The sequence below is a fragment of the Streptacidiphilus jiangxiensis genome, assembly GCF_900109465.1.
Lineage (GTDB): Bacteria > Actinomycetota > Actinomycetes > Streptomycetales > Streptomycetaceae > Streptacidiphilus > Streptacidiphilus jiangxiensis.
Genome location: NZ_FOAZ01000028.1, coordinates 1 through 86,190, shown reverse-complemented (window position 1 = coordinate 86,190; position 86,190 = coordinate 1). Strand labels below are relative to the sequence as shown.

Here is an 86,190-nt window from a genome sequence, read left to right as displayed (position 1 = left end):
CAGGTCACGTTGTAGTAGAAGGACAGCTTGGTCGAGCCGGTCGGCGCGGTGAAGGTCTGCGCCGCGGTCGAGGTGTTGGACGGGGTGGTCAGGCCGAGCATGGCGCCGTAGCTGCCGCTGTGCTTCGCGGAGGTGGACACGGCCGCGTTGCCGGTCGTGGTCCAGCCGGAGAAGCTACCCGTCTCGAAGCCGCCGTTGGTGATGCCGTTGCCGCCACCGCCGCTGGTGCTGATCGTCCAGGTGAAGGACGCCGAGCCGGTCGCGCCGGTGCTGGACGTCGCGGTGACCGTGACGCTGGACGTGGCCGCCGTGGTCGGGGTGCCGGAGATCAGGCCGGAGGAGGAGATGCTCAGGCCCGCCGGGAGGCCGCTGGCGGAGTACGTCAGGGAGTTGCCGGCCGAGTCGGAGCCGGACACCTGGAGCGAGACCGCGGTGCCGACGGTGCCGCTCTGGTTGCCGGGGCTGTTGACCGTGACCGACTCACCGTGGCTGACGATCGGGTGCGAGATCGCGCAGGCGTTGGTGTCGTTGGACCAGCTGGCCTGCTCGGCGAAGGTGCCGGTGCCCATGGTCACCATGGCCGCGCCGCCCGCGGTGCCCGGGGAGAGCCAGGCGCACTCGTCGGAGTTCTCCTGGCCGTTGTAGGAGCTGCCGGACTGCTGGTTGGTCCAGCCGCCCGCCGGGAACTGGTCGGACATGGTCTCGTGCCACTCGTGGCCGAGGGTCATCGTCCAGCCGTCGAGGGTTCCGGGGCTGTTGACGAAGCCGACGCCGCAGCCGGAGCCGGAGTCCATGTTGTACGGCTGGTTGGAGAAGGCCAGGTCGCCGTAGGGGCTGCTGACCGCGCCGCCGGTGAGGGAGGAGTCACCCGTGTAGTCGTGCCAGGCGCAGTACTGGCCCTGGTAGTTGTCCGGGTTGGTGCCCGTCGGCGAGAGGATCACGTAGTACGCGTCGCGGTTGGACGCGGCGGTGGTGTTGCCGAAGTGGCCGGCCGCGTTGACGGCCTCGCTGCCGAGCTGGTTGCCGGACGCCGCCGACGGCGAGGCGCCGGAGTTGTCGTACCAGACGCCGGAGAGGACGCCGCCGCTCTGGTACGGCACGAAGCTCGCGTTGCTCGGGCAGCTGGTCGCACCCGAGGACACGTTCGGTCCGTCACACCACTGCGTCAGGTCCGCGGACCACAGCTCGTTGCCGGTGCCGATGCCCTTGAACATCTCCTGCGCGGCGGCGGCGGCGCCGTCCGCGTCACCGGAGAAGGTGGCGTCGCCGCTGCTGTTGGTGGACTGCGTCCCCCACTGGTTCCCGTAGAAGACCAGGTAGACCTTGGCGTGGCCGTCCAGGACGCCGACGCCGTTGATGCCGCCGCCGTAGGAGAGGGTCTCCGGGCCGGTCGCCACCTGGGGCGAGTTGTGGCCGGAGGCCCACTGGCTCATCTTGGCCGCAGTGGCACGGGTCGGGATCACACCGTGGCGGTAGGAGTGCCCGTAGGCCGGGCTGTACGGATTGGCCACGGCGGAGCCGTGACCGGCAGCCGGACTGGCCGCAGCGGGGGAGGCGGCCGCGGCCATGGCCGCGCCGGTCGCGAGCGAAAGCGTCGCCAGGCCGCTCACGGCCAGTCGGCGCCAGTCGCGGCGAGTGGTGTTGCCCATCTTGGGGGTGGTCCTCTCTGCACTCTGCCAGCCGCCCGGCCTGGTTGGTCCGGACGGTATTGCCATGCACGCAGAACGCCCGTCGGTGGCCCGGATGCGGGTGTCGACGGGGAGAAGAGCTCGGAGAAAGGTGGCGCGAAACCTGAGAGATGACGACCTGTCATCAGGTCGGGCCGAGAGTTGCACCACTGGCCGTGGTGTAGCAAAGCAGAGTTGTTGACCTGTGGTCAACAGCGCCCGCACAGAAACAGTGAAGTGAGGTTCTGTTACGTGCGCATGAACTCTGATCAAGTATCAAATGCAGCCTGATCAGCGGGTGTTCACGCCCGTTGACGCCGCCTGCGGCGCAGCAGGAAGGCGGCGCCGGCGAGCACGACCGCGACGATCGCGCCGACGGCGATCGGCTCGGTGAGCCCGTCGTCGGGTCGCGTCAGCCCCGCCTGCTGGAACGTGGCCGGCTCCGGCAGCGTCGCCCACCGCCCGAGCGGCCAGGCCACGACGTCCGCCCGCCCCACCACGTCCGAGAGCGGCACGAAGCCGCCGCCACGTCCGTGGATCCGCTGGTAGCGCGAGTCCGCGGAGTCGTTGCGGTGGTCGCCCATGACCCACAGGTCGCCCTTGGGGACGACGACGGTGCCGACCGCGTCCTCGTCGCAGGGCGTCGCGCCGGGGTAGAGGTAGGGCTCGTGCAGGGCGACGCCGTCGACCTTGACGGGCTGCCCGGCCACGCAGCTGACGGTGTCGCCGCCGACGGCGATCACCCGCTTGATCAGGAAACTCTGGTCCACGGCGGGCATCAGGCCGACGTCGCTCAGCAGGTTCTGCACGTCGTAACCGAAGCCGCTGTGCGGTTGCGGCGCCTCGGGCGTGTCGTCCAGCCAGTGGCCGGGGTTCTTGAACACCACGACGTCCCCACGGGTCGGGGTGGCTCCGAACCAGGGGCTGAACTTGTCGACGAGCACCCGGTCGCCCTTGAGCAGGGTGTTGTTCATCGAGTCGGAGGGGATCGAGAAGGCCTGGAAGGCGAAGGTCTTCACCAGGACGGCGAGGACGAGGGCGGACACGACCACCACCGCCGACTCCCTCAGGAACGAACCCCCGCCGCGCCGCCCGCTCCTCGCCACCGCGTCCCCCTGATCCCGTCCGGTCCCCTCGGTCATCGGCAGTACCAACGAACGGGAGTTCCCCTGCCGTCAGGGAGTTCTCCCAAGCTCTGAATCGTGGTTCACTTCTTTCATGGCCTACCGTGAAACCCCCGCCGTCCGTGCCCGGCTCGACGCCGCGCGGGAGCGGCTGGTCGCGGAGGCGACCGCCGTGGTCGGTGAGGTCGGCTGGGGCGGGGCGTCGGTCGGGGCCGTGGCCGCGGCCGCCGGGATGTCGGCCGGCTCCGTCTACCAGCACTTCCCCTCCAAGTCCGCGCTCGCCGTCGAGGTGTTCCGGCGCGCGGCCGGGCGCGAGGTCGAGGTGCTGGGCGCGGTGCTCCGGGAGAGTCGCGGTGACGCCGCCGAACGGCTCGCCTGCGGAGTGGAGGTCTTCGCCCGGCGCGCCCTGGAGCGCCGCGGGCTCGCGTACGCGCTGCTCGCCGCGCCCGCCGACGAGGCGGTCGGCGCCGAACGGCTGGAGTTCCGCCGCCGCTACCGCGCGCTCTTCGCCGACGTGGTCCGCGAGGGCGTCGCAGTGGGCCTGCTGCCGCCGCAGGATCCGGAGGTGACGGCCGCCGCGCTGACCGGCGCCGTCGGCGAGGTGCTGGTCGACCCGCTCGCCGTCCCCGGCAGCGCCGAGGCCGCCGACGCCCTGCTCCTCGAACTCACCGCCCTGGCGCTGCGCTGCGCCGGCGCACCCACCGTCCCGACCGCCGGTCCAGGAGGCTCCGATGACTGATACACCGATGACGGGCGCACTGCGCAGCGAGCCCACCGCCCGCACCCACGAGGTGACCAACCAGCCCCCGGCGCTCGTGGGCCACGACGTCGCCGCCGACCCGGTGCTGTTGGAGGGCCTGCACCGGGAGGGCGCAGGCTGGTACGAGGAGGACCTGCACCGCGTCGGGCGTCTGGCCGGCAGCGAGGAGGTGCAGCACTGGGCCGACCAGGCCAACCGGTTCGAGCCCGAGCTGCGCACCCACGACCGCTACGGCAACCGCGTCGACGAGGTCGAGTTCCACCCCGCCTACCACCGGCTGATGGACATCGCGGTCCGCGAGGGCCTCGCCGGAGCGCCCTGGGCCGACACCCGGCCCGGCGCCCATGTCGCGCGCGCGGCCGGGTTCATGGTGTGGAGCACTCCGGAGCCGGGCCACGGCTGCCCGATCTCGATGACCTACGCCGTCGTCCCGGCGCTGCGCACCCAGCCGGAACTGGCGGCCCAGTACGAGCCGTTGCTCACCAGCCGGGTCTACCGGCCGGGCCTTTCCGCACCGCTGGGCAAGCCCGGCCTGCTGGCCGGCATGGGGATGACCGAGAAGCAGGGCGGTACCGACGTCCGCGCCAACACCACCGCCGCCACCGAGCGGCCGGACGGCAGTTGGCGGCTGCGCGGCCACAAGTGGTTCACCAGCGCCCCCATGAACGACCTGTTCCTGGTGCTCGCCCAGGCGCCCGGCGGCCTGTCCTGCTTCCTGGTGCCCCGGGTGCTGCCGGACGGCAGTCGCAACACCTTCCGCATCCAGCGCCTGAAGGACAAGCTCGGCAACCGCTCCAACGCCAGCAGCGAGCCTGAGTTCGACGACACCGTCGCCTGGCTGGTGGGCCCGCAGGGGCAGGGCGTGCGGACCATCATCGGCATGGTCGCCGCGACCCGCCTGGACTGCGTGCTCGGTTCCGCCTCCGGCATCCGCGCCGCACTCGCCCAGGCGGACCACCACGTCCGCCACCGCTCCGTCTTCGGCGCCAAGCTGATCGACCAGCCACTGATGCGCAACGTCGTCGCCGACCTCGCGCTGGAGTCGGAGGCCGCGACGACGCTCGCGCTGCGGCTGGCCGGTGCCACCGACCGCGCCCAGCGCGGCGACGCGCAGGAGCGCGCGTTCCTGCGGCTGGCCACGGCCGTCGGCAAGTACTGGGTGTGCAAGCGCCAGCCCGCCGCCGTCGCCGAGGCCCTGGAGTGCCTGGGCGGCAACGGCTACGACGAGGCCTCGGGCCTGCCGCGGCTCTACCGCGACGCCCCGCTCAACGGCATCTGGGAGGGCTCGGGCAACGTCCAGGCCCTCGACGTGCTGCGCGCGCTCGGCCGCGAGCCGGAGGCCGTGCAGGCCTTCGCCGCCGAGATCGACGCGGCCAAGGGCGCCGACGCCCGCCTCGACGCGGCGTGGGAGCGCGTCCGCGGCCGGCTGGCCCGGGCCGCGTCGGCCACCCCGGCCGACGCCCAGTCGGGCGCCCGGCGTCTGGTCGAGTCCCTCGCCCTGGTGCTCCAGGGCTCCCTTCTGGTCCGCCACGCCCCGACCGCCGTCGCCGACGCCTTCTGCGCCGCGCGGCTCACCGACGACCACGGCCTCGCCTTCGGCACCCTGCCGGACGGCGTGGCGCTCGAAAACCTGCTCGCCCGCACTCCGCAGGGGCTGCGAGACTGACGATCACTCACAGGCGAGCAGGACCACGGAGGTGGGCGCGGCATGGCGGTACCCGGACGGCTGGAACCACTGCTCGAGCAGTACGACTTCGCCTGCCTGCGGTTGGTGCAGCGCCTCGGCGGCCCGTTCGTCGACAGCGGCAACGGCCTGGAGATCCCCGTCCCGCCGCTGACGGACGCGGAGTTCCTCTGGGAGCCCGTCCCCGGTGCCTGGAGCGTGCGCCCGCGCGCCGCCGCTGCTCTCGGGACGGCAGCTCTCGGGACCGGTGCCACGGTCCTCGTCGGCGCGGGGGAGTGGGGACGCGAGACCGCGCCCGTCCACCCCGTGCCGCCGCCGTTCACCACCCTGGCCTGGCGCCTCGGTCATCTGGCCGAGATGCTCGCGCTGCGCGCCGAGTACACCGTCGGCGGGCACCGGCTGACCCGCGACGACCACGTCAACCCCGGCGACGCGGTGGGCGCGGTCGCCGCCTTCGAGGCGGGCGCGCGGGCCTGGCGGGAGGCGCTGCTCGCGGTCGCGGACGACGCGACGCTGGACAAGGTCGGACACAGCACCTACCCGAACGGCAGCGACGCGGAGGAGCGCTTCCTCGACGTCGTGTGGTGGGTCAACCAGGAGGTGCTGCACCACGGCGCGGAGATCGCGCTGCTGCGCGACCTGTACCGGGAGTGGGCGGGCCGTCCGGATGTGCCAAGCTGATCACCCGTGAGCTCCCCGAACCCCTGGTACCCCCTGACCCGATGGACCCGCGCGCTCGACGCCGCCGGTGTCGCCGACCCGGCGCTGCGCCGTGACTACGGCGCGCAGCGCCGGGCGGTGCTGCGGTACCGGACCGAGGCGTACCTTGCCGCGCGGCTGCTGGTGCCGCCGGAGCTCGTGCCGCACCTGGTCGTCGCGACGGCGTTCATGCACCGCACCGACGACATGCTGGACTCCGGGCCGGTGGCGCTCCGCCGGGAGGCGTTCGCCCGGTGGGACCGGGAGGTGCGCGCCGCGCTCGTCGGCGGGGCGAGCGCGGATCCGCTGGTCAGGGCGCTCGTGCACAGCAGCGCCGTCCTCCCGGCCCTGGGCGGGCACGTCACGGCGTACCTGGACACCGCGCTCACCGACCTCGACTTCGCCGGATTCGCGGACGAGGCGGAGTACCAGGCGTACGTGGACGCGTACTCGCTGCCTGCGGTGCTGGTGCCGGCCTGCGTGCTGGCGCCGGTCTCGCCGGAGCTGCGCGTCGCCTGCCGCGCGTGGATCGACGGCGGTCAGCGGGTGGACTTCGTCGCCGACCTCGCCGAGGACCTGGCGGCCGGTCGGCTGACCGTCCCGCAGGAGACCCTGACGGCCTTCGCGGTCACCCGGGAGGACCTGGTCGCAGGCCGCGGGACGGAGGCCGTGGGGGCGTTGCTCGCGCACCTGCTGGACCTCTCGGAGGCGTCCCTCGCCGAGGGGCGCGCGCTGGTCGACCTCACGCCCGCCGCCACCCGTCCCATGGTGCGGGTCATGGTGCGCCTGGACGAGCTCACCGCACAGGCCGCCCGCGCGAAGTCCACCGCCCTGCTGCGCGAGGGCGCGCGCCCCGCCCTCCTCGCCGCGCTCGGCCTGGTGTGGCGCGAGTACCGGGCGGCGCGGCGCGCTCAGCGGCTGAACACCGGATCGCAGGGGGAGTCGGGTCCTTCGGCCAGGCAGAGCCGGCTGGGGGAGGGAAACCCGTAGACGACGAGATCGATCGGGCCGCTCGTGCCGTCCGGGGCCGACTGGACGTCGAAGTGGAGCACGGCGGACCCGTTCGCGAAGCGCACGGTCCAGAGGTCGGTGACCGGGCCCGCGACAGGCGCCCAGAGGCCGGGTGGGAAGCCCGCGGCGCTGAAGGTGCCGTCGGCGTGCAGGTCCAGGACCTCGCCGTCGGAGCCGTGCCAGCGGCCGGTGAGTGAGGCCGTCGACGGCGCACGGGTCCAGTCCTGCACGGGCGCGAGCGTGCCGAACAGCCACCAGGAGCCGCCGACCAGGGCGACCGCGCTGAGGGCGGCCACAGCCACTCGCCCCGCCCGGGCGCGCCGGGACCGCTGGGCGGCCCGTCGCGTTCCCAGCAGACAGAGCAACCCCACGACGCCCGCCTGGAGCGGCCAGACGATCGACAGGGCCATCCCCAGGATCCCGGCGGCCACCCGGGCGGTGCGGCGCGCCGCACTGCCGGGGGCCGCCGACCACCGGATTCCCGCGGCACACGCCGCGACGCCCCACCAGAAGCCGAGCTGCAGGTACCACTCCAGCCGGTCGTCCGCGCCGGCGATCCCGAGCGAGGCGAACTGGAGGCCGACCGCCTTCACGACGTAGAGGACGCCGGTCAGCGCGTACCAGACGCGGGCGCTGAACCCCGTGAAGATGCCGACGAGCCACCACGACACCGTCGCGAGCATCAGCAGCAGCCAGGCGCACCCGAGGAGCAGCCCGCGGGTCACCCGCCAGGCCGCCTCCCTGTCGCCGCCGACCTCCCCGCTCCCGGCCTCTTCCACCGTGCCCCCTCGTGTCTCCCCGTCCGCCCGTCGGCAGGGAGACGCGAGAGGACGGTGCGTCAGTTGCTCACGATCTGGGCCCGGTGGATGTCCACCGGCAGGGTCGGGAATCCGTCGCCCGGGCCGTTCTGGTCGTCCTCGCCGCCTGCGGCGATCTTGAGGAGGACGTCCATACCGGCCGTGACCCGCCCGAACGGCGTGTAGGCGGGGGAGAGCTTGGTGTCCTTCCAGACGAAGAAGAACTGGCTCCCGTTGGTGTTCGGACCGGCGTTGGCCATGGCGACCGTGCCCGCGGGGTACGTCGCGCCGGTGAGGTTCTCGTCGTTGAACGAGTAGCCGGGCGCGCCCGAACCGGTGCCGGTCGGGTCGCCGCACTGCAGCACGTAGATGCGCTGGGTCGTGAGCCGGTGGCAGTGGGTGCGGTCGTAGAACCCGTGCTGGGCCAGGAAGCGGAACGAGAAGGTGGTGCACGGCGCCGCGGCCGTCAGCGCCTGGAAGGTGACCGTGCCCTGGCTGGTGTGCAGCCTGACCGAGAACGGGCGTGCGGCCTTCTTCGCGTCGAAGGCGGGGATGCCCTTGAAGCGGTCGGCCGGCACGGAGGCGACGAAGCCGCACGGGTTGTCCGCGGCCGTCGCCCGCGCGTGCGCGGACGCCGCGTGCGGGGCCGGGGCGAGGCTCTCGCTGCCCGCGCCGCCGGAGGTGTCCGCGGCGGCGGTGGTGCCGAGGCCGAGGACCAGCGCGGAGGCGGCCGCCAGCGGGAGCCAGCGGCGGCGGTGCGGAGCGGCCGTCGTACCGGCCGTGACGGCGGCAGCGGTGGCGGTGGCGGTGCGGTTCCGGCGTGGGAACGAGCGCATCGAGAGGTCCTTCCAGGGGACGACGGTGTCCGTTCTTGGCATGACCCCACAGAACTTCCCCGCCCCGCGCCCGACTACGCGCACCAGCCGCCCCGCGCGTACCGTGGAGGTGTCCGGCGGCAGATCCACACAGATCCGCCGGGGTGGTGACCACGGAGGTGGACACACGATGAAACTGCTCCAACGACACAAGAAGCCCGCCCAGCCCATGGCCGCCGCGCCCGGTGCCCGCACCGAGGACGTCGTCGACAGCGAGGGCGGCAGCTTCCACCACGCGGCCCAGCAGCCGCTCGTCGACGTCGCCCCTTATGCCGCGGACAGCCGCTACCGGCTGGTCCGGATGGGTGGCGGCATGCTCGAGCCCCTGGGGCGGGAGGAGTTCGTGCCGCGCGTGCACCAGGCCTACCCGGAGCTCGACCTCGACGACGCGGAGCTCGTCCACTGGGCCGACCGGCCGTGGGAGTGGCCGCCCTGGCACCCGGGCGAAGCCTGACCATGCGGTGCCCCGGCGCTCACGCGCCGGGGCACCCGTGCGCCGTGCCCCCGCTGCCCCGCTCCCCGGTCGGCGGGTACTGGGCGCGCGAGGGCGGGGACTCGCGGGAAGAATGGGGAGGTAGTTCCACACGGCGCGAGCGGCGCGAGCTGCACGGCGCGGCCGGCGCGCACGACGCGCAGGCGCGCGGGCAGCTGTCACCTTGGCGGTTACCTGGCGATGCGATCCGACGAGCAGGGCAGCGCGCAGCCGGACGGCGGGCTGGACGACAGCTTCACCGCGCCCGGGGTGCAGGCACGTCCCGGCGGGCTGCTGACGATACCGATCGCGACGGCACTGATTCTCGACGACGGCACGATCCTGCACTGGAGCCGCGACGCCCAGTCGCTCCTCGGCTACTCGCCCCAGGAGGCCATGGGCCGCCGCGCCGCCGACCTGCTCACCACGCCCCAGAACCGCGACATGGTGCTGGAGCTGTTCGCCGGCATCCTGAGCGGCCGGGACTGGTCGGGCGTGTTCCCCGTGCGCCACCGTGACGGGCACCTGGTCAACCTGGAGTTCCGCACCCATCCGCTGAAGGGCCCGAACGGCCACCCGCTCGTGCTCGCCGTCGCCTCCGACGTGCGCTCGCTGCGGCAGCTGGAGTCCGACCTCGCGGTGCTGGACAGCTTCTTCACCCAGGCACCGGTCGGCATGGCCGTCTACGACCCCGACCTGCGCTTCGTCCGCCTCAACGACGCGCTCGCCGCGACCAACGGCCTCAGCGTCGAGGAGCACCTGGGCCGCCGGGTCACCGAGGTGCTGCCGGGGCTGAACGGCGAGGAGATCGAGGCCGTCATGCGCTCGGTCCTGATCAGCGGCGAACCCGTCGTCGACGCGCGCTCGCACGGCCTCACCCCGAGCGATCCGGACAACGAGCACGCCTGGTCCGCGTCCTACTTCCGGCTGGAGGAGCCCAGCGGCCGGGTGCTCGGCGTCAGCTCCACCATCGTGGACGTCACCGCCCGCTTCCACGCCGAGAAGCGGGCCGTGCGGGCGCGCGAGCGCCTGGAGGTGCTGTCGGACGCCAGCGCCCGGATCGGCACCACGCTGGAGCTGGTCCGCACGGCCCGCGAGCTGGTCGACGCCATGGTCCCGCGGGTGGCCGACGTGGCGGCGGTCTTCGTCCTGGACCACCTGGTCGCCACCGGCAAGGCCGAGGAGCCCGTCGAACCGGAGGGCGGCACCACCCGGGCCCGCCCGGGTGCGCTGGGCTCCGTGGGAGAGACCCCGAGGTCCGTCCGCCGCCTGGCCGTCGCGGGCCTGCAGCCCGAGCCCGGACGGTCCGACACGGGCTCCGGCGACCGCGCCGCCCATGCTCCCGGCGGAGTCGGCGCCGCCGGCAGCGGGAGCGGAAGCGGTGGCGAGCGGAACGGCGCCGGAGCGCCGGCCGGGACCGGACCCGCCGGTTCCGAGCGGTCCGACCCCGCCGCACGACCGCCCGGTCCCGGGACCGGCGCCGGGCCCGGCCGCAAGGAGGCCCGGCGCGGCGAGGTGCTCGCCGTCCCCGCTCGATCCGGTTACGCCGTGGCGATGGCCACCGGCCGAACCGTCACGCTCCCCGCGGGCGGCCAGGCGAACGAGCAGGCGGACGCACTGCTGACCGGCCTGCTCGGCGCCGCCCCCGGCACGGGGGAGAGCGGGACGGGCGGCACCGGACCGGTGCGGATCACGCCGCTGGTGGCCCGCGGCACCGTCCTCGGCATGGTGGTCTACCTGCGGCGGGGCGACCGGGAGGCGTTCGAGCAGGAGGACGTGACCCTCGGCGACGAGCTCGCCTCCCGCGCCGCCATCGCGATCGACAACGCCCGGCTGTACCTGCGCGAGCACCAGACCCTGCTGGCCCGTCAGCTGGCGCTGAAGGAGGCCAACGCCGCCCGCACCCGGCTGGCGCTGGTCAACGAGGCGTCCGCGCGCATCGGCACCACGTTGGACCTGCAGCGCACCGCGCAGGAGCTGGCCGAGGTGGCCTCGCCGGGGCTCGCCGACAGCGTCGTGGTGGAGGTGCTGGAGGACATCGCGCACGGCGGGAACGGCTCGATCGAGCCCCGCGGCCCCGCCGACCGGTCGGCGCTGCTGCGACGGCTCGGCTACCACAGTGGCGCCGGCGAGGGCATCAACCCGATCGCCCAGGTCGGCACCGTGCACCGGTTCCACCCGGCCACCCCCTACGCCTGGTGCCTGGCCCACCGGCGCCCGGTGCTGGTGCCGGAGATGGACGAACAGGCGCTGCGCTGGTTCGACGCCGATCCGCTGCGGGCCCGTGCGGTACGGGAGGACGGCCTGCGGTCGTTCATGGTGGTGCCGCTGATCGCGCGTGGCGCGGCGCTCGGCGTCGCCTGCTTCTACCGGACCGTCAACAACCGCCCCTTCGACCAGGAGGACCTGGCGCTGGCCGGTGAGCTGGCCTCCCGCGCGGCCGTCGCCATCGACAACGCCCGCCTGTTCACCCGGGAAAGGGCCGCCTCCACCGCGCGCGAGCAGGCCCTCGTCGAGGCCCAGGCCGCCCAGGCGCGGCTGGCCCTGCTCAACGACGCCAGCAGCCAGATCGGCACCACCCTCGACCTGCAGCGCACGGCGGAGGAGCTCGTCGAACTGGTGGTGCCGCGCTTCGCCGACTTCGTCACCGTGGACCTGCTCGACTCCGTCGTCCAGGACGGCTTCATCGAGGAGGACCAGCCGCTGATGCCGCCGGACGGCCGGGTGCTGCTGCGGGCCGTCGCGGTCGGGGAGGTCCAGGGCAACCTGCTCGGCAGCGCCGCCGACCAGGTGGGCCAGGTCTCCCGCTCCGCCGCGATCTACGCCGAGAGCCTGCGCACCGGTCGGTCCATCCTCTTCGCGCACGTCGACGTGGAGACGATGCACCGGATCACCTCGCACGAGAACCGCGTCGAACCGGCCCTGAGCGCGGGCGTGCACTCCTATCTGATGGTCCCCCTGCTGGCGCGCGGTCAGGTCCTCGGCGGGGCCGAGTTCATCCGCATGGGACACAACCCCACGCCCTTCGACGACGACGACGTCGCCCTGGCCGAGGAGCTCGCCGCGCGCGCCGCCGTCGCGATCGACAACGCCCGGCTCTACCGGCGCGAGCGCAGCACCGCGCTGATGCTCCAGCACAGCCTGCTGCCCCAGGAGATCCGCACCACGCCCGGGCTCGACATCGCCTACCGCTACCTGCCCGCCAGCGTCATCAGCGAGGTCGGCGGCGACTGGTTCGACGTCATCCCGCTCTCCTGCGGGCGGGTGGCCCTGGTCGTCGGCGACGTGATGGGCCACGGCATGCGCGCGGCCGCCAGCATGGGCCAACTGCGCACCGCGGCGCGGACGCTCATCGGCATGGACCTGGCCCCCGACCGGGTGCTGCGCCGCTTGGACGAGACCGCGGCGGCGATGGGCGAGGGTCAGTTCGCCACCTGCGTCTGCGCCGTCTTCGACCCTCTCGACGGCCGGGTCGTCGTGGCCTCCGCGGGCCACCTCCCGCCGGTACTGGTCGAGCCCGACGGCACGGCGGTGCTGCTGACGCTGCCGACCGGCGCCCCGCTGGGCGTCGGCGGAGTCCCCTTCGAGGCGACGGAGTTCACCCTGCCCGGCGAGGCGCTGCTCTGCCTCTACACCGACGGCCTCGTCGAACGCCGGGGTCGCGACCTGGACGTCGGCCTGGAACTCCTGCGCGACACCGTCGCGGAGGAGCGCGACTCGCTCGAACAACGCTGTGACGCCGTGCTGGAGGCCCTGGCGGCCGGCAACAGCGAGGACGACATCGCGGTCATCCTCGCCCGCGTCCTGCCGCGCCGCCTGGACTGGATCGCGGTGCTGGATCTCTCCGACGACCCCGAGGTGGTGGGCGAGGCCCGGCGCTTCGTCCGCGCGACGCTGGCAGCCTGGCAGCTGACCGGCCTGACGGACGTCGCCCAGCTGCTGGTGAGCGAACTCGTCAGCAACGCCCTGCTGCACGCGGGCCACCCCACCCAACTGCGCCTGATCCGCGACCGCGTGCTCAGCATCGCGGTGGCCGACACCGACGCCCGCGTCCCCCGGGTCCGCCACGCGGACGCGGACGACGAGGGCGGCCGCGGCATGCTGCTCATCAACGAGCTCGCCTACCGCTGGGGCAGCCGTGCGACGGCCGGTGGAAAGCTGGTCTGGCTGGAGCTGGAGCTCCCGATCGGTCCGATGGCGAACGCCCTCGCCGAGGGCGCGCCCTGAGTCGGCCCCACGGGACGATCGGGACTACGGCGCGATCGGGCTGATGACCGCCGCGGTGCCGTAGGCGCAGACCTCGCTGCCCATGCCCGCCGCGTCGGAGACGTCGAAGCGCATCATCAGGATGGCGTTGGCACCGCGGGCGCGGGCCTGTTCGACCAGGCGGTCCATGGCCTGGTTGCGGCTCTCGACGAGGGTCTTGGTGAGGCCGCGCAGTTCGCCGCCCGCCAGGGACTTGAGGCCGGCACCGATCTGGCTGCCGATGTTGCGCGAGCGGACCGTCAGGCCGAAGACCTCGCCGATGATCTTGTCCACGCGGTAGCCGGGGACGTCGTTGGTGGTGACGACCAGGACGTCCGCCGTGTGCTGTCCGCCGCCGTACTCGTTGATGTCGGTCATGGGGCTCATTCTGTGCCACCGGGCACCCCGGGCGCAGTGGTGCTGGCACCCGGCGTGTCCGGGTGCCGGCACGTTCACGGCGTCACAGCGTCACGGCGTCAGTGCCACATGGTCTCGTGGGTGAGCCGGTGCCCGCTCGCGGTGAAGGTGTCCACGCTGCGGATGTAGTGGCCCTTGCTGATCGGGATCGCGAAGGCCGCGAAGTCGGTCCCCGGGATGCGCACGGTCCGCGCCCGGTAGGTGTGGCCGTCGGTGAACGTCATCACCGCGTACGCGGTGGTGCGCGGGATGGGCTCGCCGACGAAGAGCCGGTAGCCGTAGGTGCCCTTGCCGGAGAAGCCGTTCAGGCTCTCGTCGCCGAGCGGCGACTTCGGCCCGGTGACCGGCTGGCAGTCCGCCCACGGCCCGCCCTGGTGGTCGATGCGGACGCCGCCCAGGTACATCCGCTCGCACACCAGCCCGGTGTACTTGGGGGTGGGGATGCCGGGCGGCAGGACGACCTTGAAACCCTTGGGCAGGTGACGGTAGTACTCCAGGTCCACCTTCCAGGTGACGCCGCCCATCCGGCCCTGGCCGACAAGCACGCTCACCACGTTCGGCTGGGCGGAGACGGCGGCGGGCGCCGCGTGCGCGGCGGCAGCGGCGTGGGCGGCCGTCAGACCCGCCGGCGCGGCGCCGGTCGTGGTCGAGGCCGACGCGACACCCGACAGGGCGACGCCCGTGGCCGCGGCGGCTGCGACGCCCGCCCCCGCGAGCATCTTCCAACGGGTTCCCCTGGCGCGAGTGACAGACACAGGACTCCTCAGTGGTCGGGAACAACTCGCTGACGAGGGAGCCCGGTCGGGTACCCTCACCCTCCTCACCGCGCTCGGTCCGGGAAAGGTTGCACGCCTCGCCCGGATAGGCTGCACACGTCCGAACCGAGCGACGAAGGGGCCGGACCGCGATGGCCGAGCACGACCGACCTGCCGAACTCGCCGACTGGCGGTTGACGGAGGACGTGGAGGAGTTCCGCGCCGCCGCCGACCCGTACCTCGCCGCCGATCCGGCCGCCAACACCCTCGTGCTGACGGTCAGTGAGACCGTGCGTCGGCGTGGACCGTTCGCCTTCGACGCGGAGCACCCCGCGCGGTTCGGCTGGCAGTGCGACCGGGACGGCGCGGTCGTGGCCACGTTCGCGCAGACGCCGCCGCGGGGGGCGCTGCTCGGGGTGATGGGCGAGCCGTCCGCCCGCGCGCTTGCCTTGGTGCTGGGGGAGGTCCCCACCGTGATCGGGGAGGACGCGACCGTGCGGGCGTTCGCCGAGGCGAGCGGCCGTCCCTGGCAGGTCTTTCGCGCCGAGCGGCTGTTCCGGCTCGGCGAGGTCACCGCCCCCGGGCCGGTGCCCGAGGGAGCCGCCCGCCTCGCGACCGCCGCGGACGTGCCGTTGCTGGAAGGCTGGTTCGCCGACTTCGCCGTGTTCATCGGTGAGGGCGGACCGCAGGACCACCACGTCGCCGGCCGTGTCGCGGACGGCCGCGTACTGCTGTGGACGGACACGGCGGGACGTCCGGTCTCCATGGTCGGCTGGTCCCCGCGGGTCGCCGGGCAGGTGCGGATCGCGCCCGTCTGGACGCCCGCGGACCTGCGCGGGCGCGGCTACGCGGGCGCGGTCGTGACGCAGGCCAGTCGCGAGCTGCAGCAGTCCGGCGCCGAGCAGGTGCTGCTCTTCACGGACCTGGCGAACCCGACCAGCAACGCCCTCTACCAGCGGATCGGCTACCGGCCCCTCGGTGACCACACCGTGCTGGAGTTCACCGCTCCCTGACGCCCCGGTCGGACGTGCCCCGGTCGGACGCGGGCCGGTCCGACGCGCCCCGGTCCGACGCGGTGCGGTAGGGAGCGAGGACGGCGTCCAGCGCCTCGCGGCGGCGAACCGTCAGCGTCGCGCGGTGGTCCAGCGACCAGAGCAGGCCCGCGCCCGTCACCGCCGACTGGACGGTCGCCGTCAACGCCGTCACGTCCGTGTCCCCGCGCAGCTCGCCCGTCGTGACCGCCTCGGCGAGCAGTGCCGCCGTGGCCCGGTCCTGGGCCCGGTGCGCGGCGAGCGCGCGGGCGCGGGCCTCGTCGTCGGTGAGGTCCGCGCAGAGGAAGGCCAGATGGTTGGCGTACTCCTCGGGCGTCGTCCCGGCCGCCCACACGTCCGCGACCAGCGCGCCGAGTGCGGCCAGCGGCGAGGCGTGCCGCTCCCGGGCCTGGTCGGCGGCGGTGTCGGCCTGCCCGACGGTGCGCGCGGAGAGCGCGAGCAGCAGCCCCCGCTTCGAGCCGAACCGCTGCACCAGCGTGGCCGGGACCAGTCCGACCTCGGCGGCGAGCACGGCCAGGGTGAACCGGGCGGGGCCGGTCCGTCCCATCACCCGCGCGGCGGCGTCCAGGATCGCCGCGTCGTCCATGCTGCGTGGTCGTCCGGCCACCGTCCACTCGCTTCCGCCCGTGTGATAAATGAACCACTGTTCATTTATCACACGGGCAAGGATTCCACAGCTCAGCGGGCCGGCAGGGCGTAGACGCGCTCGCCGTGTGCGGCGTAGAGCACGGTGCCGTCGGTCTCCAACCACCACTCGTCCGAGCCGCCGTCCTGGAACGTCCACAGTGGCTTGCCCGTGGCCCGGTCCAGCGCGGTCAGCGCGTTGGCGTCGTTGCCGCTGTCGGCCAGCACAGGGCAGAAGACGGTTTCACCGACCACCAGCATGGCAGTGGGCAGGCCGTCGGCGACGACCGGGGTGCTCCACAGCTTGGTTCCGGACCGGGCGTCGATCGCCAGGGCCGTGTCGTCGCCGAGGGTCGTGTACACGACGCCGTCCGCGTAGGCGAGCGACTCGAAGAACCGGTTGGTCGGCGCCTGCAGCCGCAGGCGCTGGTCGCCCTTGTCCAGGCCGAAGCCCAGCAGTCGCGGGCCGGGCAGGAACAGTGTGTCGCCACCGAGCAGCGGCAGTTCGGAGGTGGTCCACTTCGGGTCCCCGTAGTCCTGGGACCAGACCTGCGTGCCCGTGGCCTGGTCACGCACCACGACGTTGTTGGTGTCGTTCGTGTAGATCACGTACTTCGGCGTGGAGAACCCCATGACGTCGTAGCCCAGGGTGCTGCGCCGCTGCTGGACCCAACGGACCTTCCGTGACTGCGTGTCCAGTCCGACGACCACCGACTGGTCGGTGCTCCCGCCGATGACGGGGTGTCCGCTCGCGTCCAGCGGGTACTGCGTGCCACCGACGAAGACACCGCGGTCGTTCGCGCCCAGCAGCGCGGTGAAGCCGAACTGGGGTGGTGTGGGCAGCGACCAGCGCTGTGCCCCCGTCGCCGGGTCGACGGCGGCGAGGTCCTGGTTGTCGTCGATCATCACCAGCAGCCCGCCGCCCAGGAACATCGGACGCTGCACGACGCCGGGCCCGATGGCCGGACCCGTCCACGCCGCCTTGCCCGAGTGCGGGTCCAGCGCCGTCAGGTTCGTGTCCGCCACCAGCAGCCTGCCGCCCACGAAGAGTGGCCGGCTGCCGAACTGACGGCTCGCCTGGTACGTCCACAGCGGGGTCGGCGCCACGCCCGCCGGTCGGGCCGGCACGCTCGGCGCGGCGGTGTGCGAAGGGCCGGCGGACGGCGACGCGGCCGGACCGGGTGTGCCTGCGTCGTTCCGGGTCAAGGCGTACACGGTTCCGCCGACGGCGGCCACGCCGAGGGCGGAGAGGCCGCCGAGCAGCAGCGTGCGCCGCGAGGGCGAGGCGGGCTGCGGCGGGGTCGTGGCCGCAGCCGCTCCCGCCCCGGTCCCGGTTCCGGTCCCGCCGACGGTGCCCGGCGCGCCGGGCCCGATGGCGACCGTGGCGGCGCCGCCCGCGGCATCGGCAGGGTCAGCGGCCGTCGCCGTCCCGGCGGACCCGGCGGAGGCGGCGGACTCGGCCGTCCCGGCGGACCCGGCGGAGGCGGAGCGCGGGGCGGGTGTCTCCAGCTCCATGACGCGGGCGGCATGCCGGGCGATCTCGGCCGACACCTCCGCCGGGAGCCAAGCGCCGCGCAGCAACCCGGCGGCCCCGTCGGGCGCGAGCAGGTCCAGCACCTGGGCGGGCGTCGGCCGCGCGGCCGGGTCCTTGGCCAGGCACGCGGCGACGGTCTCCCGCAGCGGCTCCGGCACGCCGGACAGGTCCGGCTCCTCGTGGATCACCCGGTAGAGCAGTTCCGCCGCCGAGGCGGCCTCGCTGAACGGCCCGCGCCCGCTCGCGGCGAAGCCCAGGACCGAGCCGAGCGCGAACACGTCGCCCGCCGGACCGACCCTGCGGCCCGCGGCCTGCTCGGGTGACATGAAGCCCGGCGAACCCACCACCACGCCGGTCGAGGTCATGCCCGAGCCGTCCAGCGCCCGGGCGATCCCGAAGTCGATCACTCGCGGCCCGTCCGCGGTCAGCAGCACGTTGGACGGCTTCAGGTCGCGGTGGACCAGCCCGGCGGCGTGGATCGCCTGCAGCGCCTCCGCCAGCACCGCGCCCAGCGCCCGCACCGTTCCCTCGGGCATCGGCCCGTACCCGGCGACGGCCTCCGCCAGTGTCGGCCCCAGCACGTAGGCGGTGGCCAGCCAGGGCGCCGCGGAGTCCCGGTCGGCGTCGACGACCGGTGCCGTGTACGCGCCGTCGACCGACTGCGCCGCCGCGACCTCGCGCCGGAAGCGCGCCCGGAAGTCGGGATCACCGGCCAGCTCGGCGCGGACGACCTTGACCGCGACCGTCCGCCCGCCCGCGCTGCGGGCCAGGTAGACCAGCCCCATACCTCCGGCGCCCAGCCTCGCGACGAGCCGGTACGGCCCCACCGTTGACGGATCGTCCGGTTCCAGTTCCTGCATGCGTCTCCCCCGTCAAGCGAATCGTTCCGCCGGCCCACGGCCGGTTCGACGGCGAGGATTGTGCCACCGCCGCGCGTCCGACGGCACCCGATCCCACAGGTCGATCCCGGTCGGCGGTTTCGCCCGGCCGCCGCGTCGTCCCACGGTCGGTACGGGTGCGACTGTTAGCGTGCGGACATGCGCATCGTCATCGCCGGCGGCCACGGTCAGATCGCCCTCCTGCTCGCCCGCGAACTCGCCCGCCGCGGCGACCTGGCCATCGGCCTGATCCGGGACCCCGCGCAGGCCGACGACCTGCGCGCGGCGGGCGCCGAGCCCGTCGTCCTCGACCTCGAGCACTCCTCCGTCGCCCGGGTCGCCGACGTGCTGCGCGGCGAGTCCGCGGACGCCGCACTCTTCGCGGCGGGCGCCGGCCCGGGCAGCAGCGCGGAACGCAAGTACACCGTCGACCGCGACGGCTCCGTCACCCTGGCCGCGGCGGCGGAGGCGGCCGGGGTCCGCCGCTTCCTGCAGATCTCCACGATGGGCGCGGGCTCGCCCCCGGCGCCTGGCACGGACGCCGTCTGGGCGGCCTACATCGACGCGAAGACCCAGGCCGAGGACGACCTGCGCGGCCGCGCCGCGTTGGACTGGACGATCCTGCGTCCTGGCCGCCTGCTCGACACCCCTTCGACGGGCCGCGTGACGCTGGCCGCCCCGCCTCTCGCCCGGGGCGGCGTGCCGCGCGCGGACGTGGCGCTGGTCCTGGCTGAGCTGCTCGCCTCCGGCGCGGGCGTGGGACAGGTCCTGGAACTCACCAGCGGCGAGGTTCCTGCGGCAGCTGCGGTGCAGAGCCTTTCCTGAGCGAGGTCGTTGCACTTCCCAAGGGCGCGGGGCTCTGCGGATGTGCGGCTTCGCCGCGTGGGCGCGACAGTCCCCAGCCTTCGGCCGGGAGATGCCCCCTGCGGCGCGAGCATCCCCCAGGCTCGGCCGGGAGGTGCCCCCTGCGGCGCGAGCATCCCCCAGGCTCGGCCGGGAGGTGCCCCCATCTGATGAGCAGATGGTCCGGGGCGCGCAGGGCCATCCGCACGTCGCTGGTTTCTCGCGCCCAGGCGGCAGAGCCGCATATCGGTGGAGCCTCGCGCCCCTGGCGGCTGCGTCGCCCGAGCGGGGTGCAACGGGCGGGCCTGTCGGTCTGATCTGGTAGGACTGGGGGAGCGATGGCAGAACCCGAAACCCCCGAAACATCCCCGGTGAGCGAACAGCTGGAGCTCATCCGGACCGAGCTGCGGCGTGCCAAGGCACGCCCGAAGCCGAAGCCCGTGGCGGACGCACTGCCCGTGGCGCGGGTGGTCGTGGACAAGGGCCTGTCCCATCTCGACCAGTACTTCGACTATGCCGTCCCGGCGCGCCTCGCGGACGCCGCGCAGCCGGGCGTGCGCGTCCGCGTGCGCTTCGGGGGGCGCGTCGTCAAGGGCCAGGGGCGGCGCGAGGGCGGTCGGCTCGTCGACGGGTACATCGTCGAACGGCTCGCGGCCAGCGACTTCGCGGGGCCGCTCGCGCCGCTCGCGCAGGTGCTCTCGCCGGAGCGGGTGCTGACCCCCGAACTGCTGCGGCTCTGCCGCGCCGTCGCCGACCGCTACGCCGGCACCCTCGCCGACGTGCTGCAGCTCGCCGTGCCGCCCAAGCACAACAAGCCCGAGGCCGAGCCGGTCCCGGACGCGCCCGCCGAGCCCGTGCCCGCGCCGCAGCCGGGCGGGTGGGCCCGGTACGTCGACGGGCCCTCGTTCCTGGAGGCGCTGGCCGCCGGCGAGGCGCCGCGTGCCGTCTGGTCCGCGCTGCCCGGGCCCGGCTGGCCCGACGAGCTCGCCCGGACCGTCGCCGCCGCGCTCGCCTCCGGCCGGGGCGCGCTCGTCGTCCTGCCGGACGGCCGCGCCGTCGCCCGTGTCGACGCGGCGCTGCAGGCGCTGCTCGGCCCCGACCGGCACGTCGCGCTCACCGCCGAGCTCGGCGCGGAGGAGCGCTACCGGCGCTGGCTCGCCGTCAGCCGCGGTGCGGTGCGGGCCGTCGTCGGCACCCGCGCGGCGATGTTCGCGCCCGTCGCCGACCTCGGCTTCGTCGCGATCTGGGACGACGGCGACTCCTCGCACAGCGAGCCGCACGCCCCCCAGCCGCACGCCCGCGACGTGCTGCTGCTGCGGGCCGTGGACGCCGGCGCCGCCGCGCTGGTCGGCGGCTTCGCCGTCACCGTCGAGGCTGCACAGCTGCTGCGCACCGGCTGGGCCCGGCCGCTGGCCGGGCCACGGGAGGAGCTGCGCCGCGCCGCCCCGCTGGTGCGGACGGTCGGTGACCACGACCAGGCCGGCGACGGGGCCGCGTTCGCCGCCCGCCTGCCCTCGCTCGCCTGGCGCGTCGCCCGCGACGCCCTGGCCCACGGGCCGGTGCTGGTGCAGGTGCCCCGGCGCGGCTACGTCCCGCGCCTCGCCTGCGCCCGCTGCCGTGAGCAGGCGCGGTGCGCGCACTGCGCCGGGCCGCTGGAGGCGCCGGACGCCACCGGGGTGCTCGTCTGCACCTGGTGCGGTCGCCCGGAGGCCGACTGGCACTGCCGCGAGTGCGGCAGCTTCAAGCTCCGCGCGCAGGTCTTCGGGGCGCGACGCACGGCCGACGAACTGGGCCGCGCGTTCCCGTCGGTCCCGGTGCGGACGTCCGGACGTGACGGCGTGTTGGCGAGCGTCCCCGGCGCTCCCGCGTTGGTCGTCGCCACGCCGGGTGCGGAGCCGGTCGCCGAGGGCGGCTACGCGGCCGCGTTGCTGCTGGACGCGTGGGTCCTGCTGGGCCGCCCGGACCTGCGCGCGGGCGAGGAGGCGCTGCGCCGCTGGCTCGCCGCGGGCGCGTTGGTCCGCGGTGCGGCAGAGGGCGGCACGGTGGTGATCGTCGCCGAACCGAGTCTGCGCCCGGTGCAGGCGCTGGTCCGCTGGGATCCCGCCGGGCACGCCGCGACGGAGCTGGCCGAGCGGGCGGAGCTGGGCTTCCCGCCCGTCTCCCGCATGGCTGCGGTGAGCGGCCCCCCGGCGGCGGTCCAGGACCTCCTGGACCTGGCCCGCCTCCCCGAGGGCACGGACCTGCTCGGCCCCGTGGCCCTGCCCACGCCGCGCGGCGAGGACCGTGCCGACCGGGTCCTGCTCCGCGTCTCACCGGGCAGGGGCGCTGCGCTGGCCACCGCGCTCAAGGCTGCGCAGGCAGCCAGGCTCGCCCGCGGCAAGGCCGAACCCGTCCGCGTCCGCATCGACCCCCCGGACATCGGCTGACTCTTCCGGCGGAGGCCGGTTGTGCTACCCAGGGGCGGGGGGAACTGCGCGAGAAACTCCCCTGTGCGGATGGCCCTGCGTGTTCGGGGCTCTACCTATGCGGTGGCTTTTCGCGCAGTTCCCCGCGCCCCTGGGCCGGGCAACCGGCCTTGGGGCGTGCAGCCGGCCCTCAGCGCGGGTAGCCGCGCGAAGGCGCAGGGAGCGCGGCGCGGCGGGCGGAGGGGATCGGGGCGCGCAGGGGGGAGGACGGCGGCGGGACCTGCGGTCCCGCGTGCTGTTGGGGCAGCGGCACCTCCGCCGCGGACGGCAGTCCGGGCGTCTCGGCCACGATCTCGTCGTCGTCCAGCGGAGCCCGCTGCGGCCCGGGCTGGAGGACCGCCCCTGCGCCGTCAGGCGTGTTGCGGCGGACGCCGTAGCGCCGATGCACCGCCTGCTTCGTCACCCCGAGCGCGGAGCCCACCGCGTCCCAGGAGAAACCGAGCGAGCGGTCGAACTCCACGGCCGCCGCGACGAGGCCCTCCACGCTGTCGCGCAGCTCCTGCGCCAGGCGGACGGTCGGTGCGGGGGCACGCCCGTAGACGACGAAGCCCGCGGCGGTCGTGGGGCGGCGCGGCCGGTAGACGTTGCCCAGCTGGGCGGTGAGCGTGCGCAGCGCGTCCACCTGGCGGCGTACCCGTTCGATGTCGCGGACCAGCAGGTGCAGGCTGGCGCGGGCACGGGCGTCGTGCGTGGCGTGTTCGACCATGTCGTATGTGCCTCTCGGACGGCGGTGGGCGGACCGCGAGGGGGAGGGTTCCGGCGGTCAATCTCCTTTGACCAACGGCCGAGGTGTCGGATCGGTCACGATGGGGGCGTGCGGGAGGGCGCGCAGGCGGACGAACGGGGCTCGTGCCGATGACGCACAACGCGGCGTGAGCCCCTGACGGGGACCTCTAGACTTGATCCTCCGATCCGTGATCTGTGCACGGCCGCGGCCGCGGCCACCCTGCACGCCTCCACCCCGAATCCTGACGACGGGAGACCGCGCCGTGGCCATCCAGCCGATCCGCATCTTCGGCGATCCGGTGCTTCGCATGACCGCGCAGCCGGTGACGACCTTCGACAAGGAGCTGCGCAACCTCGTCCGGGACCTGACCGAGACCATGAAGGACGCCCCCGGCTCCGGCCTGGCGGCACCTCAGATCGGTGTCTCGCTGCGTGTGTTCACCTACCACGTCGACGGCGAGCTGGGACACCTGGTGAACCCCTCGCTCGATCTGACCGACGAGCAGCAAGAGGGCGAGGAGGGCTGCCTCTCGCTGCCGGGCCTGAGCTTCGACACCCGCCGGGCCTTCGGCGTCGTCGCCAAGGGCTTCAACATGCACGGCGACCCGGTGACGATCGAGGGAACCGAGCTGCTCGCCCGCTGCATCCAGCACGAGACCGACCACCTGGACGGGATCGTCTTCGTCGACCGGCTCGACCGCGAGCAGCGCAAGGCCGCAATGAAGGCGATCCGCGAGGCGGACTGGGCGGGGGAGCAGGCGCCGCGGGTGCGGGTCTCTCCGCACAGCACCTTCGGCGGCGCGTTCTGAGCGGCTGCCGCACCGAGTCCTCCGCCGCACCGAGAAAGGCACTGGTACACGCATGAAGCTGGTCTTCGCAGGCACTCCCGAGGTCGCACTCCCCTCGCTCGACGCGCTGATCGCCTCGCGCCACGAGGTGGTCGCCGTGGTCACCCGTCCCGACGCGCCGGCCGGGCGCGGCCGCAAGCTCGTCGCGAGCCCCGTCGCCCAGCGCGCGGAGGAGGCCGGCATCGAGGTGCTGCGGCCCGTGAAGCCGAGCGAGCCCGAGTTCCTCGCCCGCCTCGCCGAGATCGCCCCCGACTGCTGCCCGGTCGTCGCCTACGGCGCGCTGCTGCCGAAGTCGGCCCTGGAGGTGCCCGCGAACGGCTGGGTCAACCTTCACTTCTCGCTGCTGCCCGCGTGGCGTGGCGCGGCGCCGGTGCAGCACGCGGTGCTGGCCGGTGACGAGGTCACCGGCGCGTCGACGTTCCAGATCGAGCGCGGCCTCGACTCCGGCCCGGTCTACGGCACGGTCACCGAGGAGGTCCGCCCCGCCGACACCAGCGGCGACCTGCTCGGCCGGCTCTCGCTCTCCGGCGCGCGCCTGCTCGTCGCGACGATGGACGGCATCGAGGACGGCTCCCTGGAGGCGCGCCCGCAGCCGCTGGACGGCATCACCCTCGCCCCCAAGATCAACGTCGAGGACGCCCGCATCGACTGGTCGGCGCCCGCGCTCCGCGTCGACCGCGTGGTCCGCGGCTGCGCGCCCGCACCGGGCGCGTGGACGGAGTTCCGCGGCGAGCGTCTCAAGGTCGCCTCGGTCCGGCCGGTGGTCGGGCGCGCGGAGCTGGCGCCGGGCGAGGTGGCGGTCCAGAAGAACACCGTGCGCGTGGGCACCGGCTCCTACGAGGTCGAGCTGGGCGACGTGCAGCCGCAGGGCAAGAAGCGCATGGCCGCCGGCGACTGGGCCCGCGGCGCCCGCGTGGAGGCGGGCGAGCGTCTGGGCTGAGCCGCGCGGCGGAGGCGGGCCGGCCGGCTCGGGCGCGCCCAGCCTGTCTCGTGCGGCCGGCCTGTCTCGCAGGGCCGGCCGGGCTGCCCGGCCTGCCGGCCTGGGGCTCTACGGCCGACGCGCGCGGCCCGGCGGCTCCGCCCGCTGCCGCGGGTGAGGCGTGCCGCCGGAGCGCGGAGCCGGGCCGGGGGCCTGGTTGAGCGGCCTCCGCTGCACGGCCGGACAGGCATGGGCCCGCGGGCTCTCAGCCGGCGCAGGCGCCGTCCAGCTTTGTGCTCCGCAGGTCCGTGCAGGCGATGAAGCCGTGTCCGCGCACCGCTGCGGTCTCCGCCGGGCTGGTGAGGAAGTCGAGGAAGTCCGCCACCAGTCCCGCGGGGCGGTCCGCGCTGTAGAGGTACTCGGTCGCGACGAACGGGTAGGCGCCGGAGACGACGCTCGCGGTGCTCGGGGTCTGCCCGTCGACGGCGACCACCTGGACGTCGGGGAAGTACGGCAGCGCGTCGGCCTCCGCGTAGCCGATCGCGTTCGGGTGGGAGTTGACGAAGCTCAGCAGGTCCATGGTGTTGTCGCTGGCGCAGAAGCCCGTCCGGGTGCTTGCCGAGCAGGCGGGCGCCGCCTGCGGCTCCGGGTCGGTGCCGCCGAAGAACGCCCCGGCGAAGGCGGTCCTGGTCCCGGAGGAGTGCGTCCGGCCGACCGCGACCAGGCCCGGCGCGAGCGACCCGGTGCTGCCGGAGAAGAGCGCGCGCAGTTCGTCCGCGCTGATGCCGCCGGGCGTGAAGAGGTCCGGCAGGGTCGCGCGCAGCCCGGTGTTGGCCACGACCGCGAAGGACACCACGCCGACCGGTCGACGGGTGAGCCCCTCGGTGCCCGTGGCGCTCGCCGGCAGGCCGTCGGACATGGCGATGGTGCCGCTGCTGTGCGACCGCTCCAGGTCGCCCAGGCCTCGGTCGCTGCCGTCTGCGGAGATGTCGATGGTGACCCCGTTCCCGCACAGCTGGCGGTAGCTGTTGCGCACCTGGTTCGCCACCGGCGCGAAGGCGCTGGACCCCTGCAGGGTGAGCCGGCCCTCGGCGCACGACGCCGTCGGGGTCAGCGCGTCGTTGCCGATCCGCACCCCGAGCGTGAGCACCGCGATCAGTACGGCGAGCGACGCCCCGACGGCGATCAGCCGGAGCGGCGGCCGGCGTGCGTCGTGGCGGACGATCCGGCCGTCGACGAGCTCGCCGTCCGCCTGGACGGACTTGGTCCTGGCGTCGCCCTGGAGCAGGACCAGGAGCCGGAACTCGGTGCCCCGGTTGAACTGGAAGGTGGGCAGCACGAACTTGGACGGCAGGGGTGCCTTGACACGGCGGCCCTGCGCACCGCTGACCGCGGGCCGGCCGGGGATCGTCGCCGTCGCCGGGTCGGGTACGGCGGAGGTCGGGTCCAGGGCGAGGGTCGGGTCCGGGCCGAGGGTCGGGTCCGGGGCGAGCGGAGGCGCGAGTGTCAGCGTCGGCGTCGTCGGAGAGGTCGACGCCGTCGATGGACCCGTCGCCGGGTCGGGGCCGAGCTGCGGTGGGGGGACCACCGGCTGCGCGGCGAGGCGTTCCGCCTCGACCGCCTTGTGCACGGATCTGTTGTCGCGGACCTTGAAGCCGAGCACCTCGCGGTCCGGGAACTCGAAGGAGAGCCCGTACACGAAATCGCTCGGATCGATGCTGCTGCTCCCGGTGCTGCGCACGCGCAGCAGGACGAGGCTGCCGTCCAGCACCGGTTCACCGCGGAACTGGATGTCCCAGAAGTAGGGACTCTCCTCCGGCTTCGGCTGCGGGGCCGGTGCGGAGGCGGCCGATCCCGGCGCGTCCTGGCCCTGGTTCAGCGGTTGGTCGTACTCCACGCTCCAGGAGATCTCCCGGACCGGGCGCCGGCCCCGCCAGAGCAGGCCCGCGCCCGTGGTGACCCCGGCGACGACCAGGGCCCCCAGCACCCCGCGGCCGTCGATGAAGGCGTTGACCGTGTCCAAGGCCGAAGCCAGTTGCAGCATGCGCGTCCCCCGCATCCCCCGAATCGGTACCGGGATTGTGCGGCGGTCACGTGGCGCGCCGGGGAGCGGCGGGCGACCCCACGGTGAACCGTCGCCGAGCGGAGCGTCAGGAGCGGCACAGTCCTGACATTCTGTCAGCAAGTCCGTTCGCGTCCGATGCGGCATGATGGTCCCCACGCATAGCAACCGTCAGCACCTTGAGGCACAGAGGTAAGGCCGAACCATGAGCACCCCCGCACAGCGCCCCGCCGGAGCGAACGCCGGAGCGAAGAAGCGCCCCTACCGCAAGCCCGCGCAGGACCCGGCCCGCCGCCTCGCCTTCGACGCCCTGCGCGCCGTCGACGAGCGCGACGCGTACGCCAACCTGGTCCTGCCCGCGCTGCTGCGCAAGGCCGAGCAGGACGTGAACTTCACCCGTCGGGACGCCGCCTTCGCCACCGAGCTGGTATACGGCACGCTGCGCATGCGCGGCAGCTACGACGCGATCATCGCCGCCTGCGTCGACCGCCCGCTCAACAAGATCGACGGGCCGGTCCTGGACGTCATCTCGCTCGGCGCCCACCAGCTGCTGGCCACCCGGATCCCGACCCACGCGGCCGTCTCCGCCACCGTCGACCTCGCCCGCACCGTGCTGACCGAGGGTCCGGCGAAGTTCGTCAACGCGGTGCTGCGCAAGATCTCCCAGCACGACCTGGACACCTGGCTGGAGCAGGTCGCCCCGCCGTACGAGGAGGACGCCGAGGAGCACCTCGGCGTGCTCTTCTCGCACCCGCGCTGGGTCGTCTCCGCGCTGTGGGACGCCATCGGCGTCTGGCAGCCGCAGGCGGCCGGTCGCACGGCGATGGAGGCGCTGCTCGCCGCCGACAACGCCCGGCCCGAGGTCACCCTGGTCGCCCGCCCCGGTCGCTCCACGGTCGAGGAGCTGGTCGCCGCGCTCGACGAGGACGCGACCGAGCCCGGCCGCTGGTCCCCCTACGCGGTCCGCCTCGCCGAGGGCGGCGACCCGGCTGACCTGCGCGCGGTGCGGGAGAACCGCGCGGGTGTCCAGGACGAGGGCAGCCAACTGGTCGCCGCCGCGCTGGCCGCGGCCCCCCTGGAGGGCGGCGCCGACGCCCGCTGGCTCGACGGTTGTGCCGGCCCCGGCGGCAAGGCCGCGCTGCTGGCCGCGCTCGCCGCGGAACGCGGCGCGGCGCTGCTCGCCTCGGAGGCCCAGCCCCACCGCGCCCGCCTGGTCGCCCGCGCGCTGGAAGGCAACCCCGGCCCCTACGCCGTCATCACCGCCGACGGCACGCGTCCCGCGTGGCGGCCGGCCTCGTTCGACCGCGTGCTCGTCGACGTCCCCTGTTCCGGGCTGGGCGCGCTGCGCCGTCGCCCCGAGGCGCGGTGGCGCCGCCGCCCCGCCGACGTCGCCAACTTCGCCCCGCTCCAGCGCGGCCTGCTGCGCAGCGCGATCGACGCCACCCGTCCTGGCGGGGTCGTGGGCTACGCGACGTGTTCGCCGCACCTCGCCGAGACCCGCGTGGTCGTCCAGGACGTCCTGAAGGGCCGCGACGACGTCGAGTGGATCGACGCGCGGGCCTGCCTGCCCCAGGTCCCGGACCTGGGCGACGGCCCGGACATCCAGCTCTGGCCCCACCTGCACGGCACCGATGCCATGTACCTGGCCTTGCTTCGCAAGCTCCGCTAGGGGCGCGAGGAACTGCGCGAGCAACCCAAGCCAGGCGGATGGTCTTGTCCGCTCGGGATCTCAAGGCCCAGGGCGGTTCCTCGCGCAGTTCCTCGCGCCCCTGGGGGTTGAGGCATGATGGCAAGCAATTCGTTGCCGTGATCGACTCGAAAGTGCGTGAGATGCCCCAGATCTGTCCCAGCATCCTGTCCGCCGACTTCGCCCGGCTCGCCGAGGAGGCGGAGGCGGTCCGAGGCGCGGACTGGCTGCACGTGGACGTCATGGACAACCACTTCGTGCCGAACCTGACGCTCGGCCTGCCGATCGTGGAGTCGCTGACCAAGGCGACGGACATCCCGCTCGACTGCCACCTGATGATCGAGAACCCGGACCGCTGGGCCCCGCAGTACGCGGAGGCGGGCGCCGGATCGGTGACCTTCCACGTGGAGGCCGCCGCCGCGCCGGTCCGGCTCGCCCGGGACCTGCGGGCCCTGGGCGCGCGGGCGTCGATGGCGCTGCGCCCCGCGACGCCGATCGAGCCCTACGAGGACCTGCTGCCCGAGCTGGACATGCTGCTGATCATGACCGTGGAGCCGGGCTTCGGCGGGCAGGCGTTCCTGGACATCATGCTGCCGAAGATCCGCCGGACTCGGCAGCTGATCGACAAGCACGGGCTGGAGCTGTGGCTCCAGGTCGACGGCGGGGTGTCGGCGTCGACGATCGAGCGGTGCGCGGAAGCCGGCGCGGACGTGTTCGTGGCCGGGTCGGCCGTCTACGGCGCGGACGACCCGGCCGCCGCCGTGGCCGCGCTCCGGGCTCAGGCGCAGGAGGCAACGGACAGTGCACCCTGGGTGCGACGGGTCTGAACGCCCTACCCTTGTAGCTAGCCACAACAGCATCTGTAGGATCACACAAGGGGCGGCCGGATTTTCGGCCGCCGCCTTGTAGCGTCGCGCCATGAACCGTGACGATCCGGCCCGTAGGCTGAAGGCATGCGGTTCCTCAATCCGGTCACCGGCGAGCTGGACGCCCGTCCCTCCGCGCCTTACGACCTCACGTACGACGACGTCTTCATGATCCCCAGCCGCTCGGCGGTGGGATCGCGTCAGGCGGTCGACCTCTCCACCAACGACGGCACCGGGACGACGATCCCGCTGGTCGTCGCCAACATGACCGCCGTGGCCGGCCGACGCATGGCCGAGACGGTCGCGCGGCGCGGCGGCATCGTCGCGATTCCGCAGGACATCCCGATCGAGGTCGTCTCCGAGGTCGTCGGCTGGGTCAAGCAGCGCCACCTCGTGCACGACACGGCCGTGACGCTCGCGCCGAGCGCGACCGTCGCCGACGCCATCTCGCTGCTGCACAAGCGCGCGCACGGGGCGGTCGTCGTCCTCGAGGACGGCAAGCCGGTCGGCGTCGTCAGCGAGGCCGACTGCAAGGGCGTGGACCGCTTCGCCAGCCTCTCCGCCGTCATGTCCAAGGAGCTGCTGCTCCTGGAGGAGAGCGTCGACCCGCGCGAGGCCTTCGAGAAGCTCTCCGCCGGACACCGCAAGCTCGCCCCCGTCGTCGACGGCCGCGGCGACCTGGTCGGCATCCTCACCCGCAAGGCCGCCCTGCGCGCCACCCTCTACAGCCCCGCCGTCGACGCCGACGGCAAGCTGCGCATCGCGGCGACCGTCGGCATCAACGGGGACGTGGCCGGCAAGGCCAAGGCGCTGCTGGAGGCCGGCGCGGACGTGCTGGTCGTGGACACCGCCCACGGCCACCAGGAGTCGATGATCAACGCGCTGCAGGCCGTGCGCGGCCTGGACCCGCAGGTCCCGATCGTCGCGGGCAACGTCGTCGCCGCCGACGGCGTGCGCGACCTGGTCGAGGCGGGCGCGGACATCCTCAAGGTCGGTGTCGGCCCCGGCGCCATGTGCACCACCCGGATGATGACCGGCGTCGGCCGGCCGCAGTTCTCCGCCGTGCTGGAGTGCGCGGCCGAGGCGCGTCGCCTCGGCAAGCACGTCTGGGCCGACGGCGGCGTGCGGCACCCGCGCGACGTCGCGATGGCGCTGGCGGCCGGTGCCTCCAACGTCATGATCGGCTCCTGGTTCGCGGGCACCTACGAGTCGCCCGGCGACCTGCAGACGGCCCCCGACGGCCGCCAGTACAAGGAGAGCTTCGGCATGGCCTCCGCGCGCGCCGTGCGCAACCGGACCGCCGAGGAGTCCGACTACGACCGCGCCCGCAAGGCGCTGTTCGAGGAGGGCATCTCCACCTCCCGGATGTTCCTCGACCCCGCCCGTCCCGGCGTCGAGGACCTGATCGACTCGATCATCGCCGGTGTCCGCTCCTCCTGCACCTACGCGGGTGCCGACTCGCTGGAGGACTTCCACCGCAAGGCCGTCGTCGGCGTCCAGAGCGCCGCCGGCTTCGCCGAGGGCAAGCCGCTGCACGCCAGCTGGTGACGTCAGGCTGAGTCCGCTGCCCGCTCGTCCCGCCTCGGCGGGACGAGCGGGCAGCGGCGCTTCGGGAGTCATTTCCAGCGGCCGGTGAGCGCGTCAACTGCATTACGGCAGGCCGGAGTCAGGAGCTGGGCAGGCCCGTGCCCAGGGTCCGTGGCCCCCACCAGTCCCCGTAGCCAGGGCGGCTGGGAGCCGCGTCGGGTGTGTCCGCTGCCGCGTCCGGCTCCACCTCCACGGGCTCCACCTCCACGGGCTTCGCCTCCATCGCGCCGGCCAACTCCAGGAAGGCCTCGACGGGTTCGGTGTTGCCGTGGGTGCGGTGGCGCAGCGTGCGCAGGGCCGGCGGCCAGCCGGTCAGCGGGACGAAGACCACGTCCGGGTGTGTGTAGAAGCGCGGGAAGGACACCGCGGCCGGGAAGACGTTCTCCCCGCGGGCGACCAGCGCGAGGACCTCGGCGAAGGTACGGGCCACGCCGCGTCGGGCGATGGGAGCGCCGGTCGGGGTGTGCGTCGGGTAGAGCGGGTTGGCCAGTTCACCGGTCAGCGGGTCGGGCACGCCGAAGATCGCGTACCCGGCGAGCTCCTCGACGTCGACCTGTTCCCGGACGGCCAGCGGATGGCTGCGGCCTACCCCCAACAGCCAGGACTCGCGAGCCATCACCGCTCCGTCGGCCATTTCCGCGGGCGGCGGCTCGTGGAACCGGCCGAGCGCGAGGTCGACCCCGCCGTCGCGCAATTCCTCGTGATAGTGGGTGCCGGTCAGGTCCACCAGGGTGATCTCGACCGAGGGGAACCGCCCGCGGAACTCCTCAACCAGCCGCGTGAAGGTCTCGTCGCCGAAGTGCGTCATGTAGCCGATCCGGATCGCCCCCGTCAGCCCGCGTGCGGTCTTGCGGGCACGCTCGAGCGCGGCCAGCAGGTCCGCGTACGCCTGCCGCAGATCGCGCTCCAGGAGCGCCCCCATCGGGGTCAACGCGACTCGGCGGGTGGTGCGTTCGAACAGCGCCCCGCCGATGTGCCCCTCCAGGCTCCGGACCAGCTGACTCACCCGCGACGGCGACACGTACAGTCGCTCCGCCGCCCGCCCGAAGTGGAGTTCCTCGGCGGCGGCCAGGAACGCCTCAAGCTCCCCCATGCTGATCACGACGGCGATTGTATTGCTGAGCCCTGCTCAACTGTTCTTGAGAAAACGGACCTTGATCGCCACGGTCCTTGTGGGCGATCGTGACGACACTGTGGTCGGACCTGTCGTCACGTGATGAGGAGCAACGATGTCGACGAGCCTGTGGATCAGCCTTCTCGTCGTCCCGGTGGCGGTGCTGCTGGTGGACCTCGGCCGCCGTCGGCTCACCGCCCTGCGTCTGTGGCGACCGCTCATCATGACCGCGGTGATCGTTCCGTTCGTGGCACCGAAGATGGACCTCGGTGGCAAGGGACTCGCCCTGGAAGCCGGTGCCTGCGTGGCGGGCGTGCTGTTCGGGCTGCTGGCGGCGGCGTGCATGCGGGTCGAGAGAGCCGAGGCGCCGACAGACTCGCTGGTCACCGTCGCCGGGCTGCCGTACGCGCTGGTGTGGGTCGCCTTCGCGCTGGCCCGGCTGGCCTTCGTCTGGGAGACGGAGAACAACAAGTCCTTCGCCCGCGCGTTGGGTCAGTGGTTGATGGACAACCGGATCAGCGTGGCCGCGTTCGCTGACGCGATCATGTTCCTCGGCTTCGCCATGCTGATCGCCCATCGCGGCGCTCTCTTCTGGCGCGGCCGGTCCCTCACCCGCACCGCCCTTGCGGTCGCCCCGGTCGCCCCGGCCACGGTGCCTTCGGCGGGGAGGCAGTGACCAGCTGATTTCGGCCCGCTGCTCGTCACCGCAAACTCGTCAGCGCAGAGGGGTGAGCAGGCAGCGGCTGGTCATGCCCGTGGTGCGGTCGAGGGTGGCGGCTGCGGCGGCGTAGGCGTCGGGGCGGTCGCGGAGTTCCCAGAGCATGCGGGCGGAGGCCCAGGCCGCGTCGCGGGCGGCCTCGATGCTCCAGGACCCCAGGAGGTGGAGCAGGGGGTCGGTGACGTCCAACTCCGGCGGGAGGGTGAGCAGTTCTTCACGGACCTCGTCCTCGACCGAGGCCAGGAGGTCGTTGACGCGGTGGAAGTCTGCCTCCAGCGCCTGCGGTGGGCAGTCGAGGCTGCGGCAGGTCTCGACCACGGACAGCGGCAGGTCGTGCTCGATGTGGCTGTTCATGCCGGCCAGCGCGAACTGGATGGGCCGGATGCCGGGGTGGCGCCGAAGCTCCAGCAGCGGACGCCAACACGCAGGTGGGGCGGCGGCGGTGAGCGCACCGAGGAAGCGGTTCGCGAAGAGCGCGTCCAACCGGGCGACGTCGGGCGGGGAGGCGAAGTAGCCGTCCACGGTGAGGTGGCGCACCATCGCGTCGGTGACCTGGAGGTAGACCGCGCCGAAGACGCCCACGCCGTCGCCGGGCGGGAGCCCCCCGACGGCGTCACCGATGCGCGCCGCCACGACGGCGACGGCGTCGGCGGGCGCGGTACTCAGTTCCATGGAGCCAGCATCCCAGCGCCCTGCCGCCTGCGGCGATCCTCCACGCGAGTGGCGCGTTGCCCGATGCCGGTACCCGGCGGACTCAGCGCGGGTCGCGCTCGGCGGTGGGCGGCGCCGGTGGCTGCTCGTCGCGGGTCTCCGGGGTGAACGCGTCGCGGCGGGCGAGGGTCACCGACAGCGGCAGGGCCAGCCGCTCGGCGGCTCTCCGCCGTTCGCGCACCTGCGCTCGCGTCCGGGGCCGGAAGGAGGGGAGCTTTGAGCAACCGCAGCCCGGGCGGTGATCGTAGGTCAGCTTTTCCGCGAGCACGGTCGCGACGACGGACCAGGCCTTGGTGTCACGTCGGCGCGGCGCGGCGAAGTCGAACCCGGCGAAGGCCATCGGCTCCCGGCAGCCGGGGCAGACGCGCCTCCGGCTCGACCACGTGCTGCCTTTGAACGAGAGCCGGCACGAGACGCAGACGAAGTGCCGGAGAGCGCCGTTGAACGCGTGGTAGCACATGGTGCGAGAGGGTACGCGTCGCCCACGGGCGGACCCAAACGGTTTCCCGTCTCCGTCGTGGACTCACCCGAGGCGGTTCCGGGTCACAGCGCGCCCGCGTCGCGGGCGGACCAGACGGAGGGGTGGAGGGGGCGCCAGCCGAGCTCGTCGCGCAGCGGCAGGTTGTCGGCCATGCCGTTCCACGGGTCCGGGTCCACGGCGTCGGCGTTCTCGGCGGGGAACGGGATGCCGTTGAGTCGGTGCAGGTCCCATGCGGTCACCGGTGCGTCGTCCACCGCGTTGTAGATCCGGCCCTCGATGCCGGGCGTGCGCAGGGCCCGGAACAGAGCCTGGGCGACGTCGGCGTGATGGACCATCGGCAGGCGGCGGTGGGCGGGCCAGCCGACGATGAAGCGGGCCGACTGGGTCAGGTGCGGGTCACCCTCGCCGTAGACGAAGGCGAGGCGCACCACGACCGGCGCGAGCCCGGGTACCTCGGCGAGACCGGCCTCGGCCTCCGCCTTGGAGCGCGGGTAGACGCCCCAGGACGTCTCCGGCTGCAGCGGGTCGCTCGCGGCCGCGGGGCGGCCCCGGCCCGCGCCGTAGACCAGGTTGGTGCTCGCCTGGACGAACCGTCGCACACCCGCCGCCGCGGCCTCACGGCCCAGCGCGATCGCCGCGTCGCGATTGACCGCCCAGGCCTCCTCGTCCGGGACGCCCCGGAAAGCGGCGGCGACGTTCACCACGGCGTCGGCGCCCTCCAGGGCGCGCTTGCGGGCGTCGGCGTCGCGCAGGTCGCCCAGCACGGCCTCGGCGCCGAGCTCGGTGAAGTGCCGCGCACTCTCCTCGCCACGCACCAGCACCCGCACGGTCTCGTCCGGCGCGACCCACTGCAGCAGCCGCGGCACGAAACGCCGTCCGACCTGCCCGGTCGCGCCCGTCACCAGAATCGTCGTCATGATCGGTCCCCTTCGGCCTCTCGGACGGCCGGGCTGTTCGCCCGGCCTCGACCACCAGCCTGGCCGCGGCGCGGACACGGCGGGAGAGACCCGTCGATCGGGGGATCGCCGATCCCCCTCTGAGGGAGGGCGTCAGTCGGAGATCCAGTGGCGTCGGCCGACGCTGATCAGGCGGAGCTGGCGGCGGGCCGTCGCGGTGATCCGCTGCTCCTCCTGGGCGTCGGCCTCCAGCAGGGCCGCGGCCGTCAGGACCATGTGGTCGACGTAGAGCTCCGCGACCATGCGCACGTCCTCCGTGCTCCACCCGGCGGAGACCGGCTGGAGCGCGAGGGCCCGGGCGACCTCGTCGGTGAAGCGTTCCAGCTCGGCGGCGATCGCCTCGCGGACCGGCCGGACGCCGCCGAAGCGTTCGCGGGCGATGAAGCGCACGTGCGCCCGGTGGGCCTGGACGTGGTCGGCGATCACCTGGACGGCGTGGGCGATCAGCTCGTCCGGCTCGCTGTGCTCCTCCTGCTCGGCGAAGGCGGCGCCGATCATCAGGTGCAGGCTGGCCAGGGCCTCCTCGACCAGGCAGACGCCCAGGTCGTTGAGGTCCCGGAAGTGACGGTAGAAGCCGGCCGGCGACATGCCCGCCTCCCGGGTCACCTCGCGCATGCCGAGGCTGGAGAAGCTCTGGTGCTCCAGCAACTGCAGGGCCGCGTCCAGCAGTGCGCGGCGGGACTGCTGCTTCTGGGCCTGTCGGGCCCCGGTCGTCTGGCTCACGGGGTTGAGTAAACAACTGTTTGCTGAAATCCGCCACCCGGCGTAGGGTGGAGGAGTCAGCGAACAGTTGTCATCACAACTGTTCGCTGAAAGTTCACGTTCGTTCCTGCCGGAGATCCAGAAATCCAGAGAAGAGCCTCACCGTGAGTCTCCTGCTCGCCCTCGTCGCCCTCGGCCTGCTGATGGGCGCGGCGTTCCACACCAGCACGACCGTCCTCGTCGCCGCCGCCCTGGCGATCGCCGCCTGGCTGGGCGCCTTCGGCGTCCGCGAGGGCCTCGCCCGTCGCAAGCAGCACTGACCAGCACCGACCACCACCAGGAGCCCCTCCCGTGGACACCCTCGCGCAGCGTCAACGTGCCTACGACGCCGACCAGATGGCCGTGGCGTCGTTCATCCTGGGCCTGCTCGGCCTGCTCGTCTTCAACCTCGTTCTCGGCCCGTGCGCGATCGCCCTGGCCGCCCTCTCCCTCCGCCGCCGCACCAGCCGCCCGGTCCGCGCCGGCCTCGGTCTCGCCCTCGGCGTCGCCGACCTCGCCGTGCTGGTCGCCTCCGTGCTGACCAGCCACGGCGCCTTCTGGCCGTTCTGAGCCCCTTCCCGGGCGGCTCCGGCGCGGTCTTGTCGGCGTCGACGGGCCCCTGGGAGCATCGAACGGACGGCCTGTCACGGGGGCGGGCCGACCAAGGGGGAATCACCATGCCCGACATGACCGGCGGAGCGGTCAAGCTCCTCGTCGCCGCCACGATCGCCGCGACCGCGGCCATCCCGGCCACCGGGTTCAGCGGGGATCCGGGCGACCTCGTCGGCGGCCTGGCCAAGCCGGCGAGCTGGATCTACAGCCCGGTTCCGACCGGTGACGTCATGATCTCGGCCGACACCCTGCAGAACGGCCCGAACTGAGTCACCGACGTGATCATGTCCGCCACGACCGCGTAGCGGCCGTGCGCCGGGCGGCGTAGCCAGGGATCAACGGTCCCTGGCTACGCCGCGCCCGGGCGGGCAAGCTGGGGGTATGGACCGCCCAGTGGACCGCACCGCGCTCGCCGACTTCCTCCGCCGCAGCCGGGAGCGTCTGCGCACCTCCGACGTGGGCCTGCCTGACGGGGCTCGGCGTCGCACGCCGGGTCTGCGCCGGGAGGAGGTCGCCACCCTCGCCGGCATGTCCGTGGACTACTACACGCGCCTGGAGCAGCAGCGCGGTCCGCGTCCCTCTCCGCAGTTGCTGGCCGCGCTCGCCCGCGCGCTGCGCCTGGGCGACGACGAGCGGGACCACCTGTTCCACCTGTCGGGCCAGCAGCCGCCCGCCCACCGTGCGGTGGCCGACCACGTCCGCCCAGGGCTGCTGTTGATCCTGGACCGGCTCTGGGACACCCCCGCCTCGGTGATCTCGGAACTCGGCGACGTGCTGGTGCAGAACCCGATGGCCCGAGCGCTGTGGGGCGACACCGGCACGCGTCCGGCCGGGGACCGCAACCTCGTACGCCGATGGTTCACCGAGCCGGAGAGCCGGGAGCGGATCCTCGCCGAGGATCGCGAGCGGATCGGTCGCTCGCACGTCGCCCACCTGCGTTCCGTCGCGGCGGCGCGCCCCGAGGACCGGCGCGCCGAGCGCCTGGTCGCGGAGCTGTTGGAGCGGTCGCCGGAGTTCGCCGAGTACTGGGCCGATCACGACGTCGCGCAGCGGCGCAGTGACGTGAAGCGGATCGTGCACCCCGTCGTCGGCCTGCTGGAGCTGCACTGCGAGGTGCTGGTCAACGACGGCGGCGAGCAGCGGCTGCTCGTCTACACCGCCGAGCCCGGCAGCGACACCGCCGAGCGGCTGGACCTGCTGCGGGTCGTCGGGCTGCAGGACCTGAACGGCGCGGAGGCACGGCTCAGCTGAGATCGGTGCCGAGCTCGGAGCCGAGGCCCTGGGCGTCCGGCCGGCGAACCAGGGCCCGGTCCAGCGGCTGGGTCCAGTGCGCGGAGGCGTGCCGGTCCATCGCCTCCAGGCGGACGCTCAGCGCGTCGCGCTGCCCGGCGTCGCAGAGCCAGGCCAGCCGCTCGTACAGGGCGCGCAGTCGGCGCAGCACCTGCATGCTGTCGGCGGCGTAGTGGCGGATCTCGTCGGTGCCGGCGCTGACGTAGTCGGCCCAGCAGCGCGTCGGGAAGCAGAGCCGGTCGTCCCCGGCGAGTCCGCCGCGGACCGGGGCCAGCGGGATCAGCAGCACCAGCAGGTCTTCCGTGGTCCAGCGCCTGCACCGCCCGAGCCGGGTCGTTGATCGCGGGGGAGAGCGCCTTGAGCGCCACGTCGGTCAGTGTGCGCAGTGCGCCCGTCGGGTCGGCCTCGGGGCTGTAGCACTCGGCGAAGAGCAGGCAGCGTCTCAGTTCCCTGGTCGCCCGCGCCCGGTCGAGGCCTGGCGCGGCGCCGTGGACGAGGAAGAGCGTGCTGCGCAGCGCGAGGAAGTCGCCGGGGTGTGCGCAGAGCTCCAGGCCGACGTCCCAGCGGGCGGCGAGACGTCGCAGGCGCGGTTCGTTCCAGGCCAGCAGCACCTGGCCGGTGCGGAGAGGAACAGCGCCCATGCCAGCAGCGCCAGCGGCAGGCTCCAGACCCTGCGCTGACGCAGCCTCCGCCGGTTGTTCCGCCAGTCCTGACGCGTGCTGTCCCGACTCATCGTGGACAGCACGCTAGGCGATCATGAGGTGGTGCGCCTGCGGAGAGGCGCCGTCGACCGGGTGAGGCCCTGGGCCACGTCGAGGCCCGGGGCCGCGACTGCCGCGTTCTCGACCGGGGCGGCCAGATCGGTGAGGTAGTCGTCCAGGAGCGCGCGCTGACGTTGCGGCGGGAACTGCTCCGGGGCGAACAGCGCTTGCACCACCAACCCGAGGACGAAGCCCTGGGCCGCCGCCGCCAGGTCCTCGGCGCCGCGGTCCGTGCGGAGTTCGCCCCGCTGCTGGGCGTCGCGGGCGAACGCGGCGATGCGCTCGCGGGAGCGTTGGTAGCGGGCGGCGTGGTCGCCCGCGAGTTCGGGGTCGGTGAGGGCGGCGTCCCAGGAGCTGACCCAGATCCGGCTGCCCGCCGTGCTCTCGGGGGTCAGCGGCAGCACGTCCAGCAGCGCCGCGCGCAGCGCGGTGAGGCCCTCGGCGTCGGGGCCGGCCGCCTCGGCGTGCGGGCGGTCCCGGGCCGCGTGTGCCTCGTCGAGGAGGTCGAGCGCGTAGCGCAGCAGTGCCCGCTTGCTGGGGAAGTAGTGGGTGAGCAGACCCGTCGTCGCGCCCAGCTCCCCGGCGACCGCGCGCAGCGTGAGTCCGGCGAAGCCGCGTGCGGTCAGGACGCGCCAGACGGCCGCGGAGACCTCGGCGCGGCGGGCTTCGTGGTCGCCACGGGCGGGAGTCATGGCGCCAGCGTACATACCGAACGCTTGTTATGTACGATCAGGCCATCGTCCCACCGTCCCATCGACTCCCAGGATCAGGACCGCCCATGTACGCCGTCCCGCTCGCCCCCGACGCCGAACTGCGCCCGCTGGAACCGTGGCAGGCGGAGGAGTTCCTCGCGAACATCGACCGGGGCCGGGCCGGGATCGACGCGTTCATCCCCTTCGCCACCCGCAGCACCGACCTGGAGTCGGCCCGTGCGACCCTCCAGGGCTACGCCGACCGTCAGGCCCGCGACACCGGCCGGATCTACGGCATCTGGTGGGGCGGCGTCCTGGTGGGCGGCTGCATGTTCGTCCACTTCGACGCGGCCACGGGCACCTGTGAGATCGGCGTCTGGTCCGAACCGGCCGGTCAGGGGCGCGGCCTGGTCACCGCCGCGGTGCGGCGGCTGCTCGCGTACGCGTTCGAGGAGCGCGGCATGCAGCGCGTCGAGTGGTGGAACAGCACCGTCAACGAGCGCAGCCGCGCGGTCGCACAGCGGGTCGGCATGACGCTCGACGGCACCCTGCGGGAGCACTACCCCTACCGGGGAGTCCGGCACGACATGGAGATCTGGTCGCTGCTGGCCTCGGAGTGGCCCGGCCACTGACGCCGCCCCGACCCGGCCCCGGCCCGTCCCGGCCCCGTCATGCCCTCCGTGTGGGCGCCAAGATCTTTTGTGACCCCCGCCGGGTGGCGGTCGGCAAAGCGTGACGTGTCGGCGACAATGACCAGGGCGGGGGCGGGGCACGAAACGGTTCGGGCAGGGGGAGCGCCATGACGGAGGCATCGCCAGGGGCGGGGGCGAGTGATCCGGTCGACGATGTCGCCGGGTACATCCACGACCTGCGCGCGCTGAAGGTGCGAGTGGGCAGCCCCTCGCTGCAGGAGCTGCAGCGGCGCAGCGGCGTCGCGCGCAGCACCCTGTCCGACGCGCTGAACCCACGGCGCCCCGAACTCCCGCGGCTGGAGGTCTGCCTCGCCTTCGTCCGCGCCTGCGGCGCGAGTGCCGCGGAGGTGGCGCGGTGGCGCGCCCGCTGGGAGCTGATCGCCCAGGCCCGCGACGAGCGGCGCTCGCGGCCGACAGCCGTGCCTGCGCCCGCTGATGTGCCGACGTCCGCGTCCGCTGAGGCGCTGTCGCCCGCCTCCGTCCAGGAGCCGGCCCCAGCCGCCGTCGACGCGTCGCGGTCCGTCCCGCCCGAGGGCGGTGCCGCCGAGGGGGGCGCCGCGGTGGCTGCCGACGCCGTGGTGCCGCGGCAACTCCCCGCCGCCGTCCGGCACTTCACCGGCCGCCTGCGCGAGCTCAAGGAGCTCGACGCGCTGCTCGGGGACCGGATCCCCGACTGCGGCGCGGTCGTGATCTCGGCCATCGCGGGCACCGCCGGGGTCGGCAAGACGTCGCTGGCCGTGCACTTCGCCCACCGGGTGGCGCACCGCTTCCCCGACGGGCAGCTCTTCGCCAACCTGCGCGGCTTCGACCCGGCCGGCCCGCCGCTGGAGGCCGCCACGGTCGCCCGCGGCTTCCTGGAGGCGCTCGGCGTCCCACCCGGGCGCATACCCGCCGATCCGGAGGGGCGCCTCGCGCTCTTCCGCAGCCGTCTGGCGGGCACCCGGACGCTCGTCGTCCTCGACAACGCCCGCGAGGCGGCGCAGGTCCGCCCGCTGCTGCCCGGCTCCGACAGCTGCCTGGTGCTGGTCACCAGCCGCAACCGGATGCCGGGCCTGGTCGCCCTCGACGGCGCCGTCCCGCTCGCTCTCGACGTGCTCTCCCAGGAGGAGGCACGCGAACTCCTCGCCCGCCGCCTGGGCAGCGAGACCGTCCTGGGCGAGCCGGACGCGGCCGACGAGCTGATCGAGCTCTGCGCCCGCCTGCCGCTCGCCCTGAACATCGCCGCCGCCCGCGCCGCCGGACACCCCGGCACGCCACTGCGGGTCTGGGCGCACGAACTGCGCGACACCCGCGAGCGCCTGGACGCGCTGTCGACCGGCGACGCCCACGCGGACGTCCGCGCGGTGCTCTCCTGGTCCTACCAGGCCCTGGACGCGCGGGCCGCCCGCCTGTTCCGGCTGCTCGGCCTGCACCCGGGCCCGCACATCGGGACGGCCGCCGCCGCGAGCCTGGCCGGTCTGCCGCTCGCCGAGACCCGGCGCCTGCTGGACGAGCTCCACCACGCGCACCTCATCGCCACCGCCGACCGCGACCGGTACACCTTCCACGACCTGCTGCGCGCCTACGCGGCCGAGCAGGCGGCGGCGCTCGACCCCGCGCCAGAGCGGGCCGAGGGGACGCTGCGGATCCTCGACCACTACCTGCACACCGCCCGCCGCGCCGGCTCACTCGCCTACGCCGCCGACGCCTCCTGGTCCGCGCCGGCCCTGGCGCAGCCCGCCGTCGGAGTGGTGCCCGAGGCGCTGGAGGAACGGCAGCAGGCCCTGGACTGGTACCGGGAGGAGCAGCCCGTCCTCGAACGCGTCGTCACCCGGGCCCACCAGGACGGCTTTGACGACCACACCTGGCGCCTGGCCGGCACCCAGGTCTCCTACCTGCTCAAGTCCGGCCTGTGGCAGCAGTGGCAGCAGGTCAGTGAGACCGCCCTGGCCGCCGCCGAGCGCGCCGACGATCCCGCCGGACGCGCCCACGCGCACCGCTGGCTCGGCCAGGTGCACCGCTCCCAGGGCCGCCAGCCCGAGGCCCACGCCGAACTGCGCCGCGCCCTCGACCTGTTCGCCTCGCTCGGCGACCTGCCTCGGCAGGGCAGGACGCAGCTCGACATCGCCATCACCTACGGCGAGGAGCACGCCTACGTCGAAGCGGTCGCCGAGGGGCGGGAGGCGCTGGCGCTGTTCGAGCGGATCGAGGACGCCGACGGGCAGGCGCTGGCGCTCAACACCGTCGGCTGGTACCTGACGGTCCTCGGCGAGCCGCGCGAGGCCCTGCCGTACTGCCGGCGCGCCCTGGAGCTCTCCCGGGCCTGCGGCAATCTCCCCGGGCAGTCGTCCATCCTCGACAGCATCGGCTACATCCACCACCAACTCGGTGAGTACCAGGAGGCGTTGCCCGCCTACGAGGAGTCGCTGCGGCTGCGGCGGACGGTCGGTGACTACTTCCTCCAGGCGGAGATCCACACCCACATCGGTGACACCCACCTGGCCCTGGGCGACCCCGAGGCGGCCAGGCACTCCTGGACGCAGAGCCTCGCCATCCTCGACCACCTCCAACACCGCGACGCGGAGGGCGTCCGCGCCCGGCTGGAACGCCTGGACCGGCTGGGGTAGCCGCTCAACGGCAGGTCGGTCCGTGGCTTCCGCTGTAGCAGGGCGCGACCACGATGCTCGGTGTGGGCGTGGGGGCGGGGTGGCTGTCGGCGTAGTCCTTCTGCGCCACCGACAGGAGGAGCAGCAGCGCCACCGCGGCCAGCCCCTGGGAGGCGAGCGTCCACGGAGCACGAAGCAGCAGCGCGAGCCCGGCGACGACGAGGACGGCGATCACCAGGTGCTCCATGAAAGCGATGCCGGTGAGCTGGTCCGCGTCGAGTGTGGCCCTCGGCACGCCGCCGGCCCACCCGACCACGTCGTATCTGACTTCCTGCCACAGGTAGGCCATCGCGTCGAGCACGAGCAGCGCGAAGCCGAGGGCGATGTCCGGGGCCACGGGGGCCAGACCGCGCCGAGGCCAGCGACGGTCGGGGACAGGATCAGTGGGCAGGTCGGTCACGGCCTCACCCTGCCCGGGTGAGACCGACTGAGCATGAGTACGCGTACTCAGGTCGTCGCGTGACGGGTCAGCACGCGGGTGGTGCTGCCGTCGTCCTCCGTGACGTCCCGGACGTGCTCGAACCCGATCCTGGCCAGCAGCTTGAGTGAGGCGCTGTTCGGCGCGGCCACGGTGGCGTGGACCTCGGTGAGCCCGAGGGTGCCGAAGCCGTGGTCGACGAGAGCGCGGGCCAACTCCGTGCCCAGGCCCGACCCCCACGCGGCCGGGGCCAGCGCGTAGACGATCTCGTGACCCCCGACCACGTCGGACGGCTTGATCTCGGCGTGCCCGACCAGTACGCCGTCCCTGCGCACGGCCCAGACCTCGAACAGGCTCTGGGCATAGACCTTGGTGAAGATCCGCCCGAAGAGTGCCCGGTCCTCCTCCTCCGAGGCAGGGCCGCCGTCCATCCACTGCGACACGTTCGCATCCTGGAACAGGGCGACGAAGCCCTCCTCGTCCTCAGGGACGTACGGGTCGAGCAGCAGGCGTTCGGTGCGCAGGGTGGGGATCATGGACGGCGACGCTACCCACCCGGCTCCGCCCGGGGCAACGTGATTTCACCCCGTCGCGTCCGCCGCCGCGCGGCCGGCGGCGCGGCCGGAGAAGAGGCAGCCGCCGAGGAAGGTGCCCTCGAGGGCGTTGTAGCCGTGGACGCCGCCGCCGCCGAAGCCCGCCACCTCGCCGGCCGCGTAGAGGCCGGGGACGGGTGCGCCGTCCGCGCCGAGCGCGCGGGAGGAGAGGTCGGTCTGAATACCGCCGAGGGTCTTGCGCGTCAGCGTGTGCAGCTTGACGCCGATCAGCGGTCCGGCCGCCGGGTCGAGCACGCGGTGCGGCGTCGCGGTGCGGCCGAGGCGGTCGCCGAGGTAGCGGCGGGAGTTGCGGATGCCCTGCACCTGCGCGTCCTTGCTGAACGGGTTGGCCACCTGCAGGTCCCGGGACTCGATCTGACGGCGGATCAGCGCGGCGTCCAGCAGCGGCTTCTCGGTCAGCGCGTTCATCCGCCGGACCAGCTCCTCCAGTTCGCCCGCGACGACGAAGTCCGCGCCGCGCTGCTTGAACGCCTCGACCGGTGCGGGAGCGCCCTTGCCGAGCAGGCGTTCGCGCAGGAACGCGCGGCGGTCCTTCGCGGTGATGTCCGGGTTCTGCTCGGAGCCGGAGAGCGCGAACTCCTTCTCGATCATCCGCTGGGTGAGGATGAACCAGGAGTGGTCGTGCCCGGCCAGGTCCGGCGTGGTGCGCAGGTGGCGCAGCGTGCCGAGGGTGTCGTAGCCGGGCAGGTAGGGCGAGGGCAGGCGGCGGCCGAGCGCGTCGAACCACATGGAGGACGGGCCGGGCAGGATGCGGATGCCGTGGCCGGGCCAGATCGGGCTCCAGTTCTGCACGCCCTCGGTGTAGTGCCACATCCGGTCGCGGTTGACCAGCCGCGCACCGGCCTGTTCGGTGATGCCCAGCATCCGGCCGTCCACGTAGGCGGGCACGCCCGTCACCATGTTCGCCGGCGCGGTGCCCATCGTCTCGGGCCAGAAGCGGCGCACCAGCTCGTGGTTGGCTCCGATGCCGCCGGAGGTCACGACGACCGCCTGGGCGGTGAGCTCGAAGTCGCCGACCTCCTCGCGGCTGGAGGAGACGCCGCGTGCCGCGCTGTCGGGAGCGAGAACCCGCCCGCGCACGCCCGTCACCACGCCGTCGGTCGTCACGATCTCGTCCACGCGGCGACGGTGATGGAAGGTCAGCAGCCCGCTCGCCGCCGCCTGCTGGGCGTGGCGGACGAACGGTTCGACGACGCCGGTGCCGGTGCCCCAGGCGACGTGGAAGCGCGGGACGGAGTTGCCGTGGCCCTCGGCACGCAGGTCGCCGCGCTCGGCCCAGCCGACGGTGGGCAGGAAGGTGATGCCGTGGCCGCCCAGCCAGCTGCGCTTCTCGCCCGCCGCGAACTCGACGTAGGCACGGGCCCAGCGAGCCCCCCAGGCGTCCTCGTCGTCGAGGCGGTCGAACTGCGCGCTGCCCTGCCAGTCGCCCCAGGCCAGCTCGAAGGAGTCCTTGACGCCGAGACGGCGCTGCTCGGGGGAGTCGACCAGGAACAGCCCGCCGAAGGACCAGAACGCCTGGCCGCCCAGGTTGGCCGCGTTCTCCTGGTCGACCAGGGCCACCCTGCGTCCCCGGGAGGTGAGTTCGTGCGCGGCGGTGAGCCCGGCCAGGCCGGCTCCGACGATGATGACGTCAGCGTCCATGGGTGGACTCCTCGGGGTGGGGGGTGGTCGCCTCTGTGGGGGTGGCGGTGTCTGCGGACGAGAGCAGGGCGGTGATCAGCCGGCCGAGCCAGGCGCGGGCGGCGTCCACGTCGCCGTCGAGCAGGAGTTGGACGGTGACGCCGTCGTAGAGCGCGATGACCGCGTGCGCGGCCGAGTCGGCGTCGGCGAGAGCGGGCGGCAAGGGGCGGTTCCGGCTTGCCAGTTCGCTCAGCCGTTGGGCGACGGCCCCGTGCAGGACGGCCCGGTGGTCCGCGAGCGCGCGGGCGACGTCGGGTCGTCGGGCGGCGTGCAGCAGGAACTCGGTCTTCACCAGCAGCCAGTCGCGGTCGAGCAGCAGCACGCCGGTCACCCGGGCGGTGAGCTCGGCGAGCGTCGCGTCGGCCGCCTCCGCCACTGCCCCCGTCGCGGCGAGGGCCTCGCCGAGCTGACCGGCGATGACCGCGGAGCGGTCGTCGTAGAGCGCGAAGAAGAGCTCGTCGAGGTCCTTGAAGTTGGAGTAGAACGCGCCGCGCGTGTAGCCGGCCCGGTCGCAGACGGCCTCGATGGTGCTGTGGCCGAAGCCCTCGGCCGCGAAGACCTCGAAGGCGGCCTCCAGCAGTCGCGCCCGGGTCTCGGCTCGTCGGCGGGTGACCCGCACCTGGCCGGTCGGCGGCATCCGGGTGCTCCTCCCGCTCGCGTTTCGATACATCGATGTATCCGATACGGGAATGTATCAACGAAGCACCCGGTCGTCGAGAGGGCGCGGCAGGATACCGGTCGTCCGTGCACAGGGAGAACGGCACCGGCACAAGGGGGCGGATATCCGTATGATCTGCGACCCATGGAGCCCCAGCCCGAACTTGTCCGCCCCTATGTCGCCGCCCTGACCGGTGCGGCGGACGGGCCCGCCGACCCGCCCGAGCCGTGGCCGACGCAGCGCGACCTGCCGCCCGTTCCGGCCTCCGCCGACGGGCGCGGCGCGCAGCGCGAGGCCCGCCGTGGCCGCCGTCGCTCCGCCGCGCTGACGGCGGCCCTGGTGCTGGCGGCCGTCGCCGCCGTGGGTGTGCTGGTCGTGGCGACGTCGGACGGCAGGACTCCGAGTGCCGGCGGCACGCCACAGGCGGCCCGGGCGGCGCTGCCCACGACGGGCGGGGCCGGGACGTCGGCTCCTGCGACACGTCCGCGGGGGAGTGCGAGTCCGGGCGCGGCGCACTCGCACGCTCCGGCGGTGCCCACCTCCGCCGCCGCGTCCGTTCCGGCGTCCGCCACCCCTGCGGCGAGCGCGTCGCCCGCCGCGACGGACGGTACGCTGCGCCCCGGCGACAGCGGCCCGGCCGTCGCCCGGCTGCAACAGCTGCTGTTCCAGCAGGGGTTCACCTACGTCTCGGTCACCGGCGTCTACGACACGGCCACCACCCGCGGGGTGACGCAGCTTCAGCAGGACCGGGGCATCACCGGCGATCCGGCCGGCGTGTACGGCCCGGCGAGCCGCGCCGCGCTCGACCCCGGCAACTGACGGCTCGCACACGACCGGTCACCGATGGCCGGTGGGCTGACCTGGCCTCGCTTCCGTCCCACCCCCACGATCAGGAACGTCCGGTCGCCGTTCGGCACCGGGTGATCGAAGGGAGGCAGTTCATGGACGAGTCCGTCAGCCGGGCACACCGCGTCCTTCGCGCCGTCATCGTGGAGGGGCGGCAGGCACGGGAGTTCGAGAAGGACATCGCGCTCGCCGGGCCCGCGTTCGTCGGCGTGCTCAACGCGTTCTTCCGCAACGTGGTGGAACGCCCGTTCTCCGGTCAGGAGAGCGTGGCCACGGTGCAGGGGTACCTGGAGCGTCTGCAGCGCGCCTACCCGCAGGAGCTGGCGCGGCTGGAGCCCGGGCCGATGGCCCTCTTCGTGGCGGAGCAGATCGGCCCCGGGGCGCCGCCGCCCGGCCAATCACGGCTGTGGGCCCTGGAGGGCGGCGTCATCCACCAGATGCGCCTGATCGCCGAGTACGCCGCCAGGTACGAGGGGATCGTGGGCGAGGAGCTGGAGCTGTACTTGCGGGGCTCCTGCGCCCGCTACCTCACCCAGGAGTACTGACGTCCGGGGCCTCACCGCCACACGGCCGCGACCTCCGCGACGTGGGCTGCGGCCTGGGCCAGTCCGGCGCGCGCGGCGGGGGCGCGGCGGGCGGGGTCGAGGACGTTGCGGCCGAAGGCGCGCCGCGCCGCGCGGTCGGGGGTGATCAGGGTGACTCGCGCGCCCGCCGCGGCCAGGCGCGCGGCCTGGCTGCGGGCGCTGGGGATCGGGCCGCCGCCGGCGGCGATGGGCGCGACGACGACCACGCTCGCGTACCCGGCGGCCAGGTCGGCGTTGGTGGCGGAGCGGATCCCGCCGTCGATCCAGTGCCGTCCGGCCGCGCTGATCGGCGGCCACACGCCCGGGACAGCGCAGCTGGCGGCGACGGCGTCCAGCAGGTCGACCTCGCCGTCGCGGTCGAACGCGGCGCGCACGCCGCTGTGCGCGTCGACGGCGGTGACGACCAGGCGGCGTTCCGGCCAGGCGTGGCTGAGCAGGCGTTCCGCGAGCACCTCGCGGTGGGCGGAGGCGCCGGACGGCGGGGCGGCGAGCGCCAACGCGCCCATGCGGGCGCCGAAGGTCTCCGCGTCACGGGACCGCAGCACGCCCCATGCGTAGCGGGCGAGGACGGCGGCGCCGAGGCGGTCGCCCGTCTCGCCGGGGACGTGCAGGAGCTGCCGCTCGTACAGCTCGCGCGCGCCGATCAGGCCGGAGGCGAGCTGTGCGCCGACCACGGAGCCGGCCGAGGTGCCGACGACCAGGTCCGCGTCCGCGCCGAGGTCGAGGCCCGCCTCGGCCAGGCCGGCCAGGACGCCGCACTCCCAGCCGATGCCGGTCAGCCCGCCACCGCCCAGGACCAGGGCGCGCCCGCTCAGCGCGGTCCCGTCAGCCATGCGTCCGCTCCTTCTCGCCGTCGCGCAGTCCGGGAGCCGAAGATACGGCCAGGGGGAGCAGTTGAGAAGCCCGTCCCCTCCCGGCTGCTGCCGTGGCCGGGAGGGGACGGACGTTCGTGGCGGCCGGGTCAGCCGACCTTGACCAGCTGCCACTGCTGGTTCGTGCCGCCGTTCAGCGGCCACTGCAGCACCGTCGCGCCCGCCGTGAGCGATCCGCCGTTGACGTCCGCGAGTTCGGCGTCGGAGCGGCTCTCCAGGGTGTAGTTCCCGTTGCCTGCGGGGGCGATCAGCCACTGCTGGTTGGTGCCGCCGTTCGCCGTCCACAGCTCCAGCCCGGTGGCCTCCACCGAGCTCGCGTTCGGCACGTCCAGTGCCTTGCCGCTGCCGACGCCGGTCACGGTGTAGTAGCCGCCGCCGGCGGGAGCGAGTGTCCACTCCTGGTTGGCGCCGCCGTTGCGTCCCCACTGGATGATCGGCGTGCCGTCGGTCGTGCCCTGGCCCTTGGCGTCCATGGCCTGGCCGCTGTTGGCGTCGACGAGCACATAGGTGCCGGACAGGTCGGTGGCCGCGCCCGGTGTGACGTTCAGGTTGGCGAACTGCGCACCGATCCAGCCGGAGGTGCCGACGCCGATTTGGCCCGAGCCGTAGTTCGCGTCGGTGACCGCGCCCCCGACCCGGGTGCCGTCGATCGCGGCGGTGACGGTGCTGCCCGCGAAGGTCAGCGCGAGGTTGTGCCAACTGCCCGTGCCCGGCGCGGTGACGGAGCCGGAGGCGAGGGTGGTCAGGGTGCCGCCGGAGCTGTTGCGCGCAAGCGACCAGGCCCCGGTGTCCGACAGTTTCAGCTGGTAGGCGTCGACGTCGGCCGGGGAGAAGCCCTTCTGCAGGCCGACCCGACCCAACAGGACGGCGGAGCCGGACTGTTGGAGCAGCGTGTCGACGGAGACGGTGTAGTCGGACCAGGACAGGTCGCCGGTCACCGCGTACGGGTCACTGGCGTTGTCCCAGGCGATCGGCGCGGTCGTCGCCATCTGCTGCACGCAGCTGCCGGACCGGCCGCCCGCGCACGGTTCGGCCTGGAAGGCCCCGTTGATCGCCGACAGGTACGGGACCTCGGTGCCGGTCGCGGTCGCGGCGATCGGCGCGCTGTAGGGGAGCGGCAGCACGGACCGGCTCGGCGAGACGGCGGTGCCCGCGCCCTGGCCGGTCGTGGTGGTGACGGTGTAGACGTGGTTCGGTTGGAGCGTGAGCGTGTAGACCCCGCCGCTCGCGGTCAGGTCCGTGCCCTTGACCAGGTAGGAGCCCTGGTTGGTGGAGCCGAAGTCGCTGGACCACACGTGCAGGGCACCGCCCGGCAGGCCGCCCTTGACCTGGAAGGTCACCGTCTGCGCGGCGGTGGCGTCGAGGGTCTCGACGACGGTGCTCCACGCGGACTTGTCCGGCGAGCGGTAGCTGACGTAGCTGCCGTTGGCGCGGTTGCCGCCCAGGTAGCCGCTGCCGCTGTCGAGGTACTGCCAGCCGGGCGCCGTGAACTGGGTCGTCTGCGCGACCGCCCACAGGCTCTGGCCGACCTGGTAGTGCCCGGACCAGGGCTGGGTGGCCGTCATCAGGCCCATCGTGTTGTAGGGCAGGTTCTGGTAGATCGAGGCCACCAGCGGCCAGTTGATGAACGCGCTCATCTTCGCGTCCAGGTAGCCGCGGTTGATCGCCCGGGCGATGGGTGCGCCGCCGGTGTCGAAGTCCTCCGAGCCGTTCTCGCTGGCCCACAGCTGCTTGCCGGTGGCCTGCGCGTCCGCACTGCTGGAGCAGGTCGTCATCGCCGACATGTAACTGCACGGGTAGTGCGCGCCGATGACGTCGACGGCGGAGTTCAGCGCGGAGTCGGACCGCATGCTCGTCGCGATGGACCAGTCGCTGTCGGCGCCGACGACCTTGGTGGCGTAGCCGTTGGCCGCGAGTGCCGCATGCAGGTTCTCGTACCAGCCCGCGTTGAAACCGCGTTCGTTCCAGCCGCCGAGGTAGTCGATGGTCAGACCGTGGGACTTGGCACAGCCGAGCCAGGAGATCAGGTAGTCGACCATGTCCTGCGACCAGAAGTTCCCGCCGCCGACCCAGCCCGGTGCGCCCCAGGCGAGGCCGTAGACCTTGATGCCGGGGTTGCGGGCCTTGGCCTGCTCCATCAGCCACCACTCGTAGCCGGCGTTGCAGTCGACGACGCCGCGGGTGTGCTCGTGGCTGAGCTCGGAACCGTCGGTGGAGTTGGTGTCCCCGCCGATCTCGACCTTGAGGATCTGCAGGGCGGCGCCGTAGCCGGGCTTGAACAGGTAGTCCAGGATCTGGCTGCGCTGGGGTTCGGGGTAGTCGGCGAGCAGGCGGGAGTTCCCGCCGCCACCGGAGATGGCGCCGACACCGTCGAAGGTCCGACCGGTGGCGGTGCCGTCGACGGTGACGGCGGTCGTGGTCGTCGCCGCCCGGGCACTGCCGGGCAGTTGGGCGAGCAGGAGTGCGAGCAGCAGGGCGAGCAGGGCGGAGCCCAGGCGGAACGGGCGCGGCCGGTGACGGGACGGCATGGGCGGTGCCTCCGAATCCAACAGGAAGAAACGGGGAGACGCGCGCTGATCAAACAGAAAGCAACTGATACCGACGAAAGGTGACAGTAGGCAGTTGCTGATGACCCGTCAATAGCCTTCGCTCTGCTTTGCGAACTCAGTCCGAGGACAGCGACACGTCCGTCGCCTTGACCAAAGCGGTCACCGGCGTGCCGGGTGCCAGGGCCAGCTCGGAGGCCGCCTGCTCGGTGATCGCGGCCGTCAGCTCGCCGCCGTCGATGGCGACCTTGACCGAGGCCATCGCCGCGCCCGGGGTGACCGAGGTGACCGTGCCCGGGAGCTGGTTGCGGATGCTGAGGCCCTCGACCGGGCCGGTGGCCAGGGAGACCTCGGTGGCCTTGACGACGGCGTGGACAGCGGTGCCGGGCTTCAGGCCGAGGTCCGTGGCCGCGTCGGTGGTGATCGCCGCGGTGATGGTCTGGCCGCCCGCCAGGCGGGCCTGGACGGTCGCCATGGCGGGGCCGGCGGTGACGGACGTGACCGTTCCGGGCAGCTGGTTGCGGATGCTCAGGCTCATGGCGGACCTCGCAGACGGTGAGGGGAGTCGGCTCAGCTGCCACGCTAGTCACGTACGCTCCGGGCCGCCCCCGATGGCGGTCCGCGTCGCCTGCGGACCACCCGGGTGAACCAGCGCGGTGCGACTACCGCGCGTCGGGCCGTAGCCGCAGGGTCAGGATCTGGAAGGGACGCAGTCGCAGCGGGAGGCCGCCGTCCGCGTCGAGGACGTGCTCCGGGGCTCCGGCGAGCGGGCGTTCCAGCAGGTCGGTCTCGACGACCGGCCCGGCGGGAGGGAAGCCGGGGTGCAGGGTGGTGGCCGCGCGGCCGCCCAGGCACTCGTACAGGCGGACCACCACGTCGCCGCTGCGGTCGTCGGCGAGCTTGACGGTCTCCACCACCACCGCCTCGCCGTCGACGGTGACCAGCGGGCGGACCTGGCCACGCCCCGGGACCCGCCGCACGGGCAGGTTGAGGGCGTGACCCGCGCGGACGGCGTCGGCCGTGGTGGCGCCCGGCACCAGCCGGTAGCGCAGCAGGTGCACGCCCTGGTCGGTCTCCGGATCCGGGTAGCGCGGGGCGCGCAGCAGGGAGAGGCGGACGGTGGTGGTCTGCCCGCCGTCGGTGCGGACGTCGCGGGTGACGTCGTGGCCGTAGGTGGAGTCGTTGGCGATCGCGACACCGAAACCGGGTTCGGCCACCCGGATCCACCGGTGCGCGCAGATCTCGAACTTCGCCGCCTCCCAAGAGGTGTTGCGGTGGGTGGGCCGCGCCACGTGGCCGAACTGGGTCTCGGCCTCGGAGACGTCGGCCTTGACGTCCAGGGGGAAGGCGGCCTTGAGCAGTTGCTCCGACTCGTGCCAGTCGATCTCCGTCTCGAAGTCCAGCTCGCGCGCCCCGGGATGCAGCGTCACCGTCTGCCGGACCCGGGAGGCGGCGCCGAAGCGGCGCTCCACGGTGACCACCGCCTCGCCCTTCTCGCCCGGGCGCGCGTCCAGCGCGTCGACGTCGACCAGGTCGGTGACCTTGTGGCGGTAGAACTCGTCGATGTCCCAGGCGTCCCACATGGTCGGGAAGTCGGGGTGCAGCTGGAGCAGGTTCGCGGCGCCGCCGGGTGCGAGCGTCTCGCGGTCGGTCGCGCGGTCGTGCACCGACACGACCAGGCCGCGCGCATCGATCACGACCCGCAGCACGCCGTTGTCCAGGACGAAGCCGCCCGACGCGTCCGCCTGGGACGTGACGGCGGGGCCGGGGTCCGGCAGGGGCGCCGCACCACCGGCCGCGACGCCGTCACGGGCGTGCGGGGCGCCGTTGAACAGCAGCGTGCCGCCGTCCGAGCCGTCGTCCGTGTCGCCGGCGAGGGCCGTCTGCGCGGCGGCGGTCACCGCGTCCAACTCGGCGTGGACGCGCGCGTACGTCTCCCGCGCCTCGCGGTGGACCCAGGCGATGGAGCTGCCCGGCAGGATGTCGTGGAACTGGTGCAGCAGTGTCGTCTTCCAGAGCTGCTCCAGCTCCTCGTACGGGTAGGCGAAGCCGGGGACGCGCAGCGCCGCCGTCGCGGACCACAACTCCGCCTCGTGCAGCAGCGACTCGGCGCGGCGGTTGCCCTGCTTGGTCCCGGCCTGCGAGGTGTAGGTGCCCCGGTGCAGCTCCAGATAGAGTTCACCGACCCAGACCGGCGCGTCCGGGTACTCGGCCTCGGCTGCCGCGAAGAAGGCCGCGGGCGCCTCGACGGTCAGGCGTGGGGAGCCCTCCAGGTCGCGCAGGCGCTCGGCCCGGGCCAGCATCTCCCGCGTGGGGCCGCCCCCGCCGTCACCCCAGCCGAACGGCACGAGCGAGCGCGAACCACGGCCCTTCTCGCGGTAGTTGCTCGCGGCGTGGGCCAGCTGCCCGCCGCTCAGGTCGCTGTTGTAGGTGTCGACGGGCGGGAAGTGCGTGAACACCCGGGTGCCGTCGATGCCCTCCCACCAGAAGGTGTGGTGCGGAAAGCGGTTGGACTGGCTCCAGGAGATCTTCTGGGTGAGGAACCAACGATTGCCGGCCAGTTGCACCAGCTGCGGCAGCGCGGCGGAGTAGCCGAACGAGTCGGGCAGCCACACCTCCCGCGTCTCGATGCCGAACTCCTCCAGGAAGAACCTCTTGCCGTAGACGAACTGACGGGCCATCGCCTCACCTCCGACCATGTTGGTGTCCGACTCCACCCACATCCCGCCGACCGGGACGAACCTCCCGGCGCCGACGGCGTCCGCGACGCGCGCGAACACCTCCGGACGGTGCTCCTTGAGCCAGGCCAGCTGCTGCGCCTGGGACATGGCGAAGACGAAACCCGGATGGGAGTCCATCAGCTCCACGACGTTCGCGCAGGTCCGCGCGACCTTGCGGACCGTCTCGCGCTGCGGCCACAACCAGGCGGTGTCGATGTGCGCGTGCCCGACCGCGCTCAGCCTGTGCGCGGAGGCGTGCGCGGGCGAGGCGAGCGCCGGGGCCAGTTCCGCCCGCGCCCCGGCGGCCGTGCCCGCCACGTCCGCGAGGTCGAGCGCGTCGAGGCAGCGCTCGATCGCGCGCAACAGGTCGAAACGGCGGGCCTCCTGCGTCGAGAGCTGCTCCATCAGCTGCCCGAGCACCTCCAGGTCCTGCACCAGCTCCCAGACCTCCCGTTCCAGGACCGCCAGCTCCATCCGGGCGAGCCGGTACTGCGGCGCCCGGTCACTGGTGAGCCGGTCGCCCTGGTGGGTAGGGGAGTGGGCGATCAGCACCGGGTTGGCGGCGGCCTCGACGTACAGCTCCACGGCCTCCCCGCCGTGCGCCGCGTCGCTGATGCGGACCCAGGGCGTGCGCGGGTTCAGGCCCTTCACCGGCGTGCCGTCGGAGCGGTAAGCCAGGCCCTCGCACTGGAAGCCCGGCAGGTTCGGGTCGAAGCCCAGGTCGAGCCGCGCCTCCACCGCCCGCCCGGCCCATCCGGCCGGGACCTCTCCGCGCACCCGGAACCACGTCGTGCCCCACGCGGGCCCCCATGCCGCGTCCCCCGGGCACTCCTCGAACGCGGCGGCCAGCCCCTCGGCGACGGGTACCGGCTCGCCCGGCGCGTCCCAGCGGGCGACCCGCAGCGGCACCGAGGCCCCGTGGACGGCGGGTTCGATCCGCTCGCGCAGCACCCGGTGCAGGCGGCGTTCGACGGTGGAGCGGTCGTCGTGCATGGCGGTGACTCCCGTCGGATCCCGGCGCTTCACCGGGGGTGGTCAGGACGTGCCGTCTCCGTCATACCCGCTCGCGCCGCCGCGGAGCAGCAGGCCGCCCAGTGCGGTGCGTCGGTGCAGCACGGCCTTGCCGGCCCGGACGGTGGCGATCAGCCCCGCGCCGCGCAGCGCCGCCGTGTGCGCGGAGACCGTCGCCGCGCTGACCCGCAGCTCCCGGGCCAGGTCGGAGGTGGTCCGCTGCTCGCCGAGCAGGTGCAGCAGTTCCGTCCGCGTGCCGCCGAGCACGCGGCCGAGCGCCTCGGCGCCCGTCGCGCCGTCCGCCCGCGGCGGCAGACCCGGACCGGCCGGATAGGTGACCACCACCGGGCGGTCCGGCAGTGCGGGCAGGTCGCTGAGCAGCACGCCGCCACCGGATCCGTGGAAGGTCGGCAGGAGCAGCAGCCCGCGCCCGTCGAGCCGGACCTCGCGGGGCGCGTCCTGCGGCAGCGTCCACACCGTGCCCTCCAGCCGGGCGCCCGGCACGAGACCCGCCAGCACCGCGCCGACCCCGCCCTCGGCAAGCTGCACGGCCCGCCGGACGAACTCGGCGTGGTGCAGGTCGCGCACCTGCTCCCAGACCGGCTCCAGCAGTGCGGCGAACGCGGCCCGCTGCGCGTGGGCGAGCGTCCGCCATGCGGCGTCCTCGCCCCGGCTCAGGTCGTGGATCCAGGCGGGCGCCGGGGTGCGGACGGGGGCGTAGACGCGCTCGAGCTCGCCACGGACGACGACCGGCGGGGTGGCGCGCAGCCGGTCCAGCGCCTGCGGCAGCGAGTCGGCGGTGCTGTCGAGGAACCCCGGTGCGCGACCGGCCGGCACCAGCTCGGCCAGCGGACGCGCGGCCCGGGTCAGGCCGCGCAGCGCGCGACGGCGCCAGGTGCCGTGGAGCACCCCGCCGTCCGGACGGCACGCCAGCGTCAGCGCGACGTTCAGCTCCTGCGCGGGCGCCGGCCTCGGCGCGACGGAGACGCGGGCGAGGTCGGCCGGGGTGAAGTGGATCCGGAGCATGGCCCCTCCCGGCTCGCCGCCATCCTTGAGGCCCGAGCCTAAAGGATCGCCCGCGCACGGACGCCGAGGTCAGGATGCGGACATGATCACTGAGCGCGTCCTGAACCGACGCACCGTCATCGCCTCGTCCCTGCTGGGCTCGGCCGCCCTGCTGCTGGGCACACCCACCAGGGCCTCCGCCTCGGCCGCCGACGCGTCCGGCGTCACGCTGACCCTCCCGGCGCCGACCGGGCCGCACCCCGTCGGGCGGCACGAGCTCTACCTCGTCGACGACTCCCGGCCCGACCCGTGGAACCCGGCCAAGTTTCCCGTCCGGGAGCTGATGCTGACGCTCTACTACCCCGCCGTCGCCATCGGCGGGACGGGCCCGGCGCCGCAACTGCCGTCCCAGGTCGCCACGGTCTTCGGCGCCCTCGCCCCGCAGGGCAGCGAGCAGGGACTGCCGTCCTCCGGAGTGGACTGGGCCGCGACCGTCTCCCACTCCTACCCCGACGCGCCGGTGCTGCCCGGACGACGCCCGGTGCTGCTGCACAGCCCCGCCGGCGGCGATCCGCGCGGCCTCGGCACCACCCTGGCCGAGGAGCTGGCGAGCCACGGCGCCGTGGTCGTCTCCGTCGACCATCCGGGCGACGCGGCGGCGGTCCAGTTCCCCGCCACGACCGCCTTCCGCACCTCCCTCGTGCGCAGGACGGTGTTCCGCGGCGACCCGCGCAACGACCCGTCCCAGTACCGCACCATGATCGACACCCGGATCGCGGACCTGCGCTTCGTCCTCGACCAGCTCGCCGTGGCGCCGTCGCTGCCGCTGCCGCTGCCCGACGGTCTCGCCGAGACCCTGGACCTGCGGCGGGTCGCCGCCTACGGCCACTCGGCGGGCGGCAGCGCCGTCGCCGAGCTGCTCCACGACGACCGGCGGGTGCGGGCGGCCGTCAATCTGGAGGGCTTTCTCGACTACGCCGACGGGCCGCTGTTCCCCGTCGCGGCCGACGGCACGGACCGCCCGCTGCTGCTGCTCGGCACCGACGGCGCCTCCTTCCGCGCGCAGCTGGACGTCTCCTGGTCGGCGCTGCTCGGCCGCTCGGGGCCGCGGGCGCGCCGGGCGCAGTTCGCGCAGGCGAACCACTACGTGTTCACCGACCTCGCGGCGATGGTCCCGCAGCTCCAGGCCGATGGCCTGGTCACGGCGGCGGCCCGGTCCGGGCTGGTCGGCGCGGTCGCGCCGGAGGTCTCGGTGCCGGAGGTGCGGCGGGCGGTGCGGCGCTTCCTGGCTCGACACCTGGCCACGTGAAATTACCCCTGGGGGTATAGTGGAGGGCATGAGCTACGACCGCACTGTCCGGATCGACACCACCGACTTCCCGGCCGCCGTCTCGGCGGTCCGGGAGGCGCTCGCCACGCAGGGCTTCGGTGTGATCACCGAGATCGACCTCACCGCCACCATGAAGGCCAAGCTCGGCGAGGAGCTGGAGGACTACCTGATCCTCGGCGCCTGCAACCCGGCGCTCGCCTACGCGGCGGTCTCCGCCGACCGCAACCTCGGGCTGCTGCTGCCGTGCAACGTCGTGGTGCGGCGCGAGGACGAGCACGTCCTGGTGCAGGCGGTCGACTCGGGCATGATGGTCCGCCTCTCCGACGCCGAGGGCCTGCGGGCCGTCGCTGAGGAGGCCACCACCCGCCTCGACGCGGCGCTCGCCGCGCTCGTCTGAACCCCACCCCACCGAGGAGCAGAGCCACCATGTGCCGTCGCGTCACCTGCCGCCGCTGCCAGAAGTACACCTACGCCGGCTGCGGCCAGCACGTCGACCAGGTCCTGTCGGGCGTCCCCGCCGCCCAGCGGTGCACCTGTGCGTCCGAGCCGAAGCCGGCCCGCAAGGGCTGGTGGCCCTTCGGTCGCTGAGGCCCTACTTCTTGAGCGCGGCGTCGACCTGCGCGGTGAAGTCCGCCACCGCGATCGCCTCGCGGTCCTGGCCGATCACACCGATCTTCGTGCCGTTGACCTCGACCGTGGGCGTGCCGGTCACATCGCCCTCGTAGAAGGCGTCGGCGACCTTCTGCGCCCACGGCAGGTAAGTACCCTCCTTGACCGCCTTGTTGAAGGCAGGGGTGCGCAGGCCGTCGACCTTGTTCGCCAGTTCGAGCAGATTGGCGGTGGAGCCGTAGGTGTCCGTCGTCTCCTTCTCCGGCTGCGCCCGGTACAGCACGTCGTGGTACTGCTTGAACTTCTGCGGGCTCTCGTTGAGCGCGGCGCCGAGCGCGGCCAGCGCGGTCTTCGAGCCCTTGCCGCCGAGGTTCTTGTCGAGGAACGCGGCCATACGGAACTCGATCTTGAGCTTGCCCTGGTCCGCCATCGCGGTGAGTGTCGGCCCGAGCGCGGTCTCGAACTTCTCGCAGAACGGGCAGCGCATGTCCTCGTGGACCGAGACGGTGTTCGGCGCGTCGGCCCTGCCGTAGGTGATCACCGTGCCGTCCTTGCCCGTCGCGTGCGCCGGCACGACGAGCGGGCCTTCGACGGCCGTGCTCGCCGAGTCCGATCCCTCCGAGGCCTCCGAGCCCTTGGCGGCGATCGCCCAGGCCACCCCGCTGCCCGCCAGCAGCGCCGCCACCACGGCACCGGCCACCACGGCGTTGCGGCGACGCCGGTGATTCGTGCGGGTGCTCGTGCCGGGGGCCATGTGCGTGGTCCTGTCTGTCGACGGTCGGGGATCTCCCCACCGTAGGCAGGTCCGCGCACCCGCCCGGAGGGGCGAAGGTCCCGATCCGCGTCACCGAGGTCCAGGCTCTGCGCTCAGGTGCGGAAGGTGCGCCGGTAGGTGTCCGGTGGGACGCCGAGGGTGCGGTGGAAGTGGCGGCGCAGGGTGGTACCGGTGCCCATGCCGGTGGCCGAGGCGACGGCGTCGACGCTGTCGTCCGTCGTCTCCAACAGCTCCTGGGCGCGCCGGATCCGCTGCGTCAGCAGCCACTGGAGCGGCGTGGTGCCGGTCACCGCGCGGAACTGGCGGGCCAGGTGACGGGAGCTCATATGGGCGTGGCGGGCCAGGTCCTCGACCGTCAGCGGCTGGTCCAGCCGCGCCATCACCCACGGGATCAGCTCGGCCAGCGCGTCGCCGTCCTGTGCGGGCACCGGTGTGGCGACGAACTGCGCCTGGCCGCCCGCGCGGTGGGGCGGCACCACCAGACGGCGGGCGACGGCGTTCGCCACCGCCGAGCCGCGGTCCAGCCGGACCAGGTGCAGGCACAGGTCCATCGCCGCCGCCTTCCCGGCGGAGCTCAGGACGCGCCCGTTGTCGACGTAGAGCACGTCCGGGTCGACCGTCACGAGCGGGTACCGCGCCGCCAGCGCCTCGGTGTGGGCCCAGTGTGTGGTGGCGCGCAGCCCGTCCAGCAGCCCGGCGGCGGCCAGGGCGAAGACGCCCGTGCAGAGCGAGACCACCCGCGCGCCCGCCGCGTGTGCCGCGCGCACCGCGGCGACCAGATCAGCGGGCGGGTCCTGGTCGACGTCGGCCAGCGCCGGGACGATCACGGTGTCCGCCCGGGCCAGCCGGTCGAGGCCGGCGTCGGGCTCGACCAGGAACCGCCCGACCCGGACGGCGCGCGGGCCGCAGATCGCCACCTCGTACCAGGGGCCCGGCACGGCGTCCGGCCGTGAGCCGAACACCTCGGTGGCCAGCGCCAGTTCGAAGTGCAGCATCCCGTCGGTCGCGGCGAGCGCGACGGTGTGCGGGCGGGTCGAGGTCATGTCCGGAAGTGTACGGGTCATGTCGTTCCGGACACTAGTCCCGGCGGGCGGTCCGCGACAGGATCGTGGCAGTGGGTCACCACCGATCAAGCACGACAGGGGAGCGGGTCATGGGTTCGGGTTCGGTTCAGGGGCGGACGGTCGCAGTGTTCGGTGCCTACGGGCACACCGGGCGGTTCGTGGTGGCGGAGCTGCGCGAGCGCGGCTTCGTTCCGCTGCTCGTCGGCCGCGACGAGGCGAAGCTGCGGGCGCTCGCGGCGCAGTGGCCGGGCCTGGAGGCACGCCCCGCGTCCGTCGACGACCCGGACGCCCTCGACCGCGCGTTCGCGGGCGCCGCGGCCGTGGTCAACTGCGCCGGTCCGTTCGCCTCGACCGCGGGCCCGGTCATCGAGGCGGCACTGCGCGCCCGGATCCCCTACGTCGACGTGGCCGCCGAGCTGGAGGCCAACCTCGACACCTTCGAGCAGTACGCGGAACCGGCCCGAGCGGCGGGCGTCCCCGTGGTCCCGGCCATGGCCTTCTTCGGCGGCCTCGGCGACCTGCTGGTCACCACCGCCATGGGCGACTGGACGGCGGCCGACGAGGTGGACATCGCCTACGGCCTCAGCAGCTGGCACCCCACCGCCGGCACGCTCGCCGCCGGCGCGGTCTCGGCGGAGCGGCGCGGCGGGCGCCGGATCCGCTTCACCGGCGGACGCCTGGTGCACCACGACGAGGCGCTGCCGACGTCGGAGTGGGACTTCCCGGAGCCGCTCGGGCCGCAGAAGGTCATCGCCGAGTTCACCATGGCGGATGTCGTCACCGTCCCCACTCACCTGACCGTCTCCGAGGTGCGCAGCCACATGACCGCTGTCGCGGCGGCCGATCTCGCGTCGGGCGCCGAGGCGCCGACCCCGGTGGACGAGCGCGGCCGTTCGGCGCAGACCTTCGTCGTCGACGTCCGCGTCCGCGCGGGCGGGGTCGAGCGCCGCGCGGTCGCCTCGGGCCAGGACATCTACGCCATCAGCGCCCCGCTCGCGGTCGAGGCGGTCGCCCGCGTCCTCGCCGGCCGCGTGCTCGCCTCCGGCGTGGCCTCCGCGGGCGCGGCCTTCGACGCCGCGGACTTCCTGCGCGCGCTGGGGAGCTACCTCACGCTGGAGACGAACGCCTGAGTGTTCGCTCCCGCAGGTAGTTGCCACCTCCAGGGGCGCGGAGAACTGCGCGACAAGCCACTGACGAGCAGATGGTCCTCAGCGCGCAGGGCCATCCGCCTCGGGTGGTTTCTCGCGCAGTTCCTCGCGCCCCCGGCCGCCGTCCCGGCGGACCAGCAACAGGGCGAGGTCGTCGCGGGCGGGGGAGGAGTGAGGCCGGGCGTCCACGAGGGCGTCGGCCAAGGACTCCAGGGGGCGGGCCGGGGCATGGGAGGCCAGTAGGCCGAGCAGGCGGCGGACCGAGTTGTCGTAGTGCTCGGCGCGGTCCTCGATCAGGCCGTCGGTGTAGAGCAGCAGGGTGTCGCCCGGCGACAGCCGGTGCTCCGACAGCGGGTACGACGCCGTCGGGTCGATGCCGAGGGGCGGGCCGCCGGGGAGGTCGAGCTCACGCGGGGTGCCCGCCGCGTCCGTGAGGACCGGCAGGGGGTGGCCCGCGCGGGCGGCGAGGAGTCGGCCGGTGGCCGTGTCCAGCGTCGCGTAGCAGCAGGTCGCGAAGAGACCGGTGTCCAGCTCCGCCAGCAGGCGGCCGGTGCGTTCCAGCACCACCGCGGGGTCGTGGCCCTCGCGGGCGAAGGCGCGCAGCGCCACCCGCAGCTGGCCCATCACGCCGGAGGCGTGCGCGCTGTGGCCCTGGACGTCGCCGATCACCAGGCCGACGCGCGGGCCCTGCCCGTCCGGCTCCAGCTCCAGCACCTCGTACCAGTCGCCGCCGACCTCCATGCCCGCCGTGCCGGGCCGGTACCGGGTGGCCACGGTGTGGTCGGGGACGGCGGGCACGCGGCGCGGCAGCATCACGCGCTGCAGCTCCGTGGCGCGCTGGTGTTCCGCGTCGAAGAGCAGGGCGCGGCCCAGCGCCTGGGCGACGATGCCGCCGAGCGCGGTGAACGTCGCGCGCTGCTGCTCGTCGAAGCGCCGCACGCCGTGGTAGCCGACGATGCAGCCGCCGATCCTCTCGCCCGCGGCGATCAGCGGCAGCACCGCCCAGGACCGGACCAGCGGCCGCTCGCCGGGCGGGGGCGGCGCGGAGACGCCCTCGACGAAGACCGGCTGTTCCTGCTCCACCGCCCGTCGCATCACCGCGGCCGCCGCAGGCCGCAGCGGGTGCAAGGACTCCGGCTGTGGCTCGTGCAGGGGACGCCGGCCGATGCCGGCCAGGTTGCCGTCGGGGGTCAGGTGGATGAGCAGCGTCTCGGCGTTGAGCGCGGGCCGGGCGATGTCGGTGAGCACGCGCATGATGTCGACGGCCGTGGTGGCCCGGGAGAGCGCGCGGGTGATGGTCAGCAGGAAGGAGTCGGACGACTGCGCGGGCGGCGCGTCGACCGGGGCGACGGGGTGCAGGCGGGCAGGGACCCTCTGCGCGCGGCCGGCGGTCTCCAGGGAGGCCGTGGCGTTGGCGGCGTAGCCGGGGTCGGGGCCGTCGTCGGTGCGGTCGAGCAGCAGGCCGATCACCCGGGCGGGGCGCCCGTCGGGGCCGAGGACGACCTCGCCCCGCTCCTCGATCAGGCGCTCGCCGCCGTCCCGGCGGGCGATGCGGTAGTGGTTGCGGTAGCGGCCACCGCGTTCCAGCACCTCGGCGGTGGCCGCCGCCAGGCGGGCCGCGTCGGAGGCGTGCAGGGCGGAGAAGAAGGCGTCGGCGCGGCCGTCGAAGTCGTCCGGCGCCACGCCGACGAGGTCGCAGACGGCCTGGTCCCAGTGGATGGCACCGTCGGCCAGGTCCCAGCGGAACGCCCCGGCGCGCGCCGCCCGGACGGAGTCGGGCAGGGACAACGGCGTCTCCTCCCGCTCCACTCGTCCCTGCTCCACGAACGCCTGCCCTCCGGCCGCCGCACGCTCCGAGGGCCGGGGCGTTGTCGCTGACATATCGATTGATCACGTCGGATCATCCGATTATGGCGACATTGCCCCGGCCCTCGCTATCGGCGCGCCGCCGACCCGGTGGACGACGGGTGGGTCAGATGCGGTCGGCGGCGATGAGGAGGTACTGGAAGCTGCCGTCCTTGTAGGCGTCGATGAAGGACTTCTCGATGCCGGTGGTCAGGTGGGTCCGGGCGCGCAGCTCCCAGTAGGGGAGGGTGGCGGCGGTGAGGTCGATGACGCTGACCGGCACGAGGCGGTTGGCGGCCATCTCCTTGAAGTAGGTGCTGCGGGGGTGGATGTCGCAGATGTAGTGGGCGTTGATCTCGCTGACGGCGCGCGAGGGCAGGCCGTAGGTGTCGTTGTAGCAGCCGGTGATGGTGACGTAGCGGCCGCCGCGCTTGAGCTGGCGGGCGTGTTCGGCGAAGAGGAGGCCGAGTTCGACGTACATGGTGCTTTCGTTGTTCCAGATGCCGTCGAAGGCGGCGGTCTCGAAGCCGGTGTCGAGCATGTTGCGCAGGTGGAAGCGGACCTTGTCGTCGACGCCGTGTTCCTTGGCCTGCTGGTTGGCGAAGTCGACCTGGTGGCTGGAGATGGAGATGCCGTCGACGCGGCAGCCGAAGCGCCGGTTGGCGACCAGGCTGCCGCCGCCGCGACCGCAGCCGGCGTCGAGCAGGCGTCCGTCGGCGGGGATCGGGCCGAGGTGGTCGGCCAGCAACTGCGCCTGGACGGACTCGAGGCGGTGCAGTTCGCGGACGGTGCGTTCCTCGCGGGTGTCCTGCGGTCCCTCCAGAACGGACCAGTCGGGCTCACCGATGCCGTAGTGGTGGTGGTAGAAGCCGTCGACCTCGCCCAGACGCAGGTTCACGGGGTTGCGCTCGGCGTTCCAGTACGCGGCCACGGAGTCCTGGTACGGGCTGGTGCGCACGGGGTCGGTGCCGTTGGCCTGGGAGGGGAGCGTGGTCTTCTCGCTGAGGATCACAGCTGTTCTTCTCCGGTTCTCGGTGATCGTGAAGTGGTGCCGGTGGTGCCTTTGCTGCTGGTCCTGCGGGTCCTGCTGGTCCCGCTGGTCCTGCCGGTTGGTCAACTGCCGCCGTTGTAGCGGGCGCTGGTGGCGTGCCAGGTGTGGCTGCCGCCCATCCAGGCCCACACGCCGGCCAGGAACCGTTTGAGCTCGGGCGAGCCGAGGGCGCTGAGCGCGGCGGACTCCGCCTCGACCAGGTGCATCAGCTCGTCGTGGACGGCCGCGGCCTTGTCCACGGCCTCCTGGAGCGTGCAGCCCTCCTCGGCGGCGATGAGGTTGGGCAGGTTGGTGTCGGTCGGGTCTTCCTTGCCCATCGAGTACAGGTCGTTGAGCAGGACGTTGGCCACGCCCGCGTACAGGTAGGTGCGGCGCACCCGGTGGTCGGCGAACTCGTGGGCGGGCAGCTCGTACCCGCCGACGGGATCGACCAGCACCATGCACGGGAAGAAGGCGTTCTCGTACCGGTGCATCAGGTACTCCCACACCGCGGGCCTGCGCCCGGACATCCGCCACTCGGCCTCCTGGCCGTAGCCGACGAACATCACCGCCAACTCGTGGCGCAGGCGCGCCACCTGGGTCGGGTTGGCGATCGTCCCCAGCAGCGCGAGCGCGGAGCGGAAGGCGCGCAGCACCGGCTCGGAGGCGACGACCTTCTCGAACTCCGGCTCGTAGCGCAGGGGCAGGCGGATCGGGTCGACCACGGCGTGGGCGAGGGCGACTCGCAGACCGATCAACTCGGGCCTGGTGTCATCGCCTTCGTCGACCCAGTGGTCGTCCACCGCCCACTCCGCCAGCCCGCAGCGCGCTGCGGCGAGCAGCCGGTCCGGGTCGTCGGTGTCGGGGTGGGCGAGCATGAACAGCCGGCCGAAGTCGTGCTTGCGCAGCCGTTCCAGCCGGCCCTGGAACAGGCCCATCTCCTCCGCCCAGGCCACCAGCCGCTCGTTGACGACGTGCCCGAGCACGGGATCGTCGCGCACCGCCCTGGGGCAGTACAGCTCGGGCACGACGACGCTCGCCGACGAAGCCGGCTCGGCGGCCGACGGCGACGCCGGGGCAGGTGCCGCAGCTGCGTCAGGCGTGTCGGCGGCGGAGTCGAGGTCGGCCGCAAGGGCGTCGCGGAAGAGGCGGACGGCTGTCGTGCCCGGACCCGCCGGACCGGCCAGGAGGCGGCCGAGCACGTCGGCGTCGAGGTGCGGCATGGTGGCTCCCGTTCTCACGCGTGCGGTGCCGCGATGTCGACGTTCTCCAGGATCCCGATCGCGTCCGGAACCAGGATCGCCGTCGAGTAGTAGGCGGTGACCAGGTAGGAGATGATCGCCTTCTCGTCGATCCCCATGAACCGGACGTTGAGGCCGGGCTCGACCTCGTCGGGCAGGCCCAACTGGTGCAGGCCGACCACGCCCTGGTTGTCCTCGCCCATGCGCATCGCCATGATCGAGGTGGTGTGACCGTCCTCGATCGGCAGCTTGCCGCAGGGGAAGATCGGCACCCCGCGCCAGGCCGGGATCCGGTGGCCGTTGCGCTCGATCGTGTCCGGGTAGAGCCCGCGCCGGTTGCACTCGCGGAAGAAGGCGGCGATCGCCTTGGGGTGGGCCAGGAACATGGTGGTGCTGCGCCGCATGCTGAGCAGCTGGTCCATGTCGTCCGGCGTGGGCGGGCCCGACCAGGTGCTGATCCGCTGGTCGTAGGCGGTGTTGTGGAGCAGGCCGAACTCGCGGTTGTTGACGAGCTCCCACTCCTGCCGCTCGCGGATCGCCTCCACGGTGAGCTTCAACTGCTGCTCGGTCTGGTTCATCGGGCTGTTGTAGAGGTCGGCCACCCGGGAGTGGATCCGCAGCACGGTCTGCGTCAGGCTCAGGTCGTACTCGCGCGGCGCGAGTTCGTAGTCGACGAAGGTGTTCGGGATGACCGGCTCGCCGTCGTGACCGGCGCTGACCTCGATGGAGGCCTCGCCCTTGCTGTTCGTGGCGCGCTGCGAGTCCGTGACGAAGCGGTCGATGTGGTCGCGCAGTTGGGGCGCCCGGTCGAACAGGTCCAGCACCTGGGACCAGGCCAGCACCATCGCGGTGCCGGCCGTGGAGGCCTGGGCGGTGGTGAGCCACAGCGGGTCGCTGGTCAGCACGGCCTCGTCGCCGAGGTGGTCGCCGTCGGTGACCACGCCGAGCAGGTTGGTGTCACCGTACTTGCCCGTGCTCAGCCGGTTGATCCGGCCGTGGGCGATGATGAACACCTCCTCGATCGGGGTGCCCTCCTCCACGAGCACCTCACCGGCGCGGAACTCCCGCACCTGGAAGCGCGAGGCGAGCTCCCGCAGCACCGCCAGGTCCTCGAAGTCCCGCAGTGCCGGGATCTCCCGGAGCGTCTCCGGGACGATCTGCACGTCGTCCGCCCCGCCCTGCACGAAGCCGACCCGGCCGCGCCCCACCGCGAGCGACAGCCGCCGGTTGACCCGGTAGGTGCCGCCGGCGACGTTGACCCACGGCAGGTTCTTCATCAGCCAGCGTGAACTGATGCCCTGCATCTGTGGCGTGGACTTGGTCGTGGTCGCCAGGTTGCGCGCGGCGCGGGTACTGAGGCTCTGCTGGTCGGGAGCTCCGTCTACCCCTGCGGGGCTCTCCGTGGCCTCCATGGACATGGGTGCGACCTCCTGGCTGGTCCGGTGTTCCGGTGAATGGTCCTGAATCCAGTAAGCGGGACAGGAGTTGGCCGTGGGGCTGGCTCGCGCTGCTGCGACGTTGAAAGTTCGACGACGTTGAAGGCGACGTCGAAGCGCTCGCTACAGGGCCTGCAGGCGGGTGAGCACGCCGCGTCCGGGCGCGGTGGCGTGGAAGGGGCGCAGGCGGCTGCGCAGGGTGCGGGCGGCGCGGTCGGCCCGGGCGGAGCGCAACAGCGGCCAGTCGTCGAGGAAGGCGTGCCAGGCCGCGCAGGCGGGTTCCAGCGTGCCGCCGTCCAAAAGGAGTTCGCCCAGGCGGGCATTGCTCACCGCGCGGGCGCGGCGTTCCTCGTACGGGCGCAACCGGACCGAGCGGCGTAACGCCGCCACCGCCCCCGGACGGTCGCCCAGCGCGTCGAGCACCTCGGCCTGATGGTGCTCGTGGGCGGCCCGATGGTAGTCGCCGCCCGCGTCGGCGCGACCCAGGAGCTCGGCGGAACGTTCCAGCACGGTGAGCGCCCGCCTGCGCTCGCCGCGGCCCGCCGCCGCGACGGCCAACTGACCGACCACGGCGGCCGCGAGCAAGGTGGGGAGCCGGGACCGGTGGCTGGTGGCGGCCTCGGCGAGGGTGAGCGCGTGGTCGCGGTGTCCGAGCTCGTGGGCCTGCATGCTGAGGGCCCGCAGCGCGGCGGCCTGGCCGGGGGCGTCGTCGGCCTCGGCCGAGAGCCGCGCGGCGGCGAGGTAGTAGCCCTGGGCGACGCCGTGGCGTTGCTCGTCGTGGCACATCGAGCCGGCCAGGCAGGTCAGCGCCGAGGCGACGAGCAGGAGCTCGCGTCTGGTGCGGGGCGCGGCGGGTGCCGCGAGCCACTGGGCGACGCTGCTGCGCAGGAAGCCGGTGAGGGCGGCCCGGGAGTGCCCGCCGCCGTAGGCGGAGTCCACCACGGTGAAGGTGTGCAGCATGTTCTGCGCCGCCCGGACATGGGCGACGGTGACCCGCTCGCCCGCCGGGCCCCGGTGGTGCGCGCGGCCCGACGGCGCGGACCCGACCGGCGCGACCGACACGACCGACGCGACGGGCGGGAGCGGCGGGGTGAGCGGCGGCTCTGCGGCGCCGAGCCGGTAGGGGCGGGCGCGCGGCTGGACCGCGTCCAGCTCGGCGAGCTCGACCAGGGCGGGACGTGCGGCGGCGACCGCGACCCGCTCGGGCGGCTCGGGTGCGAGGCCCGCGTCGGCGGGGCGCAGCGGGCGGCCGAGCCGGCGGGCCAGGGCCTCCGCGACGACGGCCGCGACGTCGGCGGGCGGTCGGGTGCCCGCCATCCAGTGGGCGACGGAGGTGCGGTCGTAACGCAGCGTCAGGCCGATCTCGGCCCCTGCCCGGTTCACGGCGCGGGCCAGAGCGGCACCGCTCCAGCCGGCCTCGTGGGCGAGTGCGCGCAGGCGTACGTTGGGGTGGCGTGGCGCCATCGGGGTGCAGTCCTCCGGTGCGGGTGGCGGGTGGCGGGTGGCGAGCGGAGCGCTCGCGGTCTCCTCGTCCGATTCATGAACCGTCCGGCCTGCGGCGACGCGTGCCGGGCGCGGCGCATCGGAGTGCGCCCCGGCGCACCTGCGAGCCGCGCGCTGCGCATGACAATTCGTACTCGGTCGAGCGTTCGAGGCTGTTCGACGTGTACACGACGAGCAGGGCGGCGGAGTGATCATCCAGCATTGCCGCTCGCTCGCAAATGATCATGTTCGGTCGGCCCGGGCCGGGAGCGCGCGGGTGGTGGCCGACGGTGACCGGTGCGCGGGGAGGTGAGCAAGGGGCGCGCGTAAACCAGTGCGCGCCCCCTCCGCCATCCGGTCCAGTACCGCGCGCGCCGTGCCTGCTCCCGGGCGATCCTGACGGTCCCACGCCCCCGACACGAAGGGACGCCCCGATGGCGCAGCAGCAGCTGTGGGCGCCGCCGCCCCCGACGCCCTACGGCGAGGTGCTCCCCGAGCTCGACCTGCCCGCACCCGACGCCCAACGGCGCTGGACCGTACTGCTGCGCTGGCTGCTGGCGGTCCCGCACTACATCGTGCTGGCCGTCCTCGGCTTCATCGGCTTCTTCGTCGTCGTCTTCGGCTGGTTCGCCGCCCTCGTGCTCGGCCGACTGCCGGGACCGGTCGCCCGCTACCTCGCCGGGCTGCTCGTCTACCAGACCCGCGTCTTCGCCTACAGCACGCTGCTGGTCGACCCGTACCCGCCCTTCGGCTTCGACGCCCCGAGCTACCCGGTCCAGGTCGACGTCCGGCCCGCCGAGCTGAACCGGCTCGCCGTCTTCTTCCGACTGATCCTCGCCATCCCGGCGGCGATCGTGCAGAGCCTGGTCACGACCGGCTGGTACGTGCTCTGCTTCTTCTTCTGGCTGATCGCCCTGGTCCTCGGCCGGCTCCCGGAGCCGATCTTCGGTGCGACGGCGGCCACGGCCCGCTACACGATGCGGTTCAGCGCCTACTGGACCATGCTCACCGCCGCCTATCCCAAGCGGCTCTTCGGCGACGAGTCCCTCGCGCTGGTGGAGCGGCGTTCGGCGAGCCGGCCACTGCTGCTGTCCGGCGGCGCCAAGGCCCTGCTCGTCGCGTTCCTGGTGCTGGGCCTGGTCAGCAGCGGAGTCAGCTCCACGGTGCAGAGCGACAACTCGTCCACCACGACCGTCACCACCAACGCCACCCGCTGAGTCCGCCCTGCGGCCCGATGCGGCTGCGCGCCGCCGGATGTGGCAGGGTCGGCGGCATGAGTCTCACCGACGACCTGTGGTCCGACATCGAGTCGATCTACGCCGAGATCCTTGAGCACCCGTTCGTCCGCGGGCTCACCGACGGCACGCTGCCGCGCGCCGCGTTCCGCCACTTCGTCGAGCAGGACTCCCTCTACCTGCGCGACTATGCCCGCGCCCTGGCCCTGTGCGGCGCCCGCGCGCCGGAGTCCGCGGCCCTGCGGGCCTTCGTCGAGGACGCCGTCGGCGCGCTCGCCGCCGAGCAGGAGATGCTCGCCGGTTTCGGCGCCGAGCTGGGCGACGAACCGTTGCGGGAGCTGGTCCTCCCCACCACCCGCGCCTACACCACCCACCTGCTCGCCGCCGCCTACGGCGGCAGCTACGCGGAGGCCGTCGGCGCGGTGCTGCCCTGCTACTGGATCTACGCCCGGGTCGGCGAGCACCTGGTGGAGAAGTCCTCGCCCGACCCCCTCTACGCCCGCTGGATCGCCGCCTACGGCGACGAGGCCTTCCAGTCCGTGGTGCGGCGCGTGCTCGCGCTGACGGACGCGCTGGGTGAGGAGATCTCCCCGGCCGAACGGCGCCGGACGCGCGAGTGCTTCGTGACCTCCTCCCGCTACGAGTGGATGTTCTGGGACGCCGCATGGAGGGGCGAGCGTTGGCCCGTCTGAGTCTCAGGCGTCCGGGCCGCGCCGGGATGCTGGTGGGTGCGGCCGGACTCGCCGTCGTCGCCGTGGGCGTCCTGGTCGCCGTCGGTGCGACGAGCGCCCAACGGCTCGTCGCCCACGCGGTGGCCGGGTCGGACCCCTTGGCGGGACTGCCCCCGCTGCTCGCGGGCGCGGTCTTCGTGCTGCTCTACGCCGTCGCGACGGTCGTGCTGGTGCCCAAGCCCGTGCTCAACCTCGCGGCCGGCGCCTGGTTCGGGACGGCGGTGGGCCTGCCGCTGGCGGTCGCCGCGACCACGCTGGGCGCGACGGCCTCCTTCGCGCTCGGCCGCGCGGCGCTGCGCGGCCGCCGCTTCGCGTTCCTGGAGCGACGCGGCTTCGCCACGCTCGACCGCGAACTGCGCGACCACGGCTTCCGTGCGGTGCTCGCGATGCGGCTGCTTCCCGTCCTGCCCTTCGCCGCGATCAACTACGGCTGCGCGATCGGCGGCACCCGCCCCGCGCCCTTCGCGGCCGCGACGGCCCTCGGCGTGATCCCCGGCACGGCCGCCCTGGTGCTCGCCGGGGCGACGGCGTCGGCGCCGAGCACGACCGGCACCTGGACCTCGCTCGGCGCGCTGGTGCTGCTGGGCGGTGTGAGCCTGCTGCCGCGGGCCCGCCGCGCCTCCGCCCCCGCGTCGGCGCCGCACCACCTCGTGGACGGCGGTTGACGCGCAGGTCGCGGCGCTGGTCAACTGTCGGTGTGAACACCGAGCAGCGTCTCGTCATCCGAGGCCACATCGACTTCGGTCGTGTGTGGTCCGCGGCGTGTCGCGCCTGACGTCCGTCCTCCGCTGACTCGGTAGCGGGCCGCCCTGCCCGGCCTTCCTCTCCTCGTGAGCCCTCACTCGTGAGACCTCCTGTGAGCCCTCGTCATGGGCCGAGCGATTCCTCGCGTGTTGCCGCTGCCGTGCGCCCCCTTCACCTTTGTCACCGAAACGAGGTAGCGACCCCATGACCACGGCCCAGGACGCCTGGAAGAACTGGCTCGACCAGCGCGTCATCACCGTCCGCGCGCCGCACGGCCCGCTGTCGCTCACCGGAACGCACTGGCTGCGCGACCTGGGCACCGGGGTGCCGGGCGTGCCGGGGCGGTGGGAGCTGGACGAGAGCGGCTCCTGTGTCACGCTCACCGCCACCCGTCACGACGGACTCGCCGTCGACGACGAGCCGTTGGACAGCACGGTGCGCCTGTGCCCGGACACCGCCGAGCGGCCGTCCCGGATCACCCACGGCGGCCGCCGGCTCAGCCTGATCCTGCGCGACGGCGAGTACGCGGTCCGGGTCTTCGACCCCGCCGCTCCGGCCCGCGCGTCGTTCGCAGGCATCGCCGCCCACCCCTACGACCCGTCCTGGGCCCTGGCGGCGCGCTTCGTGCCCTACTTGGAGGAGCAGACCGTCCCGGTCCCCAACGCGGACGGCCGTGACCGCGGCCTCGCCCTGGCCGGCACGGTGGCCTTCACCGCCGCCGACGGCACCGCCCACACGCTGGCGGTCGGCCGTGGCACGACGGGCTCGCTGAGCGCGGTCTTCAGCGACGAGGAGCAGCAGAACTACCGCTTCCGCTTCGTCGAACTCCCCGCCCCGGCCGCCGACGGCACGACAGTCCTCGACCTCAACCGCGCCTACCTGCCCCCGTGCGCCTTCGCCGACCACTTCCTCTGCCCGTTCCCCCCGCCGGGCAACCGGCTCCCCCTCGCGGTCCGCGCCGGCGAGCGTCAGGTCCAGCGCCAGTAGGCCCACGGGACGGCGAACGCCGCGTCGGCCGACGCGGCGTTCGCCGTCGACTCCGTGACGAACCGTCACCCACGGTGCCCGGAGGGTGCGTTGCTGAGGCCGCGCACAGGGATCTGTGCGCGGCCCAGGGGTGGGGCATCCGTTCTCCGGTCAGGGGCGGCCGGTCAGGCGGCTGCGAGGACCGGGCTGGTCGGCAGGGCGTCCACGAAGGCGTCCACGGCCTCCAGGAGCCGCTGCTCCGTCTCCGGGCTGAGCTCCACCGCGTCGGCGCCACGGGCCACGATGGTGCGGTCCAGGAGGAAGACCCCGCCCACCACGTGCCGGGCCGCGAGGGCGCTCAGGACCGGACGCAGCGCGTAGTCGATGCTGAGCAGGTGGGCGATCGTGCCACCGGTCGCCAGCGGCAGGACGGTCTTGCCGGCCAGGCCGTCCTGGGGGAGCAGGTCGAGGAAGGCCTTGAGCAGGCCCGTGTAGGAGGCCTTGTAGACGGGGGTGGCCACCACGACGCCGTCGGCCGCCGCGACCGCGTCCAGCGCCCGGCGCACCTCGGGGTGCGCGGTGTCGGCCTCCAGCAGGGCGTCCGGCGGCAGCCCGCGCAGGTCGAGGTGCTCGACGTCGAAGCCACTCAGTGACAGGCGCCGGGCCAGATGGCCGGCGAGCGGGGCGGTACGGGACGACCGGGCGGGGCTGCCGGAAATCACGAGCAGTGTGGACACGAATGGCTCCCGGGAGAGAACGAATGCGAAACACGCAGCGGGCAACGACCGGACGACGGTGTCGGTCGGCAGAAAATGCGGGGGGTGCGAAAAGGGAATTCCAGCCGGAACTCGGTTGAAGGAGATCAGCAGGTCAGAGCCGTGCTGGGCGCGACGCGGAAGGCGTCAGCGGCCGCAGGCACAGATGGCGCTGGCCTGACGTCGCAGATCGACGTGCAGGCGCGCGAAGAGGACCTCGAACTGACTCACGCAGCCAGAATGTCAGCCGTCTCCGCCCGGCGTCAATGACGGAATTGTTTCGAATTTCACCGCGGCGGCCGGGTGTCTGCACCCCTCGGCGTGGTGTTGATGGTGTGCACGCGGCCCGGGGACCGGTAGGCTCGTGCGGTCCGACGGGCCGTCAGGCCCGCGGTGCAGCAAGAGCCCAGACCGTCGTGATCCGACCAACTCGGGGGTTTCATGCGCATCCGAACCAGGGCCACCGTCACCGCGACCGCACTCGCGCTGGCCGTCGTCTCCACCGCCGCCGGACAGGCCGCCGCAGGCCAGGCCCCGGCGGCGGGCCACAGCCACGGCACCTACCTCGGCGCCGTCTCGCCCGGCGACCCCTACGCGGGCTGCGACATCAGCGCCGACGGCAGCGGTACCAACTACCCGGGCACCGCGGACGAGCCCTACGTCTCGGCCGACCCGCGCAACCCGCACCAGGTCATCGCCGTCTACCAGCAGGACCGCTGGTCCAACGGCGGCGCCCGCGGCACCGCCGAGAGCTGGAGCAGCGACGGCCGCCACTTCCACCACGTGGCCCTGCCGTTCACCCACTGCGCCCCCGGCGGCCTCGACTACCAGCGCGCCTCCGACGCCTGGGTCAGCTTCGGTCCCGACGGCACCGCCTACGTCAGCGCGCTCGTCTTCGACGACACCACCAACCGCAACGGCGTCGCGGCGGCGACCTCCTACGACGGCGGACGGACCTGGAAGCACGTCACCAAGCTCATCGACGACAACGACCCGGCGATCGGCAACGACAAGAACTCCGTCACCGCCGACCCGTTGCACCCGGGCGTCGCCTACCAGGTCTGGGACCGCCTCGACCAGACCAGCGGCCCGAAGGCGAGCTTCACCGGCCCCGCGTACCTCTCCATCACCCGTGACGGCGGCCGCACCTGGTCCAAGGCCCGCCCGTTCGTCGACACCTCGGTCGTCCCGAACTCGCAGACCATCGGCAACGTCATCGTCGTGGACCGGCACACCGGCACGCTCTACGACTTCTTCAACGACATCACCTACACCGACGCCACCGCGAACACCGCGCTCGATTCGCACTACGCGATGGTGGCCTCGCACGACCAGGGCCGCACCTGGTCCAAGCCGGTCCGGGTCACCACTGACACCTCCGTCGCGGAGGTCGACCCGAACGCGCCGAACGACCCGAACAAGGCACTGCGCGCGGGCGGCGGGCTGCCGAGCGTCGCCGTCGACCCGAGCACCGGCGAGCTCTACCTCGCCTACGAGGGCTCGGACTTCACCGGTGGCGCCTACGACCAGATCCAGCTCGTCCACTCCAGCGACCACGGCCGCACCTGGTCGAAGCCGGTCCGACTGAACCAGTCCCCGGGCAGCCCGGCGTTCACGCCGTCCATCGCGGTGGACTCACAGGGCACGGTCGCGGTCACCTACTACGACCTGCGCTACCTCCAGCCCGGCAACACCACGACCCTCCCGACGGCCGGCTGGCTGCTGACCTTCCCGCGCGGCGGTGAGGCCACCCCCGTCGAGCGTCAGATCACGCCGGTCTTCGACTGGCTGCTCGCCCCGAACGCCGGCGGCCACATGCTCGGTGACTACGAGGGCATCACGACCGACGGTCCGTTCGTCCGTCCGATCCTCGTCGAGACGAACACGGCGCCCACGGCGGCGGGCGTGAACATCGCGGACGCGTTCTCGGGCCTGTTCTCCGCCGAGACACTGCGCGGCCCGGCGGCGGCTGCTCACTACGTCGCCCCGGCGGTGCCGACAGTTGCGGGACGGATCTTCAACCGCCTCCGCAGGTAGTTGCACCATCAGGGGCGCGAGCGACTGCTCGACAAGCCACTGACAGGCGGATGGCCCTCGACGTCCAGGGCCATCCGCACGTCAGTGGTTGCTCGCGCCCCCAGTCAGTGCCACTCACTCGTTGTGCAGCACCTTGGCGATCGTCACGCGCGCCGCCGACCGGGACGGGATCAGCGCGCCCAGCGCGGCCAGGGCCACGCCGGAGAGGGCCAGTAGTGCGAGGTTGCCCGGGTGCCACACCTCCCGCATCGACGCGGGGAAGTCGATGCCGCCGGCCTGGCCCGTGACCGGCAGGATCAGGCGGTGGGCCAGCATGCCGAGGGGGACGCCGACCGCGCCGCCCGCCAGGCCCAGCGCGGCCATCGAGGTGACCATCATCGCCGTGACCTGACGTGGCGTCATCCCGATGGACTTGAGCATCCCGAGATCCCGCCGCCGCTCCCGCGCGTTCAGCACCACGGTGTTGAACACGCCCAGTGCCGCGACGGTGCCCAGCAGCAGGCTCAGCACGGACGCCGAGCCGACGGCGGTCATCGCGCCGGCGTTGACCGTGTCCTTGCCGGAGGGGTGGAGCCCGGGGTCCGCCGCGCGGACCGCGCGTTGGTACGCGGCCGCGTCCGTGCCGGGGGCGAGCTTCACCAGGAACTGGCGCGGGGTGACGGCGGGGTCGAGCGCGGTGGCGGTGGACCAGTCGGTGGAGACGTAGTCCGGGTCTCCGGTGAGGGTCTCGCCGACGATGGTGACCTGTTCCGTCCGCCCGGCCGTCGCCAGCGTCAGACGGTCGCCCACGGCGGCGGCGTGGAGGGTCAGGAAGCCGGGGGAGACCACGATCTCACCCGGTCCGTCGAACCAGCGGCCGTCGACGACGAGGGTGCCCAGGTCCGAGGAGAGGCCCTGGTAGGCGAGCAGGTTCATCCCCTGGGCGACACCGGGCAGGCGCACCGGCACGTACGCGGACGGCGTCACCTGCCTCGCTCCGGGCAGGCCGCTCAGCAGGGGTCCGATCTGCGCGGCGGTGTGGGTCGGCGGGGTCATCCCGACGTCCGCGCGGCCCGCGTTCACGACCACCTGGTAGGCGCCACCGCCCTCGGCCGCGGTGCCGAACGCGGTGACCGTCGAGGCCAGGCCGGTCGAGAAGGTCACCGTCGTCACGCCCAGCACCACCGCCGCCAGCGTCAGCAGGCTGCGGCCCGGGCGGGCGAAGGGCAGGCCGAGCCCGAGGCTGACCGAGCGCGGCAACGGGGAGCCCGTCAGCCGCCGTTGGATCCGCAGCGCGCGGCCGGTGCGCTGGGCGCTGCCGGCGCTGATCGCGCGGGCGGCGGGGAGAGCGCGGGCCCGCAGCGACGGCAGCAGCGCCGCGAGCAGCACCAGCGCGGGGACGCCCAGCAGGGCGACGAGGTCCACCCAGGGACTCAGGCCCACACTGTCGCCGAGCTCGGTGCCGTCCACGCCGTTGAAGATCTGCCGGAGCAGCGGCTGTTCCGCCAGGTCGCCCAGCACGGTGCCCAGGACGCAGCCGACGAGCGCGGGCACGGACACCATCACCAGATAGACGGCCACCACCTGGTTCGGGGTGAAGCCCAGTGCCTTCAGCACACCGATGTGACGGAACCCGGAGACCACCGCGCCGCTCACCACGTTGCCGACGATGAGCGCCGCGACGAGCAGGCCCAGCACGCCGAAGACCATCAGGAACGGCACGAAGGCGCTCGGGGTGTGCTCGGCGCGCTGTTCCAGGCTCAGGTAGGACTGCGAGGCGGTGAGCGCGCCGGGCGGCAGCGAGCCGGTGACGGCGGCGAGGTCGCCCGCCGTCTCGCGGTCGTCGGCGGCGTGCGCGAAGCGGTAGAGCATCTGCGCGGAGGACGGGTGCAGCGCCGCCATCTGGTCCGGTGCGACCCAGGCGTCCGCGGTCCGGCTCACACTGGAGGCCAGCCCGACCACGGTGAACCGGACGCCGGACAGCGTGATCTGCGCGCCGAGTGCCGAGCGCCTGCCCTCGCCGCCGATCCCCGGTGGCGAGCTGAACACCACCTCGCCCGGGCCGGTCGCCCAGTGGCCCGCCCACAGGTTCACCCGGTCCACCGGACCGCCCGGATCGGCCCGGCCCACGACCGTCACCGGGCCCGCGTCGTTGATCGTCACCGGCCGGTCCAGGGTCGCCACGGCCTGTGCGAAGGGCCCCGCGCTCGCCACGACGCCCGCGGCATGGGCCGTCGCCGCAAGCTGCGCCGCATCCACCCTCGCCGTGTCGAAGGTCGCGGTCAGCTGCGCGCCCTGCTGCCGGGCGAAGGCCCGGTCGAACGGCGCGGAGGCGGCGTCCAGCAGTCCCAGCGCGACCACGATCGTCATCGTCGAGACCAGCACCACCAGGGCGATGACGGACGTCTGCAGCCTGCGCCGCCGCACCGCCGCGCGGGCGGCCTGCCACACGGCCCTCATCCGGCACGCTCCAGGCTGCGCTCGCCGACGACGCGGCCGTCGGCGAGGTCGACGACTCGGTTGGCGCACCGCGTCGCCAGCCGCGGGTCGTGGGTGACCAGCAGCAGGGTCTGCCCGATCTGGTTGAGGTCCAGCAGCAGGTCCATCACCTGCTCGCCGGAGTGGCTGTCCAGCGCTCCCGTCGGCTCGTCGGCCAGCAGCAGCGCCGGGCGGTTCATCAGCGCCCGGGCCACCGCCACCCGCTGCCGCTCCCCACCGCTGAGCACGGCCGGGAAGGCGTTGCGGCGGTCCGCGATGCCGAGCTCGTCCAGCAGCTCCTGGGCCCGTCGCCGCGCCTGCCGCGCGGGGGTGCCCGTCAGTTGGGCGGCCAGCGCCACGTTGTCGAGCGCGGACAGGTCGTCGAGCAGGTTGAAGAACTGGAAGACCATGCCGATGCGGCGCCTGCGGAACAGCGCGAGGCCCGTCTCGTTCAGTCCGGTCAGGTCCTCCCCGTGCACGGTGACCCGCCCGGAGGTGGGCCGGTCCAGTCCGGCCACCATGTTCAGCAGCGTCGACTTGCCGCAGCCGGACGGGCCCATCACCGCGACCGCCTCACCGCTGCGGATCTCCAGGGAGACGCCGTTCAGCGCGTGGTGGTCGCCGTACTCCTTGCGAACGTCCTCCAGCCGCACCACCAGCCGCGGTTCGTCCTCGCCCGTCCCGGGCCCGGTCACTGATCCACTCGTCATGACGGGAAAGCTACGGTCCGCCTCGGGGCCGCGGCATCCCACTGCGGATGCAACCGCGGCGTGGGGGTCATCCCGTGGTGGTACGGCGCTGCACCCGCCGTATGACGCGCGATCGCTCCAAGATCTGCAAAGGTGGGAGGGTGGGGGCATCGGTGGTGGACTGGATGGCGGCGGCGCTCGTGGCCGCCTGCCTGGCCGCGGGCTGGTTCGGCCTCGGGTACGCGCGGGAGCGTCGCGCCCGGCGGCGGGCGCTCGGCGACCGGGGCTGGCTGCTGGAGCGCGAGCGGGAGAACGCCGCGCGGGACGCGGTCGCCGCCGAGCGCGCCAGGATCGCCCGGGAGCTGCACGACATCGTCAGCCACAACGTGAGCCTGATGGTCGTCCAGGCCGGTGCGGCCCGCGAGGTCCTCACCACGCTGCCGGACGAGGCGGCCGCCGCGCTGCGCGCCGTCGAGGGCGCGGGTCGCGACACCATGACCGAACTGCGGAACCTGCTGGGCCTGCTGGCCCCGGCACAGGACGGCTCGGAGCCGTCCCCTGCCGCCGCCGAGGAGCCCGCGCTCGCGGACGACCTGGCGCCGCAGCCCGGACTGGACCGGCTCGGCGCACTCGTCGACAAGGTGTCCTTCGCGGGGGTCCCGGTCGAGGTCCGCGTGCTGGGCGAGCCGAGGAGCCTGCCCGCCGGTGTGGACGTCACCGCCTACCGGATCGTCCAGGAGGCCCTCACCAACGCGCTGCGCCACGGCGACGACGGGGGCAGGGCGGAGGTCACCGTGCGCTACGCCGACACCTCGCTCCGGGTCGAGGTGCTCACCACCGGCGCCAGCGTACTGGCGGGTGGCGCTCCGCCCGGCCCTACGGCGAACCCTGGCGCCGGGCGGGGCCTGATGGGCCTGCGCGAGCGGGTCGCCGTCTACGGCGGCGACCTCGACGCCCGCCGCCGCCTCGGCGGCGGCTACCGCGTCCGCGCCCGCATCCCGCTGGAGCGGCCGTGACCGGCGCTGACGTGACCGGCACCGAGCAGCGGGCCCCACGGGTCGTCATCGCCGACGACCAGGAGCTGATCCGCACGGGCTTCCGCCTGATCCTCACCAGCCGCGGCATCGACGTGGTCGGCGAGGCCGCGGACGGCGTGGAGGCGGTTGCAGCGGCGCGGCGACTGCGGCCGGACGTCGTGCTGATGGACATCCGCATGCCCAACCTCGACGGCCTGGAGGCCGCCCGCAGGATCCTCGCCCACGACCCCTCCTGCCGGGTCCTGATGCTCACCACCTTCGACCTCGACCGCTACGTCTACGCGGCGCTGGCCGCGGGCGCGAGCGGCTTCCTGCTCAAGGATGTGACGGCTGCTCATCTCGCGGCGGCGGTCCGGCTGGTCGACACCGGCGACGCGCTGCTCGCCCCCTCGATCACCCGCCGCCTCGTCGAACGCTTTGCCGCGCCGGAGCCGGGGGTCCCGGAGATCGCCGAATCCCTGGCCCCGCTCACTCCGCGGGAGCGCGAGGTGCTCACCCTGGTCGGCCGCGGCCTGTCCAACGCCGAGCTGGCGGAGGCGCTGACCCTGAGCGAGGCGACGGTGAAGACACACGTGGCGCGGATCTTCGCCAAGCTGGACCTGCGGGACCGGGCGCAGGCGGTGGTCCTGGCGTACGAGTCCGGCCTGGTCCGACCGGGGACCTAGGAGCGTGAGGCTCCGCCGCGGGGCGCTCACGCTCCAGATCGACGCCGCGCACCACCCGTACGTCGCCTCGCACGACGGCTCCACGGAGGACCTCTGCGCGGAGCTCGGCTGAGCAAGGAGGAGGTGTCCGGGCCCGTACGGGCCCGGACACCTCCTACCGTTGCGTCGCTACCGTCGGGCCGCCCCTACTGGGAGGACCGGCACGGGTTGGTGTCCAGCACGTTCCGGAAGTCGTTGTAGACGAAGTGGGGTCCACCGACTCCGGGGTAGGCCAGCTGGACCAGGCCGCCGAACTCGGCCTGGCTGCTGCCACCGAAGCTGTTCTTCGTGCCGGGGATGTTCGCCCCGCCCTCCTGCCACAGGCACGAGCCGTCCTGGCGCATGGTGGAGAAGAAGGGGTAGAACTGGGCGCCGGGCGGCGGGTTGACACAGTGGGCGCCGGTCGTGCGGTTGCACGGCACGGGCAGGGTGTCGTTGTCCTCGATGCGCGGCAGGTCCGTCTCGAACGCCACCCGCTGGAACTGCCGGCCGTCACGGAAGGTCGGGCTGGAGAAGATGATGGGCGTCGGCTTCGTGGCCCGGTCGACTCCTGGTGAGCCGGTGCCCGGCCAGGTCAGCTGGTACGGAACGCCGTTGTAGTCGTCGTCCGTCGGCGAGTTGCCCAGGCAGCCGCCGATCCGCACGAGTGTGGAGTCGCTCGGGTTGAAGCACCCGTTGTCGTCCGCGTCCAGCGTCGCACTGCCGGCCGCCTGCGTGCAGTTGCCGGTGCTGGGGTCCGCGGCCGCGCAGTACTCGAAGTGGCCCGTCTCGTCCGAGTAGGCCGTGCTGTACGAGTGGGCCGCCCACGGAACGCGGGTCTGCTCACTGGAGGTCGAGTACATCGGGTGGTAGGCGGACGGGATGGTGGTGCAGCTCGTCGCCGAGGGGTCGAACTTGACCTGCTTGAAACCGTTGGCCACGGAGGCGGTCATGGAGCCGCGCGTGTGGGTGGTCTGGTCGTCGACCTCGACCTTGAACCCGGCGCTGGTGTCGAACATGTGCAGCTTCAGCTTGTCGCCGGACTTCATGAAGAAGTCGTGGGCGGCGTCGAGGTTGAAGCGGTTGTTGTTGGTCGGGTCGGCCGGGGAGGTCGACTGGCCGTTCCTGGTCAGGAAGGCGAAGTTGACATACTCGACGCCCGCCTCGTTCAGGCAGGCGTTGTTGTTCTGGAGTCCCTTGTTGTAGTCCAGGGAGAGGCTGTCGATGTTCAGCGCGGCGCACCACTGGGTCGCGTCGCAGCTGTTGCCCGCCGGCCACGGGACCCAGCCGGGCGGGTAGAACTGCATCTCCATGAACGCGCTGCCCGGGTGCTTGCCGATGTAGTGGGGCGACGCCGGGTCGCTGTCGTTGTAGATGTTGCTGTCCGAGTCGGGCTTGCAGGCGGCGTTGCCGCTGGCGGGCCCGGGGGCGGACTGGTCGTCGCACATCGCCATGCCGAACCAGAAGGCGGGGTGCAGCTGGAAGTTCCAGGTGGTGCCGGAGCCGTCCTGCTTCGGCGGCGTCTTCGGGTCCTTGGGCAGGCGAAGTGTGTACGTGTTGTCGTTACCGGCGCCGGCCTGGTTGCTGTAGAAGAGCACGGACGGTTCGTCGTGCCCGACGTAGTGGCCGTCACCGAAGACCGTCTCGCTGTCCTCGACCTCGGTGCACCAGCTCATGTTGCTGCCGCAGTTGTGGCGCGCGGTCTGCGCGGTCGCGGCGGAGGCCGGCGCCGCCTTCTGCGTGGCCGTCGCGGCGCTGGCCGCGACCGGGGTCACCGTGAAGGCCGCCAGCGCGGTGAGCGCCGAACAGCCGATCAGAAGTTTCTTCTTGACGTTCCGTGGACCCACGAGCTCCTCCCTCTCCGCTGCGGCGACGCTGCCGCGGCGGTGCTGTGGTACCGGATCTCAAGCCGTTCGTGAACCTAGGTGATGGCTGTGAGCTTTGTCGAGGGAAGTGTCTGACTCCGTTTCAGTTCGATATTCCTGTTTTCCTGCAAGGCAGTTGGTGTTATCCCGGATGCACGGGACGGTTGCGGACGCTTCGCGACACGCCATGAGCACGACAGGACAAATGTGGTGATTTCGGCTGGACCGTGATTACCGTGGTCCGATGCGTGGTGTTGCCTGGTGGGCGGTGGTGTCGTCGAGCGCCGCACCGGTGGTGCTGGTCGCGGGATGGGTCGTCGCCGCGGGGCTGCAGGGGCCCGGCTACGACCCGTTCACGGACACGATCAGCGAGCTCGCCGGTGCCGGTGCCGTCGATCCCTGGCTGATGGCCGGGGCCATCGGCGTGCTCGGGGTGTGCCACCTCGTCACTGCGCTGGGGCTGCGAGCCGCCGGTGCCGCCGGGCGGATCGCGCTGGGGGCCGGGGGAGCGACCGCGATCCTGGTCGCCCTGTCGCCCGTGCCGATGAGCGGCGGTTCCATGCGGCACAGCACCGGTGTGGTGATCGGCTACTCCCTCCTCGCGCTCTGGCCCGCGCTCGCCGCCCGTCGAAGTCGCCAGCCTTCCGCCTGGGGCCTGCGCCCGATGTTGGCGGGCATGGTGACGGCGCTCTTCCTGCTCGGCGCGCTCTGGTTCCTCGAGGAGCTCTGGGGGCACGGTGACGCCGGTGTCGCCGAGCGCGTGCTGACGGCGGGGCAGGCGCTCTGGCCGCTCTTCGTCGTGGCCTCGTGCCTGCTGACGGGCCTGCCGGGGCGGGCGCCGGTCGGCCTCGCGCGGCGGGATCCGGCGGCGGTCCGGGATGCCTGGGGTGACGGTCGGGTGCAGGCTGGAGGCATGAGCGCGAAGACACTGGTCACCGTGCACGCGGTCGTGCCGGGCCCCCGCCCCTTCCGCCGCGTCGAGATCCAGGGCTACGACGCCGGTCCGGCGTTCCGCGCCGAGGACGTGCTGCGCCTGTGCCGCGACCGGGGCCACCACGACGTGAACCTCGACGACCCGGCGCAGGTCACCTGGGTCGGCGGTGACGCGGCGACCTGGTCCTGACGCGAGGGGAAGAACGCGGGGGTCGGCGTTGACAACAGGCAGGCAAATACCTGCATAATCGAGGTGTGAGCCTGCCCCCGCCTCCTGGCCCGGACGGCCTCGACGCGGCGTTCAAGGCGTTGGCCGATCCGACCAGGCGCCTGCTGCTCGACCGCCTGCGCGAGCAGAACGGCCGGACGCTGCGCGAGCTGTGCGAGAGCCTCGCGATGACCCGCCAGTCGGCGACACAGCACCTCGACCTGCTGGTGCGGGCGAACCTGGTGGTCGTGGTCCGCCGCGGCCGGGAGCGGCTCCACTACCTCAACCCCGCGCCGATCCACGAGATCGAGGAGCGGTGGATCTCGGGATTCGACCGGCCCCGACTCCGGACGATCAGCGTCGTCAAGCACCTGGCAGAGGAGCAAGCCATGAGCGCCGGACCCGGTTCCGTGCCCAGCTACGTCTACGTGACCTACATCCGTGCCGACGCCCAGCAGGTCTGGTCCGCCCTGACCTCCGCCGACCTCACAGCCCGCTACTGGGGCCACGCCAACGTCTCCGACTGGCGTGAGGGCTCGCGCTGGGAGCACGTGCGCACCGACGGCTCGGGCGTCGCGGACGTCGTCGGCCGCGTCCTGTCCGCCGATCCGCCCACGCGCCTGGTGATCACCTTCGGCGAGGAGGGCACGGACGCGGCCGAGCCCCGTCCGTCCGTCGTCACCTTCCTCGTCGAGCCGTACCAGGACATCGTGCGGCTCACCGTCACGCACGAGAATCTGCCGGACGCGAAGGCGCTGGGCGACGTCTCGCACGGCTGGCCGGCCGTCCTGGCCAACCTGAAGTCGCTGCTGGAGACCGGTGAGGCGCTGCCGCAGCGGCCCTGGGAGATGGCGCCGAAGGAGGCGTGATCCAGGCCGGACACCCCGCCCGCCGGTGTGCCGAAGGTCTCACGACCGGTGGGCGTTCGGCCGGTCACAGGCCGATTCCCGGACCGTATGTTGGAACGCATGTCCGAGATACGGTTCGCGCCCCTGGCTCGACTCGCCGACGCGTACGGCACGCGCTTCGCCGAGTTCGCGTTCGAGCCCGGCTTCGTCGCGGCCGTGGACCAGCACGTCGCCGAGCTCCGCGCACGCCTGCGGGGCCCCTCGCCCGACCTGTCGGCCGAGGCACCGGACCCCGAGGACCTCTCCGACTACGCGCTGGGCTTCCTCGACGCGCTCGAGGAGATCGGCTGGCAGGAGCCGGTCGGTCACGACTACGCCGTGTGCCGGCTCACCGCCGTCTGCTGGCTGGTGCGCGAGCACCGGTTGCTGGAGCCGGACGTCCACTGACACCCGTGAGGACCGTCGGGTCATCGCGGCGAGCACGCCGTCCCCCCGATGGTGGGCTCCAGCGTCTCCCCGAAGGCCTCCCTCCCGGGTGCCCGGCGGTGCGGCGGTGCTCAGCCGCGTGGGAGGACCGGTCGGCCGATCAGTCCCACAGGCGGGCCGGGTCGTTGACGATCCGTTGGATCGTGACGTGGGCGGCACCGAGGAGCGGGCCGCGGCGGCCGAGCCGGGAGGCGCGCAGGGCGTCCGGGTCCCAGGGCCGGACACGGACCCGGACCGCGAGCTCGTCGGCCATCGCGGGCAGCAGCCACTCGGACAGTTCGGCGTAGGCGCCGCCCAGGACCACGGCGGCCGGGTCGACGAGGTTGACGGCCGCGGTGAGCGCGATGCCGAAGGCCTCCCCGGCGCGCCGCAGGGCGGCGCGCGTGGGCGCGTGCCCGGCGCGGGCGCGGTCCACGAGCGCGGCCACCGGGTCCCGGTGCGTGCCGCGGATCTCCGCCGCGCGCAGCACCGCCCGGGCGCCCGCGTACTGTTCCAGGCAGCCGCGCGCGCCGCAGGTGCAGCGGGGACCGTCGGCGTGGACGGGCACGTGTCCGAGCTCGCCCGCGTAGCCGGCCGCGCCACGGAAGAGCCGACCGTCGATGAGCAGTGCGGCGCCGATGCCGGTCTCGGCCGAGACGTGCACGAGCGTGTCGGCGCTCTCGCCGCCGCTCCAGAGCTCGGCCAGGGCGCCGAGGTTGGCCTCGTTCTCCAGCTCCGGGACGGGCAACGGCCCGGCGGGCCAGTGGTCGGCGAGCGAGACGTGGTGCCAGCCGAGGTTCGGGGCGTGCTCGACCCACTCGTGCGCCTCCCGGCCCCTGGCGCGCTGCCCGGCGGTAGCCCGTCCGACGGCGTTCCGGTCGGCGGGGTCGCGCTCGGTACCGTGCCGGTCGGTGGCGGCTTGCTCCGCGCCCGGGTCGCCGTGGCCGGGCCCGGGGCCCAGGACGCCCGGGACGGCCAGGACCGTGCCCTCGATCCGCAGGCCCAGCGCCTCGGCCTCGGCCGTGGCCCTGCCCGCGAGCTCGGCGAGTTCGGTGAGCACCTGTCCGGCCGGGCGGGAGCGGTTGAGCGCGGGGACGCGGTGCCAGACGCGTGTCCCGCCGGCCAGGTCCACCACGCAGGCGCCGAGGTGCGCGGGCCCGACCTCCAGGCCGAGTCCGGCCGGGCCGTCGGCGTTCAGGCTCAGCGCGCGGCCCGGCCGTCCCACCTTGCCGCTCGGCGCGGTCTCGCCCTCGACCAGCAGCCCGGCCCCGAGAAGCTCGTCGACCAGGCTGGAGACCGCCGCCCGGGTGAGGCCGACCCGCCCGGCGACGGTGGCCCGCGAGAGTGGGGCCGATCCGGCGACGGTGGACAGCACCAGTGCCAGGTTCTGACGGCGCATCCCCTGCTGGGATGCGGGCCCCCGTGACCCGGAGGGCAGTGCGGTGGGCAAGGCGCGGTTCTCCCGTCCTGGTCGGTCCCGTTGGTCCGGTCAGAGCGAACGCTGCAACGCGTCCGCCCGGTGCAGCGTATCGGTGATCCGTTCGAGCGCCGCGTCGTCCCTGGGCAGGGGGTCGAGCAGCGGCCCGTCGGCGGTGCGCCAGCGGCGGGCGACCGCGTCGGCGCTCTCCCCGGTCAGCAGGGCCGCCGCCTGGGCGGCCGCGCCCAGCGCGACGAGCTCCTGCGCGGCCGGGACCCGGACGGGCCGCCCGGACAGCCGCCGGACCGTTCGCTGCCAGGCGCGGCCGCGCGCGCCGCCGCCGATCAGCAGCAGGGGCTGCGAGGCGTCGTCGCTCGCGCCGCCCGCGCGCAGCACCTCGTCGAGCGCGGTGAGCAGCGCGTGCGCGGCGCCGTCGTAGGCGGCCTGGAGCAGGTGGCCGGGTGTGGTGTCGTGGCGCAGCCCGTGGATCAGGCCGCTGGCACCGGGGAGGTCGGGCGTGCGCTCGCCGTCCAGGTAGGGCAGCACGACGGCGCTGCCGCCCGCCTCGACCGCCTCGCGGTCCAGGCCCAGCAGCGCGGCGATCCGATCGACGGCGAGCGTGCAGTTGAGGGTGCAGGCCAGCGGCAGCCAGCCGCCGAGCGCGTCCGCGAAGCCGCAGACCGTGCCGGTGCGGTCCTGCGGGCGGCCGGCCGTGGCGGCGTAGACCGTGCCGGAGGTGCCGAGGCTGAGGACGGGCTGCGCGGCGTCGGCGGCGTTCAGGCCGAGGCCGATGGCAGCGGCCATGTTGTCGCCGGTCCCGGTGGCGACGGGGAGGCCCGCCGGCAGCGGTCCGCCGCCACGGGTCAGCCCGGCCACGGCGCCGGGGGAGAGGACGGTCGGGAGCAGCGCGGCGTCCAGGCCGATCCGGTCGAGCAGCTCGGTGTCGTAGCCGTCCGGGGTCCACCACCCGGTTCCGGAGGCGTCGCCGCGGTCGGTCGTGGCCTCGCCGGTGAGGCGCTCGGTCAGGTAGTCGTGCGGCAGCCGCACGGCGCTGGTGCGCGCCGCCGACTCGGGCTCGGTGGCCCGCAGCCAGGCCCACTTGGCGGCGGTGAACGCGGCGGTCGGCACCGTGCCGGCCTGCTTCGCCCAGCGGTCGGCGCCGAGCTCGGCCACGAGCTCCGCGGCCTGCGGGGCGGAGCGCACGTCGTTCCAGAGCGTCGCAGGGCGCACCGGCCGTCCGGCCGCGTCGAGGGTGACCAGCCCGTGCTGCTGCGCGGCGACGGAGACGGCCTCGGCCCGGTCGGCGAGGCCGGTGGCGGCGACCGCCCGCTCCAGGGCCTGCCACCACTGCTCCGGATCGCTCTCCCGGCCCGGCCCGGTGCTGACGGTGTGCTCGGCCCGGCCCTCGCCGAGCACGGCGCCGGTGTCGGCGTCGACCGCCAGCGCCTTGGTGGACTGCGTGGAACTGTCCACGCCGATCACGATCCGCACGGTGCTTCCCTTCGCCGACTGTGCCCCGGGCTTCCCATCCCGGTCCTCGCATACTAATTTGTTCAGTGCCATGACGAATAGAGGCTGGAGCCACAGATGAGCAGCGACCGCCTGGTCCCCACTCCCGCGCACAAGTTCACCTTCGGCCTGTGGACCGTCGGTTGGCAGGGGCGCGACCCGTTCGGCGACGCCACCCGCCCGGCCCTGGACCCGGTGGAGTCCGTGCAGCGACTGGCCGAGCTCGGCGCCTACGGCGTCACCTTCCACGACGACGACCTGATCCCCTTCGGCGCCTCCGAGGCCGAGCGCGAGGCCACCGTCAAGCGCTTCCGGTCCGCCCTCGACGCGAGCGGCCTGCGCGTGCCGATGGCGACGACCAACCTGTTCACCCACCCCGTCTTCAAGGACGGCGCCTTCACCGCCAACGACCGCGACGTGCGCCGCTACGCCCTGCGCAAGACCATCCGCAACATCGACCTCGCCGCCGAACTCGGCGCGACCGTCTACGTCGCCTGGGGCGGACGCGAGGGCGCCGAGTCCGGCGCCGCCAAGGACGTCCGGGTCGCCCTGGACCGGCTCAAGGAAGCCTTCGACCTGCTCGGCGAGTACGTCGAGACCCAGGGCTACGACCTGCGCTTCGCCATCGAGCCCAAGCCCAACGAGCCGCGCGGCGACATCCTGCTGCCCACCGTCGGCCACGCCCTG

At 73.6% G+C, this 86,190-nt stretch carries 78 protein-coding genes and 1 pseudogene; 38 read left to right on the top strand and 41 right to left on the bottom strand.

The genetic code is table 11. The annotated features are described in order from the left end of the window. Together BMY61_RS44520 and lepB are read right to left on the bottom strand one after the other, a co-directional pair. On the bottom strand, positions 1-1,649 hold a 1,649-nt coding region (locus BMY61_RS44520), incomplete at its 3' end, for a putative Ig domain-containing protein (RefSeq protein WP_075004210.1). A 320-nt stretch (positions 1,650-1,969) separates the two neighbouring features. Next, positions 1,970-2,722 (bottom strand): signal peptidase I, encoded by a 753-nt coding sequence (gene lepB / locus BMY61_RS37175; RefSeq protein ID WP_236656602.1) that lies wholly within the window; start codon positions 2,720-2,722, stop codon positions 1,970-1,972. 163 nt (positions 2,723-2,885) lie between these two features. Here lepB and BMY61_RS37170 point away from each other — a divergent pair, with 163 nt between their 5' ends. The 4 genes from BMY61_RS37170 to BMY61_RS37155 are packed head-to-tail and all read left to right on the top strand — an operon-like array spanning position 2,886 to position 6,924. Beyond that, positions 2,886-3,530 (top strand): TetR family transcriptional regulator, encoded by a 645-nt coding sequence (locus tag BMY61_RS37170; RefSeq protein WP_042457386.1) that lies wholly within the window; start codon positions 2,886-2,888, stop codon positions 3,528-3,530. After that, complete coding sequence (locus BMY61_RS37165; protein WP_042457383.1) at positions 3,523-5,217, top strand: acyl-CoA dehydrogenase family protein; 1,695 nt, start codon at positions 3,523-3,525, stop codon at positions 5,215-5,217. Before BMY61_RS37170 ends, BMY61_RS37165 begins: the two co-directional genes overlap by 8 nt. Positions 5,218-5,259: 42 nt before the next feature. Beyond that, positions 5,260-5,916, top strand: coding sequence for a DinB family protein (locus BMY61_RS37160; protein WP_042457379.1), 657 nt, complete (start codon positions 5,260-5,262; stop codon positions 5,914-5,916). Between the two features lie 6 nt (positions 5,917-5,922). Next, the gene (locus tag BMY61_RS37155) at positions 5,923-6,924 is read left to right on the top strand and encodes a phytoene/squalene synthase family protein (protein WP_236656601.1); all 1,002 of its coding nucleotides are present in this window, start codon (positions 5,923-5,925) and stop codon (positions 6,922-6,924) included. Here BMY61_RS37155 and BMY61_RS37150 read toward each other — a convergent pair. Both BMY61_RS37150 and BMY61_RS37145 read right to left on the bottom strand, forming a co-directional pair. After that, entirely contained in the window at positions 6,846-7,724 is an 879-nt protein-coding gene (locus tag BMY61_RS37150) for a hypothetical protein (protein ID WP_042457376.1), read from the bottom strand. The genes BMY61_RS37155 and BMY61_RS37150 overlap by 79 nt on opposite strands. A 59-nt stretch (positions 7,725-7,783) precedes the next feature. Then, positions 7,784-8,620, bottom strand: a complete 837-nt coding sequence (locus BMY61_RS37145; protein ID WP_280521070.1) for a peptidylprolyl isomerase — start codon at positions 8,618-8,620, stop codon at positions 7,784-7,786. 127 nt (positions 8,621-8,747) lie between these two features. Between BMY61_RS37145 and BMY61_RS37140 the strand changes: the two genes are divergently transcribed. Continuing rightward, a complete protein-coding gene (locus tag BMY61_RS37140) occupies positions 8,748-9,071 on the top strand; it encodes a hypothetical protein (RefSeq protein ID WP_042457372.1) in 324 nt (107 codons plus the stop codon). A gap of 219 nt (positions 9,072-9,290) precedes the next feature. Beyond that, entirely contained in the window at positions 9,291-13,316 is a 4,026-nt protein-coding gene (locus BMY61_RS48115) for a SpoIIE family protein phosphatase (RefSeq protein ID WP_052439365.1), read from the top strand. 24 nt (positions 13,317-13,340) lie between these two features. Here the strand turns inward: BMY61_RS48115 and BMY61_RS37130 are convergent, their stop codons facing one another. Together BMY61_RS37130 and BMY61_RS37125 are read right to left on the bottom strand one after the other, a co-directional pair. Continuing rightward, a complete protein-coding gene (locus BMY61_RS37130; protein WP_042457369.1) occupies positions 13,341-13,712 on the bottom strand; it encodes a YbjQ family protein in 372 nt (123 codons plus the stop codon). A gap of 98 nt (positions 13,713-13,810) precedes the next feature. After that, the gene (locus BMY61_RS37125; protein ID WP_143094706.1) at positions 13,811-14,506 is read right to left on the bottom strand and encodes a hypothetical protein; all 696 of its coding nucleotides are present in this window, start codon (positions 14,504-14,506) and stop codon (positions 13,811-13,813) included. Between the two features lie 152 nt (positions 14,507-14,658). Here BMY61_RS37125 and BMY61_RS37120 point away from each other — a divergent pair, with 152 nt between their 5' ends. Beyond that, positions 14,659-15,519: a GNAT family N-acetyltransferase gene (locus tag BMY61_RS37120; RefSeq protein ID WP_042457363.1), complete on the top strand. Its 861-nt coding sequence runs from the start codon at positions 14,659-14,661 to the stop codon at positions 15,517-15,519. Here the strand turns inward: BMY61_RS37120 and BMY61_RS37115 are convergent. Both BMY61_RS37115 and BMY61_RS37110 read right to left on the bottom strand, forming a co-directional pair. Then, the gene (locus BMY61_RS37115; RefSeq protein ID WP_052439363.1) at positions 15,506-16,165 is read right to left on the bottom strand and encodes a TetR/AcrR family transcriptional regulator; all 660 of its coding nucleotides are present in this window, start codon (positions 16,163-16,165) and stop codon (positions 15,506-15,508) included. The genes BMY61_RS37120 and BMY61_RS37115 overlap by 14 nt on opposite strands. Positions 16,166-16,236: 71 nt before the next feature. Beyond that, positions 16,237-18,576: a protein kinase domain-containing protein gene (locus BMY61_RS37110; protein ID WP_075004209.1), complete on the bottom strand. Its 2,340-nt coding sequence runs from the start codon at positions 18,574-18,576 to the stop codon at positions 16,237-16,239. Positions 18,577-18,753: 177 nt separating this feature from the next. Between BMY61_RS37110 and BMY61_RS37105 the strand changes: the two genes are divergently transcribed. Both BMY61_RS37105 and BMY61_RS37100 read left to right on the top strand, forming a co-directional pair. Further along, positions 18,754-19,419, top strand: a complete 666-nt coding sequence (locus BMY61_RS37105) for an NAD(P)H-binding protein (protein ID WP_042457357.1) — start codon at positions 18,754-18,756, stop codon at positions 19,417-19,419. A 356-nt stretch (positions 19,420-19,775) separates the two neighbouring features. Continuing rightward, entirely contained in the window at positions 19,776-21,863 is a 2,088-nt protein-coding gene (locus BMY61_RS37100) for a primosomal protein N' (RefSeq protein WP_042457354.1), read from the top strand. 169 nt (positions 21,864-22,032) lie between these two features. On the opposite strand, the gene BMY61_RS48110 is transcribed toward BMY61_RS37100, so the two are convergent. Then, on the bottom strand, positions 22,033-22,608 hold the full coding sequence (locus BMY61_RS48110) for a hypothetical protein (protein ID WP_042457351.1): 576 nt from the start codon (positions 22,606-22,608) through the stop codon (positions 22,033-22,035). 283 nt (positions 22,609-22,891) lie between these two features. Here BMY61_RS48110 and def point away from each other — a divergent pair, with 283 nt between their 5' ends. Together def and fmt are read left to right on the top strand one after the other, a co-directional pair. Next, positions 22,892-23,437 carry a peptide deformylase gene (def, locus tag BMY61_RS37090; RefSeq protein WP_042457349.1) on the top strand — a complete coding sequence of 182 codons (546 nt, stop codon included), beginning with the start codon at positions 22,892-22,894 and terminating at the stop codon, positions 23,435-23,437. Between the two features lie 52 nt (positions 23,438-23,489). Next, complete coding sequence (gene fmt / locus BMY61_RS37085) at positions 23,490-24,416, top strand: methionyl-tRNA formyltransferase (RefSeq protein WP_042457339.1); 927 nt, start codon at positions 23,490-23,492, stop codon at positions 24,414-24,416. Positions 24,417-24,660: 244 nt separating this feature from the next. Here the strand turns inward: fmt and BMY61_RS37080 are convergent, their stop codons facing one another. Continuing rightward, entirely contained in the window at positions 24,661-26,439 is a 1,779-nt protein-coding gene (locus BMY61_RS37080) for a PstS family phosphate ABC transporter substrate-binding protein (RefSeq protein ID WP_042457336.1), read from the bottom strand. Positions 26,440-26,662: 223 nt separating this feature from the next. Between BMY61_RS37080 and BMY61_RS37075 the strand changes: the two genes are divergently transcribed. The 3 genes from BMY61_RS37075 to BMY61_RS37065 all read left to right on the top strand — a co-directional run bounded on the left by BMY61_RS37075 (position 26,663) and on the right by BMY61_RS37065 (position 30,558). Beyond that, on the top strand, positions 26,663-28,126 hold the full coding sequence (locus BMY61_RS37075) for an RsmB/NOP family class I SAM-dependent RNA methyltransferase (RefSeq protein ID WP_042457333.1): 1,464 nt from the start codon (positions 26,663-26,665) through the stop codon (positions 28,124-28,126). A 161-nt stretch (positions 28,127-28,287) separates the two neighbouring features. Then, a complete protein-coding gene (gene rpe / locus BMY61_RS37070) occupies positions 28,288-28,971 on the top strand; it encodes a ribulose-phosphate 3-epimerase (RefSeq protein ID WP_042457330.1) in 684 nt (227 codons plus the stop codon). 126 nt (positions 28,972-29,097) lie between these two features. Beyond that, positions 29,098-30,558 carry a GuaB1 family IMP dehydrogenase-related protein gene (locus tag BMY61_RS37065; RefSeq protein ID WP_042457326.1) on the top strand — a complete coding sequence of 487 codons (1,461 nt, stop codon included), beginning with the start codon at positions 29,098-29,100 and terminating at the stop codon, positions 30,556-30,558. Between the two features lie 118 nt (positions 30,559-30,676). On the opposite strand, the gene BMY61_RS37060 is transcribed toward BMY61_RS37065, so the two are convergent. After that, positions 30,677-31,690, bottom strand: coding sequence for a LysR family transcriptional regulator (locus BMY61_RS37060; protein WP_236656603.1), 1,014 nt, complete (start codon positions 31,688-31,690; stop codon positions 30,677-30,679). A gap of 136 nt (positions 31,691-31,826) precedes the next feature. Between BMY61_RS37060 and BMY61_RS37055 the strand changes: the two genes are divergently transcribed. Next, positions 31,827-32,387 (top strand): hypothetical protein, encoded by a 561-nt coding sequence (locus BMY61_RS37055; RefSeq protein WP_042457323.1) that lies wholly within the window; start codon positions 31,827-31,829, stop codon positions 32,385-32,387. 39 nt (positions 32,388-32,426) lie between these two features. Here the strand turns inward: BMY61_RS37055 and BMY61_RS37050 are convergent, their stop codons facing one another. The 4 genes from BMY61_RS37050 to BMY61_RS37035 all read right to left on the bottom strand — a co-directional run bounded on the left by BMY61_RS37050 (position 32,427) and on the right by BMY61_RS37035 (position 35,300). Continuing rightward, on the bottom strand, positions 32,427-33,101 hold the full coding sequence (locus BMY61_RS37050; protein ID WP_042457320.1) for a DUF5995 family protein: 675 nt from the start codon (positions 33,099-33,101) through the stop codon (positions 32,427-32,429). Positions 33,102-33,183: 82 nt separating this feature from the next. Further along, entirely contained in the window at positions 33,184-33,600 is a 417-nt protein-coding gene (locus tag BMY61_RS37045; RefSeq protein WP_063773381.1) for a hypothetical protein, read from the bottom strand. 83 nt (positions 33,601-33,683) lie between these two features. Beyond that, entirely contained in the window at positions 33,684-34,538 is an 855-nt protein-coding gene (locus tag BMY61_RS37040; RefSeq protein ID WP_042457313.1) for an NAD-dependent epimerase/dehydratase family protein, read from the bottom strand. A gap of 132 nt (positions 34,539-34,670) precedes the next feature. Next, positions 34,671-35,300 carry a TetR family transcriptional regulator gene (locus BMY61_RS37035; protein WP_042457310.1) on the bottom strand — a complete coding sequence of 210 codons (630 nt, stop codon included), beginning with the start codon at positions 35,298-35,300 and terminating at the stop codon, positions 34,671-34,673. 143 nt (positions 35,301-35,443) lie between these two features. On the opposite strand from BMY61_RS37035, the gene BMY61_RS46750 reads away from it, so the two are divergent. The 4 genes from BMY61_RS46750 (at position 35,444) to BMY61_RS37020 (ending at position 37,181) form a co-directional block, all read left to right on the top strand. Further along, the gene (locus tag BMY61_RS46750; protein ID WP_169791889.1) at positions 35,444-35,599 is read left to right on the top strand and encodes a hypothetical protein; all 156 of its coding nucleotides are present in this window, start codon (positions 35,444-35,446) and stop codon (positions 35,597-35,599) included. 31 nt (positions 35,600-35,630) lie between these two features. Beyond that, the gene (locus BMY61_RS37030) at positions 35,631-35,888 is read left to right on the top strand and encodes a hypothetical protein (RefSeq protein WP_042457308.1); all 258 of its coding nucleotides are present in this window, start codon (positions 35,631-35,633) and stop codon (positions 35,886-35,888) included. Between the two features lie 107 nt (positions 35,889-35,995). Further along, positions 35,996-36,199: a hypothetical protein gene (locus tag BMY61_RS37025; protein WP_042457306.1), complete on the top strand. Its 204-nt coding sequence runs from the start codon at positions 35,996-35,998 to the stop codon at positions 36,197-36,199. A gap of 124 nt (positions 36,200-36,323) precedes the next feature. Beyond that, the gene (locus BMY61_RS37020) at positions 36,324-37,181 is read left to right on the top strand and encodes a helix-turn-helix transcriptional regulator (protein WP_042457303.1); all 858 of its coding nucleotides are present in this window, start codon (positions 36,324-36,326) and stop codon (positions 37,179-37,181) included. Here the strand turns inward: BMY61_RS37020 and BMY61_RS48105 are convergent. The 3 genes and pseudogenes from BMY61_RS48105 to BMY61_RS37010 all read right to left on the bottom strand — a co-directional run bounded on the left by BMY61_RS48105 (position 37,174) and on the right by BMY61_RS37010 (position 38,673). Beyond that, positions 37,174-37,509, bottom strand: coding sequence for a DUF2254 domain-containing protein (locus tag BMY61_RS48105; RefSeq protein ID WP_052439359.1), 336 nt, complete (start codon positions 37,507-37,509; stop codon positions 37,174-37,176). The two genes, BMY61_RS37020 and BMY61_RS48105, sit on opposite strands and share 8 nt — an antisense overlap. 73 nt (positions 37,510-37,582) lie before the next feature. Next, a pseudogene (locus BMY61_RS48100) lies at positions 37,583-37,861 on the bottom strand (DUF2254 family protein); the annotation flags it as partial. Positions 37,862-37,974: 113 nt separating this feature from the next. After that, on the bottom strand, positions 37,975-38,673 hold the full coding sequence (locus BMY61_RS37010; protein ID WP_082015537.1) for a TetR/AcrR family transcriptional regulator: 699 nt from the start codon (positions 38,671-38,673) through the stop codon (positions 37,975-37,977). 86 nt (positions 38,674-38,759) lie between these two features. Between BMY61_RS37010 and BMY61_RS37005 the strand changes: the two genes are divergently transcribed. Both BMY61_RS37005 and BMY61_RS37000 read left to right on the top strand, forming a co-directional pair. Further along, a complete protein-coding gene (locus BMY61_RS37005; protein ID WP_042457300.1) occupies positions 38,760-39,305 on the top strand; it encodes a GNAT family N-acetyltransferase in 546 nt (181 codons plus the stop codon). A gap of 167 nt (positions 39,306-39,472) precedes the next feature. Next, positions 39,473-41,971, top strand: coding sequence for an ATP-binding protein (locus BMY61_RS37000; RefSeq protein ID WP_052439353.1), 2,499 nt, complete (start codon positions 39,473-39,475; stop codon positions 41,969-41,971). A 4-nt stretch (positions 41,972-41,975) separates the two neighbouring features. On the opposite strand, the gene BMY61_RS36995 is transcribed toward BMY61_RS37000, so the two are convergent. The 4 genes from BMY61_RS36995 to BMY61_RS36980 are packed head-to-tail and all read right to left on the bottom strand — an operon-like array spanning position 41,976 to position 45,359. Further along, complete coding sequence (locus BMY61_RS36995) at positions 41,976-42,410, bottom strand: DUF6234 family protein (RefSeq protein ID WP_042457298.1); 435 nt, start codon at positions 42,408-42,410, stop codon at positions 41,976-41,978. Positions 42,411-42,457: 47 nt separating this feature from the next. Then, a complete protein-coding gene (locus BMY61_RS36990; RefSeq protein ID WP_042457295.1) occupies positions 42,458-42,964 on the bottom strand; it encodes a GNAT family N-acetyltransferase in 507 nt (168 codons plus the stop codon). Between the two features lie 45 nt (positions 42,965-43,009). Beyond that, positions 43,010-44,683 (bottom strand): FAD-binding dehydrogenase, encoded by a 1,674-nt coding sequence (locus BMY61_RS36985; RefSeq protein ID WP_042457292.1) that lies wholly within the window; start codon positions 44,681-44,683, stop codon positions 43,010-43,012. Then, positions 44,673-45,359 (bottom strand): TetR/AcrR family transcriptional regulator, encoded by a 687-nt coding sequence (locus tag BMY61_RS36980; protein ID WP_042457289.1) that lies wholly within the window; start codon positions 45,357-45,359, stop codon positions 44,673-44,675. The genes BMY61_RS36985 and BMY61_RS36980 overlap by 11 nt, the downstream gene beginning before the upstream one ends. Before the next feature lie 165 nt (positions 45,360-45,524). Here BMY61_RS36980 and BMY61_RS36975 point away from each other — a divergent pair, with 165 nt between their 5' ends. Continuing rightward, on the top strand, positions 45,525-46,199 hold the full coding sequence (locus tag BMY61_RS36975; RefSeq protein WP_075004207.1) for a peptidoglycan-binding domain-containing protein: 675 nt from the start codon (positions 45,525-45,527) through the stop codon (positions 46,197-46,199). A 122-nt stretch (positions 46,200-46,321) separates the two neighbouring features. Further along, complete coding sequence (locus BMY61_RS36970) at positions 46,322-46,771, top strand: hypothetical protein (RefSeq protein WP_042457278.1); 450 nt, start codon at positions 46,322-46,324, stop codon at positions 46,769-46,771. Between the two features lie 11 nt (positions 46,772-46,782). On the opposite strand, the gene BMY61_RS36965 is transcribed toward BMY61_RS36970, so the two are convergent. The 5 genes from BMY61_RS36965 to BMY61_RS36945 form a co-directional block, all read right to left on the bottom strand. Next, on the bottom strand, positions 46,783-47,643 hold the full coding sequence (locus BMY61_RS36965) for a patatin-like phospholipase family protein (RefSeq protein ID WP_042457275.1): 861 nt from the start codon (positions 47,641-47,643) through the stop codon (positions 46,783-46,785). 128 nt (positions 47,644-47,771) lie between these two features. After that, the gene (locus tag BMY61_RS36960; protein WP_042457273.1) at positions 47,772-50,210 is read right to left on the bottom strand and encodes an RICIN domain-containing protein; all 2,439 of its coding nucleotides are present in this window, start codon (positions 50,208-50,210) and stop codon (positions 47,772-47,774) included. A gap of 136 nt (positions 50,211-50,346) precedes the next feature. Further along, entirely contained in the window at positions 50,347-50,766 is a 420-nt protein-coding gene (locus BMY61_RS36955) for a TOBE domain-containing protein (protein WP_042457270.1), read from the bottom strand. A 124-nt stretch (positions 50,767-50,890) separates the two neighbouring features. Next, the gene (locus BMY61_RS36950) at positions 50,891-53,941 is read right to left on the bottom strand and encodes an alpha-mannosidase (protein WP_042457266.1); all 3,051 of its coding nucleotides are present in this window, start codon (positions 53,939-53,941) and stop codon (positions 50,891-50,893) included. A 42-nt stretch (positions 53,942-53,983) separates the two neighbouring features. Continuing rightward, complete coding sequence (locus BMY61_RS36945) at positions 53,984-54,985, bottom strand: helix-turn-helix domain-containing protein (protein ID WP_042457263.1); 1,002 nt, start codon at positions 54,983-54,985, stop codon at positions 53,984-53,986. A gap of 82 nt (positions 54,986-55,067) precedes the next feature. Between BMY61_RS36945 and BMY61_RS36940 the strand changes: the two genes are divergently transcribed. The 3 genes from BMY61_RS36940 to BMY61_RS46745 are packed head-to-tail and all read left to right on the top strand — an operon-like array spanning position 55,068 to position 56,882. Then, entirely contained in the window at positions 55,068-56,273 is a 1,206-nt protein-coding gene (locus BMY61_RS36940; protein WP_042457260.1) for an alpha/beta hydrolase, read from the top strand. A 28-nt stretch (positions 56,274-56,301) separates the two neighbouring features. Then, positions 56,302-56,691 carry a DUF302 domain-containing protein gene (locus BMY61_RS36935; protein WP_042457250.1) on the top strand — a complete coding sequence of 130 codons (390 nt, stop codon included), beginning with the start codon at positions 56,302-56,304 and terminating at the stop codon, positions 56,689-56,691. Between the two features lie 29 nt (positions 56,692-56,720). Further along, entirely contained in the window at positions 56,721-56,882 is a 162-nt protein-coding gene (locus BMY61_RS46745) for a hypothetical protein (protein ID WP_169791890.1), read from the top strand. 4 nt (positions 56,883-56,886) lie between these two features. Here BMY61_RS46745 and BMY61_RS36930 read toward each other — a convergent pair whose 3' ends face one another. Next, positions 56,887-57,657: a thioredoxin domain-containing protein gene (locus BMY61_RS36930; RefSeq protein WP_042457247.1), complete on the bottom strand. Its 771-nt coding sequence runs from the start codon at positions 57,655-57,657 to the stop codon at positions 56,887-56,889. A 113-nt stretch (positions 57,658-57,770) separates the two neighbouring features. Next, complete coding sequence (locus BMY61_RS36925; protein ID WP_201777639.1) at positions 57,771-58,721, bottom strand: helix-turn-helix domain-containing protein; 951 nt, start codon at positions 58,719-58,721, stop codon at positions 57,771-57,773. A gap of 110 nt (positions 58,722-58,831) precedes the next feature. On the opposite strand from BMY61_RS36925, the gene BMY61_RS36920 reads away from it, so the two are divergent. Beyond that, a complete protein-coding gene (locus BMY61_RS36920; RefSeq protein ID WP_042457241.1) occupies positions 58,832-59,872 on the top strand; it encodes a saccharopine dehydrogenase family protein in 1,041 nt (346 codons plus the stop codon). A gap of 78 nt (positions 59,873-59,950) precedes the next feature. On the opposite strand, the gene BMY61_RS36915 is transcribed toward BMY61_RS36920, so the two are convergent. The 5 genes from BMY61_RS36915 to BMY61_RS36895 form a co-directional block, all read right to left on the bottom strand. Next, positions 59,951-61,678, bottom strand: coding sequence for a SpoIIE family protein phosphatase (locus BMY61_RS36915; protein WP_161791340.1), 1,728 nt, complete (start codon positions 61,676-61,678; stop codon positions 59,951-59,953). A gap of 184 nt (positions 61,679-61,862) precedes the next feature. Beyond that, positions 61,863-62,744, bottom strand: coding sequence for a geranyl diphosphate 2-C-methyltransferase (locus BMY61_RS36910; protein ID WP_201777640.1), 882 nt, complete (start codon positions 62,742-62,744; stop codon positions 61,863-61,865). Positions 62,745-62,848: 104 nt separating this feature from the next. Further along, positions 62,849-63,988, bottom strand: a complete 1,140-nt coding sequence (locus BMY61_RS36905) for a family 2 encapsulin nanocompartment cargo protein terpene cyclase (RefSeq protein ID WP_236656600.1) — start codon at positions 63,986-63,988, stop codon at positions 62,849-62,851. 14 nt (positions 63,989-64,002) lie between these two features. After that, positions 64,003-65,424 (bottom strand): family 2B encapsulin nanocompartment shell protein, encoded by a 1,422-nt coding sequence (locus tag BMY61_RS36900; protein ID WP_143094705.1) that lies wholly within the window; start codon positions 65,422-65,424, stop codon positions 64,003-64,005. Between the two features lie 141 nt (positions 65,425-65,565). Continuing rightward, positions 65,566-66,906 (bottom strand): NsdA family TPR-like regulatory protein, encoded by a 1,341-nt coding sequence (locus tag BMY61_RS36895; RefSeq protein WP_075004206.1) that lies wholly within the window; start codon positions 66,904-66,906, stop codon positions 65,566-65,568. 452 nt (positions 66,907-67,358) lie between these two features. Between BMY61_RS36895 and BMY61_RS36890 the strand changes: the two genes are divergently transcribed. The 4 genes from BMY61_RS36890 (at position 67,359) to BMY61_RS36875 (ending at position 70,621) form a co-directional block, all read left to right on the top strand. Next, positions 67,359-68,141 carry a DUF4389 domain-containing protein gene (locus BMY61_RS36890; RefSeq protein ID WP_042460982.1) on the top strand — a complete coding sequence of 261 codons (783 nt, stop codon included), beginning with the start codon at positions 67,359-67,361 and terminating at the stop codon, positions 68,139-68,141. Positions 68,142-68,197: 56 nt separating this feature from the next. Further along, positions 68,198-68,851 (top strand): thiaminase II, encoded by a 654-nt coding sequence (gene tenA / locus BMY61_RS36885; RefSeq protein WP_042460979.1) that lies wholly within the window; start codon positions 68,198-68,200, stop codon positions 68,849-68,851. Continuing rightward, positions 68,839-69,555, top strand: coding sequence for a TVP38/TMEM64 family protein (locus tag BMY61_RS36880; RefSeq protein ID WP_075004205.1), 717 nt, complete (start codon positions 68,839-68,841; stop codon positions 69,553-69,555). Before tenA ends, BMY61_RS36880 begins: the two co-directional genes overlap by 13 nt. A gap of 283 nt (positions 69,556-69,838) precedes the next feature. Then, positions 69,839-70,621: a DUF1684 domain-containing protein gene (locus BMY61_RS36875; protein WP_042460976.1), complete on the top strand. Its 783-nt coding sequence runs from the start codon at positions 69,839-69,841 to the stop codon at positions 70,619-70,621. Positions 70,622-70,785: 164 nt separating this feature from the next. Here the strand turns inward: BMY61_RS36875 and ssuE are convergent, their stop codons facing one another. Both ssuE and BMY61_RS48910 read right to left on the bottom strand, forming a co-directional pair. Beyond that, complete coding sequence (ssuE, locus tag BMY61_RS36870) at positions 70,786-71,337, bottom strand: NADPH-dependent FMN reductase (RefSeq protein WP_042460973.1); 552 nt, start codon at positions 71,335-71,337, stop codon at positions 70,786-70,788. Between the two features lie 165 nt (positions 71,338-71,502). Continuing rightward, a complete protein-coding gene (locus BMY61_RS48910) occupies positions 71,503-71,586 on the bottom strand; it encodes a putative leader peptide (RefSeq protein ID WP_143094708.1) in 84 nt (27 codons plus the stop codon). Between the two features lie 210 nt (positions 71,587-71,796). Between BMY61_RS48910 and BMY61_RS36865 the strand changes: the two genes are divergently transcribed. Continuing rightward, positions 71,797-73,392 carry a sialidase family protein gene (locus BMY61_RS36865; protein WP_063773416.1) on the top strand — a complete coding sequence of 532 codons (1,596 nt, stop codon included), beginning with the start codon at positions 71,797-71,799 and terminating at the stop codon, positions 73,390-73,392. A gap of 114 nt (positions 73,393-73,506) precedes the next feature. Here BMY61_RS36865 and BMY61_RS36860 read toward each other — a convergent pair whose 3' ends face one another. Both BMY61_RS36860 and BMY61_RS36855 read right to left on the bottom strand, forming a co-directional pair. After that, the gene (locus BMY61_RS36860; protein ID WP_042460970.1) at positions 73,507-75,831 is read right to left on the bottom strand and encodes an ABC transporter permease; all 2,325 of its coding nucleotides are present in this window, start codon (positions 75,829-75,831) and stop codon (positions 73,507-73,509) included. Beyond that, complete coding sequence (locus tag BMY61_RS36855; RefSeq protein WP_042460967.1) at positions 75,828-76,559, bottom strand: ABC transporter ATP-binding protein; 732 nt, start codon at positions 76,557-76,559, stop codon at positions 75,828-75,830. Before BMY61_RS36855 ends, BMY61_RS36860 begins: the two co-directional genes overlap by 4 nt. A 140-nt stretch (positions 76,560-76,699) precedes the next feature. Between BMY61_RS36855 and BMY61_RS36850 the strand changes: the two genes are divergently transcribed. Both BMY61_RS36850 and BMY61_RS36845 read left to right on the top strand, forming a co-directional pair. After that, positions 76,700-77,554, top strand: coding sequence for a sensor histidine kinase (locus BMY61_RS36850; RefSeq protein WP_236656680.1), 855 nt, complete (start codon positions 76,700-76,702; stop codon positions 77,552-77,554). Then, a complete protein-coding gene (locus tag BMY61_RS36845) occupies positions 77,551-78,240 on the top strand; it encodes a response regulator transcription factor (RefSeq protein WP_236656679.1) in 690 nt (229 codons plus the stop codon). The genes BMY61_RS36850 and BMY61_RS36845 overlap by 4 nt, the downstream gene beginning before the upstream one ends. Positions 78,241-78,425: 185 nt before the next feature. On the opposite strand, the gene BMY61_RS36840 is transcribed toward BMY61_RS36845, so the two are convergent. Then, positions 78,426-80,105: a hypothetical protein gene (locus BMY61_RS36840; RefSeq protein ID WP_042460956.1), complete on the bottom strand. Its 1,680-nt coding sequence runs from the start codon at positions 80,103-80,105 to the stop codon at positions 78,426-78,428. Positions 80,106-80,367: 262 nt separating this feature from the next. On the opposite strand from BMY61_RS36840, the gene BMY61_RS48685 reads away from it, so the two are divergent. The 3 genes from BMY61_RS48685 to BMY61_RS36825 all read left to right on the top strand — a co-directional run bounded on the left by BMY61_RS48685 (position 80,368) and on the right by BMY61_RS36825 (position 82,559). Next, positions 80,368-81,246 (top strand): DUF998 domain-containing protein, encoded by an 879-nt coding sequence (locus BMY61_RS48685; protein ID WP_342342549.1) that lies wholly within the window; start codon positions 80,368-80,370, stop codon positions 81,244-81,246. Between the two features lie 65 nt (positions 81,247-81,311). Beyond that, positions 81,312-82,133, top strand: coding sequence for an ArsR/SmtB family transcription factor (locus tag BMY61_RS36830; protein WP_236656678.1), 822 nt, complete (start codon positions 81,312-81,314; stop codon positions 82,131-82,133). A gap of 99 nt (positions 82,134-82,232) precedes the next feature. After that, on the top strand, positions 82,233-82,559 hold the full coding sequence (locus tag BMY61_RS36825; RefSeq protein ID WP_042460953.1) for a DUF6401 family natural product biosynthesis protein: 327 nt from the start codon (positions 82,233-82,235) through the stop codon (positions 82,557-82,559). Between the two features lie 139 nt (positions 82,560-82,698). Here BMY61_RS36825 and BMY61_RS36820 read toward each other — a convergent pair whose 3' ends face one another. Together BMY61_RS36820 and xylB are read right to left on the bottom strand one after the other, a co-directional pair. Beyond that, entirely contained in the window at positions 82,699-83,976 is a 1,278-nt protein-coding gene (locus BMY61_RS36820; RefSeq protein WP_063773414.1) for an ROK family protein, read from the bottom strand. Positions 83,977-84,066: 90 nt separating this feature from the next. Beyond that, entirely contained in the window at positions 84,067-85,557 is a 1,491-nt protein-coding gene (gene xylB / locus BMY61_RS36815) for a xylulokinase (protein ID WP_042460947.1), read from the bottom strand. Positions 85,558-85,581: 24 nt separating this feature from the next. Here xylB and BMY61_RS36810 point away from each other — a divergent pair. Further along, positions 85,582-86,190, top strand: a 609-nt coding sequence (locus BMY61_RS36810) for a TIM barrel protein (RefSeq protein WP_075004204.1), incomplete at its 3' end; no start/stop codon positions are given.

Coding starts and splice junctions, on each gene's coding strand:
- BMY61_RS37170 (WP_042457386.1), top strand. CDS start 2,886: ATGGCCTACCGTGAAACCCCCGCCGTCCGTGCCCGGCTCGACGCCGCG.
- BMY61_RS37165 (WP_042457383.1), top strand. CDS start 3,523: ATGACTGATACACCGATGACGGGCGCACTGCGCAGCGAGCCCACCGCC.
- BMY61_RS37160 (WP_042457379.1), top strand. CDS start 5,260: ATGGCGGTACCCGGACGGCTGGAACCACTGCTCGAGCAGTACGACTTC.
- BMY61_RS37145 (WP_280521070.1), bottom strand. CDS start 8,620: ATGCCAAGAACGGACACCGTCGTCCCCTGGAAGGACCTCTCGATGCGC.
- BMY61_RS37140 (WP_042457372.1), top strand. CDS start 8,748: ATGAAACTGCTCCAACGACACAAGAAGCCCGCCCAGCCCATGGCCGCC.
- BMY61_RS48115 (WP_052439365.1), top strand. CDS start 9,291: ATGCGATCCGACGAGCAGGGCAGCGCGCAGCCGGACGGCGGGCTGGAC.
- BMY61_RS37130 (WP_042457369.1), bottom strand. CDS start 13,712: ATGACCGACATCAACGAGTACGGCGGCGGACAGCACACGGCGGACGTC.
- BMY61_RS37120 (WP_042457363.1), top strand. CDS start 14,659: ATGGCCGAGCACGACCGACCTGCCGAACTCGCCGACTGGCGGTTGACG.
- BMY61_RS37110 (WP_075004209.1), bottom strand. CDS start 18,576: ATGCAGGAACTGGAACCGGACGATCCGTCAACGGTGGGGCCGTACCGG.
- BMY61_RS37105 (WP_042457357.1), top strand. CDS start 18,754: ATGCGCATCGTCATCGCCGGCGGCCACGGTCAGATCGCCCTCCTGCTC.
- BMY61_RS37100 (WP_042457354.1), top strand. CDS start 19,776: ATGGCAGAACCCGAAACCCCCGAAACATCCCCGGTGAGCGAACAGCTG.
- BMY61_RS48110 (WP_042457351.1), bottom strand. CDS start 22,608: ATGGTCGAACACGCCACGCACGACGCCCGTGCCCGCGCCAGCCTGCAC.
- fmt (WP_042457339.1), top strand. CDS start 23,490: ATGAAGCTGGTCTTCGCAGGCACTCCCGAGGTCGCACTCCCCTCGCTC.
- BMY61_RS37080 (WP_042457336.1), bottom strand. CDS start 26,439: ATGCTGCAACTGGCTTCGGCCTTGGACACGGTCAACGCCTTCATCGAC.
- BMY61_RS37075 (WP_042457333.1), top strand. CDS start 26,663: ATGAGCACCCCCGCACAGCGCCCCGCCGGAGCGAACGCCGGAGCGAAG.
- rpe (WP_042457330.1), top strand. CDS start 28,288: ATGCCCCAGATCTGTCCCAGCATCCTGTCCGCCGACTTCGCCCGGCTC.
- BMY61_RS37065 (WP_042457326.1), top strand. CDS start 29,098: ATGCGGTTCCTCAATCCGGTCACCGGCGAGCTGGACGCCCGTCCCTCC.
- BMY61_RS37060 (WP_236656603.1), bottom strand. CDS start 31,690: ATGGGGGAGCTTGAGGCGTTCCTGGCCGCCGCCGAGGAACTCCACTTC.
- BMY61_RS37055 (WP_042457323.1), top strand. CDS start 31,827: ATGTCGACGAGCCTGTGGATCAGCCTTCTCGTCGTCCCGGTGGCGGTG.
- BMY61_RS37050 (WP_042457320.1), bottom strand. CDS start 33,101: ATGGAACTGAGTACCGCGCCCGCCGACGCCGTCGCCGTCGTGGCGGCG.
- BMY61_RS37045 (WP_063773381.1), bottom strand. CDS start 33,600: ATGTGCTACCACGCGTTCAACGGCGCTCTCCGGCACTTCGTCTGCGTC.
- BMY61_RS37040 (WP_042457313.1), bottom strand. CDS start 34,538: ATGACGACGATTCTGGTGACGGGCGCGACCGGGCAGGTCGGACGGCGT.
- BMY61_RS37025 (WP_042457306.1), top strand. CDS start 35,996: ATGCCCGACATGACCGGCGGAGCGGTCAAGCTCCTCGTCGCCGCCACG.
- BMY61_RS37010 (WP_082015537.1), bottom strand. CDS start 38,673: ATGACTCCCGCCCGTGGCGACCACGAAGCCCGCCGCGCCGAGGTCTCC.
- BMY61_RS37005 (WP_042457300.1), top strand. CDS start 38,760: ATGTACGCCGTCCCGCTCGCCCCCGACGCCGAACTGCGCCCGCTGGAA.
- BMY61_RS37000 (WP_052439353.1), top strand. CDS start 39,473: ATGACGGAGGCATCGCCAGGGGCGGGGGCGAGTGATCCGGTCGACGAT.
- BMY61_RS36990 (WP_042457295.1), bottom strand. CDS start 42,964: ATGATCCCCACCCTGCGCACCGAACGCCTGCTGCTCGACCCGTACGTC.
- BMY61_RS36985 (WP_042457292.1), bottom strand. CDS start 44,683: ATGGACGCTGACGTCATCATCGTCGGAGCCGGCCTGGCCGGGCTCACC.
- BMY61_RS36980 (WP_042457289.1), bottom strand. CDS start 45,359: ATGCCGCCGACCGGCCAGGTGCGGGTCACCCGCCGACGAGCCGAGACC.
- BMY61_RS36975 (WP_075004207.1), top strand. CDS start 45,525: ATGGAGCCCCAGCCCGAACTTGTCCGCCCCTATGTCGCCGCCCTGACC.
- BMY61_RS36970 (WP_042457278.1), top strand. CDS start 46,322: ATGGACGAGTCCGTCAGCCGGGCACACCGCGTCCTTCGCGCCGTCATC.
- BMY61_RS36965 (WP_042457275.1), bottom strand. CDS start 47,643: ATGGCTGACGGGACCGCGCTGAGCGGGCGCGCCCTGGTCCTGGGCGGT.
- BMY61_RS36960 (WP_042457273.1), bottom strand. CDS start 50,210: ATGCCGTCCCGTCACCGGCCGCGCCCGTTCCGCCTGGGCTCCGCCCTG.
- BMY61_RS36955 (WP_042457270.1), bottom strand. CDS start 50,766: ATGAGCCTGAGCATCCGCAACCAGCTGCCCGGAACGGTCACGTCCGTC.
- BMY61_RS36950 (WP_042457266.1), bottom strand. CDS start 53,941: ATGCACGACGACCGCTCCACCGTCGAACGCCGCCTGCACCGGGTGCTG.
- BMY61_RS36945 (WP_042457263.1), bottom strand. CDS start 54,985: ATGCTCCGGATCCACTTCACCCCGGCCGACCTCGCCCGCGTCTCCGTC.
- BMY61_RS36940 (WP_042457260.1), top strand. CDS start 55,068: ATGATCACTGAGCGCGTCCTGAACCGACGCACCGTCATCGCCTCGTCC.
- BMY61_RS36935 (WP_042457250.1), top strand. CDS start 56,302: ATGAGCTACGACCGCACTGTCCGGATCGACACCACCGACTTCCCGGCC.
- BMY61_RS46745 (WP_169791890.1), top strand. CDS start 56,721: ATGTGCCGTCGCGTCACCTGCCGCCGCTGCCAGAAGTACACCTACGCC.
- BMY61_RS36930 (WP_042457247.1), bottom strand. CDS start 57,657: ATGGCCCCCGGCACGAGCACCCGCACGAATCACCGGCGTCGCCGCAAC.
- BMY61_RS36925 (WP_201777639.1), bottom strand. CDS start 58,721: ATGACCTCGACCCGCCCGCACACCGTCGCGCTCGCCGCGACCGACGGG.
- BMY61_RS36920 (WP_042457241.1), top strand. CDS start 58,832: ATGGGTTCGGGTTCGGTTCAGGGGCGGACGGTCGCAGTGTTCGGTGCC.
- BMY61_RS36905 (WP_236656600.1), bottom strand. CDS start 63,988: ATGCCGCACCTCGACGCCGACGTGCTCGGCCGCCTCCTGGCCGGTCCG.
- BMY61_RS36900 (WP_143094705.1), bottom strand. CDS start 65,424: ATGTCCATGGAGGCCACGGAGAGCCCCGCAGGGGTAGACGGAGCTCCC.
- BMY61_RS36895 (WP_075004206.1), bottom strand. CDS start 66,906: ATGGCGCCACGCCACCCCAACGTACGCCTGCGCGCACTCGCCCACGAG.
- BMY61_RS36890 (WP_042460982.1), top strand. CDS start 67,359: ATGGCGCAGCAGCAGCTGTGGGCGCCGCCGCCCCCGACGCCCTACGGC.
- tenA (WP_042460979.1), top strand. CDS start 68,198: ATGAGTCTCACCGACGACCTGTGGTCCGACATCGAGTCGATCTACGCC.
- BMY61_RS36875 (WP_042460976.1), top strand. CDS start 69,839: ATGACCACGGCCCAGGACGCCTGGAAGAACTGGCTCGACCAGCGCGTC.
- BMY61_RS36865 (WP_063773416.1), top strand. CDS start 71,797: ATGCGCATCCGAACCAGGGCCACCGTCACCGCGACCGCACTCGCGCTG.
- BMY61_RS36860 (WP_042460970.1), bottom strand. CDS start 75,831: ATGAGGGCCGTGTGGCAGGCCGCCCGCGCGGCGGTGCGGCGGCGCAGG.
- BMY61_RS36855 (WP_042460967.1), bottom strand. CDS start 76,559: ATGACGAGTGGATCAGTGACCGGGCCCGGGACGGGCGAGGACGAACCG.
- BMY61_RS48685 (WP_342342549.1), top strand. CDS start 80,368: ATGCGTGGTGTTGCCTGGTGGGCGGTGGTGTCGTCGAGCGCCGCACCG.
- BMY61_RS36825 (WP_042460953.1), top strand. CDS start 82,233: ATGTCCGAGATACGGTTCGCGCCCCTGGCTCGACTCGCCGACGCGTAC.
- BMY61_RS36820 (WP_063773414.1), bottom strand. CDS start 83,976: ATGCGCCGTCAGAACCTGGCACTGGTGCTGTCCACCGTCGCCGGATCG.
- xylB (WP_042460947.1), bottom strand. CDS start 85,557: ATGGCACTGAACAAATTAGTATGCGAGGACCGGGATGGGAAGCCCGGG.